105 protein-coding genes, 1 tRNA gene and 1 pseudogene (1 of these 107 running past the window's edge) are annotated in these 113,240 nt (G+C 64.4%); 46 read left to right on the forward strand and 61 right to left on the reverse strand.

What is annotated here, in order from left to right:
- Window positions 1-237: 237 nt before the first annotated feature.
- Window positions 238-579 (forward strand): hypothetical protein, encoded by a 342-nt coding sequence (locus tag K3F49_RS29340; RefSeq protein ID WP_234684384.1) that lies wholly within the window; start codon window positions 238-240, stop codon window positions 577-579.
- Here the strand turns inward: K3F49_RS29340 and K3F49_RS29345 are convergent.
- Window positions 553-4,119 carry a bifunctional diguanylate cyclase/phosphodiesterase gene (locus tag K3F49_RS29345; RefSeq protein ID WP_234684385.1) on the reverse strand — a complete coding sequence of 1,189 codons (3,567 nt, stop codon included), beginning with the start codon at window positions 4,117-4,119 and terminating at the stop codon, window positions 553-555. The genes K3F49_RS29340 and K3F49_RS29345 overlap by 27 nt on opposite strands.
- Before the next feature lie 294 nt (window positions 4,120-4,413).
- Between K3F49_RS29345 and K3F49_RS29350 the strand changes: the two genes are divergently transcribed.
- The 3 genes and pseudogenes from K3F49_RS29350 to K3F49_RS29360 all read left to right on the forward strand — a co-directional run bounded on the left by K3F49_RS29350 (window position 4,414) and on the right by K3F49_RS29360 (window position 7,655).
- Window positions 4,414-5,466 carry an Ldh family oxidoreductase gene (locus K3F49_RS29350; RefSeq protein ID WP_234684386.1) on the forward strand — a complete coding sequence of 351 codons (1,053 nt, stop codon included), beginning with the start codon at window positions 4,414-4,416 and terminating at the stop codon, window positions 5,464-5,466.
- Window positions 5,467-5,487: 21 nt separating this feature from the next.
- Window positions 5,488-6,854: pseudogene (locus K3F49_RS29355) on the forward strand (LLM class flavin-dependent oxidoreductase).
- A 15-nt stretch (window positions 6,855-6,869) separates the two neighbouring features.
- Window positions 6,870-7,655 carry a fumarylacetoacetate hydrolase family protein gene (locus K3F49_RS29360; RefSeq protein ID WP_234684387.1) on the forward strand — a complete coding sequence of 262 codons (786 nt, stop codon included), beginning with the start codon at window positions 6,870-6,872 and terminating at the stop codon, window positions 7,653-7,655.
- A 6-nt stretch (window positions 7,656-7,661) separates the two neighbouring features.
- Here K3F49_RS29360 and K3F49_RS29365 read toward each other — a convergent pair whose 3' ends face one another.
- On the reverse strand, window positions 7,662-8,582 hold the full coding sequence (locus K3F49_RS29365) for a LysR family transcriptional regulator (RefSeq protein WP_234684388.1): 921 nt from the start codon (window positions 8,580-8,582) through the stop codon (window positions 7,662-7,664).
- 88 nt (window positions 8,583-8,670) lie between these two features.
- On the opposite strand from K3F49_RS29365, the gene K3F49_RS29370 reads away from it, so the two are divergent.
- The 3 genes from K3F49_RS29370 to K3F49_RS29380 are packed head-to-tail and all read left to right on the forward strand — an operon-like array spanning window position 8,671 to window position 10,500.
- Window positions 8,671-9,084: a hypothetical protein gene (locus tag K3F49_RS29370; protein ID WP_234684389.1), complete on the forward strand. Its 414-nt coding sequence runs from the start codon at window positions 8,671-8,673 to the stop codon at window positions 9,082-9,084.
- 52 nt (window positions 9,085-9,136) lie between these two features.
- Window positions 9,137-9,664, forward strand: a complete 528-nt coding sequence (locus tag K3F49_RS29375) for a hypothetical protein (protein ID WP_234684390.1) — start codon at window positions 9,137-9,139, stop codon at window positions 9,662-9,664.
- Window positions 9,665-9,687: 23 nt separating this feature from the next.
- Window positions 9,688-10,500 (forward strand): MFS transporter, encoded by an 813-nt coding sequence (locus K3F49_RS29380; protein ID WP_234684391.1) that lies wholly within the window; start codon window positions 9,688-9,690, stop codon window positions 10,498-10,500.
- A gap of 26 nt (window positions 10,501-10,526) precedes the next feature.
- Here the strand turns inward: K3F49_RS29380 and K3F49_RS29385 are convergent, their stop codons facing one another.
- Window positions 10,527-10,982 (reverse strand): Lrp/AsnC family transcriptional regulator, encoded by a 456-nt coding sequence (locus tag K3F49_RS29385; protein WP_234684392.1) that lies wholly within the window; start codon window positions 10,980-10,982, stop codon window positions 10,527-10,529.
- A 154-nt stretch (window positions 10,983-11,136) separates the two neighbouring features.
- On the opposite strand from K3F49_RS29385, the gene K3F49_RS29390 reads away from it, so the two are divergent.
- The gene (locus K3F49_RS29390) at window positions 11,137-14,586 is read left to right on the forward strand and encodes an indolepyruvate ferredoxin oxidoreductase family protein (RefSeq protein WP_234684393.1); all 3,450 of its coding nucleotides are present in this window, start codon (window positions 11,137-11,139) and stop codon (window positions 14,584-14,586) included.
- Between the two features lie 75 nt (window positions 14,587-14,661).
- Window positions 14,662-16,086, forward strand: a complete 1,425-nt coding sequence (iaaH, locus tag K3F49_RS29395; protein WP_234684394.1) for an indoleacetamide hydrolase — start codon at window positions 14,662-14,664, stop codon at window positions 16,084-16,086.
- Window positions 16,087-16,304: 218 nt separating this feature from the next.
- Here the strand turns inward: iaaH and K3F49_RS29400 are convergent, their stop codons facing one another.
- On the reverse strand, window positions 16,305-17,216 hold the full coding sequence (locus tag K3F49_RS29400) for a LysR family transcriptional regulator (protein WP_234684395.1): 912 nt from the start codon (window positions 17,214-17,216) through the stop codon (window positions 16,305-16,307).
- A 139-nt stretch (window positions 17,217-17,355) separates the two neighbouring features.
- Between K3F49_RS29400 and K3F49_RS29405 the strand changes: the two genes are divergently transcribed.
- From K3F49_RS29405 to K3F49_RS29415, 3 genes are all read left to right on the forward strand, one after another.
- A complete protein-coding gene (locus K3F49_RS29405) occupies window positions 17,356-18,507 on the forward strand; it encodes an HlyD family secretion protein (protein WP_234684396.1) in 1,152 nt (383 codons plus the stop codon).
- 117 nt (window positions 18,508-18,624) lie between these two features.
- Complete coding sequence (locus K3F49_RS29410) at window positions 18,625-20,244, forward strand: MDR family MFS transporter (protein WP_234684397.1); 1,620 nt, start codon at window positions 18,625-18,627, stop codon at window positions 20,242-20,244.
- A gap of 27 nt (window positions 20,245-20,271) precedes the next feature.
- Complete coding sequence (locus K3F49_RS29415; RefSeq protein ID WP_234684398.1) at window positions 20,272-20,733, forward strand: carboxymuconolactone decarboxylase family protein; 462 nt, start codon at window positions 20,272-20,274, stop codon at window positions 20,731-20,733.
- Window positions 20,734-20,860: 127 nt separating this feature from the next.
- Here the strand turns inward: K3F49_RS29415 and K3F49_RS29420 are convergent, their stop codons facing one another.
- From K3F49_RS29420 to K3F49_RS29445, 6 genes are all read right to left on the reverse strand, one after another.
- Entirely contained in the window at window positions 20,861-21,721 is an 861-nt protein-coding gene (locus tag K3F49_RS29420) for a D-amino-acid transaminase (protein WP_234684399.1), read from the reverse strand.
- Window positions 21,722-21,867: 146 nt separating this feature from the next.
- Window positions 21,868-22,599 carry an amino acid ABC transporter ATP-binding protein gene (locus tag K3F49_RS29425; protein WP_234684400.1) on the reverse strand — a complete coding sequence of 244 codons (732 nt, stop codon included), beginning with the start codon at window positions 22,597-22,599 and terminating at the stop codon, window positions 21,868-21,870.
- Between the two features lie 8 nt (window positions 22,600-22,607).
- On the reverse strand, window positions 22,608-23,300 hold the full coding sequence (locus tag K3F49_RS29430; protein WP_234684401.1) for an amino acid ABC transporter permease: 693 nt from the start codon (window positions 23,298-23,300) through the stop codon (window positions 22,608-22,610).
- A 4-nt stretch (window positions 23,301-23,304) separates the two neighbouring features.
- Window positions 23,305-24,036, reverse strand: a complete 732-nt coding sequence (locus tag K3F49_RS29435; RefSeq protein ID WP_234684402.1) for an amino acid ABC transporter permease — start codon at window positions 24,034-24,036, stop codon at window positions 23,305-23,307.
- Window positions 24,037-24,154: 118 nt separating this feature from the next.
- The gene (locus tag K3F49_RS29440) at window positions 24,155-25,066 is read right to left on the reverse strand and encodes an amino acid ABC transporter substrate-binding protein (protein WP_234684403.1); all 912 of its coding nucleotides are present in this window, start codon (window positions 25,064-25,066) and stop codon (window positions 24,155-24,157) included.
- An 84-nt stretch (window positions 25,067-25,150) separates the two neighbouring features.
- Window positions 25,151-26,536 carry a M20 family metallopeptidase gene (locus tag K3F49_RS29445; protein WP_234684404.1) on the reverse strand — a complete coding sequence of 462 codons (1,386 nt, stop codon included), beginning with the start codon at window positions 26,534-26,536 and terminating at the stop codon, window positions 25,151-25,153.
- Window positions 26,537-26,809: 273 nt separating this feature from the next.
- Here K3F49_RS29445 and K3F49_RS29450 point away from each other — a divergent pair, with 273 nt between their 5' ends.
- Complete coding sequence (locus tag K3F49_RS29450; RefSeq protein ID WP_234684405.1) at window positions 26,810-28,189, forward strand: LLM class flavin-dependent oxidoreductase; 1,380 nt, start codon at window positions 26,810-26,812, stop codon at window positions 28,187-28,189.
- Window positions 28,190-28,309: 120 nt separating this feature from the next.
- On the opposite strand, the gene K3F49_RS29455 is transcribed toward K3F49_RS29450, so the two are convergent.
- A complete protein-coding gene (locus K3F49_RS29455) occupies window positions 28,310-29,971 on the reverse strand; it encodes a thiamine pyrophosphate-binding protein (RefSeq protein ID WP_234684406.1) in 1,662 nt (553 codons plus the stop codon).
- Window positions 29,972-30,148: 177 nt separating this feature from the next.
- Here K3F49_RS29455 and K3F49_RS29460 point away from each other — a divergent pair, with 177 nt between their 5' ends.
- On the forward strand, window positions 30,149-30,541 hold the full coding sequence (locus tag K3F49_RS29460; protein ID WP_234684407.1) for a TfoX/Sxy family protein: 393 nt from the start codon (window positions 30,149-30,151) through the stop codon (window positions 30,539-30,541).
- Here K3F49_RS29460 and K3F49_RS29465 read toward each other — a convergent pair.
- The 3 genes from K3F49_RS29465 to K3F49_RS29475 all read right to left on the reverse strand — a co-directional run bounded on the left by K3F49_RS29465 (window position 30,495) and on the right by K3F49_RS29475 (window position 33,920).
- Window positions 30,495-31,001 (reverse strand): GFA family protein, encoded by a 507-nt coding sequence (locus K3F49_RS29465; protein ID WP_234684408.1) that lies wholly within the window; start codon window positions 30,999-31,001, stop codon window positions 30,495-30,497. The genes K3F49_RS29460 and K3F49_RS29465 overlap by 47 nt on opposite strands.
- 176 nt (window positions 31,002-31,177) lie before the next feature.
- A complete protein-coding gene (locus K3F49_RS29470; protein ID WP_234684409.1) occupies window positions 31,178-32,305 on the reverse strand; it encodes an alkene reductase in 1,128 nt (375 codons plus the stop codon).
- 118 nt (window positions 32,306-32,423) lie between these two features.
- A complete protein-coding gene (locus K3F49_RS29475; protein WP_234684410.1) occupies window positions 32,424-33,920 on the reverse strand; it encodes an aldehyde dehydrogenase family protein in 1,497 nt (498 codons plus the stop codon).
- Window positions 33,921-34,111: 191 nt separating this feature from the next.
- Here K3F49_RS29475 and K3F49_RS29480 point away from each other — a divergent pair, with 191 nt between their 5' ends.
- Complete coding sequence (locus K3F49_RS29480) at window positions 34,112-34,957, forward strand: SDR family NAD(P)-dependent oxidoreductase (protein WP_234684411.1); 846 nt, start codon at window positions 34,112-34,114, stop codon at window positions 34,955-34,957.
- Window positions 34,958-34,968: 11 nt separating this feature from the next.
- On the opposite strand, the gene K3F49_RS29485 is transcribed toward K3F49_RS29480, so the two are convergent.
- The 4 genes from K3F49_RS29485 to K3F49_RS29500 form a co-directional block, all read right to left on the reverse strand.
- A complete protein-coding gene (locus K3F49_RS29485) occupies window positions 34,969-35,175 on the reverse strand; it encodes a hypothetical protein (protein ID WP_234684412.1) in 207 nt (68 codons plus the stop codon).
- 72 nt (window positions 35,176-35,247) lie between these two features.
- Window positions 35,248-35,661, reverse strand: a complete 414-nt coding sequence (locus K3F49_RS29490; protein WP_234684413.1) for a Rieske (2Fe-2S) protein — start codon at window positions 35,659-35,661, stop codon at window positions 35,248-35,250.
- A gap of 5 nt (window positions 35,662-35,666) precedes the next feature.
- Window positions 35,667-36,779 (reverse strand): amidohydrolase family protein, encoded by a 1,113-nt coding sequence (locus K3F49_RS29495; protein ID WP_234684414.1) that lies wholly within the window; start codon window positions 36,777-36,779, stop codon window positions 35,667-35,669.
- 18 nt (window positions 36,780-36,797) lie between these two features.
- Window positions 36,798-37,853 (reverse strand): amidohydrolase family protein, encoded by a 1,056-nt coding sequence (locus K3F49_RS29500; protein WP_234684415.1) that lies wholly within the window; start codon window positions 37,851-37,853, stop codon window positions 36,798-36,800.
- A gap of 289 nt (window positions 37,854-38,142) precedes the next feature.
- Between K3F49_RS29500 and hydA the strand changes: the two genes are divergently transcribed.
- A complete protein-coding gene (gene hydA, locus K3F49_RS29505) occupies window positions 38,143-39,597 on the forward strand; it encodes a dihydropyrimidinase (RefSeq protein ID WP_234684416.1) in 1,455 nt (484 codons plus the stop codon).
- A gap of 65 nt (window positions 39,598-39,662) precedes the next feature.
- Here hydA and K3F49_RS29510 read toward each other — a convergent pair whose 3' ends face one another.
- Window positions 39,663-39,803, reverse strand: coding sequence for a hypothetical protein (locus K3F49_RS29510; protein ID WP_007597071.1), 141 nt, complete (start codon window positions 39,801-39,803; stop codon window positions 39,663-39,665).
- A 271-nt stretch (window positions 39,804-40,074) separates the two neighbouring features.
- Between K3F49_RS29510 and K3F49_RS29515 the strand changes: the two genes are divergently transcribed.
- From K3F49_RS29515 to K3F49_RS29525, 3 genes are all read left to right on the forward strand, one after another.
- Entirely contained in the window at window positions 40,075-40,488 is a 414-nt protein-coding gene (locus K3F49_RS29515) for a DUF3606 domain-containing protein (protein WP_234684417.1), read from the forward strand.
- A gap of 314 nt (window positions 40,489-40,802) precedes the next feature.
- Window positions 40,803-41,114, forward strand: coding sequence for a hypothetical protein (locus K3F49_RS29520; RefSeq protein WP_234684418.1), 312 nt, complete (start codon window positions 40,803-40,805; stop codon window positions 41,112-41,114).
- Between the two features lie 25 nt (window positions 41,115-41,139).
- Window positions 41,140-41,394 (forward strand): hypothetical protein, encoded by a 255-nt coding sequence (locus K3F49_RS29525; protein ID WP_234684419.1) that lies wholly within the window; start codon window positions 41,140-41,142, stop codon window positions 41,392-41,394.
- Between the two features lie 69 nt (window positions 41,395-41,463).
- Here K3F49_RS29525 and K3F49_RS29530 read toward each other — a convergent pair whose 3' ends face one another.
- The gene (locus tag K3F49_RS29530) at window positions 41,464-41,805 is read right to left on the reverse strand and encodes a DUF1127 domain-containing protein (protein WP_234684420.1); all 342 of its coding nucleotides are present in this window, start codon (window positions 41,803-41,805) and stop codon (window positions 41,464-41,466) included.
- 516 nt (window positions 41,806-42,321) lie between these two features.
- Here K3F49_RS29530 and K3F49_RS29535 point away from each other — a divergent pair.
- The 5 genes from K3F49_RS29535 (at window position 42,322) to K3F49_RS29555 (ending at window position 46,978) form a co-directional block, all read left to right on the forward strand.
- On the forward strand, window positions 42,322-42,693 hold the full coding sequence (locus K3F49_RS29535; RefSeq protein ID WP_234684421.1) for a hypothetical protein: 372 nt from the start codon (window positions 42,322-42,324) through the stop codon (window positions 42,691-42,693).
- A gap of 19 nt (window positions 42,694-42,712) precedes the next feature.
- Window positions 42,713-43,207, forward strand: a complete 495-nt coding sequence (locus K3F49_RS29540; RefSeq protein WP_234684422.1) for a hypothetical protein — start codon at window positions 42,713-42,715, stop codon at window positions 43,205-43,207.
- A 139-nt stretch (window positions 43,208-43,346) separates the two neighbouring features.
- Window positions 43,347-44,279: an alpha/beta hydrolase gene (locus tag K3F49_RS29545; RefSeq protein WP_346657368.1), complete on the forward strand. Its 933-nt coding sequence runs from the start codon at window positions 43,347-43,349 to the stop codon at window positions 44,277-44,279.
- A gap of 245 nt (window positions 44,280-44,524) precedes the next feature.
- Window positions 44,525-45,760 carry an ABC transporter substrate-binding protein gene (locus K3F49_RS29550; protein WP_234684424.1) on the forward strand — a complete coding sequence of 412 codons (1,236 nt, stop codon included), beginning with the start codon at window positions 44,525-44,527 and terminating at the stop codon, window positions 45,758-45,760.
- Window positions 45,761-45,886: 126 nt separating this feature from the next.
- Window positions 45,887-46,978, forward strand: coding sequence for an enolase C-terminal domain-like protein (locus K3F49_RS29555; RefSeq protein WP_234684425.1), 1,092 nt, complete (start codon window positions 45,887-45,889; stop codon window positions 46,976-46,978).
- A gap of 132 nt (window positions 46,979-47,110) precedes the next feature.
- On the opposite strand, the gene K3F49_RS29560 is transcribed toward K3F49_RS29555, so the two are convergent.
- Together K3F49_RS29560 and K3F49_RS29565 are read right to left on the reverse strand one after the other, a co-directional pair.
- Window positions 47,111-47,356 (reverse strand): hypothetical protein, encoded by a 246-nt coding sequence (locus K3F49_RS29560; protein ID WP_234684426.1) that lies wholly within the window; start codon window positions 47,354-47,356, stop codon window positions 47,111-47,113.
- Entirely contained in the window at window positions 47,353-47,841 is a 489-nt protein-coding gene (locus K3F49_RS29565) for an L-2-amino-thiazoline-4-carboxylic acid hydrolase (RefSeq protein ID WP_234684427.1), read from the reverse strand. The genes K3F49_RS29560 and K3F49_RS29565 overlap by 4 nt, the downstream gene beginning before the upstream one ends.
- Before the next feature lie 336 nt (window positions 47,842-48,177).
- Here K3F49_RS29565 and K3F49_RS29570 point away from each other — a divergent pair, with 336 nt between their 5' ends.
- The gene (locus tag K3F49_RS29570; RefSeq protein WP_234684428.1) at window positions 48,178-49,464 is read left to right on the forward strand and encodes a heme-binding protein; all 1,287 of its coding nucleotides are present in this window, start codon (window positions 48,178-48,180) and stop codon (window positions 49,462-49,464) included.
- 22 nt (window positions 49,465-49,486) lie between these two features.
- Here the strand turns inward: K3F49_RS29570 and K3F49_RS29575 are convergent, their stop codons facing one another.
- The 3 genes from K3F49_RS29575 to cpdR all read right to left on the reverse strand — a co-directional run bounded on the left by K3F49_RS29575 (window position 49,487) and on the right by cpdR (window position 50,431).
- The gene (locus K3F49_RS29575) at window positions 49,487-49,714 is read right to left on the reverse strand and encodes a hypervirulence associated TUDOR domain-containing protein (RefSeq protein ID WP_234684429.1); all 228 of its coding nucleotides are present in this window, start codon (window positions 49,712-49,714) and stop codon (window positions 49,487-49,489) included.
- A 208-nt stretch (window positions 49,715-49,922) separates the two neighbouring features.
- Window positions 49,923-49,997, reverse strand: a tRNA-Val gene (locus tag K3F49_RS29580).
- A gap of 74 nt (window positions 49,998-50,071) precedes the next feature.
- On the reverse strand, window positions 50,072-50,431 hold the full coding sequence (cpdR, locus tag K3F49_RS29585) for a cell cycle two-component system response regulator CpdR (RefSeq protein WP_007597092.1): 360 nt from the start codon (window positions 50,429-50,431) through the stop codon (window positions 50,072-50,074).
- Window positions 50,432-50,759: 328 nt separating this feature from the next.
- Here cpdR and K3F49_RS29590 point away from each other — a divergent pair, with 328 nt between their 5' ends.
- The 3 genes from K3F49_RS29590 (at window position 50,760) to K3F49_RS29600 (ending at window position 53,972) form a co-directional block, all read left to right on the forward strand.
- Window positions 50,760-51,650 (forward strand): N-formylglutamate amidohydrolase, encoded by an 891-nt coding sequence (locus K3F49_RS29590; protein ID WP_234684430.1) that lies wholly within the window; start codon window positions 50,760-50,762, stop codon window positions 51,648-51,650.
- A 527-nt stretch (window positions 51,651-52,177) separates the two neighbouring features.
- Window positions 52,178-52,960, forward strand: coding sequence for a histidinol-phosphatase (hisN, locus tag K3F49_RS29595; RefSeq protein ID WP_234684431.1), 783 nt, complete (start codon window positions 52,178-52,180; stop codon window positions 52,958-52,960).
- 22 nt (window positions 52,961-52,982) lie between these two features.
- Window positions 52,983-53,972, forward strand: coding sequence for a Bug family tripartite tricarboxylate transporter substrate binding protein (locus K3F49_RS29600; protein ID WP_234684432.1), 990 nt, complete (start codon window positions 52,983-52,985; stop codon window positions 53,970-53,972).
- Window positions 53,973-54,092: 120 nt separating this feature from the next.
- Here K3F49_RS29600 and K3F49_RS29605 read toward each other — a convergent pair whose 3' ends face one another.
- Window positions 54,093-54,983, reverse strand: a complete 891-nt coding sequence (locus tag K3F49_RS29605) for a LysR substrate-binding domain-containing protein (protein WP_234684433.1) — start codon at window positions 54,981-54,983, stop codon at window positions 54,093-54,095.
- An 89-nt stretch (window positions 54,984-55,072) separates the two neighbouring features.
- Between K3F49_RS29605 and K3F49_RS29610 the strand changes: the two genes are divergently transcribed.
- Window positions 55,073-55,825: a sulfite exporter TauE/SafE family protein gene (locus K3F49_RS29610; protein WP_234684434.1), complete on the forward strand. Its 753-nt coding sequence runs from the start codon at window positions 55,073-55,075 to the stop codon at window positions 55,823-55,825.
- Window positions 55,826-55,852: 27 nt separating this feature from the next.
- On the opposite strand, the gene K3F49_RS29615 is transcribed toward K3F49_RS29610, so the two are convergent.
- Window positions 55,853-56,485, reverse strand: a complete 633-nt coding sequence (locus K3F49_RS29615) for a LysE family translocator (protein WP_234684435.1) — start codon at window positions 56,483-56,485, stop codon at window positions 55,853-55,855.
- Between the two features lie 227 nt (window positions 56,486-56,712).
- Between K3F49_RS29615 and K3F49_RS29620 the strand changes: the two genes are divergently transcribed.
- Together K3F49_RS29620 and K3F49_RS29625 are read left to right on the forward strand one after the other, a co-directional pair.
- On the forward strand, window positions 56,713-58,509 hold the full coding sequence (locus K3F49_RS29620; RefSeq protein ID WP_234684436.1) for an adenylate/guanylate cyclase domain-containing protein: 1,797 nt from the start codon (window positions 56,713-56,715) through the stop codon (window positions 58,507-58,509).
- Window positions 58,510-58,685: 176 nt separating this feature from the next.
- Window positions 58,686-61,493 carry a di-heme-cytochrome C peroxidase gene (locus tag K3F49_RS29625; protein WP_234684437.1) on the forward strand — a complete coding sequence of 936 codons (2,808 nt, stop codon included), beginning with the start codon at window positions 58,686-58,688 and terminating at the stop codon, window positions 61,491-61,493.
- A 124-nt stretch (window positions 61,494-61,617) separates the two neighbouring features.
- Here K3F49_RS29625 and K3F49_RS29630 read toward each other — a convergent pair whose 3' ends face one another.
- The gene (locus K3F49_RS29630; RefSeq protein WP_234684438.1) at window positions 61,618-62,565 is read right to left on the reverse strand and encodes an alpha/beta hydrolase; all 948 of its coding nucleotides are present in this window, start codon (window positions 62,563-62,565) and stop codon (window positions 61,618-61,620) included.
- A gap of 221 nt (window positions 62,566-62,786) precedes the next feature.
- Between K3F49_RS29630 and K3F49_RS29635 the strand changes: the two genes are divergently transcribed.
- Entirely contained in the window at window positions 62,787-63,248 is a 462-nt protein-coding gene (locus K3F49_RS29635; protein ID WP_234684439.1) for an Hsp20 family protein, read from the forward strand.
- 85 nt (window positions 63,249-63,333) lie between these two features.
- On the opposite strand, the gene K3F49_RS29640 is transcribed toward K3F49_RS29635, so the two are convergent.
- Entirely contained in the window at window positions 63,334-64,083 is a 750-nt protein-coding gene (locus tag K3F49_RS29640) for a hypothetical protein (RefSeq protein ID WP_234684440.1), read from the reverse strand.
- 490 nt (window positions 64,084-64,573) lie between these two features.
- On the opposite strand from K3F49_RS29640, the gene gltB reads away from it, so the two are divergent.
- Entirely contained in the window at window positions 64,574-69,307 is a 4,734-nt protein-coding gene (gene gltB / locus K3F49_RS29645) for a glutamate synthase large subunit (RefSeq protein ID WP_234684441.1), read from the forward strand.
- 133 nt (window positions 69,308-69,440) lie between these two features.
- Entirely contained in the window at window positions 69,441-70,892 is a 1,452-nt protein-coding gene (locus K3F49_RS29650; protein WP_234684442.1) for a glutamate synthase subunit beta, read from the forward strand.
- Between the two features lie 114 nt (window positions 70,893-71,006).
- On the opposite strand, the gene K3F49_RS29655 is transcribed toward K3F49_RS29650, so the two are convergent.
- On the reverse strand, window positions 71,007-72,752 hold the full coding sequence (locus tag K3F49_RS29655; protein ID WP_234684443.1) for an outer membrane beta-barrel protein: 1,746 nt from the start codon (window positions 72,750-72,752) through the stop codon (window positions 71,007-71,009).
- A gap of 193 nt (window positions 72,753-72,945) precedes the next feature.
- Between K3F49_RS29655 and K3F49_RS29660 the strand changes: the two genes are divergently transcribed.
- Complete coding sequence (locus K3F49_RS29660) at window positions 72,946-73,953, forward strand: KpsF/GutQ family sugar-phosphate isomerase (protein ID WP_234684444.1); 1,008 nt, start codon at window positions 72,946-72,948, stop codon at window positions 73,951-73,953.
- A gap of 11 nt (window positions 73,954-73,964) precedes the next feature.
- Here the strand turns inward: K3F49_RS29660 and K3F49_RS29665 are convergent, their stop codons facing one another.
- Window positions 73,965-74,516 carry a carboxymuconolactone decarboxylase family protein gene (locus K3F49_RS29665; RefSeq protein ID WP_234684445.1) on the reverse strand — a complete coding sequence of 184 codons (552 nt, stop codon included), beginning with the start codon at window positions 74,514-74,516 and terminating at the stop codon, window positions 73,965-73,967.
- A 72-nt stretch (window positions 74,517-74,588) separates the two neighbouring features.
- Between K3F49_RS29665 and K3F49_RS29670 the strand changes: the two genes are divergently transcribed.
- Window positions 74,589-74,927: a winged helix-turn-helix transcriptional regulator gene (locus tag K3F49_RS29670; RefSeq protein ID WP_234684446.1), complete on the forward strand. Its 339-nt coding sequence runs from the start codon at window positions 74,589-74,591 to the stop codon at window positions 74,925-74,927.
- 111 nt (window positions 74,928-75,038) lie between these two features.
- Here the strand turns inward: K3F49_RS29670 and K3F49_RS29675 are convergent, their stop codons facing one another.
- The 4 genes from K3F49_RS29675 to hemH all read right to left on the reverse strand — a co-directional run bounded on the left by K3F49_RS29675 (window position 75,039) and on the right by hemH (window position 78,777).
- Window positions 75,039-75,482 (reverse strand): NfeD family protein, encoded by a 444-nt coding sequence (locus K3F49_RS29675; RefSeq protein WP_234684447.1) that lies wholly within the window; start codon window positions 75,480-75,482, stop codon window positions 75,039-75,041.
- Between the two features lie 54 nt (window positions 75,483-75,536).
- Window positions 75,537-76,541: an SPFH domain-containing protein gene (locus K3F49_RS29680; RefSeq protein WP_234684448.1), complete on the reverse strand. Its 1,005-nt coding sequence runs from the start codon at window positions 76,539-76,541 to the stop codon at window positions 75,537-75,539.
- A gap of 207 nt (window positions 76,542-76,748) precedes the next feature.
- Window positions 76,749-77,714, reverse strand: a complete 966-nt coding sequence (locus K3F49_RS29685; RefSeq protein ID WP_234684449.1) for an ABC transporter substrate-binding protein — start codon at window positions 77,712-77,714, stop codon at window positions 76,749-76,751.
- 25 nt (window positions 77,715-77,739) lie between these two features.
- Window positions 77,740-78,777, reverse strand: a complete 1,038-nt coding sequence (gene hemH, locus K3F49_RS29690; RefSeq protein WP_234684450.1) for a ferrochelatase — start codon at window positions 78,775-78,777, stop codon at window positions 77,740-77,742.
- Between the two features lie 81 nt (window positions 78,778-78,858).
- On the opposite strand from hemH, the gene K3F49_RS29695 reads away from it, so the two are divergent.
- Window positions 78,859-79,257, forward strand: a complete 399-nt coding sequence (locus K3F49_RS29695) for an MAPEG family protein (RefSeq protein ID WP_234684451.1) — start codon at window positions 78,859-78,861, stop codon at window positions 79,255-79,257.
- A gap of 151 nt (window positions 79,258-79,408) precedes the next feature.
- Here the strand turns inward: K3F49_RS29695 and K3F49_RS29700 are convergent, their stop codons facing one another.
- From K3F49_RS29700 to K3F49_RS29710, 3 genes are read right to left on the reverse strand one after another with little or no spacing between them, the layout of a single operon-like run.
- Entirely contained in the window at window positions 79,409-80,527 is a 1,119-nt protein-coding gene (locus K3F49_RS29700; RefSeq protein ID WP_234684452.1) for a nickel/cobalt transporter, read from the reverse strand.
- Entirely contained in the window at window positions 80,524-81,156 is a 633-nt protein-coding gene (locus tag K3F49_RS29705) for a DUF1007 family protein (RefSeq protein ID WP_234684453.1), read from the reverse strand. The genes K3F49_RS29700 and K3F49_RS29705 overlap by 4 nt, the downstream gene beginning before the upstream one ends.
- 5 nt (window positions 81,157-81,161) lie before the next feature.
- Window positions 81,162-83,243 carry a M3 family metallopeptidase gene (locus K3F49_RS29710; RefSeq protein WP_234684454.1) on the reverse strand — a complete coding sequence of 694 codons (2,082 nt, stop codon included), beginning with the start codon at window positions 83,241-83,243 and terminating at the stop codon, window positions 81,162-81,164.
- Between the two features lie 135 nt (window positions 83,244-83,378).
- Here K3F49_RS29710 and K3F49_RS29715 point away from each other — a divergent pair, with 135 nt between their 5' ends.
- From K3F49_RS29715 to K3F49_RS29735, 5 genes are all read left to right on the forward strand, one after another.
- Window positions 83,379-83,633, forward strand: a complete 255-nt coding sequence (locus K3F49_RS29715) for a hypothetical protein (RefSeq protein ID WP_148775157.1) — start codon at window positions 83,379-83,381, stop codon at window positions 83,631-83,633.
- 674 nt (window positions 83,634-84,307) lie between these two features.
- Window positions 84,308-85,450: a type III PLP-dependent enzyme gene (locus K3F49_RS29720; RefSeq protein ID WP_234684455.1), complete on the forward strand. Its 1,143-nt coding sequence runs from the start codon at window positions 84,308-84,310 to the stop codon at window positions 85,448-85,450.
- A 133-nt stretch (window positions 85,451-85,583) separates the two neighbouring features.
- Window positions 85,584-86,171 carry a GNAT family N-acetyltransferase gene (locus tag K3F49_RS29725; RefSeq protein WP_234684456.1) on the forward strand — a complete coding sequence of 196 codons (588 nt, stop codon included), beginning with the start codon at window positions 85,584-85,586 and terminating at the stop codon, window positions 86,169-86,171.
- Between the two features lie 148 nt (window positions 86,172-86,319).
- Complete coding sequence (locus tag K3F49_RS29730) at window positions 86,320-86,709, forward strand: RidA family protein (protein WP_234684457.1); 390 nt, start codon at window positions 86,320-86,322, stop codon at window positions 86,707-86,709.
- Window positions 86,710-86,758: 49 nt separating this feature from the next.
- Window positions 86,759-88,201, forward strand: a complete 1,443-nt coding sequence (locus tag K3F49_RS29735; RefSeq protein ID WP_234684458.1) for a homospermidine synthase — start codon at window positions 86,759-86,761, stop codon at window positions 88,199-88,201.
- Between the two features lie 112 nt (window positions 88,202-88,313).
- Here K3F49_RS29735 and K3F49_RS29740 read toward each other — a convergent pair whose 3' ends face one another.
- The 11 genes from K3F49_RS29740 to K3F49_RS29790 form a co-directional block, all read right to left on the reverse strand.
- Entirely contained in the window at window positions 88,314-88,652 is a 339-nt protein-coding gene (locus K3F49_RS29740; RefSeq protein ID WP_234684459.1) for a hypothetical protein, read from the reverse strand.
- Between the two features lie 93 nt (window positions 88,653-88,745).
- Window positions 88,746-89,462, reverse strand: coding sequence for an MgtC/SapB family protein (locus K3F49_RS29745; RefSeq protein ID WP_234684460.1), 717 nt, complete (start codon window positions 89,460-89,462; stop codon window positions 88,746-88,748).
- A 30-nt stretch (window positions 89,463-89,492) separates the two neighbouring features.
- The gene (locus tag K3F49_RS29750) at window positions 89,493-90,512 is read right to left on the reverse strand and encodes a WD40 repeat domain-containing protein (protein WP_234684461.1); all 1,020 of its coding nucleotides are present in this window, start codon (window positions 90,510-90,512) and stop codon (window positions 89,493-89,495) included.
- Window positions 90,512-91,555, reverse strand: a complete 1,044-nt coding sequence (locus K3F49_RS29755; RefSeq protein ID WP_234684462.1) for a CobW family GTP-binding protein — start codon at window positions 91,553-91,555, stop codon at window positions 90,512-90,514. Before K3F49_RS29755 ends, K3F49_RS29750 begins: the two co-directional genes overlap by 1 nt.
- Window positions 91,556-91,624: 69 nt before the next feature.
- Entirely contained in the window at window positions 91,625-92,488 is an 864-nt protein-coding gene (locus tag K3F49_RS29760; protein ID WP_234684647.1) for a metal ABC transporter solute-binding protein, Zn/Mn family, read from the reverse strand.
- Between the two features lie 5 nt (window positions 92,489-92,493).
- Window positions 92,494-93,363, reverse strand: a complete 870-nt coding sequence (locus K3F49_RS29765; protein WP_234684463.1) for a metal ABC transporter permease — start codon at window positions 93,361-93,363, stop codon at window positions 92,494-92,496.
- A 6-nt stretch (window positions 93,364-93,369) separates the two neighbouring features.
- Window positions 93,370-94,125: a metal ABC transporter ATP-binding protein gene (locus tag K3F49_RS29770; RefSeq protein WP_234684464.1), complete on the reverse strand. Its 756-nt coding sequence runs from the start codon at window positions 94,123-94,125 to the stop codon at window positions 93,370-93,372.
- 2 nt (window positions 94,126-94,127) lie between these two features.
- Window positions 94,128-94,352 (reverse strand): hypothetical protein, encoded by a 225-nt coding sequence (locus K3F49_RS29775; protein WP_234684465.1) that lies wholly within the window; start codon window positions 94,350-94,352, stop codon window positions 94,128-94,130.
- Window positions 94,353-94,396: 44 nt separating this feature from the next.
- The gene (locus tag K3F49_RS29780) at window positions 94,397-94,897 is read right to left on the reverse strand and encodes a hypothetical protein (RefSeq protein WP_008138982.1); all 501 of its coding nucleotides are present in this window, start codon (window positions 94,895-94,897) and stop codon (window positions 94,397-94,399) included.
- On the reverse strand, window positions 94,894-95,505 hold the full coding sequence (locus K3F49_RS29785) for a permease (protein ID WP_234684466.1): 612 nt from the start codon (window positions 95,503-95,505) through the stop codon (window positions 94,894-94,896). The genes K3F49_RS29780 and K3F49_RS29785 overlap by 4 nt, the downstream gene beginning before the upstream one ends.
- 179 nt (window positions 95,506-95,684) lie before the next feature.
- Complete coding sequence (locus tag K3F49_RS29790) at window positions 95,685-96,281, reverse strand: superoxide dismutase (protein ID WP_234684467.1); 597 nt, start codon at window positions 96,279-96,281, stop codon at window positions 95,685-95,687.
- A gap of 209 nt (window positions 96,282-96,490) precedes the next feature.
- Between K3F49_RS29790 and K3F49_RS29795 the strand changes: the two genes are divergently transcribed.
- Window positions 96,491-97,018 carry a GNAT family N-acetyltransferase gene (locus K3F49_RS29795; protein ID WP_234684468.1) on the forward strand — a complete coding sequence of 176 codons (528 nt, stop codon included), beginning with the start codon at window positions 96,491-96,493 and terminating at the stop codon, window positions 97,016-97,018.
- Window positions 97,019-97,118: 100 nt separating this feature from the next.
- Complete coding sequence (locus K3F49_RS29800; RefSeq protein ID WP_234684469.1) at window positions 97,119-97,559, forward strand: DUF2147 domain-containing protein; 441 nt, start codon at window positions 97,119-97,121, stop codon at window positions 97,557-97,559.
- Here the strand turns inward: K3F49_RS29800 and K3F49_RS29805 are convergent.
- The 6 genes from K3F49_RS29805 to K3F49_RS29830 all read right to left on the reverse strand — a co-directional run bounded on the left by K3F49_RS29805 (window position 97,556) and on the right by K3F49_RS29830 (window position 103,598).
- Window positions 97,556-98,707, reverse strand: coding sequence for a DUF3095 domain-containing protein (locus tag K3F49_RS29805; protein ID WP_234684470.1), 1,152 nt, complete (start codon window positions 98,705-98,707; stop codon window positions 97,556-97,558). The genes K3F49_RS29800 and K3F49_RS29805 overlap by 4 nt on opposite strands.
- A gap of 207 nt (window positions 98,708-98,914) precedes the next feature.
- Window positions 98,915-99,175 (reverse strand): hypothetical protein, encoded by a 261-nt coding sequence (locus K3F49_RS29810; RefSeq protein WP_234684471.1) that lies wholly within the window; start codon window positions 99,173-99,175, stop codon window positions 98,915-98,917.
- A 127-nt stretch (window positions 99,176-99,302) separates the two neighbouring features.
- Complete coding sequence (locus K3F49_RS29815) at window positions 99,303-100,025, reverse strand: SDR family NAD(P)-dependent oxidoreductase (protein ID WP_234684472.1); 723 nt, start codon at window positions 100,023-100,025, stop codon at window positions 99,303-99,305.
- On the reverse strand, window positions 100,018-101,400 hold the full coding sequence (locus K3F49_RS29820; protein ID WP_234684473.1) for a class I adenylate-forming enzyme family protein: 1,383 nt from the start codon (window positions 101,398-101,400) through the stop codon (window positions 100,018-100,020). Before K3F49_RS29820 ends, K3F49_RS29815 begins: the two co-directional genes overlap by 8 nt.
- Window positions 101,387-101,632, reverse strand: coding sequence for an acyl carrier protein (locus K3F49_RS29825; RefSeq protein WP_025032285.1), 246 nt, complete (start codon window positions 101,630-101,632; stop codon window positions 101,387-101,389). Before K3F49_RS29825 ends, K3F49_RS29820 begins: the two co-directional genes overlap by 14 nt.
- 151 nt (window positions 101,633-101,783) lie before the next feature.
- Window positions 101,784-103,598 (reverse strand): long-chain-acyl-CoA synthetase, encoded by a 1,815-nt coding sequence (locus K3F49_RS29830; protein WP_234684474.1) that lies wholly within the window; start codon window positions 103,596-103,598, stop codon window positions 101,784-101,786.
- A gap of 226 nt (window positions 103,599-103,824) precedes the next feature.
- Here K3F49_RS29830 and K3F49_RS29835 point away from each other — a divergent pair, with 226 nt between their 5' ends.
- Window positions 103,825-104,805, forward strand: coding sequence for a Bug family tripartite tricarboxylate transporter substrate binding protein (locus K3F49_RS29835; RefSeq protein ID WP_234684475.1), 981 nt, complete (start codon window positions 103,825-103,827; stop codon window positions 104,803-104,805).
- Between the two features lie 56 nt (window positions 104,806-104,861).
- On the opposite strand, the gene K3F49_RS29840 is transcribed toward K3F49_RS29835, so the two are convergent.
- Together K3F49_RS29840 and K3F49_RS29845 are read right to left on the reverse strand one after the other, a co-directional pair.
- A complete protein-coding gene (locus K3F49_RS29840) occupies window positions 104,862-105,134 on the reverse strand; it encodes a DUF3551 domain-containing protein (protein ID WP_234684476.1) in 273 nt (90 codons plus the stop codon).
- A gap of 34 nt (window positions 105,135-105,168) precedes the next feature.
- Window positions 105,169-105,447, reverse strand: coding sequence for a DUF3551 domain-containing protein (locus K3F49_RS29845; protein WP_234684477.1), 279 nt, complete (start codon window positions 105,445-105,447; stop codon window positions 105,169-105,171).
- Window positions 105,448-105,872: 425 nt separating this feature from the next.
- Here K3F49_RS29845 and K3F49_RS29850 point away from each other — a divergent pair, with 425 nt between their 5' ends.
- Window positions 105,873-109,007, forward strand: coding sequence for a multidrug efflux RND transporter permease subunit (locus K3F49_RS29850; RefSeq protein WP_234684478.1), 3,135 nt, complete (start codon window positions 105,873-105,875; stop codon window positions 109,005-109,007).
- A gap of 12 nt (window positions 109,008-109,019) precedes the next feature.
- Here the strand turns inward: K3F49_RS29850 and htpG are convergent, their stop codons facing one another.
- The 4 genes from htpG to K3F49_RS29870 form a co-directional block, all read right to left on the reverse strand.
- Window positions 109,020-110,894 carry a molecular chaperone HtpG gene (htpG, locus tag K3F49_RS29855; RefSeq protein WP_234684479.1) on the reverse strand — a complete coding sequence of 625 codons (1,875 nt, stop codon included), beginning with the start codon at window positions 110,892-110,894 and terminating at the stop codon, window positions 109,020-109,022.
- A gap of 124 nt (window positions 110,895-111,018) precedes the next feature.
- Window positions 111,019-111,450, reverse strand: coding sequence for a hypothetical protein (locus tag K3F49_RS29860; RefSeq protein ID WP_234684480.1), 432 nt, complete (start codon window positions 111,448-111,450; stop codon window positions 111,019-111,021).
- 268 nt (window positions 111,451-111,718) lie between these two features.
- Window positions 111,719-112,333, reverse strand: a complete 615-nt coding sequence (locus K3F49_RS29865) for a nuclear transport factor 2 family protein (protein ID WP_234684481.1) — start codon at window positions 112,331-112,333, stop codon at window positions 111,719-111,721.
- A gap of 137 nt (window positions 112,334-112,470) precedes the next feature.
- Window positions 112,471-113,240: the 3' portion of a response regulator gene (locus tag K3F49_RS29870; RefSeq protein WP_234684482.1), read on the reverse strand. It continues 37 nt past the right edge of the window; only the last 770 of its 807 coding nucleotides appear in the window; the start codon falls outside the window, past its right edge; its stop codon occupies window positions 112,471-112,473.

Genomic DNA, 113,240 nt, shown 5'->3' on the forward strand with positions numbered 1-113,240 from the left:
CTAGGGCGCGTTAAGCGCTCATATTGCGCCTTGCCGACCCGGGCCCGGAGCGACTAGAGTGTACATCAGAGATGGTGTCGGCAATTTTTTCGGCCGCCATATGTTCTTATGTAGCCGCCGACGGAGCGGCACGCGAGGCTCGGCCAATAGCGCGAGCCGTTCTTTATTCACAGCGAAGCAAGCTCGAGTCGGCGCATCGCCTGCTTTCAGGCGTGGCCCCAGAAAGCCCCGGAACGCATGCATCAGGCCGCAAGCCTGCAATTCGACCGCGTGATGGACGAGCTCGTCCTTTGGCACGCAGTGCCCGAGGACGAACGCTCGCCAGCGCCAGCATGGTGGTGGGGACCGGCGATGGCGGTGTGCGAAGGACACGAGTTGATGCCACACGCATGGTGTTGTGAACTCGGCCTGCGCGACGGCTCAAGCTTTGCCGAAGGTGCGCAGGCCCTTTTCGCGCTGTTCGCCGCGCAAACGTCGTTGCCTTGGCCGGATGCCTTTCCGCGCAAAGCGAAAATCAAGCAAGACGACATCCGCGAATTGCAGCCGCTGCCGTCAGACGATAGCGCGTTTCAGCCGTAGCGCCGCGACCTCGTCCCCGACCGGATCCGTCTCCGGCTGGAGCGGCGGCGCGACGGACAGCTCCACCGGCCGCAGCAATTCGGCCATCTGCTTCGCGGGCAGCGGCTTCGCGATCAGGAAGCCCTGCATCTCGTCACAGCCATGGGTGCGCAGGAAGGCCTCTTGCTCTGCGTTCTCGACGCCCTCGGCGACCACGGTCATGCCGAGCGCCTTGCCCATGCTGATGATCGCCTGCGCGATCGCCTGGTCTTCCGAATCCTGCGGCAGATCGCGCACGAAGGAGCGGTCGATCTTGATGGTGTCGATCGGGAAGTGCTTCATCAGCGACATCGACGAATAGCCGGTGCCGAAATCGTCGATGGCAAGCCGAATGCCGCGGCTCTGAATGGCGTCGAGCACTTTCAGCGCGCGCCCGACATTGCGCATCATCATGCTCTCGGTAACCTCGAGCTGGAGCAACACCGGCGACATGCCGGAGGCCGCCAGGGCCTCGTCGACGTCCTGCAGCAAATGCTCGTCGGCAAATTGCCGCGGCGACAGGTTGACCGCCATCGACACCGGGAGCAGACCACGGCGCTGCCAGGCCATGGCCTGCGCGCACGCTTCCTTCACAACCCAGCGGCCGATCGGCACGATCAGGCCGGTCTCTTCCGCCAGCGGAATGAACTGTGCCGGCGAGACGTTGCCGAGATCGGGGTGGTTCCAGCGCAACAGCGCTTCCACGCCGGTGATCTGGCCGGTTTCCATGTCCACCTTGGGCTGATAATTCAGCGAGAACTGCTCGCGCTCCAGCGCCCGGCGCAACGCGCTTTCGAGCGATAACCGCTCGATCGACTGCGTCTTCACTTCCTTGGAGAAGAAGCGATAGCCGTTCTTGCCGTCTTCCTTGGCGAGATACATCGCCATGTCGGCGTTCTTGGTCAGCGTCTGCGCGTCGGCGCCGTTGGCCGGATACATCGCGATGCCGATCGAGGCCGTGGTGTGGCACTCATGGCCGGCGAGCTCCATGGGCTCGGCAAGCGCCGTCAACAGCCCGGTGGCGATGTGCTGGACGTCGTCGATCTCGCCGCACTGGTCGAGGATCACCACGAACTCGTCGCCGCCGAGACGGGCCACGACGTCGCTTGCCCGCAACGCACCGCGCAAACGGGTCGCCACCTCGAGCAGGAGCAAATCGCCGGCCTCATGGCCCAGCGAATCGTTGATGACCTTGAAGCGGTCGAGGTCGATGAACAGCACCGCGAAACGGTGATCGTGGCGCTGTGCCACGTCGATCGCCTCGCGCAGAAGCCCGTTGAAGGTCTCGCGGTTCGGCAGGTCGGTCAGGCTGTCATGCGACGCCAGATATTCGATGCGCTCGTCCGCCTCGTTCTTCTCGTCGGCGCGATCGAAATTCTCGATCGCAAAGGAGACGTTGTCGGCGAGACGCTGCAGCAGCTCGACGAACTCGGTGGTGAAGGTCTCCTGCTCGATCGACATGTAGATCATGACACCGACCGGCTTGTCGTGCGTGATCAGCGGGAACGCCGCGCCGGAGCGCGCGCCGTCACCCTGCAGCACGGCGTGGAAGGCGCTTACCCGATTGTCGTTGACGTAGTCGTTGCTGACGCAGGGCTGCCGGGTGCGGAACGCCGTGCCGCTCATGCCGCGGCCTTCGGGCCGGTCGGCATCGATGGAGAGACGAACATTCCGCGTGGTCTCGGCCGACGGTCCCGCGGCCGCGACGATCTCGAGCTGGTCGCTGTCGGCCTTGGCGAGCGCAATGGTCGTCGAGGTGAACTTGCCGCCGGTGGACGCGGCTTGACACACGAGCTCAAACAGCTCGCTGCGCGACTTGGCGCGGACGATCGCTTCATTGGTGGCGCTCAGCGCCGCGAACATGCGGGTCAGGCGCTCCTTCTGCGCCTCGGTCCGCGACCGCGCCTCGGCGCGATCGAAATTGTCGAGCGCGAAGGCCACATTGGCCTGGAGCCGCTGCAGCAGCTCGACGAATTCCGGCGTGAACGTGCCGCGTTCCGGCGAGTTGAAGAGAAAGACGCCTTCGACGCGGTCGCCATTGAACAGCGGCAGCGCGGCGGAGGATCCGATGCCGTTGCGGCGGGCGTTGGCCGCCCAAGGCGCGATCCGGTCGTCGGACAGCACGTCGTTGCTGATGCAGGGCTGGCGCGTCCGGAAAGCCGTTCCCGTCAACCCGCGCCCTTCGGCCACCTGGTCGGAGGTCGAGAACTTGAAGCTGCGGACCGTATCCGCATTCGGCCCGTAGCAGGCGGCGACGCGGAGCAGCCCGGCATCATGATCGACCAGCGCAATGGCGGCGGAAGTAAACTTGGCGCCCTTCGCGGTCGCTTCGCAGACCAGGTCGAACAGCTCGGCCCGCGAGTGCGCGCGCAGGATCGCCTCGTTGGTCGCGCTCAGCGCCGCATACATGCGGGCCAGGCGCTCCTCCTCCTCGGCGATCCGCGCCTTCTCGGCCTCGCGGTCGAAATTATCGATGGCGAAGCAAACGTTCTCGGCGATGCGGAGCATCAGCCCGACGACTTCCTCGTCCTTGGCCCAGGACTGGCTGAGGAAGGCCAGCATCACGCCGATGCTTTGGCCATGCTTGATCAGGGGCGCCGCGACAACTGCGGCGACGCCCGTGTTGATGTTGGCCCGCTCCCACGGCGTTCCCCTGGTGCGGCTCGCGAGATTGCGCTCGACGATGGGCTTCTGCGAACGAAAGACCTCGCCGGAAATGCCACGGCCATAGGGGTTCGCTGGATCGACCGAATAGCTGGTCTGGGCGACGATCTCCACGCTCGCACCGGTCCCGGCAACAGGCTTGAGCCAATGCGAATCCCGCTCCTTGAGCAGGACGAATGTCGCCAGCGACTTGCCGCCGTGCACGGAGGCATCGCACACGAGCTGGTACAGCTCTTGCTCGTTCTTCGCACGCAGGATGGCTTCGTTGGTCGCGCTGAGCGCGCCGAACATGCGGTTGAGACGTCGCGTCGCGCGCTCGCTGGTCTGCCGCGCGGTCTCGCGCGCGAAATTCTCCAGCGCGTAGGAAATATTGGCCGACATGCGCTCGAACAGCGACACCATCTGCGCGTCAAGCGATCCGGCCTCGCGGCGGGTCACGAACAGCACACCGACGCTCTCGCCGTTGCAGAGCAGCGGCAGCGCCGCGGCCGCTCCGATATTCGCCCTGGCCGCGCCGTCGCGCCACGCCAGCGAGCGCGGGTCGTTCAGATAATCGTTGCTGATGCAGAGCTGCTGGCTGCGAAACGCTTCACCGCCGACGCCGGTGCCCTCGGGCGTGCCGGCTTCGGTCGTGATCTCGATCGCGCGCAGGCGCGCCACATCGTCGCCACAGCCGGCGGCGAAGCGCAGCCGTTGGCCGTTCGGTTCGACCAGGAACACGGCAACGGCCATGAAGTCCCCGCTCGAAAACCCGGCGTCGCAGACCTTCTGGTGCAGCTCGTCCGGCGATTTCGCGTAGAGGATCGCTTCATTGATGGCGCTCAACGCCGCAAAGGTGCGCGCGAGTGTCGTCGGCACGATCTCAACTCCCGGGCATGTCTGCCGATTTATCCCGGCCGCTTTATGAACGGGGATCGCCTAAGTGGTCGTTATTGCGCGGTGTAAACCGCCGATCAAAGTGAACGAGCTACGAATGACGGCAGTGAAACTATCGAGAATACCGCCGCGCGGGAGGAAACTACGACCAAAGGCGCGCTCTCTTTGCGAAATTGCAGCCCTGTATTGGTTTACGGGAGATTGATATCGCGGCCCCGCTTTGAGACGATGCCTCCCAACAAGCAGCCCGTAAGGGCACAAAGCCGAGGGAACGCCATGCCCATCGTCAAGGCCGACCGCCTCACGCGCGTCGGCGCTGCGCTGCTCCGTGCCGCCGGAGCCTCCGAGGAAGAAGCCGACGCCGTTGCCGTCGGCTGCGTCAACGCCAATCTCGCAGGCCATGACTCCCACGGCGTAATCGCGGTTCCGACCTATATCGATCGTATCAAGGCCGGGCACATCGTCCCCGGCGCCAAATGGACCATCGTCCAGGAATCACCGACCACGACCGTGATCGACGGCCATTGGGGTTTTGGTTTCCACGTCAACGCGAAGGCGATGGCGCTGACGATCGAAAAGGCGAAGACGGCGAACGTCGCTGCCTGCACCGTGTTCCGGCAGAGTCATGTCGGCCGTCTTGCCGCCTATCCGCTGATGGCAATGCGCGAAGGCATGATCGGGATTGCCACCGCCGATTCCGGCCGCTCGCCGAAGCATGTGGCGCCGTTCGGCGGCAAGGAGGCGCGGCTCGGCACCAACCCGATCTCGATCGCGGTGCCATCGGATCTCGAGGCCCCGTTCTATCTGGACATGGCGACTTCAGCAGTTGCCGCCGGCAAGATCCAGCTCGCGGTCGCCCGCGGCGAGGAGATTCCGTCAGGATGGATCATCGATGCCGAGGGACGGCACACCACCGATCCCACGCAGTATCGCAAGGGTGGCGCGCTGCTGCCGCTCGGCGGCACCGAAGGTTACAAAGGTAGCGGTCTCGCCGCCATGGTCGAGGTGCTGTGCGGCCTGCTCACCGGATTGGGATTCGGCGTCGAGCCGACCGGGCGGCACAATGACGGATGCTTCATGGCGGTGTTCAACGTCGCCGCCTTCCGCCCGCTGAAGGAATTCAAGCGCGAGGTCGCGGAGTTCGCGCAGTACCTGAAATCGACGCCGCCGTCCGAAGGCAGCAAGGGCGTCTACTATCCCGGCGAGATCGAAGGCGTGCGCGAGCAGCAGCGCCTGCGCGATGGCATCGAGGTCGAGGACGCGACCTGGGAAAAACTGCGCGCGCTGGCGCGCGACTACAGGCTCGACACCGTCCTCGATCTGTCCTGAGGCAATTCGGAGAATAGCAGCATGAATCGGCAGATGGTCCTGGTCGGCTTCCTTCAGGCGCAGAACTGCACGAACTTGCCGAGCTCGTGGCGGCATCCGGACTCGCGCAGCGACTCGATGTCGGCGGATTATTACCAGGAGATCGCGAGGATTCTCGAGGCCGGCAAATTCCACATGGCGTTCTTCGACGATCGTCTCGCCATGCCGGACCGCTACGGCAACGACCACGCCCACACCGTCGAATACGGCATCCGCTGCGTGAAGATGGATCCTCTGATCGTGCTGACCGCGATGGGCCTTGTCACCGACAGACTGGGCCTCGGCGCGACCTGCTCGACCACTTATTACGAGCCCTTCGACGTCGCGCGCCGCTTTGCCACGCTCGATCTGATGTCGGGCGGACGCGCGGGCTGGAATGTCGTGACCTCGCTGAACGACGGCGAGGCGCTGAACATGGGGCGCGACTCCCATCCCGAACATGATTCCCGCTACGACAAGGCCGACGAGTTCATGGAGGTCGTGCTCGGCCATTGGGACACATGGGAGGACGGCGCACTCATCATGGACAAGACGAGTGGCCGCTTTGCCGATCCGACCAAGGTGAAGCGACTCGATCACAAGGGAGCTGCGTTCAAGTCGCGCGGACCGTTCACCGTGCCGCGCTCGGACCAGGGGCATCCCGTGATTATCCAGGCCGGCGCATCCGGTCGTGGCCAACGCTTTGCCGGCCGTGGGGTGAGGTGATTTTTACTGCCGCACGCAATCTCGCCGGCGCCAAGGACGGCTACGCCGCCGTGCGCAACGAGGCCGCGAAGGCCGGCCGCGATCCGGAGCAGATGTTCCTCTGCAATCTGACGACGCCGGTCTGCGCCGCGACCAAATCCGAAGCCGAGGACAGAATGGCGCTGATCAACAAGCTGCCGCTGGAGATCGACGCGCTGTCGCTGCTCGCCGAGGCGCTCAATTACGATTTCGCCTCCAAGGATCTCGACGCGCCGCTGACGACGGATGAACTGAAGAGCATGCAGGGCATTCTGGGCATACGTGACGGCGTGCTGAAGAACTCCGGCAAGAGCAATCCGAGTGCGCGCGACTTCGTCACGTTCTCCGGCCGCGGCCAGGTGCACGACGCCATGGTCGGCGGCCCCAAGGAGATCGCCGACAAGCTGGAGGAAATGTTCGTCGAGCGCGGCTGCGACGGCTTCGTCATCGCAGCGACTTATGTGCCCGGCTCCTACGCGGACTTCGTGCAACATATCGTGCCGGAATTGCAGCGGCGCGGGCTGTTCCAGAAGGAGTATCGCGGCAAGACACTGCGGGAAAATCTCGGGCTGAAGCGGCCGGCCGCCGGCGCCTGGAAAGTACAGCCGCGCGACGCTGCGGAATAACAACGAGGACAAGACATGCGCTGGCTGAAATTCACCGCCTCCGGCAAAACCTCCTGGGGCCTCGTCGCAGGCGGCCAGGTGATCGCGGTTGACGGCGATCCCTTCCGCGAATGGCAGCGCACCTCGCGCACGCATCTGCTTAGCGATGTGACGATCGAGCTGCCGCTGATCCCCCGCACCTTCTATTGCGTCGGCCTGAACTATCTGAAGCATCTGAAGGAAGCCGCCGACAAGCGCGGCGAAGTGCCGGCCGTCCCTGAACGACCCGAGATCGGCTATCGCGCGCAGAACGCGCTGATCGCGCATGACGAGGATGTCGTGATCCCGTCTTTCGCGACGGAGAAGATCCACTACGAGGGCGAACTCGCCGTCGTCATCGGCAAGAAGGTGAAGCATCTGACGGTCGAGAACGCGATGGATTGCGTGTTCGGCTACACCATCGGCAACGACGTCAGCGAGCGTTCCTGGCAGAAGGCCGACCGCAGCCTGTGGCGCTCTAAGAATGCCGACACGTTCAAGCCGATGGGCCCGTGGATCGAGACCGAGGCCGATCTTGCGACGATGGAAACGATCGTCCGCGTCAACGGCAAGGAGACCAACCGCTTCCACACCAACGACATGATCTTTGGCGTGGTGCCGTTCTTGGTCGAGCTGACGAAGTATTTTACGCTATGGCCGGGCGACGTGATCTGGATGGGTACGGATGGCGCCTCGCCTGATATCAGGCACGGCGATGTCGTCGAGATCGAGATCACCGGTGTGGGGACGTTGCGCAACCGGTTCGTGCGGGAGCAGCCATAACCGAGGTCAACTCGCGGTCCCTGAGCGGCTCTTCACATGGTCGATGAAGGCGCGCAGCTTCGGCAGGATTTGCCGATGACCCGGATAGTACAGGAACACACCCGGCGTCATCGGTGAGAATTGCTCCAGCACGCGGACCAGCTTTCCCGCCGCGATGGCGCCGCTGGCAAGCGGTGCGGGCACCTGCGCAAGACCCACGCCTTCGACCGCAGCGCCGAGCATCGTCGGGAAGTCATAGGCGATGAAGGGCCCCGACACCGCGATCTCGACAGAACGGCCGCTGTCGATCAACGACCACGATGCAAGCGCGCCGTTTGATCGTCGCATCCTCAAGCAGGCGTGCGTGCGCAGATCTTCCGGACGCTCGGGCCGGCCGGCGCGAGCGAGGTAGTCGGAGCTCCCCACGACAATGAGAGGGAGCGGCTTCGTCAGCCGCACAGCAATCATGTCGGGGGTGATGAACTGTCCCATCCTGATGCCGGCATCGAAACCTCCCGCCGCGAGGTCGACCATCTCTTCGCTTGCGGCAAGCTCTACCTCGATCTCCGGATAGGCCTGGCAGAACGAGGCGATCAGCGGCTCGAGCAGGATCGGGACGACCGAACGCGGCACGGTAAGGCGCAGCAGTCCAGCCGGCCGCTGGCCGAGTTCGCGCGCGGCCCCGCTTGCAGCGACGAGTTCCTCAAAGGCCGGTCTTGCGCGCGCGAAGAATCTTTCCCCGGCTTCTGTCAGGCCAACGCTACGGGTCGTGCGGATGAAGAGTGCAGCGCCCACGCGCGCCTCGAGCGCGCGGACCGCCTGACTGATGGCCGATGGCGTCACCCCGAGTTCAGCGGCCGCGCGGCGAAAACTGCGATGCTGGGCGACACTGAGGAACGCCTCGACGCCGTCGAGTGCGCCCTGCCTGACTGTGAAGTTCTGCTTCATAGCCCGTCAACATTATCGCGAATAGTCGGTCACGGGAAGCCGTTCTACATTCAGATTGCAAATGAGCCGCCCGGGAGAAGCGAAACCCATGAAGGCAATCCGCAACGCAGCCCTGACACTCGCCCTCACACTGACAGGTGTTACCACCATGACCGAACATTCCGCGGCCCAAGCACAAGTACAAGCACAAGCGCCGTCGCTCACGACCACCGGGGTCATGGTCATCCTGACCGTCAAGCCGGGCATCACACGTGAGCAAATCATGGCCGTCATGCCCGATGAAATCAGGCAGACCGTGCAGCTCTATCTCAACGGAAAAGTCCGTGAATGGTATTCGCGGTCCGATGGGCGCGGCGCCGTCTTCCTGTTGGATGCCCGGGACGATGCCGAAGCGCACGCGATCATGGATGCACTGCCGCTCGCCAGGCAGGATCTCATCGACCACGAATACATCGCAGTCGGCCCGCTCATGCCGCTCCGCCTGCTCATGACCAAACCCTGAGATCCGGTCGGCAATCGACCCGCTTCGAACCTCACCCGAAGGACCTCCGAACGTGCCACCGGGCTTCAACCTTCCATTTGTCCTCAGCGTCGCTGGCGCCTTCCTGACCAGCGCGGTGGTGGCCTCCGTCTATGTTTGGCCCTTCCTCCGTACGATGCCGCGCCATGACGCCCTGAGACTTCTCGCAGCCTTCCATGCGTTCCGCTTCCTGGGGATGAACTTCATGGTCGCTGGGTTCGTCTCCTCGGAGTTGAGCCCGGGTTTCGCCAGCGAAGTCGGCTGGGGCGATCTCATCGCCGCCACGCTCGCGCTCATGTCAATGGCAGCGCTGTCCTGGCGATGGTCGATCGCAACTCCGATGGTCTGGATCTTCAACGTGTGGGGCACGCTCGATCTCCTGAACGCGTACTATTTGGGCGCGACGAAGATTCAGAACCCCGGCCTGTTCGGCGCCGGCATTTATATCCCGGCGCTTTACGTGCCACTGCTGCTCGTCAGCCACGTCCTTGTCTTCATGCTGCTATTGAGGGCCGGATCGACGGAAGAAACCACCGTGATGCGGCAGGAGGAACGCCGATGAACACCGATACCGTTTCCGCCGGCGTGGTTGCGCTGCATCCCGTCCGGCTCAGCCTGATCTGGGCCGCCCTGTTCACGGCGCTGTGGACCTGGTTGATCTACGTGTTGCCCGCACTTCCGGAGAGCGGGGTGCCAGCCCTGGGCGTTCGGCTGATGGCTCACGGCCTCATCGCCCTCGGCTTGTGGCTCGGCCTCGAACGCACTCCGTTGACGCCAAGACAGCGCCAGGCGATCTGGCTGTCCATCATGATTCCCTTCACGCTTTGGGCCACCGTCGCCTGGACAGCAGCCATCAACGGCGCATTCCGCGCAGGCGCCTCCTCCCTGCCGCTGCTTCCCGCGGCGATCCTGCTGCCGGTGATCGTCGGCGCTCCCGTGCTGCTGTTGTCGAAACGGATCGGACAGCTGCTTGATGCAATGCCGGCAACATGGCTCATCGCCCTTCAGCTTTACCGGGTCTTCGGCAGCCAATGGCTCGCCTACTGGCTTCGAGGCGTGCTGCCGGGCCTCTGGGCGTTGCCGGCGGGAACAGGCGATGTCCTGACCGGTCTTTTCGCCGTGCCGGCGGCGATTGCCCTCGCAACCGGAACGGCTGAGGGACGGCGCGCGGCGATCCTTTGGAATGTGTTCGGCCTTGCCGATTTCGCCGTCGCGATCACCTTGGGCATGATCATGTCGCCCGGCCCCTTTCAGCTGATCATTCCGCAGGGTCCGAGCATGGGCGTCGATAGTTTTCCGAATGTGCTGACGCCCGCTTTCGTCGTGCCAAGCTCGATCCTGTTGCACGCCCTGTCACTGCGCCAGTTATTCCGTCTCAGTCCAGCCGAGACGATGTGAACGATGGCCGCGCCGAACGAAGCCTGTCAAAACGGCAGCGCCACGCTGGTCTTGATCTCCTTCAGCACCACGTTGCTGCGGACGTAGCGGATGCCGGGGATGCGGAACATGAACTCGTCGAGGAAGCGGTTGTAGGCCGCCATATCCTGCACGACGACGCGCAGATGATAATCGGCGTCGCCCGTCGTCGCAAAACACTCCAGCACCTCGCGACGCGTGGTGACGCGGGACACGAACTCGTCGACGAATTTGGCGTCGTGCCGCTCCAGCGAGACATGGAGGATGGCAGACATCGCGAACCCCGCCTGCTCGCGCGCGACCAGCGCCGCATAGCCCCGGATGACGCCGCTGTCCTCGAGCGCGCGCACCCGGCGCCAACAGGCCGAGGTCGACATGCCGACCTCGTCGGCGAGCTGCTGGTTGGTGGCGCGGCCGTCCGTCTGGAGGTGGGCAAGAATCCGCGCGTCCTGGTCTTCGATCATCGATGGCCCTCAAATCGGGTTAAATCTACCAAACTTAGATATCCGATGCAAAATTCTACCGTATTTGCACTCATGTCGGGACAAATGGGTAAGACCTACCAGCGCCCCAGGCCTAACCTTGGCCTATTCGGCAGGATGCCGCGCGAGGTCCGCAATGGACGCCATTCCGTCACTCGATGCCTACGAACTCTCCGACCGCTACGAACGCGAGGACGGCCGCGTCTTCCTCACGGGCACACAGGCCATCGTCCGCATCGCGCTCGACCAGCTCGGGCGCGACCGCGCCGCGGGGCTCAAAACCGCCGGCTTCATCTCCGGCTACCGCGGCTCACCGCTCGGCGGCGTCGATCTCGAGCTGTGGCGCATCCAGCAGCGATTGAAGCAGGACCGCATCGAATTCCTCCCCGCCGTGAATGAGGACCTCGCGGCAACCGCCGTGTTCGGCTCCCAGCAGGTCGAGACCCAAGCCGATCGCGAGGTCGATGGCGTCTTCGGGCTCTGGTACGGCAAGGGCCCCGGCGTCGATCGCTCCGGCGACGCGCTCAAGCACGGCAATGCCTATGGCTCGTCGCCGCATGGCGGCGTGCTGGTGGTCGCCGGCGACGACCACGGCTGCGTCTCGTCCTCGATGCCGCACCAGTCCGACGTCGCCTTCATGAGCTGGTTCATGCCGACGCTGCACCCCGCAAGCGTCGGCGAATATCTCGAATTCGGTGAGTACGGCTACGCGCTGAGCCGCTTCTCCGGCATGTGGGTCGGCTTCAAGGCGATCTCGGAGATCGTCGAGTCGGGCGCGTCCCTTGCGCTGCGCCCACCGCGCCTGTTCCGCACGCCCGACTTCACCCCGCCGCCGGGCGGACTGCACTATCGCTGGCCCGACCTGCCGGGACCGCAGATCGAGGAGCGGCTGGAAGCGAAAAAGCACGCGGTCTACGCCTTCGCCAAGGCCAATCCGATCGACCGCCATATCTACGACATTGCAAACGCCACCTACGGCATCGTCACCACAGGCAAGGCGCATCTCGACCTGATGGAAGCGCTGCGGCTGATGGGCCTCGATGAAGCCGCCTGCCGCAGCATCGGCATCGACATCTACAAGGTCGGCATGGTCTGGCCGCTGGCGCTGCACGACGCCATGGATTTCGTGAAGGGCAAGCGCGAGATCCTCGTGGTCGAGGAGAAGCGCGGCATCATCGAGAGCCAGTTCAAGGAATATTTCTACGACTATCCCGGCGCGAAGCCCGAACGGATGGTCGGCAAGCACGACGAAACCGGCGCGCGGCTGATCTCGTGGACCGGCGAACTTTCGCCTCGCGCGCTGGCGTCCGTGCTGGCCCGGCGGCTCGATCCGATGTTTCCGGGCCTCAATCTCGCCGCCCGCGCCGCCACGCTGCTGCCAGAGGCCGAGCGCTCGATCAACGTGTCGGGCGCGACGCGCACGCCCTATTTCTGCTCGGGATGTCCGCACAACAGTTCGACAAAAGTGCCCGAGGGATCGAAGGCGCTGGCCGGCATCGGCTGCCATTTCATGGCGAGCTGGATGGACCGCGAGACCTCGTCGCTGATCCAGATGGGCGGAGAAGGCGTCAACTGGGCGGCGTCGTCGCGGTTCACCGGCCACAAGCACGTCTTCCAGAATCTCGGCGAAGGCACTTACTACCATTCCGGCTCGATGGCGATCCGGCAGGCGATCGCCGCAAAGGCCAACATCACCTACAAGATCCTGTTCAACGACGCCGTCGCCATGACCGGCGGCCAGCCGGTCGACGGTCCGATCAGCGTGCATGCCATCGCGCACAGCGTCCGCGCCGAGGGCGTGGCTCGCATCGCGCTGGTGTCGGACGATCCCGCGCAGTTCTCGCCCGCGGATCTGCCTGGCGGCGTCACCATTCATCCGCGCGAGGAGATGGACGCCGTGCAGCGCGAGCTGCGCGACGTCAACGGCGTCTCGGTGCTTATCTATCAGCAGACCTGCGCCACCGAGAAGCGGCGCCGGCGCAAGCGCGGGCAGATGGCCGATCCCAAACGCTTTGCCTACATCAACGATCTCGTCTGCGAGGGCTGCGGCGACTGCTCGGTCGAGTCCAACTGCCTCAGCGTCGAGCCGAAGGAGACGCCTTTCGGCCGCAAGCGGCAGATCAACCTGTCGGCATGCAACAAGGATTTTTCCTGCCTCAACGGGTTTTGCCCGAGCTTTGTCACCGTCGAAGACGCGACGCGCCGGAAGAAGAGCGCGAGCGAGATCGATGCCATCGGTCGTGCCGCCGCGCTCCCCCTCCCCACCCCAGCCACGCTCGATCGCCCTTACGACCTGCTCGTGACCGGCGTCGGCGGCACCGGCGTGATCACGGTCGGCGCGCTGATCGGGATGGCCGCGCATCTGGAACGACGCGGAGTCTCGGTGCTGGATTTTACCGGCTTTGCGCAGAAGTTTGGTCCGGTGCTGAGCTACATCCGCCTCGCCTCGAGTCCCGAAGCACTGCACCAGGTCCGCATCGACCAGGGCGCGGCCGATGCGCTGATCGGCTGCGACCTCGTCGTCAGCTCCTCGCCGAAGGCGTCCGGCACCTATCGCCGCGGCACGCGCGCTGCAATCAACACCGCGGAGATGCCGACCGGCGACGTGGTCCGCTTCCGCGACGCCGATCTTGCCTCGCCTGCCCGCCTGCGCGCGATCGGCCGCGTCATCGGCAACGACAATCTCGACAGCATCGATGCCAACGCCCTGGCCGAGCAGCTGCTCGGCGATGCCGTCTATGCCAACATCATCATGCTGGGCTTCGCCTGGCAGCGCGGATTGGTACCGACTTCACTGTCGGCGCTGCTGCGCGCGATCGAGCTCAACGGCGTCGCGGTCGAACGCAACAAGCAGGCTTTTGCCTGGGGCCGGATCGCCGCCGCCGATCCGGAGTTTCTGCCGAAGGCGAGGGAGACGCCGAAGGCCGAGACGCTCGACCAGCTCATCGCCCGCCGCGCGGATTTCCTCACCGCCTATCAGGATGACGCTTATGCGGCGCGCTATCGAACACGCGTCGCAAAAGTTCGTGCGGCCGAATCCACCATCAACAGCGAGGCTCTGACCGAGGCCGTCGCCCGCGCCCTCTTCAAGCTGATGGCCTACAAGGATGAGTACGAGGTCGCGCGCCTGCACATGCAGACCGGCTTTCTCGACGAGCTGAACGGCGAGTTCGAGGAAGGTTTTCGCGTGCAGTATCATCTCGCCCCACCGTTCCTGCCATCGAAGCACGACGCTCGCGGCCGCCCGCGCAAGCGCGCTTTCGGCCAGTGGATCCAGACGCCGCTCGCGGTGCTGGCGCGACTCAAAATGCTGCGCGGAACGCGGTTCGATCCGTTCGGCTATACGGCCGAGCGGCGCGCTGAGCGAGAGCTGATCGGCTGGTATGAGGGCGTCATCGTGCAAATGCTGGATCGGATCGAGCCCGCGCATCTGCCCGATCTCGTCGCCATCGCCAAAGCCCCGATGGAAATCCGCGGCTACGGCCCGGTGAAGGACATCGCGATCGCGAAGGTGAAGCCCGAGGTCGAGCGGCTGCTCGCCGCTCTGGCCAAATCTTCATCGGCAAAGAAGCGCGCGTACGGTTGACGCGACGCCACCGAGGCTTCAGCCTCCTGGATTGACGAGGCTCCGTCATGGAACCCCGCAATCGGGTGGCGCATCATGAATTTCGACGAGTTGACCCTGACCCAGGCCGCAGCCGAGCTCGCCGCCGGGAAAATCACGAGCCACGCGCTCACCTCCGAGGCGCTCGCCCGGGCCAAGGCCAACGCTGATCTGAACGCCTTCGTCACTCTGGATGAGGAAGGTGCCCTTAAGGCCGCCGTCGCGTTCGACACGCAGGGCGCGGGCGCCGGGAACAGACCGCTCGGCGGCGTTCCCATCGCGATCAAGGACAACATCGAGGTGGCCGGGCTGCCCTGCACCGCCGGAACGCCGGGGCTGAAGACCTTCATTCCAGGCGCTGACGCGCCGGTCGTTGCGAAGTTGCGCGCCGCGGGCGCCGTCATCATCGGCAAGACCAACATGCACGAGCTTGCGTTCGGTATCTCCGGCTACAACACCGCGTTCAAGACCGGCGCCGAATACGGCGTCCGTAACGCCTACAATCGCGCGCTGATTGCCGGTGGCTCCTCTTCCGGAACCGGCGCCGCAATCGGAGCGCGGATCGTGGCGGGCGGGCTCGGCACCGATACCGGCGGATCAGTGCGCGTGCCCGGCGCGCTGAACGGTTGTGCCTCGCTGCGGCCGACCCTCGGCCGTTATCCGCAAGCGGGCATCGCGCCGATCTCGCATACCCGCGACACCGCGGGCCCGATGGCGGCCACCATGGCGGATATCGCGCTGCTCGATCGGGTCATTGCAGGTGGTGATGCGGTTCAGCCGGCAGATCTCGGTCAGATCCGTCTCGGCCTCGTGAAGAGCATGCTGACGAATCTCGACGAAGACACGGAGGCCGCGTTCCACGCCGCCCTCGCCCAATTGAAGCCGCAAGGCGTGACCGTGATCGACATCGAGATGCCGGAGCTGGCCCAGCTCAACGGCCAGGTCGGATTTCCGGTCGCGCTCTACGAGGCCTATGACGACATGGTCGCCTATCTCAAGCGCGCGGGCACGGGCGTGACCATCGACGCAATGGTCGCGCAAATCGCGAGCCCCGACGTCAAGGGCACCTATGAGGGCCTGGTGCTGCCGCGCAAATTGCCGGCCCCCGACGGCAGCCTTGTTGATGCGAAGCCGCTTTACGATCACGCCATCAATGTCGCGAGGCCCGCGCTCCAGGCGCTATATCAGCAGACCTTTGCAAGCAACCGGCTCGACGCGATCGCTTTTCCGACCACACCGCGGGTGGCGATCGCCTCCAATCCGGAGTCCAGCAGCCTCGAGAATTTCGGACTGTTCATCCAGAACACCGACCCCGGCAGCAATGCCGGCATTCCCGGCCTCCAGATTCCGATTGCTCTGGGTGCGACGAGCAAATTGCCGATTGGGCTTGAACTGGATGGCCCGTCGGGCAGCGATGAGCGATTGCTTGCGATCGGGATGGCGCTAGACAGCGTGTTTCGACGGCTGCCGGCGCCCCGTTGATGCACTCGTAGGGTGGGCAAAGCGCAAGCGTGCCCACCATTTCTCTGTCATTACGAGGAGCTCGCGACAAAATTGCGAAGCAATTTTGCGCTGATGCGACGAAGCAATCCAGAGTCTCTCTGCGGGGGGATTCTGGATTGCTTCGCTACGCTCGCAATGACGGAGGGACCGTGGGCACGGCGCGTCGCGCCTTTGCCCACCCTACGGCACCGTGCCAGCTAAGAATACGGATTGATCAGCTTCTGCTGCTCGGCGCTGTGATCCACGAGCATGTCGATGAAGGTCCGGACCTTCGCCGACAGATGATGGCGATGCGGATAAACCGCGTTCATCGACATCTCGACCGGCCGGTATTCCGGGAGCAAGCGGATCAGACGGCCAGCGTCGAGATCGTCGCTCACCAGAAATCCTGCAAGCAGGCCGATGCCGGCGCCCTCGATCACCATCCGTCGCAGCGCTTCGCCGCTGTTGGTGACGAGGCTGCCCGAGATGCGCACCGAGGCGGGCGCGCCCTTGCGATCGAAGAAGCGCCACTCGTCGCCGAAGGGATAGTTGAGGTGACGGCCGCAATTGTGCTCGGTGAGCTCGGCGAGCTGCTGCACGCGGCCATGCTTTTCGAGATAATCGTGCGAGCAGCACAGCACGTGGCGCCAGGTGGCGAGGCTGCGAACGATCAGGCTCGAATCCGGCGGCGGCGTCATGCGCAGCGCGACGTCATAGCCCTCCTCGATCAGATCGACATTGGCCTCGCCCATGCGCAAATCGACCTTCACCTCCGGATAGGTCGACAGCAGCTTTGCCACGACGCCCGCGACGAAGGGCACCATGTGGGTAGCGGAGTGAATCCGCAGCGTGCCCCGCGGCACCGACTGCAAGGCTCCCGCGATGTCGTCGGCCTGCTCGATGTCCGACAGGATCTGGATACAGCGGTCGTAATAGGCCTTGCCGATCTCGGTGACGCTGACCTTGCGGGTGGTGCGGTTGAGCAGCCGCGCGCCAAGCCGCTCCTCGAGCGCCTGGATGTGATTGCTGACCATGGTCGTGGACATGTTGAGCTTGCGGGCGGCGGCGGAGAACCCGCCGGTATCAACGACCCGGACGAATGCGGTCAGGCTGGTCAGCCGGTCCATGGGCGCCTCGGATTATGCAGCATGAGTGGACAATCATTTTGCTTTTTGGCGGATTATCACAAGCGCCGGGACAGCGCATCTTGCCGGCATGAACAGCGCGCCCCGTCGGACCGGGACGTCTGGGAATCCGGAGGATGCCGTGTCGAACGCGACTTATACCACTGAAACTACTAGAGAAATCAGCCTAAAGCCGTCCCGCCAAGCGATCAAGCGGGCGGCCCTCGGCCTCGCGCTTGCCCTCGGCATCGCTGTGGCCGGCGACTTTGGCTACAATTACCTGACGACCGGCCGCTACCTGGAATCGACCGATGACGCCTATGTGAAGGCCGATTCCACCATCATCGCCCCAAAGGTGTCGGGCTACATCGGCCAAGTGCTGGTCGGCGACAACGAGAAGGTGAGAGCGGGCCAGGTGCTGGCCAGAATCGACGACCGCGACTTCAAGGCCGCGCTCGGCCAGGCCCGCGCAGATGTGGCCGCGGCCGAAGCCTCGGTTCGGAACCTCGATGCCCAGCTCGAACTGCAACAGCCGATCATCGAGCAGAGCACCGCTGATGTCACAGCCGCCGATGCCAATCTGAAATTCGCGCAGGAAGAGCGCGCCCGCTACGACGACCTCATGAAGTCGGGTTCAGGCACGATCCAGCGCGCGCAGCAGACCGATGCGGCGCTCCGCGCCAGCAACGCGCAACTGCAGCACGCCAAGTCGGGCCTGGTGGCCGCACAGCGCAAGGTAGACGTGCTGACCACCCAGCGCGCCCAGGCCACCGCCCAATTGGATCGCGCTCGCGCGGTCGCAGACCAGGCCGAGCTGAACCTGTCCTACACCGAGATCACCGCGCCTGTTGACGGCACGGTCGGCGCCCGCAGCTTGCGCGTCGGCCAATACGTGCAGGCCGGCACGCAATTGATGGCGGTGGTGCCGCTCGACGCGGTCTATGTCGTGGCGAATTTCAAGGAGACGCAGCTCACGCATGTGCGCGCCGGCCAGCCGGTCGAGCTGGTCGTCGACAGCTTTCGTAATCGCACGCTGCATGGTCATGTCGACAGCCTTTCGCCGGCGAGCGGGCTTGAATTCGCGCTGCTGCCTCCCGACAATGCGACGGGTAACTTCACCAAGATCGTGCAGCGCGTGCCGGTAAAGATCGTGCTCGACGATCACAGCCTGACCGGCCTGCTGCGGCCCGGCATGTCGGCCGTGCCGACCGTCGACACCAAGGCAACCGTGGTGGCCGAGCGCGAGACCGCCAAGCGTGTTGCTGAAAATACGTCTCGCCCGAACGGCGGCTGACGCCGCGGGATCCCGGCAGGATTATCAAGTCCAGCCGGATGATCCTTCCCGGACATACCCGATTATCGAAAACATCCGTCTAACGCATCCTGTCTCCGCAACCGAGACGAGGCATCCATGAGCACGATCCAACCGACCCTCAACGCAGCTTCCGCCGCCAACCTCCCCGCTCCGGCTGCGGTGCCCGCCACACCCGCCGTCTCGGCCAAGACTTGGATCGCGGTGATCGGTGCCACGCTCGGCGCCTTCATGGCGGTGCTGAACATCCAGATCGTCAACGCCTCGCTCGCCGACATCCAGGGCGCGATCGGCGCCGGCATCGACGACGGCGGCTGGATCTCGACGTCCTACCTGATCGCCGAGATTGTGGTGATCCCGCTCTCCGGCTGGCTTGCCCAGGTGTTCTCGATCCGGATCTATCTGCTCACCAACGCGATCCTGTTCCTTCTTCTCTCCGCGGCCTGTGCGCTGGCGCAGGACCTGCCGCAGATGATCGTGCTGCGCGCCGTGCAGGGTTTCACCGGCGGTGTGCTGATCCCGATGGCGTTCACGCTGATCATCACGCTGCTGCCGCGCGCCAAGCAGCCGGTGGGTCTCGCGCTGTTCGCGTTGTCGGCCACGTTTGCGCCGGCGATCGGCCCGACCATCGGCGGCTATCTCACCGAAAATTTCGGCTGGCAGTACATTTTCTATGTCAACCTCGTGCCCGGCGCAATCATGGTCGGCATGCTCTGGTACGCGCTCGACGCCAAGCCGATGAAGCTGTCGCTCCTGCGCGAGGGTGACTGGGCCGGCATCATCACCATGGCGATCGGCCTCTCCGCGCTTCAGACCGTGCTGGAAGAAGGCAACAAGGACGACTGGTTCGGTTCGCCCTTCATCGTCAAGCTGTCGGCCATCGCGGCCGTGGCGCTGACCGCCTTCCTGGTCATCGAGCTGACGGTGAAGAAGCCGCTGTTGAACCTGCGCCTGCTGGTCCGCCGCAATTTCGGCTTCGGCATGCTCGCCAACTTCCTGCTCGGCGTCGCGCTGTACGGTTCGGTGTTCATCCTGCCGCAATATCTGTCGCGCATCCAGGGCTACAATTCCGAGCAGATCGGCATGGTGCTGGCCTGGACCGGACTGCCGCAACTGTTGCTGATTCCCCTGGTTCCGCGCCTGATGCAGAAATTCGACGCGCGGATCATCATTGGCATCGGCTTCGTGCTGTTCTCAGGCTCGAACTTCATGAACATCTACATGACCAACGACTATGCCGCCGATCAGCTGCTGTGGCCCAACGTCGTCCGCGCCATCGGTCAGGCGCTGGTGATGGCGCCACTGTCGGCGGTGGCGACCGCCGGCATCGAGCCCGAGAACGCGGGCTCGGCCTCCGGCTTGTTCAACATGATGCGCAACCTCGGCGGCGCCGTCGGCATAGCATTGCTGCAGACCGTGCTGACCAAGCGCGAGCAGTATCACTCCAACGTGCTGACACAGTCGGTCTCGGTGTTCGAGCAGGCGACCCGCACGCGGCTGGAGCAGCTCACGCAGTATTTCATCAATCACGGCGTGCTCGACCGCGCCGATGCCGCGCATCGCGCCTATGTCGCGATTGGCCATGTCGTGCAGAAGCAGGCTTACATCTTCGCTTTCAGCGACACCTTCTATCTGCTCGGCCTGGCGCTGATCGTGGCCTTCATCGCCTCCCTCTTCCTGAAGAAGCCCCGCCATGTCTCGGCCGGTGGTGCCCACTGACCTCAACCCCGAACAAGGAGAACGACCATGAAGCCCCGCATGAATTTCTACCAGGCCGCCCCCGACACGATGAAGGCGCTGATGGCGCTGGAAGAGCAGATCCAGTCCACCGGACTCGAGAAATCGCTGATCGAGCTCGTCAAGATCCGGGCCTCGGAGATCAACGGCTGCGCCTTCTGCATCAACATGCACACCGAGGACGCCCGCAAGCGCGGCGAGACCGAACAGCGCATCTATCTGCTCAACGCCTGGCGCGAATCTCCGCTCTATACCGATCGCGAGCGCGCCGCGCTGGCCTGGACCGAGGCGGTGACGCTGATCGCGGAAACGCGCGCGCCCGACGACGTCTACGCCGAGGTGCGTGCGCAGTTCTCCGACGCGGAGACGGTGAACCTCACCATGCTGATCGGCGCCATCAATGCCTGGAACAGGCTAGCCATCGCATTCCGCGCAGTTCATCCGGTAAAGGTGAAGGCATCGGTGGCATAGGCCACAAGGGCAAGTCTCGTAGGGTGGGCAAAGCAAAGCGTGCCCACCACTCTATCGAAATCGCTGAGAGACGGTGGGCACGGCGCGAGTGCGCCTTTGCCCACCCTACGACAGGGGGGTGCGCGGCTTAGACCGCCGTCGCTTTCGCGAACTCCACATAGATCTCGCGAAGCCGCGCGGCGAGCGGGCCGGGCTTGCCGTCGCCGACCTTCTTTCCGTCGATCGCCACCACCGGCTGCACGAACAGCGACGCCGATGTCGCAAAGGCCTCCTTCGCGGCGAGCGCCTCTTCCACCGTGAAGGAACGTTCCTCGACGCGGAGCTGGCGCTCTTCGGCGAGCGCGACCACGGCCTTGCGGGTGCAGCCCGGCAGGATCGCATTGGAGTTCTTGCGGGTGACGATGACGTCGTCCTTGGTGAGGATGAACGCAGACGACGAGCCACCTTCGGTGACGTAGCCGTCTTGCAGCATCCAGGCCTCGCCGGCGCCGGCCTCGGCCGCTGCCTGCTTCGCCAGCACCTGCGCCAGCAGCGCCACGCTCTTGATGTCGCGCCGCTCCCAGCGGATGTCGGGCACCGTGATCACGTTGATGCCGGTCTTGGCGGAAGCTGCGTTGACGATGTCCTTTTCGGAGGTGAACATCACCAGGCTCGACTTGACGTCGTCCTTGGGGAAGGCGAAGTCGCGGCCCTTGTCGGCGCCGCGCGTGACCTGGAGATAGACCAGGCCGTTCACGACCTTGTTGCGGGCGATCAGCTCCTTCTGGATCTCGGTGATGCGCTCGACCGTCTCCGGCAGTCTCAAGCTGATCTCGCCGACCGAGCGCTCCAGCCGCGCCAGATGCGAGGCGTTATCGACCAGCTTGCTGTCGAGCACGGCCGAAACCTCGTAGATGCCGTCGGCAAACAGGAAGCCGCGGTCGAGCACCGAGATCTTCGCGTCCAAGAGCGGGACGAATGAGCCGTTGACGTAGGCGGTCGAATCCAAGGCTGGTCTCCAGAAAAAGGGGGATTTGGCGCGATTATACGCCAATCGGGGACGCCGAGCACCCTCGTTTCGTCATTTCGGGGCGGCGCGTAGCGCGAGCTATGATGCGCAAGTGCGCATCATAGCTCGCGCTACGCGCGGTGGAGTTAGTGTGACAGAATCTTCGACAAGAACTTCTGCGCGCGGTCGCTGCGGGGCTTGCCGAAGAAATCGTCCTTCGGGGCGTCCTCGACGATCTCGCCGCGGTCCATGAAGATCACGCGGTTGGCGACCTTGCGGGCAAAGCCCATTTCGTGGGTCACGACCATCATGGTCATGCCTTCGCGGGCGAGATCCACCATGACGTCGAGCACTTCGCTGATCATTTCGGGATCGAGTGCCGAGGTCGGCTCGTCGAACAGCATGGCGATGGGGTCCATGGCGAGCGCGCGCGCGATGGCGACGCGCTGCTGCTGGCCGCCGGAGAGCTGCGCCGGAAATTTCTGCGCATGCTCCTTCAGGCCGACGCGGTCGAGCAGTGCCATGCCCTTGGTCATGGCCTTGTCGTGTCCGCGGCCCAGCACCTTCTCCTGGGCGAGGCAGAGGTTGTCGATGATCTTGAGATGCGGGAACAGCTCGAAGTGCTGGAACACCATGCCGACGCGCGAGCGCAGTTTTGGCAGATTGGTCTTGCGATCGTTGACCTTGATGCCGTCGATGCTGATATCGCCCTTCTGGAACGGCTCCAGCGCATTGACGCATTTGATGAGCGTCGACTTGCCCGAACCGGACGGACCGCACACCACCACCACCTCGCCCTTGGCAACGCTGGTGGTGCAATCGGTCAACACCTGGAAGGTCGGGGTGTACCATTTATCGACGTGGCTGATTTCGATCATGACGGGCCCTAGCGGATGATGGCGATGCGCGCCTGGAGGCGGCGGACGCCGAAGGACGCAATACAGGAAATGGTGAAGTAGACGATGGCGGCAAACAGGTACATCTCGACCAGACGGCCGTCGCGCTGCGCGACCTTGCTGGCTGCACCGAGGAAATCGGTGATCGACAGCACGTAGACCAGCGAGGTGTCCTGGAACAGCACGATGGTCTGCGTGATCAGCACCGGCAGCATGTTGCGGAACGCCTGCGGCAGCACGACGTAGCGCATGGTCTGCGCATAGGTCAGGCCGAGCGCGCTGGCGGCGGCCGGCTGCCCCCGCGAGATCGACTGGATGCCGGCGCGCATGATCTCGGAGAAGTAGGCCGCCTCGAACATGATGAAGGTGATGAGCGAGGAGGCGAACGCGCCGACGCTGATCGGCCGCGAGGCGCCGGTCAGCCACTGTCCGATATAGGGCACCAGGAAGTAGAACCAGAAGATCACCAGCACCAGCGGCAGCGAGCGCATGAAGTCGACATAGAAACCGGCGATGCGCCCAAGCGTCTTGAAGCCGGACAGCCGCATCAGCGCAATCGCAGTACCGAAGATCAGGCCGCCGAGCGCGGAGAGCGCGGTCAGCATCACCGTGAAGCTCATGCCCTCGTAGAACAGATAGGGCAGCGCGCGGATGATGACGCCGAAATCGAAATTACTGAACATCGCGCTATTTCCCCGTGATGTAGCCGGGGATCGCGACGTAGCGCTCGAGGAAGCGCATGGCGGTCACGACGACGGCGTTGACGAGGAGATACAGAAGGGTCGCAGCAGTGAAGGCCTCGAACACCTGGAACGAGAATTCCTGCATCGAGCGCGCCTGTCCGGTCAGCTCGAGCAGGCCGATGGTGATGGCGACTGCCGTGTTCTTGATGGTGTTGAGGAACTCCGAGGTCAGCGGCGGCAGGATGATGCGGAACGCCATCGGCAGCAGCACGTAGCGATAGCCCTGCACCGTGGTCAGCCCCAGCGCGGTCGCGGCCATCTTCTGCCCGCGCGGCAGCGAACCGATGCCCGCCTGCAATTGTACCGCGACGCGCGCCGACATGAAGAAACCGATGCCGATCGCCGCCGTCCAGAACGGCGCATTCGGCAATTGCTTCAGCCACAGGCCGGCAGACTTCGGCAGCAGCTCCGGCAGCACGAAGAACCACAGGAACAGCTGCACCAGCAGCGGCATGTTTCGGAAGAACTCGACCCAGCAGAAGCCGATCCAGGACGCCGTCTTCGACGGCAGCGTGCGCAGCACGCCGATGATCGTGCCGAAGATCAGCGCGATGATCCAGGCGAGCACGCCCGTCTTCAGGGTCAGCACCAGTCCGGACAGCAGCATGTCAAGATAGGTGCCGGTCCCCATCGGGTTCGGCTCGAAAAAAATTCCCCAGTTCCAGTGGTAGTTCACGTGTCCCCCGCGCGAACGCGCCCTTTAGAGAAGTCTTGGGCGATTATGCAAATGTCCGGCCACTCTGTTGTCAAGAGTGGCCGGACATGATCCGACCGCAAGGGGTCGAGTGTCGATCTTACTTGTAGTCGTCCGGATTCGGCGAGTCCGAAGGCTTGGCGAACTCATTCTTCAGCTCGGACGAAATCGGCGTGTTGAGGTTCAGGCCCTTCGGCGGGATCTTCTGGGTGAACCACTTTTCATAGATCTTCTGGCCTTCGCCCGAGGTGTAGACAGCAGCGGTTGCCGCGTCGACCACCTTCTTGAATGGCGCGTCATCCTTGCGCAGCATGATGCCGTAGGGCTCGGGCTTGGAGAACGCATCCTTTGAGATGACGTAGTCGTCCGGCGCCTTCGAGCCGGCAACGAGGCTCGCCAGCAGGATGTCGTCCATCACGAAGGCGACCGCGCGGTCGGTCTCGACCATCAGGAACGCTTCGGCGTGGTCCTTGGCCGGGATGATGTTGGCACCGAGCTTCTTCTCGACGTTGGCTTCGGTCAGCTGCTTGATGTTGGTGGTGCCGGCGGTGGAGACCACCGTCTTGCCCTTGAGGTCGTCGATCGACTTCAGCCCGCTCGCCTTCTTGAAGACGTAGCGGCTGGCGGTCAGGAAGTGGGTGTTGGTGAAGGCGACCTGCTTCTGGCGCTCGACATTGTTGGTGGTCGAGCCGCATTCGAGGTCGATGGTGCCGTTGGCCATCAGCGGGATACGGGTCGCCGAGGTCACCGGATTGAGCTTCACCTCGAGCTTGTCGAGCTTGAGCTCCTTCTTCACGGCGTCGACGATCTTGTAGCAGATGTCCATCGCGAACCCGACGGGCTTCTGGTTGTCGTCGAGATAGGAGAACGGGATCGAGGAATCGCGGAAGCCGAGCGTGATGGCGCCGGTGTCCTTGATGTTCTTGAGGGTGCCGGTCAGCTCCTCGGCGCCGGCCTGGCTGACGACAAAGGTCGCGGCGAGCGCAAGGCCGATGTAACGGAAGTGTTTCACTTTTTCTCCCCTTTCAGGATGATGCGGCCGGATGCAAGCACATCTCGGCCAGGATTAGAATGTGACTTTCGGCTGGATGCCGGCTCAGGTTAACGGGCGCGGCAATTCGCCGAGATCCCAGAACAGCCCGGCCATCACCGTCAAGGCCTCTTCGGTCAATGGCAGCAGGATGTGCTCATTGGGCGCATGCTGGGAGCAGCCGGGATAGGAGTGCGGGACCCAGATCGTCGGCAGATCCAGGATCTCGGAAAATACGTCGTTCGGCAGCGAGCCGCCGAAGTTCGGCAGCACCGCCGGCGCCTTGCCGGTGGTATTCTGGACTGAATCCGCCGCCCATTTGATCCAGGGACTGTCGAAATCGGTGCGCGAGGCGGCAAAGCTCTGGGCCGCCCGCACCTCGACCATCGGAAAGCCCCTGGCGACCAGATGGGCGCGGACAGCGTCGATCAGGCCATCAACCTTTGTACCGACCACGAAACGCAGTTGCAGCACAGCATTGGCGTGACCGGGAATGGCGTTCGCCGGCTTCCCGATATTGCCGGACGACATCGCCAGCACTTCCAGCGTGTTCCAGGCATAGAGCCGCTCGGCCGCGGACAGACCGTCCTCGCCCCAATTCTCCGCAAGCGCCGGCTCGTCCTCGGTGGGCACCACCTGCACATCGGCAAGGTAGCTGCGGATCTGGTTGGTGAGGCGCGGCGGCTTCAGCGCGTCAAGCTGGAGCCGGCCGTGGCCGTCGACCAGCGTCGAAATCGCGTTGACGAGGATGGTCGCGGGATTGGCGAGCACGCCGCCCCAATTGCCGGAATGATGACCGCCGTCGCGCAGGTTCACGTCGAGATGGATGCGGATGCCGCCGCGGCAGCCTAGGAACAGCGTCGGCCGATCCGCCGACAGCCGCGGCCCGTCGGAGGCCATGAACAGATCGGCTTTGAGCGCGTCGCGGTTGAGGTCGCAGACCTTGCCGAGATCAGGCGATCCGATCTCCTCGCCCATCTCGACGATGAATTTTGCATTGAACCCGAGCTTGCCGCCGCGGGCCTCGCGCACCGCGCGGAGCGCGGCCATGTTGATGCTGTGCTGACCCTTGTTGTCCGCGGTGCCGCGGCCATAGAGGCGAATGCCTGCCGCCGTCGTGCGCCAGGGATCGCGGTCGTCGCGCCACTCGCCCTCCATGCCGTCGACGACGTCGCCGTGGCCATAGAGCAGCACGGTTGGTAGTGAGGCACTCTCGTGGTGTTCGGCGAACAGGAACGGCGCCTTCCCGCTCGGGGATTCGACGATGCGGCTCTCGAAATCGAGCGCGGCGAAGGCTGGCCGCATCTCCTGTTCCAGATAGGCGCGCAGCTCGGGACCGCGCGACGGATTCTGGCTTTCGGTCTTGAAGCCGACACGGCGGTCGAGTTCAGCGAGGAACGCGCCGGATTTGAAGTCGTCGCGGGCGCGGGCGATGGCGTCGGCTCTGGTCATGGCTTGTTTTTCGAGGCTTTGGGACGAAGGACCCTACACGGTAGTGTGCCCTTCGAAAGTGGCGGGAAGTCAGGTTGTTCTTGGCATTTCGTTCTTGCTCTCTTGAGATTGGCTTGCCAAGGGCAGGAGCGCTGCTGATTTTGGTCTTGCCAATACCCAAGCCTTTCTATTTTTGGCCCTTGCCAAGGGCCAATTATATGCAAGAACTCCGCCAAGTTGGGGCGCACATTTATCATTCCAAGAGCGCTCAGTACAGGGCGCCGGGGGACCAGCATGGCCAAGCAGATCAGGCTCAACGCATTTGCGATGAATTGCGTCGCGCATCAATCACCGGGCCTGTGGACCCATCCGCGCGACCGCACCGCCGAATATAACCGCCTGCCCTACTGGATCGATCTCGCCAAGACGCTGGAACGCGGACGCTTCGACGGGCTGTTCCTGGCCGACGTGCTCGGCGTCTACGACGTCTATGGCAACAGCCCTGACGCAGCCTTGCGCAATGCCGCACAAACGCCGTCGAACGAGCCGCTGCTGCTACTCTCGGCGATGGCCGCGGTCACCAAGAACCTGGGCTTCGGCGTCACCAGCAATCTCTCCTTCGAGCCGCCCTACCCGTTCGCGCGGCGGATGTCGACGCTCGACCACCTCACCGAGGGACGGATCGGCTGGAACGTCGTCACCGGCTATCTCGACAGCGCCGCGCGCGGCGCCGGCAAGGACAAGCAGACCGGGCACGATGACCGCTACGACATCGCCGACGAATATATGGAAGTCGTCTACAAGCTCTGGGAAGGCAGCTGGGAGAACGACGCCGTGCTGCGGGACCGCAAGCGCGGCATCTTCACCGATCCCAGCAAAGTTCATCGCGTCAATCATGAGAGCGCGAACTACCGCATCAACAACACCATCCATCTCAGCGAACCGTCGCCGCAGCGTACGCCCGTGCTGTACCAGGCCGGCACCTCACCGCGCGGGCGGCAGTTCGCCGCAAAACATGCCGAATGCGTGTTCATGTCGGGACCATCGGCCAAGATCATTGCGCCGCGGGTCTCTGCGATCCGCCAGGAGGCCGCCGCGTTCGGCCGCAACCCGGCCGAGATCCTCATGTTCAACATGATGACGATCATCCTTGGCAACACGGAGGCCGAAGCGGCCGCGAAATATGCCGACTACCGGTCGCATATCAACCCGGAAGGCGCGCTCGCCCTGATGTCGGGATGGACCGGCATCGACTTTTCCGGCTACGAACTCGACCAGCAGGTCCGTCACGTTCAGAACGATGCCGGTCGCAGCGCACTCGACAACGTCACTCGCGGTGATCCCGACCGCATCTGGACCGTGCGCGACGTCATCGAGCATGTCGGCATCGGCGGTGCCGGCCCGGTTGTGGTCGGCACGCCCGAAAGCGTCGCCGACAAGATCGAGGACTGGTTCGAGAAGACCGACGTCGACGGCCTCAACGTCGCCTTTGCGGTCTCGCCCGGCGATTTCGAGGACATCGCCGACATGCTGGTGCCGGAGCTGACCAAGCGCGGACGGTACAAGCCGGAATACGCCAAGGGCACGCTGCGGGAGAAGCTGTTCGGCGATGGCCGCGCGCGGCTCGACGCGCCGCATCCGGCGGCGGGGTATCGGGTGGGAGAGAAGGGGTAGAACTCTCTCCCCTCCTCGTCGTTGCGAGCGCAGCGAAGCAATCCAGATTCTTCACGCGGAGACAGTCTGGATTGCTTCGTCGCAAGGGCTCCTCGCAATGACGGGCGGTGGTCGCCTGCCCTACACCTTGCCGTCCACCATCACCTCGATCAGCTTGGTCCCCGGCCGGTTGAACGCCGAGGCGAGCGTCGCCTTGAGCTCTCGGGGATCGCGGATCTTGATCGCCTCGCAGCCGAGTGCCTTCGCCACGCCGGCGAAATCCACGGGCGGATCGACAAAGTCCATGCCGACGTAATTGTCATCACCATGGAAGGCGAGCAGGCGCTGCTTGATGATGCGGTAGCCGCCATTGTTGGCGATGACGACGTTGAGCGGCAGCTTGTGATGCGCCGCCGTCCACAGCGCCTGGATCGAATACATCGCGCTGCCGTCGCCCGAGAAGCACACGACGGGGCGATCCGGATTGGCGATGCTGGCGCCGACCGACGCCGGCAAGCCCCAGCCGATGCCGCCGGAGGCAAGGCCGTGATAGCCATAGCGGTCGCGGTGTGGACGCAGGGCCGTTATCTGGCGGCTGGAGGTGAGACCTTCGTCGACAAGGATCGCATGGTCGGGCATCGCCTCGACCATTTGCAGCACGAGATAATCGGGATCGATCGGCGCACGTCCCGCGCTCTTGCCGATCTGCTCGACCAAAGCGGCGCGCCGCGCGGTCCAGTTCTTCGGCGCAAGCTCGGCGAGCCGCTGCCTGGCGCGGCTTGCCAGCGCGGCACCGCCCATCTCCTTCAGTACCGCGATCAGCGCGCGCAGCGTTTCCTTCAGATCCGCCTTCAGTGCGATCTCGGCGCCGTAGTTCTTGGCGATCTCCCAATCGACAAGGCCAATCTGCACGATGCCGAGTCCGTCGGGCAGCGCATCGACCTCGCTATAGACCGACATGCGCAGGGGATCGCCGCCGAGCGCGATCAACAGGTCGTAAGGCGCCAGCGTATCGCGCGCGACCTTCTGCACGCGGGCCAGCGAGCCGACGAAACTCGGACTCTCCGAAAGGAAGTGCGAGCCGTAGGGCGTCGAGGATTGGTAAGCGGCCGCGCCGAGCAGTTCGGCGAATTCGGCGGCCTCCTTCAGCGCGTCGCTCTTGACCACCTCGTCCATGGTGACCATGACGGGGCGCTCGGCCTTCAGCAACCGCTCTGCAAAGGCCCTGAGCGCTTCATCCGACGGCTTGACGCGCGCGTCGATGCGGGTGGAGCGGCCGAGATCGATGCCGGCTTCGCTGTTGAGGATATCGCCGGGCAGCGAGATGAACACCGGCCCGGTCGGCGGCGTCATCGCGACCTTGGCGGCGCGGCGCACGATGCGCGGCAAGTCCTCCAGACGCGTCACCTCGACCGCCCATTTCACCAGCGGCTCAGCCATGCGCACCAGCGGGCCATAAAGCACCGGCTCCATCAAGCCGTGGCCCTGCTCCTGCTGGCCCGCGGTGAGGATCATCGGCGTGCCCGTGAACTGGGCGTTGTAGAGCGAGCCCATCGCGTTGCCGAGGCCGGGCGCGACGTGGACGTTGCAGGCGACGAGCTTGCCGGAGGCGCGGCTATAGCCATCGGCGATCGCCACCACCAGGCTCTCCTGCATCGCCATCACGTAAATGAGATCGGGGTGGTCCTTCAACGCATGCATGATCGGCAGCTCGGTGGTGCCGGGATTGCCGAACAGGTGCGTGATGCCCTCGTCCTTGAGCAGTGCGAGAAAGGCGGAACGGCCGGTGATCTTGTTCTTCATGTTTCCTCCAGGAGCGGACGTTGCCGCAAGGACGGACACATGATGGACGAAGTCACGGGAGGCGCGCAAGGAAGCGCGCTCATGGCTGCCTTGCGCGCGTGATGAGAAGCTGGAAAGATGGGCCGAAGCCGGAGGAAAGTCATGGCTTACGATGAAGGCACCGCCACACGGGTTCGCATGTTGCTGGCAGGCCAACGCCACGTCGCGGAAAAGAAGATGATGGGCGGCCTTTGCTTCATGGTGGACAACGTCATGTGCTGCACCATAAGTGGCCGCGGCGGCATGCTGTTTCGTGTCGGCTCAGAGGCGCATGCGAGCATGTTGAAAAAGCCACATACGAGCCCGATGGAAATGCGCGGGCGCATCATGACCGGGTTCGTCCGGGTGTCTGACGAGGGCACGCGAACCGAGGCCGGGCTCAGGGCCTGGGTGAAGCGCGCGCTGGATTTCGTGGCAACGAAGCCGGCCAAGCAGCCGGCGAAGAAGGCTGCGCCGCGCAAGGCAGCCCCGAAAAGCACGAAGGCTAAAGCGCCTCCTCGCGGCCGAGTTCGAACGGATCTTCGCCGCTAGACCGCTTCTTCCTTTTCGAGCGCTGCCAGACCACGCCCGGAAACCCCTTCAGCGGCACCAGCGGTTCGCCGGTGTAGGCCCATTCCTGCAGCTCCTCGATCGCGATGTGATAGAGCGGCTGGCGGCCGGTGCGCTCCTTGAACAGCGCACGGGGAATGTTCACCATATGCGGCCCGCGCGGACGCTCATAGGCAATCGGCGTGCCGCAATGGGAGCAGAAGCTGCGCGCGGTCTTGGTCGCCTTGTCCTCGTAGCGGGTGAGCGCAGTCTTGCCGGAGGTGACGCGAAAACGCTTCTTCCAGCTGCCGACATAGGTCGCGTAGGCCGCGCCATGGGCGCGGCGGCTGGCGGCGGAGTGATCATGCCAGGCCCAGCGCGCGGGGATGTCGATCTCGAAGGTGACCTTGCCGCAGAGGCATTGGCCGGTGGCGGTTCCTGCGGCGGCTGCGGCTTTGGCCATGATTGGTCCTCATCGTCATTGCGCGAGCGACAATACACGATCGTCATTCCGGGGCGCGATGAAGTCGCGAGCCCGGAATCCATCGAGCGGCAATCCAGGGGTGAAATGGATTCTCTGATGCGCAAGTGCGCATCATAGCTCGACGCTCTGCGTCGCCCCGGAATGACGGAAGAGACTTACGCCGGCGTCAGCTCGTCGTACGCCGGATAATCCGTATACCCCTTCTCCTCGCCGCCATAGAACGTGGCGCGGTTGTACGGCGTGATCGGGTAGTCGTGCTCCAGGCGCCGCGGCAGATCGGGGTTGGAGATGAAGATGCGGCCGAACGCGATGATGTCGGCATGGCCATCGGCGATCGCGGCGTTCGCCGTCTCGCCGGTAAACCCGCCGGCGGTCATCAGCACGCCGCTGTAGTGTGGACGGAACAGCACCATGGCGGACGGCACGTTCTCCCAGTGGACGTCGGCACGGCCGGCGCCGCTGGAGCGTGGTTCGATGAAGTGCAGATAAGCAAGGCCGAGCTTGTCGAGCGCCTTCACCACATGGGTGTAGAGCGGCATCGGGTCAGGCTCGGCGGAATCATTGGCGATGCCGTGGGGCGACAGGCGGACGCCGACGCGGTTTGCTCCCCAGACATCAATCGCAGACTGGGTCACCTCGAGCAGCAGGCGGGTCCGGTTCTCGATCGAACCGCCATATTGATCGGTGCGCTGGTTGCTGCGCGACTGCAGGAACTGCTCGAGCAGATAGCCGTTGGCGCCATGGATCTCGACGCCGTCGAAGCCGGCGGCGAGCGCATTCTTCGCGCCCTGCCGAAACGCCTCGACCACACCCTTGACCTCGTCGGTCTCCAGCGCGCGCGGCGTCTCGTAATCGGCGAGCTTGCCGTCCGCGGTCATTGCCTTCATGCCTTCGGCCTTGATCGGAATCGCGGAGGCCGAAACCGGCAGCTGACCATCGTGATAGGACGAATGCGAGACGCGGCCGACATGCCAGAGCTGGAGGAAGATGATGCCGCCCTTGGCATGCACGGCATCGACCACCTTGCGCCAGCCGGCAATCTGCGCCTCCGAATAGATGCCAGGCGTCGCCGGATTGCCGCGGCCGTGCGAGAGCACGGGCGAAGCTTCAGCGATCAGCAGACCGCCCGGCGTCGCGCGCTGGCCGTAATATTCGGCGTTGAGCGGCCGCGGCGAAAAGCTCTCGCGCTCGGCGCGCATGCGCGTGAGCGGCGCCATCGCGACGCGATGCGCGAGCTTGTACGGACCGACCTGCAACGGATTGAACAACGCCTTGAATTTCATAGGGGCCCCGAATGTCTTTGAAAGGATGCCGATCATATAGCGAGGGGCGGCCACCGGAAAAGGCGCCGCCCCGCAAAAGCAGATATTCCCTCGCGCGGAACGCGGGAGAGGACAGGACTTACGCCGTCTTGATCCAGACGGCCTTCACGTTGAGGTATTCTTCGACATGCTGCTTGCCCGACTCACGGCCGTAGCCGCTCATCTTGTAGCCGCCGAACGGCACGGCCGGGTCCATCGCCTGATAGCAATTCACCCACACCGAGCCGGCGCGCAAGCGTTTTGCGACCGCATGTGCCTTGGTGACGTCACGCGTCCACAGGCCTGAGCCGAGGCCGAACGTGGTGTTGTTGGCGCGCTTGACCAGCTCATCCATGTCCTTGAAGGCGATCGCGGAGATGACGGGACCAAAGATCTCCTCCTGCGCGATGCGCATGTTGTCCTGGACGCCGGCGAACACCGTCGGCGAGACGAAGAAGCCCTTCGACAACGCGCCCTCGGTGACACGACCGCCGCCGGCGAGCGCTTTCGCACCTTCCTTCTGGCCGATGTCGAGATAGCCGGTAACGCGCTCGAGCTGCTGCTCGGAGACCAGCGGGCCGATCTGGGTGTTCGGATCGAGGCCGTTGCCAACCTGCAGCTTCTTGCCGAACTCGGCGACGCGGCCGACGAACTCTTCGTAGATCGACTGCTCGACGAACAGGCGCGTGCCGGCACTGCAGATCTGGCCGGAGTTGGCGAACACCGCCATCGCGGCACCCGGCACTGCCGCATCGAGATCCGCATCTGCGAACACGATGTCCGGCGACTTGCCGCCGAGCTCGAGCGAGACGCGCTTGAGGTTGCCGGCCGAAGCACGGATGATCGACTGGCCCGTGACGTGGGAGCCGGTGAAGGCGACCTTGTCGACGTCATGATGCGAGGCGAGCGCGGCGCCCGCGGTCTCACCATAGCCGGGCACGACGTTGACGACGCCGGGCGGAACGCCCGCTTCCATCGCGAGCTCGGCGATGCGCAGCGAGGTCAGCGGCGCTTCTTCGGCGGGCTTGAGCACCACGGTGCACCCCGTCGCGATCGCCGGGCCAATCTTCCAGAGCGTCGCGGTCAGCGGGCCGTTCCAGGGAATGATGGCGCCAACGACACCAACCGGCTCCTTCAGCGTGTAGGAGAAGATCTCGCCGGGCAGCGAGTTCTCGATGGTCTCGCCATGGATCGCGGTGGTCTGGCCGGCGTAATAGCGCAGCATGCCGACGGCGCGCAGCCGATAGGCGCGGGTGCGGCTGAGCGGTGCGCCCATGTCGAGCGTGTCGAGCTGCGACAATTCGTCGAAATTCTTCTCGACGAGATCGGCGAGCTTGAGCAGCAGGTTCTGCCGCTCGAACGGTTTTACTTTGCTCCAGGGCCCTTCGAAGGCGCGGCGGGCGGCGGCGACCGCACGGTCGATATCCTCCTTGTCGCCCTCGGCAACGGTTGCGAGCAGTTCGCCGGTGGCAGGATTGTGGGTCTCGAAGCGCTTGCCGGACGCGGCATCCACCCACTTCCCGTCGATCAGCATTTGCTTGTAGGATCCGTTGGCGAACGGATGGCGCGTGATCGGAATAGCCTGCGACACAGCCATGTCTGCACTCCCTAGGTAGGTGATTGATTGGGTTCGATCTGGGCGGGATCGTTAAGTCAAACAGAATACAGCGGCGCCGGAAGGGCGTAAAGTCGGCGTGGAACGAAGCCCTGCCATGCCGACTTGTGCAGGGTCGCGCGAGTGCCATGTTATAGCTCGACCGAGCGCAACACCCCTCCCGGAGAATAACCATGCCGCATCCCGTCATCGCCAAGGGCAATGTCGCCGTGATCACCGGGGGTGCGTCCGGCATCGGTCTTGCCGCAGCCACGGCGTTTGCGCGCGCCGGGATGAAGGTGTGCATCGCCGACGTCGACGAAGGACGGCTGGCAGAGGCCGCAACAAAACTGTCATCGATCGCGGGGGCCGCGAATGTGATGACGTCCGCGGTGGACGTCAGCCGGATCGAAAGCGTGACGGAACTGGAACGCGCCGTGGGCGCGCATTTCGGCGGTACGGATTTGCTGATGAACAATGCCGGCATCCAGCCGGGCAGCACCTTGTTCGGCGAGCCAGATAATTGGCAGCGCATCATCAGCGTCAACATGTGGGGCATCATCAACGGCGCGCGCATCTTCGCACCTAACATGATCGCGCGCGACAAGGCCGGGCTGATCATCAACACCGGCTCCAAGCAGGGCATCACAACCCCGCCCGGCGATCCCGCCTACAACGTCTCCAAGGCCGGCGTGAAGGCTTTTACGGAAGCACTCCAGCACGAGCTGCGCAACACCAGGGATTGCCACATCACGGCGCATTTGCTGATCCCCGGTTTTGTCTTCACTGGACTCACCGCCAAGGGCCGCACTGAAAAGCCCGCCGGCGCGTGGACGCCGGAGCAGACGGTCGACTTCATGCTCGCGCGGCTTGAGGCCGGCGATTTCTACATCCTCTGCCCGGACAACGACGTGCCGCGCGCGCTCGACGAGAAGCGCATGCTCTGGGCCGCGGGCGATATCGTCGAGAACCGCCCGCCGCTGTCGCGCTGGCATCCGGACTACGCGGATGCGTTCGCGCGGTTTGTGAAGGGGGGCTAGGCGGAAACGCCCTACAGCGTCTCTTGCTGGTGCCCGCAATTCTTGCAGGCGAACTTGACGCGGCTCTGGCCTTTTTCCGCCTGAACCCGGTTTGGCGCGCCGCACTTGCCGCAGACGGCCTCGATGCGGGTCGAGCCCTGCTTGACGACGATGGTCTTCTTTTCCATCGATTCGCGGATCAGGCGCTCGGCCTCCTCACGCTGGGATTGTTTCGACAAAGCTCGTCTCCGCCTCTGAAAGCGCGCGAGCCATATCGCACTTGCGTTCAAATCTCAATCGGCAATGCCGGCTCAGACCTCGACAATCACATAACTGTCTTCGACATGCACCGGAAAGGTCTCGGCGACGTACGGGCCTTTCTGCAATTCGTCGCCACGCTCCACCGCAACCGGATATGACCGGATCTTGACCCGTTTCGGATCGAACCAGGACTGGCCGTTGCGCATGTCGAATTCCCAGCCGTGCCAGGGACAGCGCAGCATTTCGCCAATGCGCGAGCGCTCATAGATGCCGGGTTCCGGCGAGGTCAGTCGCGCCACGCACGCCGCCCTCTCCAGCGGCGCGCCCTCGTGCGGGCAGCGGTTCAGCAGCGCGAAGAACTCGCCGTTGACGTGGAACACGACGATGTCGCGACCCGCGATATCGACGACCTTGTTGCCGCCGGGCGGGATCTCTGAGGTCGACGCGACGATGTGACGGGCCATGTTGATCAGAACTTGTAGACCGCGCGGGCATTGGTGCTGAAGATCTTTGTCCGTTCGGCCTCCGTGAGCGGCGTCTTGAAGGCGAAGCGCGGATCGTCGAAATCCCAGTGCGGATAGTCCGACGAAAACAGGAGGCGATCGACACCGACCCATTCGATCAGCGAGCGCAGATGCCGCGCCTCGTCCGGTTCGTCGATCGGCTGGGTCGTGAACCAGAAATGCTCGCGGACATATTCCGACGGCTTGCGCTTGAGATGCGGCACCTCGCTGCGGAAGCGCTCGAAATGCTGGTCCATGCGCCACACCGCCGACGGAATCCAGCCGAAGCCGCCCTCGATGAAGACGATCTTCAATTTGGGAAAGCGCTCGAGCACACCCTCGATCACGAGGCTGGCAAGCTGCGCCGCGATGGTGTGCGCGTTGGACTGGTGCTCCTCGACATAATAGGACGGCCAGCCGCCGCCGGTCGGCGCGTGGCCGCCATAGCCGCCGACATGGATGCCAAGCGGCAGGTCCAGCGCCTGCGCGCGCTCGTAGATCGGCCAATAGCGGCGGCGACCGAGCGGCTCGTTCGCGCGTGGCGAGACGTTGATCTGGATGTATTCGCCGATTTTCGCGCAGCGCTCGATCTCGGCGATGGCGAGGTCCGTGCCGTCCTGTCCGACCAGGATCGAGGCCTTCAGGCGCGGGTCCCGGTGCGACCAGAACGCCAGCTGCCAGTCGTTGATGGCACGCTGGATCGCGGCGCCGAATTCCAGGTTCTGCTGCGAGAAGATGAAGAGATCGAGCACCTGCAATATCCCGAACTCGACATCGAGCGGATCGAGATGCTGCTTCTGCATGAAAGCAAGATCGGAACCGGGTGGCCCGCCGGTCGGTGGCCAGGCATCGCGCCGCGCGATCAGCGGCGATGAGCGCGGATAGGGCGTCGTGAAGAGATAGGGCGTGCGCAGATGGCTGCCATATTCCTTCAAATGCTGCTGCCAGCGTTTTGGCAGGAACTCGTTGAGATCGTCGAAGGAATGCAGGCTCGGATGCACGTCGCAATCGACGATGCGCAGACGCGAGGTGGCAGGTTTCTCGTCGTCACGCAGCGGACGGTCGATGACTTCACTCATGCGAACCTCCAAATTAGTTCAGGACAGCCGCGGAAACGTCTCCAGCGGATTGTCGACGCACATCCTGTCGATGATGCTCTTCGGCAGATGCGGCGGGATTGGATCGTCGCCGTCGAACTGCCAGTGCGGATAGTCGGACGCGAACAGGAACATCTTGTCGGAGCCGATCTGGTCGATGATCTCCTCGACGCTTTTGGCGTCGCCCGGCGCATCGAACGGCTGCATGGTGACGCGGAAATTTTCGCGGATGATCGCGGCGGGCTCACGCTCGACCCATGGCACCTCGACGCGGACGCCGCGCCAGGTCTTGTTGGCACGCCACATGAAGGCCGGCAGCCAGCTCACGCCGGACTCCATCAGGACGACCTTGAGATCGGGATATTTGCCGAATACGCCCTCGTAAATCAGGCTCAAGATCTGCGCCTGAAACGCCTGCGCCTCGACGAAGTAATATTCATAGCGATGCGACGGCCAGCCGGCCGAGCTCGGCGCCTGCCGATATTGCGTGCCGGCATGGATCGCGAGCGGCAGGTTGTACTTTTCCGCGAGCTGGTAGACCGGCCAGAAATGCCGCCGGCCCAGCAACGTCTCGCCCTGCGCCAGCACCAGAATGGAGACGAAGCGATTGTCGCCCGCACGGCGCTCAATCTCTTCGATGGCGAGATCCGGCGCCTGCATCGGCACCACGATGGAAGCGCGCAGGCGCGGATCGCGCGACAGCCATTCGGCGGCGATCCAGTCATTGATCGCCTTGCAGAAATCGGCCGCCATGTAGGCGTCGAACACGGCCTGAGCGCCGTAGAGCACGTTGAGGATCGCGTGGCTCGCGCCCAATTGGTCGAAGGCGCCCTTCTGCACCATCGCGAGATCAGAGCCCGGCTTGGCACCATTGGCCGGCCGCCAGTCGGCGCGAGCGGAAAACGGCATGCTTGGCGGATAGGAGGTGAGGTCGAGGCCGTCGATGGCACGGCTCACCACCTGCTCTTTCCAGTGATCACTGAGATAAGGGAGTAGCGTCGTGCGCGTGCCACCAACCGCCGGGTGGATATCGCAGTCGATCCGCGTCACCGCCATGGATGCTTCCTCGCCGAGATCTTGTAAGCACGTCTTATTGGCGACGTTCTTGCGCGCCGCCTGCGCAGAGTGCCCCTGCCCGTGCAGCCGCGCAAGGGCGCACGTCCGCGCGATCCGTCATGGCTCGGTTGCATTTCGCAGGCGCGATATCAGGTCAGCCAGGCGCGCCCGGCGCGATCGCGGTCTCGGTGGCGGAAGCGGTGTCTGACTAAAATTTCGCCTGTCGCATCGCAGCCGACACGCTTAGCTTTCGCCGCGTCCCGTCCTCCCTGCTCTCCCCGGAGTTCCCATGTCCCTCCTCATCCGCGGCGGCACCGTCGTCAATCATGATCATTCGCGCCGCGCGGACGTGCTGATCGAGGGCGACACCATCGTCGCGGTCGGTGCATCGATCGCGGCGCCAACGGGGGCGCAGATCATCGATGCCGGCGGCGCCTATGTCATTCCGGGCGGGATCGATCCGCACACCCATCTCGAAATGCCGTTCATGGGCACAGTGACCGCGGATGATTTCGAGTCCGGCACCAAGGCGGCGGTGACTGGCGGGACGACCATGGTGGTGGATTTCTGCCTGCCCGATCCCGGCCAGTCGATGCTCGCGGCCTATCAGGAGTGGCGGCACAAATCCGAAAAGGCGGCGACCGACTACGGCTTCCACATGGCGGTGACGTCGTGGTCGAAGCAGATCTATGACGAGATGGAGACCGTGGTCAAAACCTACGGCATCAACACCTTCAAGCACTTCATGGCCTACAAGGGCGCGCTGATGGTGAACGATGACGAGCTCTACAACTCGTTCGCGCGCTGCGCCCATCTCGGCGCCATGCCTGTCGTGCATGCGGAGAACGGCGACGTCGTCGCGTTGATGCAGGAGGCGCTGATCGCGCGCGGCGTCACCGGCCCCGAGGGCCACGCCTATTCACGGCCTCCGGAAGTCGAGGGCGAAGCCACCAACCGCGCCATCATGATCGCCGATATGACCGGCACGCCGGTCTATATCGTGCATACGAGCTGCCGCGAGGCGCATGAGGCGATCGCCCGTGCGCGCGCCGCGGGAAAGCGCGTCTATGGCGAGCCGCTGATCCAGCATCTGCTGCTCGATGAACGCGAATATCAGAACAAGGACTGGGATCATTCCGCGCAGCGCGTGATGTCGCCGCCGTTCCGCAACAAGTCGCATCAGGATAGTCTCTGGGCCGGCCTGCAGTCCGGCTCGCTGCAAGTGGTCGCGACCGACCATTGTGCCTTCACCACCGAGCAGAAGCGGTTTGGCCTCGAGGACTTCAGGAAGATCCCGAACGGCACCGGCGGCCTGGAAGACCGCCTCGCATTGTTGTGGACCGCGGGCGTTGCCACGGGGCGGTTGACGAAGGAGGAATTCGTCGCGGTGACTTCCGCGAACATCGCCCGCATCCTCAACATCTATCCGCGCAAGGGCGCGGTCGCCGTCGGCTCGGATGCCGACATCGTGGTGTGGGATCCCAGGGCGACGAAAACCATCAGCGCGAAGCGGCAGATGAGCCGGATCGACTACAATGTGTTCGAGGGCTTTGCCTGCACCGGCGGGCCCGCCGCGACGCTCTCGCGCGGTCGGATCGTGTGGAAAGATGGCGATCTGCGAGCCGAGGCAGGCGACGGACATTATGTCGAGCGTCCGGCCTTCTCGCCGGTGCATGTCGCCAACTCGACCTGGAAAGAGCTGACCGCCCCGCGCGCAGTGCCACGCGGAGCGGTGACACCGTAGCGATCAGGCCGCCTTGCCGGCCTGCAACCTCCCTGACGGCGTATTGAGCCTAGCGCTCCGGCGGCCTAGATCGCAAACACCCAGGCGGCGACAATGGTGCCGATGGTGACGAGACCGGCGATGGTCCAGCCGGCAGCGTATTCCAGCTCAGGATGACCGGTCGCCCGCATGATCTCTGCCGGATCGGCGGTATGCTTCTCTGCCATGACAGCCTCGCATGTTTCTCCCCGCGTATGGATAAGTCGCTTGAGACGCCATTAGGTTCCATCACGGACGCGCCAATGGCAAAAAAGTCGGAAACAACCCCATGCACAGTAGAACGCCGGCTTCGCCCTAAGACGAGGTCGCGTATGACAAGGCCTTGACGCATCGGGACAAAACGGCCGCCTCGCGCAATCGCCACGCGGCCCGTCCCTTGCGTTTGAAATCGGATTGCATGCTAGACTGGATACACGCGATTCAGGGCAGGAGAGAAGCATGGCCGACGACAAGACCAAGCGGGGCGGAGCGGACCGCAAGCTGATTGCGCTCACCGAAAAGTACGAAGTCGCCTACTGGTCGAAGAAGTTCAAGGTGACGCCGGCCAAGCTGAAATACGCCGTCAAGAAGGTCGGCCATTCCGCGCGCAAGGTCGAAGAGTACATCAAGCTCCAGAAGCACCGCGCCGCCGACAAGAGCCGGATCGCACTCGGCGAAGCCTATGAAGTCCGCTACTGGTCGAAGAAGTTCAAGATCACCCCGGCCAGACTGAAGGCCGCTGTCGCCGCCGCCGGCCATTCGTCCAAGAAGGTCGAGGCCTATCTGGTCGCCCAGAAGGCCGCGAAGAAGACGTCGGCCAAGAAGGCCGCGAAGAAGACCGCCAAGAGAAAGACCTCCGCTTCGCGGAAGTAGGCCAGCGATAAGCGCGTCGGCTGTTCAAGCGGCAGATTGGCGGGCCTCTCGCCTTTCAGGATGCGCTCCACCAAGCTCGCCCCGCGCTGAGCGGTCTCTACCTAGCCGGGACCATAGGACATAAGGCCTCCGTCGCGCACGAAGGAAGCGGACATCCGCGAGGCCAGACGCTACTTCGGAAAAGGGCCAATAGGCAGCATTGAGCCCGTTCCATCTGATCGCAAGGACGTATCTTTCAAAAATGGCAATCGGAACCAGGAAACGTTGGGAAGCTTGCGCGTTTAGCCGACGGGGCAACGCAGTGGAGGAGGCGCATGCGAACAGCAACTCTCGCCATGATTGTCGTTGCCGGAAGCGCGATTGCTTTCCAAGCAGCCGCGCAACAGCAACAGGCCGCACCTAGTGAGCAAACCAAGGAGGAGATGCACCGCGATGTAGACAAAGGGCTCAAGCCTGGCGAGCCCAATGAGCAGATGCAGCGTGACGCGGACAAGGGAGTCAAGACACGCAACTCCGGAGAGTCCGGATACGTGGCTGATCAAGACAAGCCGGGCGCTTCTGCCCATCCTCCGGGCCGACCGGAGACCACGGGTTCGAGCAGCCAGACTAGCATCCCGAAGAAGTAGCGCCGCCATCGCTTAGGAGGACTACATGAAATTCGCAATTATTGCCGTCTCGACGGCCGCCGTAATCGCATCATCGCCGGCTGTCTTTGCGCAGGGGACGTCAAGCACAACCCCTGGACACGAAATGCAAGACCGAGGCTCCAAGAAAGGCAGCCCCGGCGCATCGGGCTACTCGCCAGGACATGAAATGCAAGCAAAGGGATCGAAGAAGGGAAGCCCTGGTGCTTCCGGCTACGCGCCCGGTCAGACAACCGGAGCGAACACAAAATCGAAATACTGAGCTGAGTTTCTCTCCAGAAAGAGCCGCCTCGCCGGTGGCTCTTTTCTTTCAGGTCATGACTGCTTTGCGTCAACAGCTTCGATTGAGCACACGCTGGCAAAGGCAACGCTGCGGAGCGGCGGGTTCGAGAAGGCTGCGCCTGAGCAAGACCGGCTCCCAGAAGAATCGGGCGGCTTCGGACGTCGCCTCGTGCCGGCAAATTCCGATGTCTTTGAGGTATTCGGCTTTGTACCTGAGGTCGGCAAGAAGCTCCGCCCTGAAGCGGGCGCGTCGGTACCAGGTGACGAACAGCGCGAGGGGCGCCAAACCGCGCAGATGAAAATCCCTTGTGGGGAGAATAGTGTCGGAGATGCCCATTTGGGACTTCACCTGGGGCGCACTCGCCGCCTCAGAAAATGCCGCGTGCGTCATCGCTGACTTCCTCCATCGAGCGGCAAAAGACGAAAGAGATCGCGTGACGACCTCTTGACCTTGTCGTGGGCAGCTTCACCCCAATCGAGAACTTGATCGTCCTGTTTGGTCAATGCGATCTCTTGGTTGATGGCCGTTGTGAAGCCGGAATGCAAAGGGATCAGTCAGGGAGCGCTGACGCCCGGCATCGGACCGGTCGGGCGAATCGACACCTTGGCCGGTGGCTGCTGCGCGAAAGCTGCGAAGGCAATCAGAAGTGTGCATGCCAGGACGATGAAAGAGACGGGACTCCGTCGCCTCTCCGTCTGGTCGCCGCCGGGCTTCTCAAGCCGGCGCGCGCCCGTTGTTGTGCGCATCGTTGTTCTGCCGATGACGTTACGGGAGAGGATCTGTCTTCCCAGTACCCGTGCTGAATATGGCGCAACGCGAGGCTTCCGAGAACTACCTAGAAAGGTGGTTCGCTGTGCTTTATGCATGCCCGCGCCGGCTCGGCTTCCTGCACAGGTTGGGAGTGACATGCATCTCTCGACGGATCCCACCGATCCACAAAATCAAGAAGTCTATGCACTCCGGGATCAGCTGGCCGAGTTCTCGGTTGGGGACAGCGACGCAGCGTTGACCCATTTGCTGTCCGCACTGCGCACCATGTTGTCGGCACGCAACGTGCTATGGGGTGTGATCGTACGATTGCCTTCGCCCAGTCGGGCCGATCCCTTGCTCGGCTGGTGTCCGCGCCTCGTCCGGATGCTGGACCCGATACCGGCGGTGGCGGCATCCGTGCAGAAGCAGTTCGATACGCTGAGCTTGTTCTCCCCAGACCGGGACTATAGTCCTCCCTCGGATGAGAAATCTGCCTTAGGCTGCGCCGGTCTGGCAGCACTGCCGTGACCGAAAAGGAGAAACGCCAATGAAAATCGCGATGCCGGCTTGTGCCGTCCTTGTCCTTGGCGCCGCCCATGTCGCCGCCGCCAACGGCGCTGGCACTGCGCCCTCCAAAATCTCGGGCTCCACGGCGCTGGCGCTGGCGGGCGTGATCGCGCCGCTGTCGCCGATCCTGTCGGGCGCCGAGAAGAAGGCGGTGGCAATGCTGTTCGCCGCCAACGCCGACATCCCCTACAAGAAGCCGATCGTGGTGACCGCTGACAGAATCGTCTGCCGCACCAGCAATGTCGACATCACCTTGCGCAACTGCGAGGTCACCTTCGGCAAGAAGGTCAAGAACGTGAACGGCTCCACGGCCAACGAGATCTTTGCGACCGAGGCGCTGGCCGGCATTCCGCCCGATGGCGCGGCGGGATCGAATTTCGAGAGCCTGAGCAAGCTGAGCTGCACGATCGACCCCAATGCCATCAGGCAGAAGGACGGCAGCGGGGCGGACTGCACGTTCCAGCCGGCAAATTGAACGGGGCGCGCGGGAGGCGAACCAGGGGTGCCGTGAAATCGCCGCAAGATGAACTGACAAGACGAAGTAATAAGGCGAATTGAAAAGACAGGCCACACCGGCGCACCAATATGAAGCGCGCAAGGCCGGCACCATCATGATGAAGAATTATCTCGCATTTTTGTTTGTTATGACCGTAACGGCGGCCTCCGCGCATGGCCCGCTGCCGGCACGGCTGACCGCACCGTCCGATCTCGTCCAGGTCGGCCTCACCGATAACGACACGACGGCCGGCGGCGTCGGGCGCCTTTGCGAGCAGGTCTCCTTCTCGCGTGGCCTGCGCTATGGCGACAACGAGGCCAATGTGCTCGACGTCGCGACCAGCGGCGACACCAAGGCCGACACGCCGCGGCCGGTGCTGCTGTTCGTGGCCGGCGACACCTTTACCGGCGATCGCGGCGCGCCGGACCTGTCCCGCGACATCCAGGACGAGGCCATGTGCTTTGCCGCGCGCAACGGCATGATCGGGGTGCGCGTGAGCTACCGCCTGGCGCCTGCAGCGACCTGGCCGATGGGCGCGACCGACGTGGCGGCGGCGCTGTCCTGGATCCACGGCAATATCGACCTGTTCAACGGCGACGCTCGCGAGATCGTCGCGGTCGGCTATGGCGCCGGCGCGTTCCATGTCGCCACCCTGCTGGCGCACCCCGAGCTCCAGGCCGACCGCGCCGACGTCGCCGCCGTGGTGCTGGTGTCCGGCATCTATCGCGCCGGCAAGGACGCCAGTGACAGCGAGAAGGCCTATCTCGGCACGGACGCCGCTCAATATGACAAGCGCTCGGTGTTCCCCGGCATCCTCAATGTCGACGCGCCGATCGTGCTGGCCTGGGCCGCGAACGATCCCGCAAACCTGGTCGCGCAGGGCGAAACCCTGAAGAAGACACTCTGCGGCGCCGGCCACTGCCCGCGTACGACGGTGCTGCGCAGCCGCGACGGCATCGCTGCGGCGTTCGGGCTGGATGGCTCGGGCGACAGCCTCGCGGAGCCGACGCTGCTGTTGGTGCATCAACTTGAGGCGCGCGGACTGCCGTAGGGGAAGTTGTCGGCACCGAAGCCGCCGTCATGGCCGGGCTTGTCCCGGCCATCCACGCGTTTCTCCGCCGCACAAAGCACGTGGATGCCCGGGACAAGCCCGGGCATGATGAACGCTTGCAGCGCGTCAACACACCTGCCGCTTCGCCTGGGGTGCCACAGGATTGACAAACGTTTGACGTAGATCAACTCGCTTGGGTGCGGAACGAGCCGACTTCGTTGGGGGCCAACGATAAGGTGTCGAGCATGCGCGTCACCGGCAGACTGCTATTCGCTTTGATCGCCGTGCTCGCCTCGCTCGGGGCGATGTCGCAGCAGCGCTCGGATCAGCCTAATTCCGAACCCAGCTCCGACAAGGAAATCCGCATCGGCAACATCGTGCCCTATTCGGGGCCGCTCTCGGAATTCGGCGCGATCGGCAAGGCGGAAGCCGCCTATTTCGACATGATCAACGATCTCGGCGGCATCAACGGCCGCAAGGTGCGCTTCATCACGCGCGACGACAATTCCGATCCCGCCGCCGCGCTCGACCTGACCCGCGATCTCGTCGAGAAGGACGACGTGCAGCTCATGTTCGGGTCGTTCGGCACGCCCGGCAATCTCGCCACGCGCTGGTACCTGAACGAGAAGAAAATCCCGCAGCTGTTCGTCGCCTCCGGCGACGAGGAGCTGAGCCAGGCCAAGGCATTTCCCTGGACCATGGGCTGGCAGCCGCCGTTCCGCTCGGAAGGTCGCATCTATGCCAACTACATTCAGGCCTATTTTCCCCGGAAGAAGATCGTCGTGCTCTGGCAGAACGATCAGTTCGGCCGCATGCTCTACAAGGGCATCCAGGAAGGCCTCGGCGATCTGAACCGTCATGTCCTCGTCGATGTCGCCTTCGACATCTCGGACGAGCATCTCGAAGGACACGTCTCGATCCTCAAGCGCGCGGGCGCCGACATCTTCGTCTTCCTCGGCGTGCCGTCGACGGCTTCAAAGGTGATCCAGCTGGCGGCGTCGCTGAACTGGCACCCGGTCTTCATCGTCAATGATGCCTCCGCCTCGATCGCCAATGCGATGGCGCCCGCGGGACTGGAGAATTCATCCGGTGTGATCTCGGCGGCATTCCTGAAGGATCCGAGCGATCCCGCCTGGAAGGACGATCCCGCCATGAAGGACTGGTTCGCCTTCATGGACAAGTACCATCAGGTTGAGAGCACCAACAACAGCGCGGCACTCTATGGCTACGCGGCGGCCGAGGCGCTGACAAAGGTGCTGAAGCAATGCGGCGACGACTTCTCGCGCGAGAACATCATGCGCCAGGCGGCGTCGCTGCGGGATTATCATCCCTCCGTTGCGCTGCCCAATATCAGGATGAATACGTCGCCCGACAGCTATCTGCCGATCAAGCAGATGCGCCTGGTGCAGTTCGACGGCAGGTCATGGCAACCGTTTGGGGCGGTGATCGAGACAGCGTTCACGGAAGGGCCGGCGCGGTGAGCTGACTCACCCCTGCACACAGCCAACAAACGCGCGGCAGTGGTCGCGGCAGACACCTTTTCGTTTCATGACGAATGTTTAAGATCGGGCATGAGCCTGCATTCACCCCGCCGGGAGATCCACCGAATGAACGACACCATCCGCATCAAGCGCTTCCACGCGCGCCCCGTGATCGTGCCGATGAACTTGCCGCTCAAGACTTCGACCGGCGCGGTTGCGAAAGCGCCGCTGGTGCTGATCGACTGCGAGACTGACCAGGGCGCCGTCGGACATGCCTATCTGTTCTCGATCACGCCGTCCGCCTTGAAGCCGCTGACCGCAATGGTCGCTGAAATGTCAGACCTGCTCGCGGGCGACGAACTGCTGCCGTTCGAGATCGAACGCAAGCTGACCCAGCGTTTCACGCTGCTCGGGCTCGCCGGCCTGCAACGGCTGGCGCAATCCGGCATCGACATGGCGGCATGGGACGCATTGGCACGCGCGCGAGGCCTGCCGCTGGCCCGCCTGCTCGGCGGTGCGCCGAAGCCGGTCAAGGCCTACAATTCGAAAGGGCTTGGCATCATGCCCGCGGGCGCCGCGGTGGAGGAAGCCCACAAGCTGCTGGCCGAGGGTTTTCAGGCCGCGAAGATCCGTGTCGGCCGACCCGATGCGCGGGACGATCTCGCGGTCGTGCGCGCGGTGCGCAAGGCCGTCGGCGACCAGGTGACGCTGATGTGCGACTACAATCAGGCACTGACGGTGACCGAAGCCATCCGCCGCGGCGAGATGCTCGACGACGAGGGGCTGACCTGGATCGAGGAACCGATCCGCCACGACGACTACGACGGTTGCGCCCGCATTGCGGACGCACTGCGCACACCGGTCCAGATCGGCGAAAACTTTGACAGCGCGTTTTCGATGCAGACCGCGCTGTCGGCCGAGGCCTGCGACTACGTGATGCCCGACGTGCAGCGCATCGGCGGTGTCACCGGCTGGCTGCGGGCAGCGTCACTGGCGCATGCCGCCGGCATCGAGATGTCCACGCATCTTTTCTCGGAGGTCAGCGCACACCTGCTCTGCGTGACGCCATCCGCGCATTGGCTGGAATATGTCGACTGGGCCGACGCGGTGCTGGCGACACCGTTGAAGATCAGGGATGGCTACGTGCTGCCGGGCGAGGAGCCCGGCAACGGGATCGAATGGGACGAGGGGGCGGTGAAGAAGTATCTGGTGAGCTAAGAAGAGTCTCTGCGGCCATCCTTCGAGACGCCCGCCTTTTTCGGCGGGCTCCTCAGGGTGACGGTGAAGGAGTTGGGCGCGCTGCGCTCGCAATGACGGAGAATGGGCAACCTCGCAATTCTCCGCCAAACGCTACCACACCTCCGCGCCGGGGATTTTCTTGCGCACCGCGATGCGCTGGATCCAGATGCAGCGACGGACGGATCGATTGGAGCGGCCCACCGCGGAGATCCCCTCGCCGGCCTGAAGCAGTGGCGCCACGCTCTCGCGCAGCGCGCGGCAGCGTTGCAGCTCGGCCTGCCAGTCGATGACTGCCGCGTCCGCGCTCGATGCCATCAGCGCCAGCGCCGCCACGGCAAGACAAATCGTTCGCATCATTCACTTTCCCTTCGCTTTGATCCGTCCGCAACGCGCCGGTAGCGGAAGTCGCAGTGATCGGCGCCTTGCATGATGGTCTGCGTCCGCGTGAGCCTGATGTCCAGACCGAACCCTTCCGCGGTCGCAAAATCGGCGGTGCAGACCGTGAGAAAGCCGAGCTCGGGCTCGCCCAGTGCCTTGTAGAACTCGGCATAGGCGCATCGTTTCACATCGAAGGCGAATGCATCCTGCGTCTGCTCGATCACGTCATAGGCCAGCGCGTCGTCGCGTGCGTAAGTCTTGAAGGCGGAGGCGACGGCCTGGCCGAGATTGGCCTCGTTCTTGGCTGTCCAGAACGTCTCGCCGAAGCCGCGATAGAGATCGCCGAGTGCCCTGCGCACCAGCGCATTCGCACGCGCCTCGCCGAGTTCGGCCTGCAGCGCCTTGACCAACGGCACCAGGACCTGCGCCTGTATTTTTGCCTGTTCGATAACGGATATGCTCATCGGCAGCCCGCCTGTGAAATGGAACACATTTGAAGCACCCTTTAGGTTGTATCATATTCTCGATGTAACCAAGGCGAACGGGCGCACGACGCCGTATCGATTTCTCGATTATCTCACTCTCGAACGCCGAGTTGGAGTCCCCCGCGCAGGGTAAGACGGACGCCCCTGCAACGGACGCCGTCCCAAGAGATCGCGATCAGTTTCGAAAAATTCCGACGCCTCGCCGACCCCGGCGATGCGATGGCCGCTTCTTGCCTGAAGACATGATCAGCCCGGAACGCCGGCCCGGGAGAGCGCCGGCATCGACAGTCGCGCAGCCATCGAAAGGAATCCTCCATGGACGAACCCAAGCCGCTTACCAGCGCCTTCAACAGAACAGCGAACTTCTCGATCCACCAGGTCGATAGTGTGTTCAGGGCTGCCGCGCATGCTGCTGCGGTCCCCGCTGCCGTGCCGGTCACCTTGCCGCCGACGCTCGGGCCGCTGTCGGCCTTCGCCGGCACCTTCACGGGACAGGGCTTCAACACGATCTTCCGGCCCGACAGCGCGACGACGCCAACGCAGATGCCGGGGCCTATCAACACCACCGACCCGCCCGACAACGTGCTGGAGCTGAACCTCACCGACGAGACGATGTCGTTCTCGAACAGTCTCGGCTCGATTCCCAATCGCGGCTCGGGGCCGCAGGCGGATGCCTTCCTGAACGGCGTGCCCTATCTGCAGACCATCAACGACGTGACCACAGGGACGCCTGTCGGCATTCACTTCGAGCCCGGCATCTGGCTGGCGGTGCCGTCCAGCACCAATCCGCACGAACCGTTCACGGTCGCGCGCATGGCCTCGATCCCGCACGGCACGACGATCATCGCGCAGGGCACCGCGCTGCCGGCCGTCGCCGGCAAGCCGGCCATTGCGGCGGTCGACATCACGCCGTTCTTCGGCGGCAATCCCGCCAACAAGTTCACGTTCCAGAATCAGACCGCGGCCAACAAGACGACACGCAGGCTGCCGCAAGACCTCACCGCGCTGATCGCCTCGGGCAGGCTCACCCAGGCCATGATCACCGATCCGAACACGGTGCTGCGCCATCAGATTGCGCATCAGACCATCAGCCAGACCATCATCATCGAGACCTCGACCAGGCCCAGCACGCCGCTGTCAGGCGGCCCGTTGCCGGCCGTCCCTTCGGCCGGACCACATCCGCAGGCGCCTAACTTCGCCGGCGGCACCGCGAACATCGCATTCCTGCAGGGCGTGCCGATGCCGCCGCCAGGCGGCAAAGGTGCCAACGCCAACGCATTTCAAATGGATGCCGTGTTCTGGATCGAGACTGTCATCTACGACATCGACGTGCCGCGCATCGCGTCGGGCGAGCCGCCGATTATCCTTCAGCCGATACAGAAGGGCCCGGTGCCGCTGGTGCCGAGCTTCGTCGCGACGCTCCCCTTCGTGCCGAACAAGGCTTTTGCCGGCGGCCGCGTCCGGGTGGCGACGACCCAGATCCAGTATTCGCAGAAGGTGATGCTGGATTTCAACGGCCTGACCTGGCCGCATGTCTCGGTGGCCTCGCTGGTGCCGGCAGCGCCGGTACCGATCCCGGAGCATTTGCTGCCGCTGACGTGAGTGGACTTGCCGCGACGTGACGTCAGGAGCGCAGCCGTCGCAGCGCCCGGCCCTTGTGCAGGGCGACGTGATCGGTCTTGTCGCTCTTGATCTCGTATTGCGGATCGTCCGCCGTCGCGTGGTGGACGTAGCCCTTGTAGTCGACGTCGGTGGTGTGCACGCGCAGGATATGACCACGCACGCGGCCGGCCTCGGAATTCCAGCTGACGTGATCGCCGCGCTTGAAGGATTTGCTGGAGGCTTTGGGCATGGCGGAACAATGCCGGGTGCGAGGGCGCGTTCCAATATAAGGGAGCTACAGGTTGCAGTCCGTCTTCGCTCTTTCGAGCTACGCCGGACACGCTTCGCCATGATTAGTTGGATCGTGGCTTGCCCAGCCGTAGCTCGCGGCAACAAGTCCGCCTGCGCCCTTCGGGCTTCGGCGTGACATCCTTCACTCGGCTATCGCGAGCGAAGGATGGTGGGCGCGACAGGGATCGAACCTGTGACCCCTACCATGTCAAGGTAGTGCTCTCCCGCTGAGCTACGCGCCCTAGATGTCGTCTAGATCGGGTCGGGTCCCTATAACGGCTCGGCGGAGCCGGTGCAAGGACGGAAGGGGGCCAATTTAGGCCGCCAGCATCTTGTTCACTTCGCTCACCAATTCGCGCAGGTGAACGGGCTTCGACAGCACCTTGGCGTTCTTGGGGGCGTCCGAATCCGAGTTCAGGGCGACCGCGGCGAAGCCGGTGATGAACATGATCTTGATATCGGGGTCGAGTTCCGAGGCCCGACGGGCGAGCTCGATACCGTCCATCTCCGGCATCACGATGTCGGTGAGGAGCATCTCGAACGGCTCTTCCCGCAACCGCTGATAGGCGGCCATGCCGTTGTCGTGGGACGAAACCTGAAAACCGGCGTTTTCCAGCGCCTTGACCAGGAAACGGCGCATGTCGTTGTCGTCTTCGGCGAGCAGGATTTTTGGCATGGCAGGAACGTCGAATCCCCAAAGGATATGCAGAGGTCACTAAGCCCGACAGAGGGTAAATTTCGGGTGAAAATCTTTACCCTGAGCCCGACCGGCGCGGCCCCTTGTGAACCCGAATGCCGCGCGAATCAATCGACACGCGTCTGCACATCCCCGGCTCGCTGCCCGCACGGTTAAGACATGTTCCAGCGCCGATCACATCTTTTCGCTTGGCAGAATGGTTGCGATTCCGGACAATGAGGGCACATAAGAGCCGCTCGACCGGCCGAATCACTCGATCTGGGATCTATGGCGGATCGTGCGGCGTGAAGGGACGAAGCCTGAGCAGATGACCCGGTTTGACGGCGACGCGTCGCCAGCCTTCGAGATCGTGGAGCCCGCCGAGTGGCGCGCGCCTGTTATCTTCAACTCGCCCCATTCCGGCTCGACCTATCCGGACGAATTCCTCAGCGCATCGCGGATCGACCTGCCGCAACTTCGGCGGTCCGAAGATTCCTTCATGGACGAGCTGATCGGCCATCTGAGCCAGCGCGGCTTTCCGACCGTGCGGGTCAACTTTCCCCGCTCCTATGTCGACGTCAATCGCGAGCCCTATGAGCTCGATCCCCGCATGTTCACCGGCCGGCTGCCGAGCTTTGCCAACACGCGCTCGATGCGGGTCGCGGGCGGGTTAGGCACCATTCCGCGCGTGGTCGGCGACGGCCAGGAGATCTATCGCGACCGCATCCTGGTCGACGACGCGCTGGCGCGGATCGAGACGCTGTACAAGCCCTACCATCGCGCGCTGCGCCGGCTGATCAACAAGGTGCACCAGATGTTCGGCACCGTGGTGCTGGTCGACTGCCATTCGATGCCGTCGGTCGGGGTCAGCAGAGACGAGCCGCGCCGGCCCGACATCGTGATCGGCGACCGCTACGGCACGAGCTGCACGCCGCTGCTGCCCGACCGCGTCGAGGAGACCATGACGGGGCTCGGCTATTCGATCGGCCGCAACAAGCCCTATGCCGGTGGCTTCATCACCGAGCATTACGGCAACCCGGCGAGCGGCCTGCACGCGGTGCAGCTCGAGCTCAACCGCGCCATTTACATGGACGAGCGCCGCCGCGAGCGCGGCCCGCGCTTTGCGCAGGTGTCGAGCGACTTCGGCATCCTCGCCGATGTGCTGGCGACCACGATCCCATTCGGCGATCTCGGCCCGTTCCAGGCCGCAGCGGAATAGACGCTAACTCTTTCGCAAACGATCGTGCTCTCAGTGAGAGATGCGAATGCGTTTCGCTTCGCAAGCGTACGCGCGCTAAACTGAAAACAGGCGCCTCAAGAAAAAAGGGCCGCTTCTGATGAAGAAGCGGCCCAAGTCTAGGGAGGAAACGCCCAAGGAGGGCAGCGGTAACGCGAGAAGCGCTACCGCACCGCAACAATATGCGGCCGCGCCGCACAAAGTGCAAGGGCTTTTGAGCGGTTTCCCATGCAAAAACACATGGCTCATTTGCTTCCAGCGAAATTCAGATTCAGTTTCTTTGATAAGGAAATTCAATGGGTTGATAGTCATTTGCATACGAACGAGGCATACAAGGAACTAAGTTCTCAACACCGTGATCGATATTTGGCCAGCATATGGCTCGCTGGAGGCAGGCGGTATCCGCATCCAAAATACCAGGGTGCAAATCAAGACAGCGCTGCACGCGAGAGGCGAATTGAGCTAGGCAGATGAAAAGCTTCACCCGACTTTCGTTTTGAGGATGCGCCGTGACGGTGATCGACTTCTCAGCCTTCATCGGACGACTGGCCACCGCCTCCGGCGAAACCATCCTGCCGTTCTTCCGGACCTCGTTGTCGATCGACGACAAGAGCAAGACCAAGGATTTCGACCCGGTGACGGAAGCCGACCGCGCGGCGGAGGCGGTGATGCGGCGGCTGATCAAGGCGAGCTTCCCCCAGCACGGCATTGTCGGCGAGGAATTCGGCAATGAGCGCGAGGACGCCGACTATGTCTGGGTGCTCGACCCCATCGACGGCACAAAGTCCTTCATCGGCGGCTTTCCGATCTGGGGCACGCTGATCGCGCTGCTGCACAAGGGCTCGCCGGTCTACGGCATGATGCACCAGCCCTTCATCGGCGAGCGCTTTTCCGGCGACAACGGCTCGGCCAATTATAAAGGCCCCTCCGGCGAGCGCCGGCTTCAGGTCCGCCGCTGCGCCTCGCTGTCGGAGGCGACGACCTACACCACCAGCCCGCTGCTGATGAACGAGCGCGACCGCGCCATTTTCGGCCGGATCGAGCAGAGCGCGCGGCTCTCGCGCTATGGCGGCGATTGCTATTCCTATTGCATGCTGGCGGCCGGCCATGTCGATCTCGTGGTCGAGACCGAGTTGAAGCCCTACGACATCGCAGCCCTGATCCCGATCGTGACCGGCGCCGGCGGCGTCGTCACCACCTGGGAAGGCAAGCCGGCCCAGGGCGGCGGCCGCATCGTCGCGGCCGGCGACGCCAGGGTGCACGAGGAAGCACTGAAACTGCTCAACCAATAACAAGCGCCCGCGGGTGGCTTGCATGACCATCTCACGCAGGCTTCTCGTTGAATTGTTCTCCAGATTGTTCTTGGGATCGTTCCTGCTGCTGCCGTCAGCAGCGGCGGCGCAGAATTTTCCGGCAAGACCGATCAAGCTGATCGTGCCATTCCCGGCCGGCGGCCCCAACGACATCATCGCCCGCGTCATCGGCCAGCGCATGTCGGAACTGGCGGGCCAGCCGGTGCTGATCGACAATCGCGGCGGCCAGGGCGGCGTGCTCGGCACCGACGCGGTCGCCAAGAGTGCGCCCGACGGCTACACCATCGCCATCTCCTCTGCCGGCGCGCTTGCGATCAGTCCGAACATGGAGAAGGTCGCCTACGACACGCTCAGTGACCTGACCCCGGTGACGCTGGTGGCGACCGTGCCGGAAATGCTGGTTGTCGCCACCAACGTGCCCGCCAAGGACATCGGCGAATTGATCGCGCTCGCGAAAGCGCAACCCGGGAAACTCAACTTCGCCTCCTCGGGCGCCGGCAGCCTGCCGCATCTCGCCGGCGAATTGTTCAAGCTGACGGCGAAAATCGACATCGTGCACGTGCCCTATCGCGGCGCCGCGCCTGCGGTGAACGATCTGCTGGGCCAGCAGGTGCAGATGACGTTCCTCGACCTCCCGGTGCTGCTGCCTCAGGTCAGGGCCGGCGCCCTGAAGCCGATCGCGGTCGGTTCAGAGGAACGCGCGCCGACGGCAACCGACGTGCCGACGACGAAGGAAGCGGGCTTTCCCGATCTGCGCATCGAGAACTGGTACGGCATGGTCGCGCCGAAGGGCACGCCGAAGGAGATCGTCACCGCGCTGCATGACCTCGCGACCAAGGCCATGGCGGATCCCGCGGTGAAGGACAAGCTCGCCCAGCAGGGCGCGACGCTGATCGGCGACGAGCCGGAGCATTTTCGCGCATTCATTGCGGACGAGACCAAGAAGTGGGCGAAGGTGATCAAGGACGCCGGCGTGGAGACGGCGAAGTAGGCAAAGCTCTCGCTCCGCCGTCATGGCCGGGCTTGTCCCGGCCATCCACGTCTTCCCATGCGGAGCTAAGAACGTGGATGCCCGGGACAAGCCCGGGCATGACGAGTTTGCCGAACGACCTCACATCGCCGCCGCCCTTAGATGCTCCACCAGCATCTTCGCCGGCCGCGGCAGCGCCTTGAAGCTGCGCGCGCAGATCACGAGGCGGCGGTTGGCCCAGGCGTCGCGCAGACGGACCATGGCGAGCGGCATCAGCTTGGCGCAGCGACGGGCGGCGGATTCCGGCACCAGCGCAACGCCGACATCGGCTGAGACCAGCTGGCAGATCGCGTCGAAGTCACGCAAGCGAGCGCGGAAATGCGGGCGCATGCCGAGCCGGGCCGCATGCTTCGAAATATGCATCTGAAGCGCGGTGGCGCTGGTCAGGCCGACGAACTCGCAGGCATTGGCCTCCTGGAAATCGATCTGGCGGCGGCCGGCGAACGGGCCGCGCTTCGACGTCACCAAAGTCAGGCGATCTTCGCTGAACACGAAACGCTCGACATGATCGGGCAGCGCATGCTCGGCGGCAAAACCGAGGTCGGCCGCGCCCGCGGTGATCGCGGCCGCGATGTCGGTGCTCTCGCGCTCCTCGATGTCGATGGCGACGTCGCGATGTTGGCGCAGGAAGCCGGCGAGCGCTTTTGGCAAGTGCTCCGAGAGGCCCGAGGTGTTGGCAAGGAAGTGCACGCTGGCGCGCACGCCGCTGGCAAAGCCCGCGAGATCGCCGCGCATGGCGTCGATCTGGTGGATCACGATCCGCGCATGGTCGAGCAGGCTCTCGCCGGCCGCGGTGAGCTCGACGCCGCGCCGCCCGCGCTTGAGCAGCGCGACGCCAAGCGCGTCCTCGAGCCCCTTGATCCGTGCGCTGGCCGAGGCCAGCGCCAGGTGCGACCGCTCGGCGCCGCGGGTGATGCTGCGCTGGTCGGCGACCGCGATGAAGAGCTGGAGATCGACGAGGTCGAAACGCATGGCAGGTCTCCTCAGCATTCGTATCAGACGAAGGCTGTCTCCGTAACCTCCAGATTGTGCCGGAGCGCGGCTTCGGTCAATGTGGTGACATGATCGACCCGCTTCTCATTCTCATCGCCGCCGTCTTCCTGGTCGCCGGATTCGTTAAGGGCGTCGTCGGGCTTGGACTACCGACGGTGTCCATGGGCCTGCTCGCGGTGAACATGGCGCCCAGCCGCGCGATCGCCATCGTGATCGTGCCCGCCATCGTCACCAACATCTGGCAGACTTTTGTCGGCCCCCATTTGCGCGACATCCTGCGGCGGCTTTGGCCGCTGATGATCGGCACCGTGGTCGGATGCTGGCTCAATGCCGGCGCGCTGACGGGCCCCCACGCCCGCTACGGGACCGTGGTGCTCGGCATCCTGCTGGTGATCTACGCCCTCATCGGCCTCAGCAAATTCAAGTTCCACGTCGCGCCGCGGAACGAGAAATGGGTCGGCGGCGTGGTCGGCCTCATCACCGGCGTGATCTCGGCCTCGACCGGCGTGCAGGTGATCCCCTCGATGCCGTTCATGCAGGCGATCGGCATGGAAAAGGACGAACTGGTGCAGGCGCTCGGCGTGTTCTTCACCACGGCAACGCTGGCGCTCGCCTTCAACCTGACCGCCGACGGCCTGCTGACCCCAGCCAACGCCGTGCCGGGCGCGGTCGCCATGGCCACGGCGTTTGCCGGCATGTTCATCGGCCAGTCGGTGCGGGCGAAAATGCCGGCGGAAGCATTCCGCCGCTGGTTCCTGGTCGCGATGATTTTGCTTGGCGTCTATCTGGCCGGCAGCGCGCTGCTGAAGGAATTCGCCTGACGCGATTCAATCGTCCGTTCGGATGGGCTATCGCGTCTCCAGCATGGCGACGCGGATGCCGAGATAGATGAAGAGGCCGCCCAGCGTCCGATTGACCCAGGCGATCACGCCCTCGGACTGCCGCAGGCGATTGGCGGCCTTGGCCGCGAACGCCGCCAAGACCAGACACCACAGCGTCCCCGTGCAGATGAAGATCAGGCCGAGCGTCAGGAAGGCGAGCGGCTTGTGGGCTGAGTCGGCTGCGACGAATTGAGGCAGGAAGGCCAGGAAGAACAGCGCGACCTTGGGATTGAGCGCGTTGGTGAAGACGCCCTGGAGGAAGACCCGCCGCAGCGAGCTCCGCCCGGCCTCGTCCTTGACTCCCGCCAGCACCGGTCGCGACCACAGCATCTGCAGCCCGGTCAGAACGAGATAGGCCGCGCCGACCAGCTTCACGACCCCGAATGCGGTCGATGAGGCCATCAAAAGCGCCGAAAGGCCGATCGCGGCGCCCGCGACATGGAAAAAGCAGCCGCAACTGATGCCAAAAGCCGCCGCCGCCCCGCCGCGCCAGCCCATCTGCATGCTGCGGCCGATGACATAGACGGTATCCGGCCCCGGCGTGATGTTGAGCAGCACGCCCGACAGGACGAAGAGCCAGATTTCGTGAATGCCCAGCATGATAAAGGCCCTCCCGCCGCCCGGCCTGGCCGTCTCAAAGCACCGGCCTTAGTCGGTTCGCACCCCGCCGTCCACCGCCGGGAATGCTTAGGATTTGCGTCGAATTTGCAATGCGGATCATACTTTCGTTCGGCCCCATCTGCTCTATAAAGGCAGGGTTTTGAAATGCGGGATTCGAGGCGACTGCCACGCGGTGGCGCTCCCCTCTCCCTTGGAGTTCCGAGGATATGGAAAGACGTCTGGCTGCCATCGTCTGCGCCGATGTCGCCGGCTATTCGCGGATGATGGGCCATGACGAGGCCGGCACCCATGCCGCCTTCAAGGCCCATCGCAGCGCGATCCATCCGATCATCCTCAATCACGGCGGCCGCGTCGTCAAAAACACCGGCGACGGCTTCCTGCTGGAATTCCCCTCCATCGTCGGCGCCGCCGAGGCTGCGATCGCGATGCAGGTGCTGATGGCGGAGCGCAATCACCATCTGCCCGCAGAACGCACCATGCAGTTCCGGCTCGGCATCCACATGGGTGACGTGATCGCCGACGAAGACGAGGTGTTCGGCGACGACGTCAACATCGCCGTCCGCCTGGAATCGGTGGCAAGCCCTGGCGGGTTCGCGATCTCGGCCAAGGCCTACCGCGAGGCCAGCAAGCATCTCACCGTGCCGCTGGTCGACGGCGGCAACCACCGCTTCAAGAACATCAAGGATCCGGTCGGAATCTGGACTTGGACGCCCGACGGCGCGACCGCACTCGCGCCGGAGCTGAGGGAAGGATCGGCGCTCTCGCAGCAATACCGCACTGCCATCGTCGGCGTGTTGCCCTTCGCCAATCTCAGCGACGCCCAGGACGAATATTTTTCCGACGGCCTCACCGAGGACCTGATCCACGCCCTGTCGCTGCAATCGTTCTACCGCGTGCTGAGCCGCAACTCGACCTTCGCCTTCAAGGGCAAGAATGTGAGCACGCGCGTGATCGCGCGCGAGATCGACGCAACCTATCTGATCCAGGGCTCGGTGCGGCGCGCCGGTGCCAAGATCCGCGTCACCGCCGAGTTGATCGCGCCGGAGACCGGCGAGCAGCTCTGGACCGGCCGTTACGATCGCGACATCGGCGACCTCTTCGCGATGCAGGACGAGATCACGACCAATCTGTCCGCGGCCATCGCCACCGAGATCGTCCGGGCCGAGGCCTCCGCGCCCGCGCGCCCGACCAACGACATCACCGCCTGGGACCGCTTCCTGAAGGGCCTGTCGCATTATTACCGGCAGACCAAGGAAGATCTGACCACGGCCGTCGACCTATTCCGACAGGCGATCGCGCTCGATCCGAAACTGTCGATCGCGCATGCCTATCTCGCCACGATCCAGATCCAGAGCATCCAGTTCGGCTGGGTCAAGGGCACGCGCGAGATGTGGGCCGAGGCGATGAGTCTCGCCGAAACCAGCGTCCGGCTCGACCCGCGCTCCTCCTTTGCGTTCTCGATCCTGTCCTGGGCGCACGCGCTGGAAGGCCATGACGAGGCGGCGATGGATGCCGCCAAGCGCGCGGTCGCGCTCAACCCTTACGACATGGGCGCGCGTGGCGTGCTCGGCATCTGCCATTTCACGGTCGGCGAGCACCGCCAGGCGATCGAGATGTTCTCGATGGCCGCCCAGCGCGACAACAGCGACCCGCGCTATCAATGGGCCGCGCTGAACGCCTTCAGCCACTATCTGCTCAGGCAATATGACGCGACACTGTCGTGGGCCCGCGAGCAGCTCTACGTCAACCCGAACCACATGCAGGCGCTCGCAATCCGCGCCGCGGCGCTGGCGCAATTGGGCCGGACCGGCGAGGCGGTCGAGGCGACCGGCGTGCTGATGGGCAACTATCCGACCCTGAATGTCGACCGCCATCTGCGGAATTTTCACTGGAAGCGGCCCGAGGACATCGCGCATTACCGCGACGGGCTCCTGAAGGCGGGCGTCCCGGCCAGCAAGCTCACTCTGGTCCAGAGCGACCTCAGACGCGCCGCCGAATCCTGAGGGCAAACGGCGGTCGGGGCGACCATCTCCCGTCCACTTTTATTGACACGACAGTGAATTCCGCCACACTTCGCCACACGCTGAAGTAGTACAGATTGCTGGCGGTTTGTTAGGACTTTCCGCGCTCTATCGGCGCGTCTGCATTTCACGATTCGCCGTTTTCAGGATTTTGGGCCATGAACGATTCCGTCTCGAAGCCCCCCATCGATCCATCGATCCAGGTCTCGCCGAACAATCCCTGCCCGTTCCTGCGCGGCCTTGTCGGAGAGGGTTTTGTCGACGGCGGGACCGTCCCGCTCCGGACGTTGTCGCAGACCATCGCAAATGCAAGCGGCGAGACCGGAGCGAAAAAGGCTCTGGCCCGCATCCAGGTCCGCGGCGTTGCGCTCATCGCCAACGGCGCCTGTCACATCCTGCAAAGCATCTTCTGGGGCGCGCAGCTCAATGGCTTGCGCGGCGGCCCGCTCGACAAGCTCGGCGCCGGGTCGCGCATCCTCGGCGTCGACGGGCGCGTCAACGAGGACGAGATTGCGCGGCTCGCCAGTTTCGGCGGCACCTGTACCGATCCCGACGGCGGCACCGAGACCGGGCTCAACGCCGCGCAAATCCAGACCTTCATGAACGACAATCTCAAGCGCGCCGGCAATCAGTCGCGCTGGTACTACCCGATCCTGATGAAGTTCGAATGGCCGGTCCTGCTCAAGATCATGGGCAAGGGTCAGGGTGATGACCGCTATCTCAGCGTGGCCGAGGTGAGGACATTGTTCAACGAGCGCAAATTCCCGGACCGGATTACCCAGCGGGTCGTCAGCCAGCCGGTCACACCGCCTTCGCTCATCTTGCGCGCGATCGGCGGCCTCGTCGCTGCGCTCCTCGTCTTTGGCATCGTGGCGCTGCGCTTTCCCGATCAATTCCAGCCGATGCTGCCCGGCGTCATCGGCCAGTTCGTCGCCCCGCCATTGCCGAAGCTTGTCGAATCCCGGGCCGCGTACTGGCTCGAACAAAACTGGGCGCTGGAGGACCGGCACTGGTTTCATCATGCGAGCCAGGGCACCGCGACCTTCCCGGTGCCCTATCGCTGGTTCATGGCGCTGGAGCAGCCGCGGCTGCATTTCTTTGCCAAGCCCGGCATGCTCCATGATAGCGATCATCTCCAGCGCTTCGGCTTCATCCCGAGCCCGCAGACGATCAACATCGATGACGCGACGCTGCGCCGGTTCGGCTACGCCAACGTCTACGACAAGACGAAACCGGTGCCGGCGCGGCTGTGGGATCCGCCGGTCAACTGGGGCGCCCAGGCCGAAAACGTCGACGGCCTGCCCGTCGGCTTCGCGCGCATGACCGGCGTGCCCGATCCGGCAACCGGCAAGGTCGGCGAAGACCGGATCGGCCTGACCTGCGCCGCCTGCCACACCGGCCAGATTCACTACAAAGGCATCGACATCCGCTTCGACGGCGGTCCCGCGATGACCGATCTCAGGAAGCTCGAGATCACGACCGGCCTGTCCATCGCGTACACGCTCCTCGTGCCGGGTCGCTTCACGCGCTTCGCCGACCGTGTGCTCGGCCCCTCCGCCAGCGATGCGGATCGCGATGCGTTGAAGCAGAAGCTGAGTGCGATCGGCACATTCCTGAAAGACTGGGAGAAGACCTACGCGAAAACCATCGACGGCAAGACGAGGTTCAACGAGAAGACGAAGCGGGAAGAGCAGCAGCAGGACACCGAGGAAGGCTACGGCCGTCTCGACGCGCTCAACCGCATCGGCAATCAGGTCTTCTCCCAGGACATGACGCTGAGCGGCCTCAGCGGCTTCGAGAAGAATCTGCATGCCAAGGACGCACCGGTCAGCTTCCCGCCGATCTGGACCGTCCCCTGGCTCAAATTCGCGCAATATGACGCTTCGATCGAACAGCCGCTGATCCGCAACGCCGGCGAAGCGCTGGGCGTGACCGCGCTGCTCAACCTGTCCGACGCTACCCCCAAGGACGCGCTGTTCCGCTCGTCGATGGACATCAAGAATCTGAACTGGATCGAGGATCTGCTGAAGGGCTCGGCGCCCTATCCGAAAAAGCAGCTCTCCGGACTGACGTCGCCGAAATGGCCGTCGGACATCTTCGGCGATGCTGCCTGGAAGATCGATGGCGACCGCGTCAAACGCGGCCGCAAGCTCTATGCAGAGATCTGCGTCGAATGCCATCTCGGTCCGGTCAACGATCCCGTGTTCGACACCGAATTTCCAAGCCAGAGCATCTGGTCCTCATCGCGGTGGGAGGCCATCGGCGACGACAAATTCCTGAACGAGGTCCAGAAAAGCGCCAAAGGCATGGGGACTGATCCCGCTCAGGCCAGTGTGCTGGCAACGCGGACGGTTCAGGTGCCGGGCTTTCTCAAGCTCGATCCCACGCAGAAGCTCAATGCCTGGTGGAGCTGCAATCTGCCGGATATCTCTTCGACCGACATGCCGTACTCGGTCGGCCTGATGGTGCTCGTCGACATCGTCAGCCGCAAGGCGATGGACGATGCGAAGATCGACCCGAAGGTCCAGGACGCCTGGTGGGGTAAGCGCCAGAACTGCCCGAACCCCGGCCCGCAGCCGCCCGACAAGAACGAGCCGCGGCCCTGGTATCGCGCACGCCCGCTCAACGGCGTCTGGGCCACGGCGCCTTACCTGCACAACGGATCGGTGCCCTCGCTCTACTGGATGCTGAGCCCGGCAGCCGAGCGCCCCAAATCGTTCTGCATGGGTGGCGGTCGCGACTACGATCCGAAGCAGGTCGGCTTTGCGGTCTCCGACGACGAGAGCTGCAAGACCGGGCAGTCGCGCTTCTCGACGCGAGCGTCTGACGGCACCGAGATGTTCGGCAACAGCAATGCCGGCCATTCGTTCGATGGCACGCCTGGCCCCGGCAAGGACGGCACCATCGGCCGCGTGCTCAAGGAGCAGGAGCGCTACGATTTGATCGAGTATCTGAAGACGCTGTGAGTTGTTTCGTCATGGCCGGGCTTGTCCCGGCCATCCACGTTCTTGTCTCGCTGAACCAAAGTCCCTGGATGCCCGGGACGAGCCCGGGCATGACGGAGCTGTGGCACGATCAAGTGCGCCCGCCTCACTTGAACAGCGGCGTGCCCGGCACGAACGCATCGAACGCGGCCCAGAACTGGGAGCGGTAGCGGTCCTGCTCCTGCAGGATCTCGTGCTTCGAGCCCGCGATCACGAGATGGGAGCCGGCGCGTAAATGGTAGGCGAACTCCTCGATCGCCGCGGTCGAAACCACGGTGTCGTTGGAGGCCGCCAGCATCAGGATCGGCTGGCGGATCCCGGACGGATAGTTCATGCCCCTGAAGGTGCTCATCGCCGAAAACGCGGTGTCGGCCCAGGCGACCGTTGGCGACGCCAGGCCGAGCGTCGGGTCCTCCTCCAGGATCGCGGCGTTGCGCGCATAGCGCACGGGATCGCTGGTCAGGGGATTGTTGATGAAGGGAGACAAGCCGGTGATGTGATCGCTGCCACCGGGAACGTAACCGCCGCCCCGTCCCAGCATCCGCAGCGTCTTCAGCAATGTGCGCACCGGAATCGAGGTGGCGCGACCGGGCAGGTCGATCATCGGCGCCGACAGAACCATGCGGTCGAACCAGCGCTTTTGCGCATGCGCAAGGCGCAACAACACCGCGCCGCCCATGGAATGGGCCAGCGCGAAGAACGGCGGCGGACAATCCGGCAGCACCACCTGCTGCACGAAGGTCTCGACGTCGATCTCGTAGTCGGCGAAGTTGCGCACATAGCCCTTGCGCGGATCGCGCAGGCGGCGCGAGGAATGTCCCTGCCCGCGCCAATCGAACGTCGCCACCGCAAAGCCGCGGTCGCGCAAATCGCGTACGGTCTCGAAATATTTCTCGATCTGCTCGCTGCGCCCGGTGAAGACGCAGACGGTGCCCTTGCGGTTCGCCGGCGGCGCCCAGCGCGCAAAGCGCAGCTCGACGCCGTCGGGCGTCTTGATGGTGCCGCTGACGACGTCTTCGGGAACGGGATTGGACGGGATCGAGACCAGCGTCATGATTGGGAGTGCGTGGGCGCCAAGTGCTGTAAATCAAGGGGCGGGAGCGCCGAAAAGGCGCCATTGCCGCCCTCTTGAACGCTGTCTGGACTCACCCATATCACCTTGGTGCAGGCCGCTACCAGTGTTTCGGAACCGGAACATCAGGCTGCACACAGACGAAAGCCCGGCCCGATTGGCGGGCGGGTTACCTGAACAGTCGCTCAATGGAGGACTTGACCATGCGTACCTACGATCTCACCCCGTTCTATCGTTCCACCGTCGGCTTCGACCGTCTCTTTAACCTGCTCGACCAGACGAGTTCGGACGGCAGCCCCGGTTATCCCCCCTACAACATCGAGCGTACCGGCGAGAACGCCTACCGCATCACCGTTGCGGTCTCGGGCTTCGCCAAGGATGAGCTCTCCATCGTCGCGAAGGAAAACACGCTGACGATCAAGGGCGAGAAAGTCGCCAACGAGACCTCGAAGTCCGAGGTGCTTTATCGTGGCATCGCCGCCCGTGCCTTCGAACGCGCCTTCCAGCTTGCCGACTTCGTGCAGGTGAAGGACGCCTCGCTCGAGAACGGCCTGCTCCATGTCGACCTCGTGCGCGAGATTCCCGAAGCCAAGAAGCCGCGCCAGATCGCAATCAACGGCGGCGCGCAGTCCGCGCAGGTGATCGAGAGCTCGGTCGCTGCCTAAGCGCATCCACAGCGACCAAGTTGCGAAAACGCCCCGGTGCCCCGGGGCGTTTTTTCGTTTTGCGTGGTCGTGCAAACTCGCAGGCCTAATCCAGCCCCTGCGCCGCCGGCATGTCCTGCGTCGGCAGAATCGCTGCGGCGGGCTTGGCCTGGCCGACGGTCGGAGCTGTGGCTTGCGGCGCGGCCTCGGCGGGTTTTGCTTGCACGGCGGCCGCCTGCTGCGTGGGTTGCGCCGTCGGCTCGGCCGGCTTGGCGGCCGCGACCGGTGTCTCTGCGCGCTGCGGAGCCGCCTTGGGCAGCGGAACGGTGCGGCTGGCGACATGCGGGATCGGGGCCGGCGGGCGCGGTGGGCCGCCACGCACCATGGTCGGCGGCGGCAGCGCGCTTTGTGGCCGGTAAGGTGCAACCGAAGGCTCCTCATAGGTCGGCGCCATACCATAGGCATCGGCGGCCGGCATGAAGCGGATAATCCGTCCGTCGCGGGCATCGATCACGAGCCGGCCGTCGTCGCCGCGACGGTCGATCACCGCGATGGTGTAGACGGCGCCGCGCAGCCGCGGGATGCCGAGCGGCGAGAAGCCGTTTTCGCGCAGCACCGCGTAGACCTCGGTGGCCGGCAGCAGCGCCGGCGCCGGGCCGCGTTCCTCATAACCATAACCGTAGCCGTAACGCGGCGGCGGCGGTGGCGCGGCGTCCGGCGGCCCGTAGGGTCCGTCGAAATCCGACACCACGATCATGGCCCCGCCGGACCGACCGCTGGCCGGAACCTGGGCCTGAGCAGCGGATGCAGCCAGCGCCAGCGTGGCCGCGGCCACACATCCTGTGAAAAACTTCATCGTCGACACGCTCCTGTCAGGCCCCCGGATGGTCGCGCTCTTTCGCTTCTTGCGGCGTGGCGCGCCTTTCGAAGGGCTGACCCGAAGCTTCATTGGGGATTTCGGCGCCGCTTAGGCCGGATCAGGGCGTGTTTGCTTCAAAACCGGGGCCGCGCAACTTTCGGAAAGCGATTGATTGACAGATGGGGAATCGGGACTTTCGCGCGCTTGTGTGATAGACAAAAGTTTGGCAAGGTGATGGTTAGGACAGGAAGACTGTCTCAATTTTGCTTGCAGTTCCGGCATGGGGATTGCAACGAAAGTCGGTGCTTTCGAGCACCATAAGGCAACAGGCAAAGCCGTTCTCGGGGACGAAGAACGCCTAGGCCTGAATTTAAGAAAATGCGGCTCGCAACGGACGAGCGGTGACCCAGAGGCGGGTGCCGCGGAACGCCCAAGGTGCGCCGACGAGAGCGGTGAGGCAGCTTGCCGCATGGAGAGGATTGGAACAATGAACGGGTCGCAATTCGAGAGCGCAAACATCGTGGCAGAAGAGCTGTCGGCGACGGTCGCCTCGAAAACGACCGATCCGATTCAGGAGCACAATTCGCGTCCGCCGGCCGAAGGTCTCTACGATCCGAGCCTGGAGAAGGATTCCTGCGGCGTCGGCTTCATCGCCAACATCAAGGGCAACAAGTCCCACGAGATCGTCTCGGACGCGCTCAGCATCCTCTGCAATCTCGAGCACCGCGGCGCCGTCGGCGCCGACCCGCGCGCCGGTGACGGCGCCGGCATCCTGGTGCAGATCCCGCACGCCTTTTTCAGCCGCAAGGCCAAGGAGCTCGGCTTCGCGCTGCCGGCGCCCGGCGAATACGCCATCGGCGCGCTGTTCATGCCGCGCGACACCGCCTGGCGCAACGTCATCAAGAGCATCATCGCCGACCAGATCAAGGCGGAAGGCCTGACCCTGCTCGGCTGGCGCGACGTGCCGACCGACAATTCCTCGCTCGGCGTCACCGTGAAGCCGACCGAGCCCGCCTGCATGCAGGTGTTCATCGGCCGCAACGGCACCGCCAAGACCGAGGACGATTTCGAGCGCCATCTCTACATCCTGCGCAAGTCGATCTCGCAGGCGATCTATCAGCGTCGCGACCGCGGCCTTGCGGGCTACTACCCGTGCTCGATGTCCTGCCGCACCGTGATCTACAAGGGCATGTTCCTCGCCGACCAGCTCGGCAAGTACTATCCCGATCTGCACGAGAAGGATTTCGAAAGCGCGCTCGCGCTCGTGCACCAGCGCTTCTCGACCAACACCTTCCCGGCCTGGTCGCTGGCGCATCCCTATCGCATGATCGCGCATAACGGCGAGATCAACACGCTGCGCGGCAACACCAACTGGATGGCGGCGCGCCAGGCCTCGGTCAGCTCCGAGCTGTACGGCAAGGACATCAACCGGCTCTGGCCGATCTCTTATGAGGGCCAGTCGGACACCGCCTGCTTCGACAACGCGCTCGAATTCCTGGTGCAGGGCGGCTACTCGCTGCCGCACGCCGTCATGATGATGATTCCGGAGGCGTGGGCCGGCAATCCCTTGATGGATGAGAAGCGCCGCGCCTTCTACGAATATCACGCCGCCCTGATGGAGCCGTGGGACGGCCCGGCCGCGATCGCCTTCACCGACGGCCGCCAGATCGGCGCCACGCTCGACCGCAACGGCCTGCGGCCGGCGCGCTATCTCGTGACCAAGGACGACCGCATCGTGATGGCGTCCGAAATGGGCGTGCTGACGATCCCCGAGGACCAGATCATCACCAAGTGGCGCTTGCAGCCCGGCAAGATGCTGCTGGTCGACCTCGAACAGGGACGTCTGATCCCGGACGACGAGATCAAGGCCGAGCTCGCCCGGAGCCATCCCTACAAGGAGTGGCTGGAGCGGACCCAGATCGTGCTGGAAGAGCTGCCGAAGGTGGCGACCACCGGCGTGCGCTCCAACCTGTCGCTTCTGGATCGCCAGCAGGCGTTCGGCTACAGCCAAGAAGACATCGCGATCCTGATGACGCCGATGGCGGCCATCGGTGAAGAAGCCGCGGGCTCGATGGGCAACGACACGCCGATCTCGGCGCTGTCGGACAAGGCCAAGCCGCTGTTCACCTACTTCAAGCAGAACTTTGCGCAGGTCACCAACCCGCCGATCGACCCGATCCGCGAGGAGCTGGTGATGAGCCTCGTCTCCATCATCGGACCGCGGCCGAACCTGTTCGATCTGCAGGGCCTCGCCACCACCAAGCGTCTTGAAGCGCGCCAACCGATCCTGACCGACGCGGATCTCGAAAAGATCCGCTCGATCTCGGATGTTGCCGAATCGCACTTCAAGTCGCGCACGCTGGACACGACCTTCCACGCCGGTCTCGGTGCTGCCGGCATGGACCAGGTGCTCGACGAGCTCTGCGCGCGGGCCGAGAGCGCGGTGCGCGAGGGCGTCAACATCATCATCCTGTCCGACCGCATGGTCGGCTCGGACCGCGTGCCGATCCCCTCGCTGCTGGCCTGTGCCTCTGTGCATCACCACCTGATCCGCACCGGGCTGCGCACCTCGGTCGGCCTGGTCGTCGAATCCGGCGAGCCGCGCGAGGTGCATCACTTCGCCTGCCTCGCAGGTTACGGCGCGGAAGCGATCAATCCCTATCTCGCGTTCGAAACCATCATCGCGATGAAGGACCGCCTGCCCGGCTCGCTCGACGACTACGAGATCGTCAAGCGCTACATCAAGTCGATCGGCAAGGGCCTGCTCAAGGTGATGTCCAAGATGGGCATCTCGACCTACCAGTCCTATTGCGGCGCGCAGATTTTCGATGCCGTCGGCCTGAAGGCCGATTTCGTCGGAAAGTTCTTCGCCGGTACCCACACCCGCGTCGAGGGCGTGGGGCTTGCGGAAATCGCCGAAGAGGCCGTGCGCCGTCATGCCGACGCGTTCGGCGAGGCGCTGGTCTACAAGACCGCGCTTGATGTCGGCGGTGAATACGCCTATCGCAGCCGCGGCGAGGATCATGCCTGGACCGCCGAGTCGGTCGGGCTGCTTCAGCATGCCGCCCGCGGCAATTCGCTGGAGCGCTATCGCGCCTTCGCAAAGATCCTCAACGAGCAGTCGGAGCGTCTCTTGACGCTGCGCGGCCTGTTCCGGATCAAGAACGCGGACGAAGAGAAGCGCAAGCCCATCCCGCTCGACCAGGTCGAGCCGGCCAAGGACATCGTCAAGCGTTTCGCCACGGGTGCGATGAGCTTCGGCTCGATCTCGCGCGAGGCGCATACGACGCTGGCGATCGCCATGAACCGGATCGGCGGCAAGTCGAACACCGGTGAAGGCGGCGAGGAAGCCGACCGCTTCAAGCCGATGCCGAACGGCGACAGCATGCGCTCGGCGATCAAGCAGGTCGCCTCGGGCCGCTTCGGCGTCACCACGGAGTATCTTGTCAACTCCGACATGATGCAGATCAAGATGGCGCAGGGTGCCAAGCCCGGCGAAGGCGGCCAGCTGCCCGGCCACAAGGTCGACGCGACCATCGCCAAGGTTCGTCACTCGACCCCGGGCGTCGGCCTGATCTCGCCGCCGCCGCACCACGACATCTACTCGATCGAGGATCTGGCGCAGCTCATTTACGACCTCAAGAACGTCAACCCGACGGGCGACGTTTCGGTCAAGCTCGTCTCGGAGATCGGCGTCGGCACCGTCGCCGCGGGCGTCGCCAAGGCGCGCGCCGACCATGTCACCATCGCGGGCTTCGAGGGCGGCACCGGCGCTTCGCCGCTGACCTCGATCAAGCATGCCGGCTCGCCGTGGGAGATCGGGCTCGCCGAAACCCACCAGACGCTGGTGCGCGAGCGGCTGCGCAGCCGCATCGTGGTCCAGGTCGATGGCGGCTTCCGCACCGGACGTGACGTCGTGATCGGCGCACTGCTCGGCGCGGACGAATTCGGCTTCGCTACCGCGCCGCTGATTGCGGCCGGCTGCATCATGATGCGCAAGTGCCATCTCAACACCTGCCCGGTCGGCGTCGCCACCCAGGACCCCGTCCTGCGCAAGCGCTTCACCGGCCAGCCCGAGCACGTCATCAACTACTTCTTCTTCGTGGCGGAGGAAGTCCGCGAGATCATGGCCTCGCTCGGCTTCCGCAGCTTCAACGAGATGGTGGGCCAGGTTCAGCTGCTCGACCAGACCAAGCTGGTGGCGCACTGGAAGGCCAAGGGGCTCGACTTCTCCAAGCTGTTCGTCAAGCAGAAGGAAGAAAAGGGCCAGAAGATCTATCACTCCGAGCGCCAGAACCATCACCTGGAAGCGGTGCTCGACCGCACGCTGATCGAAAAGGCACAGCCCTCGCTCGATCGCGGTGCGCCGGTGAAGATCGAAGCCGTGATCAACAGCACCAACCGCTCCGCGGGTGCGATGCTGTCGGGCGCGGTCGCCAAGATCTACGGCCATGCCGGCCTGCCGCAGGACACCATCCATGTCGGCCTCAAGGGCACCGCCGGCCAGGCGTTCGGTGCGTGGCTCGCCAACGGCGTCACCTTCGAGCTCGAGGGTGAAGCCAACGACTATGTCGGCAAGGGCCTCTCGGGCGGCAAGATCATCGTCAAGCCGCCGGCCAACAGCAGCATCGTGCCGGAAGAAAGCATCATCGTCGGCAACACCGTGATGTACGGCGCCATCCAGGGCGAGTGCTACTTCCGCGGCGTCGCCGGTGAGCGTTTCGCCGTGCGCAACTCGGGCGCGATCGCCGTCGTCGAAGGCGCGGGCGATCATTGCTGCGAATACATGACCGGCGGCATCGTGGTCGTGCTCGGCAAGACCGGGCGCAACTTCGCGGCCGGCATGTCCGGCGGCATCGCCTATGTGCTCGACGAGACCGGCGGCTTTGACAAGCTGTGCAACATGGCGATGGTCGAGCTCGAGCCGGTGCTGTCGGAAGAGCTGATCAACGCCGGCACCTATCACCACTCCGGTGACCTCGAGGCGCATGGCCGGGTCGACGTGTTCAAGGACCTGCTCGATTCCGACGTCGAGCGTCTGCACGTCCTGATCACGCGCCACGCCAAGGCGACCGGCTCCAAGCGCGCCGCCGACATCCTTGCCAATTGGAAGGAATGGCTGCCCAAATTCCGCAAGGTGATGCCGGTCGAGTACCGGCGCGCGCTGCGCGAAATGGCCGCCAACGCGGACGCCGAGCCGAAAATCGCGATCGGGGCGTAAAGAGCATCACACCCCGTCATTGCGAGCGAAGCGAAGCAATCCAGACTTTCTTCCTACCGACTGGATTGCTTCGCTTCGCTCGCAAGGACGGCGCGGAATAAACAGAACGTATTTAAGCGGGACTTCGGGTTTAATGGGCAAGATCACGGGTTTTCTCGAAATCGAACGGCACGACCGCAAGTACACCCCGGTCGCCGAGCGCGTGAAGCATTACAACGAGTTCGTCGTTCCCTTGACCGAGAAGGAAACGCGCGATCAGGCCGCGCGCTGCATGAACTGCGGCATTCCCTATTGCCACGGCACCGGTTCGGTCGCACCCGGCACGCCGGGCTGCCCGGTCAATAACCAGATCCCCGATTTCAACGACCTCGTCTATCAGGGCAATTGGGAAGAAGCCTCGCGCAACCTGCACTCGACCAACAATTTCCCGGAGTTCACCGGCCGCATCTGCCCTGCGCCGTGCGAAGCCTCCTGCACGCTCAACATCGACGACAACCCGGTCACCATCAAGACCATCGAATGCGCGATCGTCGACCGCGCCTGGGACAATGGCTGGCTGAAGCCTGAAGTGGCCGCCGTGAAGACCGGCAAGAAGGTCGCCGTGATCGGCTCGGGTCCGGCCGGCATGGCCTGCGCGCAGCAGCTCGCGCGCGCCGGCCACGACGTGCACCTGTTCGAGAAGTACGCCAAGGCCGGTGGCCTGCTGCGCTACGGCATTCCCGACTTCAAGATGGAGAAGGGCATCATCGATCGCCGCGTCAAGCAGATGGAAGGCGAAGGCGTCACCTTCCACTACAACAGCCATGTCGGCGTCGACGGCAATGTCGATCCGCGCGAGATGCTCAACCAGTACGATGCGATCGCGCTGACCGGCGGTGCAGAAGCCCCGCGCGACCTGCCCATCCCCGGTCGCGAATTCGACGGCATCCACTATGCGATGGACTTCCTGCCGCAGCAGAACCGCCGCGTTTCCAGCGAGCCGCTGAACGGCGTCACCGAGATCCTGGCCGGCGGCAAGCATGTTGTCGTCATCGGCGGCGGCGACACCGGCTCCGACTGCATCGGCACCTCGCTGCGTCAGGGCGCGCTCTCGGTGACCCAGCTCGAGATCATGCCCGCCCCGCCCGAGCGCGAGAACAAGGGCCTGACCTGGCCGAACTGGCCGCTGAAGATGCGGACGTCGTCGAGCCAGGCTGAAGGCGCGGTCCGCGAATATGCGGTGCTGACGCAAAAGTTCACCGCCGAGAACGGGAAGGTCAAGAAGCTGCACTGCGTGCGCGTCGACGACAAGTTCAAGCCGATCGAAGGCACCGAGTTCGAGCTCGATGCCGAGCTCATCCTGCTCGCGATGGGCTTTGTGCATCCCGTGCACGAAGGCCTGTTGAAGCAGCTCGCGGTCGACCTCGACCCGCGCGGCAACGTCAAGGCCAACACCTTGGACTACCAGACCTCGCGCCCGAACGTGTTTTCGGCAGGCGACATGCGTCGCGGCCAGTCGCTGGTGGTCTGGGCCATCCGCGAAGGGCGGCTGTGTGCAAGGTCGATCGATACGTTCCTGATGGGGAAGACGGATCTGCCGCGGTAAGTGGTCATTCCGGGGCGCGCGAAGCGCGAGCCCGGAATCCATTTTTCAGCAACAGTGAGGCCAGATGGATTCCGGGCTCGCGCCAAGTGGCGCGCCCCGGAATGACAGCGCCCCTTAGTTCTGCAGCCTCACGCCCAGCATCGCCACCGTCCCTTGCGAGCTCGAGCCCGGCTGGTTCGAATCCAGGATGTCGTGGCGCAGCGTGCCCTTGATCCAGACATTGCGGTTGAGCTTGTAGATCAGATTGCCTTCGAGCGAGTAGGTCTTGTCGTTGCGATTCTGGCCCTGATAGTCGTAGGTGCCGTAGGTGAACTTGCCGATCGCGGTGAGCCAGCGGCGGAAGTCGTGGTCGACTTCTGCGGCATAGGTGTGCACCAGCACGCCGGAGGAGCCGGGGACGGTGGTTTCCGCGATCTGCGTGTCGGTGTTGAATTTCACCGTCGTCAGCCCGCTCGCGTTCCAGATCAGCGAGCCCGAGGTGAGGAAGCCCGCGAGCTGGCTCAGCCGGGGGTCGACATAGTTTCGCGCGGAATAGCCGACCGAGATCTCGCCGGTGAGGATGCGCGAAAACTCGAAGGACGAGCCGACCTTGGCGTAGCCGCCGTTTGAATCACGGAAATAGCCGTTGCGGTCGGCGGGCTGGTCGTGGACGCGGCTGTCGCCCTCGATCTCGACGAACGGCTTGAGGCCCGGCTTGAGCTCGTAGGAGAAACGTCCGACGCCACCATATTGGTTGAAGTCGCGATCATCATTGCTGGAGGTCGAGCCGTCGGTGAGCTTGGAGTCGGTGTAGGCCGTGCGATCGATGGTGACGCCGGCCGCGACCTGGAAGCGGTTGAAAGTCTGGTCGAAGCCGAAGGTGCCGCCATAGCTGGCGTAGACCGGATATTTCTCCAGGCCGGCCTGCACGTTCGGGCTGCCGGGATTGTCGGTGGCGAGCCGCAGCCGGAATTGCGACGTCAGCTTGAGGTCGCGGTTGACGTCGAAACGGCCGTCGACATGGCCGGTGAAATCGGGCCGGTTGATCTCGACCGGCGACGGCGAGGCGAGCCCATCGATCGTCGCCGGCATGTTGTTGGTGTAACCCGAGAACGAGCCGCGCAAGTCGGCGACCAGCGCGTGGCGCTCCCAGTCGGACATGACGAGAAGATCGGGCGCGACGACATAGACCGGCGACCCGACCGGCTGCTGCAGGCGCGCCGGATTGGTGTCGTAGCCGGTGGACAGTTCGAGCCCGCCCTTGATCAGAAAACTGCCGGCATAATCGCCGACCGCGCCGAACGCATCGTCATCGGCCTTGAGGCGACGGCGCTGCGGCTGGCCGGGTACGGTGCCCGCCATCGCCGGCGGCACCGGCGTCTTGTTCGCGGTCTCCGACGGCGGCGGCGCAATGCGCGGCGCACCGAGAGGCGACAGCGTCAGTGTTGCAGACGGCGCCGGCGAGCCCGGACCTGCGGGTTTCTTCGGCTTCGGTTGGCCCGGATAGAGCTTGGGCTGCTGGCGCTTGCGATTGAGCGAGTCGTAGCCGGAGCTGCTGGCGCCGTTCGCTGCGGGCAGGCCATAGGTCGGCACTTGGCCGACACGCGATGGCGCGGGTGTCTCGCTTCTCTTGCGCGGATCGTCATTCGGATCGGGCGGCGCCGGGATCGCGTCCGACGGCGCCTGCGGGACGCCGGCCGTGCGCCGCGTCGGCAGCGTGTCAGGCGCGGCAAAGCCGCCACGGTTGGGATTGAACAGGTCCGGCGTCAGGCTCTGGGCGGCCGCCGGGGCGCTTTCCAGTGCGGTCAGCAGCAGGCACGGCAAAGCGGCGCGAAGGGCGTACGCGCGACTGCTCCGGCCCCGACCTGGAGGCGACCCCACGATGGAATAACTCCAACGAAATCAGATACTTCTTTGATGACCGCCCGCGAACACGCGGGAACCATCGTTAATGGAGTTAAAACAATTATGGTTAATGACCCGTTGAGGGCCTTGGGGCTCGCGTCGCCTCACGGGCCGGGGCGTGCTAAGGAGGCGGCAACGGGCTGACGCTCCCTCCTCCCTGGACCAGAACATGCCGAGTTCGAAACCGCTGATGACCCAATCATCCGGCCCCACCCCGACAAGTGTCGAATCCGCGCTCCGCACGCTGGAGACCGAGAGCGGCGGCATCAACGCGCTCGGCGCCGCCCTGCGCGGTCCGCTGGGCGAGGCGTTCGCCAAGGCTGTCGACTTGATCCGTAACGCGAAGGGCCGCGTCATCGTCACCGGGCTCGGCAAGTCCGGCCACATGGCGCGCAAGATCGCGGCGACCCTGGCCTCGACCGGCACGCCGGCCTTCTTCGTTCACACCGCCGAAGCCGCCCATGGCGATCTCGGCATGATCACCACCGACGATGTCATCATGGCGCTGTCCTGGTCCGGCGAGCAGCCGGAGATGAAGACCCTGGTGAATTATTCAGCGCGGTTTGCGATCCCGATGATCGCGGTGACGTCGAACGCGGCGTCCTCGCTCGGCCAGGCCGCCGACATCGTGATCGAGCTGCCGAAGGCGCGCGAGGCCTGCCCGCACAATCTGGCGCCGACCACCTCGACCATGATGCAGGTCGCGATCGGCGATGCCATCGCGATCGCACTGCTCGAAGGCCGCGGCTTCACCGCGCTGGAGTTCGCGCATTTCCATCCCGGCGGCAAGCTGGGCGCGATGCTGAAATTCGTCCGCGACTACATGCGCACCGGCGCGGAGATCCCGGTGAAGCCCGAAGGCACCAAGATGTCGGACGCGGTGATGGAAATGTCCGCCAAGGGGCTTGGCTGCGTCTGCATCGTCAACGCCGCGAACGAGGCCGTCGGCATCATCACCGACGGCGATTTGCGCCGCCACATGCGGCCTGACCTGCTGACGGCGTCGGTCGACGACATCATGACCAGGCAGCCGAAGACGGTGCCGCCCTCGATGCTCGCGACCGAGATGATCGAGGTGCTGAACACGCGAAAAATCACGACGCTGGTGGTGACCGAGGCGGACAAGGTCGTGGGTATCGTGCATCTGCACGATTTGCTGCGGGCTGGCGTGGCTTAAGGCGCTTTTCTCTACGCCCGAAACCGCGCCGCCTTCTCTTCCAGCGGCAGCTTCAGCCCGTTCGCCAGATACGACACCGTGCGGTAGAAGCCGCACAGCAGCATGACCTCCAAAATCTGCGCCTCGTCGTAATGCGCCGACAGCGCGGCGAACTCCGCGTCGGTGAAGGTCGCGCGGTGATGCAGCGCGTCCACCGCTGCGATCAGGGCCTGCTCGGCCGGCGACCAGCAGGGTGAATTCGCGTCGCCCAGCGCAGTCGCGCGGATTTCATCCCCGGTGAGCTGCGCCGGGCCCGCGAAAATCGCGACATGGACGCCCCACTCATACTCGCACTTGTTCAGCGCACAGGTGCGGTCGATGACGATCTCGCGCTGGCGTAACGACAGCGGCCCGGGATCGAGCAGTCCCCCGCCGCGAAACTTGTCCCAGGCGCGGGTGTGGCCGGCCATCACCCGAAACAGCAGCAGCGGCGGCGCGCCGCGCATGATGCGGTCGAACTGCGCCTGGATCTCCGGGGGATAAGGCGGCACGAGCGGAGCGATACGCGGCGTCGGCTGGGACATGGGGCGCCTCTCTTGCTACATTTATCGTAGCAACATGCTACACTTTATGTAGCGAAGTACAAGAGGGCTTCGATGGCAAAGCAGGCCGACTCCAGAAAACGCAGCGTGCGCGGCTCGCGCAGCGGACGGCCGATCATGGCGCTGCTCGACCTGCTCGGCCAGCGCTGGACCCTTCGGATTTTGTGGGAGTTGCGCGACGCCACCCTCACCTCCCGCGCGCTGCGGACGGCCTGCGACGAGGCTTCGCCGACCGTGCTGCAGGCACGGCTGAGCGAGTTGCGCGAGGCGGGGTTTGTGGAGCTGGGCGAAGGCGGAGGCTATGGACTGACGCCGCTGGGACGGGATCTGTGCGAGACATTCATGCCGCTGCACCGGTTTGCGGAGAGGTGGCGCAGCAAGAGCGGCGCCTGAGTCTGGCGGGACAGGCCCAACAAACTCGTCATTGCGAGTGCAGCGAAGCAATCCAGACCGTCACCGCAGAAAGATTCTGGATTGCTTCGCTGCGCTCGCAATGACGGCGGATTACGCCGCAGCCACCGTCAGATTCACACCATCAACCTGCACCACTTTCACGCGCGTCCCCGCCGGCGTGTCCGGGCCTGCCACGCGCCATACCGTGTCGCCGATGCGTACGGTGCCGTTGCCGTCGATGATCGGCTTCTCCAGCGTGAACTCGCGGCCCAAAAGCGCCTCGGTGCGCTTGTTGAGGAAGGGGCTGGCGCTCGCATCCGGCTTCGGCCGGGCAAGCCGGCGCCACAGCGGCACGGCGGCAGCTGCGAACACCGCGAACATCACGAGCTGGATCTGCCAGGACACCAGAACGGCGAACGAGATCAGGCCGACCAGCAATGCGGCGAGCCCGAGCCAGAACAGGAACACGCCCGGCGCGATCACTTCCAGCGCCATCAGGATGAAGCCGAAGATCAGCCAGTTCCAGGTGCCGAGCGATACGAACATGTCGGTCATGACACGACCTCCTTGTATTGGCGCATGCCCCTATCGAAAGGCCATGCGCTGATCCTATCCCTGCCGCGGCGGCACCGCCGGCGGCGTAGGAGCGGAGGATGGCACCGAGCCGCCACGACGGGCGGCGGCGGCTGCGGATACGGCACTTTCGCCGAACGTCGCCTTGGCGATCTCGCCAATGCCGGCGAGCGAGCCCAGCATGCCCATCGCTTCGACCGGAAGCATAATAACCTTCTGGTTCGGCGACTCGGCCAGCTGGCCAAACGCCTTGATGTATTTGTCGGCGATAAAGTAGTTCAACGCCGCCACGTCACCCTTGGCGATGGCCTCGCTGACCATTTGCGTGGCCTTGGCCTCGGCTTCCGCCGATCGCTCGCGCGCTTCGGCGTCGCGGAAAGCGGCCTCGCGGCGGCCTTCCGCTTGCAGGATCTGCCCCTGCTTGGCACCCTCAGCGCGCAGAATTTCGGACTGGCGCGCGCCTTCGGCCTGAAGGATGTCGGCGCGCTTGACACGCTCGGCCTTCATCTGCCGGCCCATCGCCTCGACGAGGTCGGCGGGCGGCACGATATCCTTGATCTCGATGCGATTGACCTTGAGGCCCCAAGGCGAGACCGCGGCATCGACCACGCGGAGCAGGCGCTCGTTGATCTCGTCGCGGTGCGACAGCACCTGATCGAGGTCCATCGAGCCCATCACCGATCGGATGTTGGTCATGGTCAGCACGATGATCGCCTGCTCGAGGTTGGCGACCTCGTAGCTCGCTTTGGCGGCATCGAACACCTGGAAGAAGGCGACGCCGTCGACCGTCACGGTGGCGTTGTCCTTGGTGATCACCTCCTGCTCGGGGATGTTGATCACCTGCTCCATCATGTTGATCTTGCGCCCGACGCGATCGAAATAGGGCACGATCAAATTGAGCCCGGGGCTCAGCGTCTGGGTGTATTTGCCGAACCGCTCGATGGTCCAGTCATAGCCCTGCGGCACCGTCTTCACGCCGGCAATCAGCGTGACGATGACGAGCAACACCAGAACAATCGCGAAAATATCGAAACCGCTCATATTTCCTCCAAGGCGGGAAAGCCCTTTCCCGCGCTGCCATTGGTCGGGATCACGACCCTACCGGTTCAGCGGTCGCCTTTCACGTCGGCATCAACGCCATTCTGCACAAGACGCGACGAGAGGGAATGCTCGCGATTATGTATTTGCGAAGGGCTCTTGAAAGCGCGCAAGCGCAGACCTAGCGGCAAAGGTTAACAAATTTCGTCGCTATTCGATGACGTCGTTCGCGATTGCGAGCAGGCCTGGAGAAAGCGCGACGCCAATGGCCTTGGCCGTCTTCAGGTTGACGGCGAGCTCGAACTTGGTGGGGTTCTGGACCGGCAGGTCCGCGGGCAACGCGCCCTTCAGGATACGATCGACATAGGAGGCGGCCCGCCGCAGCTGCTCGGCGCTATCCGTGCTATAGGACATCAGCCCACCCTCGTCGACGAAGACGCGGCTCCAGAACACCGCCGGCGCGCGTGCCTCGGCGATCGCCGCCAGCAACGGCGCACGATTGGCCATGGTGAAGAAGTCGGGCAGCACCAGCAGGCCGCCGTCCTTGCGCGCGGCCAGCGCCACGATCGAGGCGGCATCACGCACCGGCGCGGGTTCGACCGTGACGCGAAGCGTGCGCGCGGCATCCTCGATCGTGCGCAGCATCAGGGGCGCGAATGGGGCGGTGGCGGGATTGTAGACGACGAAGACGCGGGCGACCTTTGGCGTGACCTGCGTCAGCATCTCCAGCCATTTGCCGGCGAGCGGGCCGTCATAGTCCGTGAAGCCGGTGATGTTGCCGCCGGGATGCGCGAGGTTTTGGACAAAGCCCTGGCTGACGGGATCGGTGACGACGGCGAACACGATCGGAATCGTCGTTGTACGCTGGCGCAGCTCTTCGACCGACGGCGTGCCGATCGCGAGCAGGACGTCGGGCTTCAGCGCGATCAGCTCGTCTGCAAGCCGGGCGATGGGCGCGCGATCGCCGGCCCCGCTGCGCCAGTCGACCTTGAGATTGTCTTGCTCCCTCCAGCCAAGGGCGGCGAGCGACTCGGCGAGGCGAGCCTGCCCGATCACGTCATCGGCCGTGACCGAGAGCACGCCGAGCCGGCGCGGCGCGTTCGGCTGCTGCGCCAGCACCGAAGCCGACCATGCCGTGACCGTCCCAAGAAGCGCCAGACATTCGCGGCGGTTCATGGAGCGCCCATCAGATCCAAGCACATTAGATCCAGCCCTGCAGCTCGTGCAGCACCAGGGTGCGGATCACGTCCATGCCGGGATCGCTGTCGTTGAGGCAAGGGATCGCGGAAAATTGCTCGCCACCATTGTGCTTGAAGATCTCGGCATTCTCCTGCGCGATCTCCTCCAGCGTCTCCAGGCAGTCGGCGGAGAAGCCCGGCGTCACCACCGCGATGCGGCGCACGCCTTCCTTGGCGAGACGCTCCATGGTCTTGTCGGTGTAGGGCTGCAGCCACTCGTCATTGCCGAAGCGCGACTGGAAGGTCAGCAGCAGCTTTGTGTCGTCCATGCCGAGCCGACGGCGCAGCGCCTCGGTCGTGGCGACGCAGTGGCTCTGATAGGGATCGCCCTTGTCGACATAGGATTTCGGCATGCCGTGGAAGGAGGCGACAATCAGCTCCGGCTTGAACGGCAGCGTCGCCAGATGCGTTGCGATCGAGACGGCGAGCGCCTCGATATAGGCCTCGTCCTCGTAATAAGGCGGCGTCACCCGCAACGTCGGCTGATTGCGCAGGCGGGCGAGCACGCGGAACACTTCGTCGCAGACGGTCGCCGAGGTCGAGGCGGAATATTGCGGATAAAGCGGCACGGCGAGAATGCGATCGCAGCCCTTCGCGATCAGCGCATCGATGCCCGCCTTGATCGACGGATTGCCGTAGCGCATCGCCCAGTCCACCACGACATGCGTGCTATCAGACAGCGCAGCGGCGAGCTTGTCGCTCTGCGAGCGCGTGATGGTCTTCAGCGGCGATTCGTTCCTGTCAGTGTTCCAGATCTTCCGGTAGTCGAGCGCCTTGGTGCGGGGACGGCTGCGCAGGATGATGCCGTTCAGCACCAGCTGCCAGATCAGGCCCTGGTCCTCGATGACGCGGGCGTCCGAGAGAAACTCCTTGAGATAGACCCGCACGCCCGGGGCGTCGGCGGTGTCGGGCGTACCGAGATTGACCAGCAGCACGCCGACGCGCGGCTGGGTCGATGGCACGGCCGGTTTCGCTGAAACGATGGGGGCGATGGTCGTCATGGTCCGTTGCGTCGCGCGTTGCTCCGAACTTGTCAAGATTGGGCCGGTTTCGCTAGGGTCGGTGCGCAGGGGGGAGGAACCATGACGCTGGCGGAATGGTGCGTATTCGGGGCACTGCTGCTCTATCTCTTGACGATCGCCTCGATCAAATGGATCAGGTTTCGCGGATTCGACAATTCCCGGCCGCGCGATCCCGCGTTCTATGAGGACGCCATCGCGCAGCGCGCGCTTGGTGCGCACCAGAACGGGATCGAGACCTTCCCGTTCTTCGCCTTCGCGGTGCTGCTCGCCGAATTCCGGGACTCGCCGCAGCGTCTGATCGACGAGCTCGCGGTGCTGTTCCTGATCGTGCGGATCGCCTATGTGCTGACCTATCTCGGCAACCGCCCGACACTGCGCTCCATCCTCTGGAGCATCGGCTTTGCGCTCAATCTCGGGATCTTCTTCATGCCGATGTTGAAGCGGTTGTTGCAGGTGTGACGGTGCCGTGTCCCGGACGCGGTGCAGCGCGATTGCGCTGCTCCGCAGAGCCGGGACCCAGAAAGCCACAGCTTGCCGAACGGAGAGATGGGCCCCGGCTCAGCAGCGCACCGCTACGCGCTGCGCCGCGTCCGGGGCACGAGAGTTTTGCCTAGAAACACGTGGTCCGCTCGGCCGCGACATAGCCGAGCAACAGCCCCGCGCCGAACAACAGCACGAGGGCCGCGGCGCCGAATTCGACGCCGCGCATGAAGAGGGCGCCGCCGCCGTCGCGCCCTGCGCTCAGGCGGCCGGCGATCTCTTTCGCGGAGACGGCAACGATCGCGATGGCGGCGACCGTGATCGCGGTGCCCAGTCCCATCAGGAAGGTCGCGGCGATTCCGGCCCAGAACAGGCCCTGGGCCAGCGCAAACACCAGCACCAGGATCGCACCCGAGCAGGGGCGGATGCCGACGGTCAGGATCGCGGCAAAGCCGCGCCGCCAGCCACCGGGGCCGGCGAGCTCGCTCGGAGTGGGGCCATGGGAATGGCCGCAATGCTCGTCGTGGACGTGGTCGTGCCCATGGTCGTGATGGGCGTGCGCGTGGCTGTGATCGTGGTGATGGTGATCGTGATGATCATGCGCATCATGATGATGCTGATGACCGTGATCGTGATGGTCGTGCGGCACGCCGGCGATCGCCGGCACCGGCTGCGTTGCCTGGAGCGCGCGGATGAAAATGCGGCCCTTGACCCAGACCAGCCGCAGGCCGAACAGCGCGATCAGGCCATAGCTTGCGATCTCGATCGCACCCTCCGCCTTGCACATGGTCTTGGCGGTTGCGTTCAGGATCCAGGCCGAGACGCCGACGATCAGGATCGCAACCACCGACTGCATCAACGCCGACGCAAACGACAGCGCGATGCCGCGCCGGGCGGTCTCGCGGTTGGCGACGAGATAGGAGGCGATCACCGCCTTGCCGTGGCCGGGGCCGGCGGCATGGAAGATCCCGTAGGCAAACGAGATGAACAGCAGCGTCCATACCGCCGAGCCGTCGGTCTTCGCGGCGCGGATGGTCGACGACATCTGGCGATAGAATTCCGACTGCTTCGCCAGCAGCCAGCCGATCAGACCGTTGGCCGCGGGCTCGGCCGCCTGCGCCGGCTTCGGCGCCCCGAACGGATTTTGCGCCAAGACATTGTGAAGCGCTGCATCGACCACGCCGGCGGCGAGGAGAACCGCGGCGCAGACAATGAGCCCGCGTGCGAGCGGAGAAAGATGCGGCTTCAAGGGCAATCCACCGTGATCTTGTTGGCGAACATCATGCCGAAATTGGCGTTAGGGCCGTCCATGAAGGTCTGCTCGTTGAGCTTCTGCGCCGTCGCCGTACCGTCGCTGGGACGATCGAGCTTCATCTGACAGCCCGCGGGCGCGCCGACCAGCTTGACCGGATCGTCCTTGGCCATCTGGAAGTCGATGAAGAAGGAGCGGTCGAACACTTCCAGCATCAGTTGCTTCGGCTTGAGCGGCGTCTTCAGCGGCAAGGTGAAGTGCAGGGTCAGCACCGTATCCTTGTAGTCGAGATAATAGTCGACCGGCTCGTTGAAGCGCTCCTTCTTGCCGTCGGCTCGCGCAAAGGTGAAGTAGGCATATTCCTTCAGCGACTCGACATTGGTCTGCGCCAGCGGTCCCAGCTCCTCGCGCGTATAGGCCCCCTTCTTCTTGGCCTCCAGCCCCTGCACCGCATAGGCCGAGAACATGTCGTCGAAAGTCCAGGCGTGGCGCACGCCGGTGATCGAGCCGTCCTCGGCATAGAGCAGTTCGCTGGTCGCCGTGATCCAGACATGCGGATGCGCGCTCGCCGCGCCTGATGCGAGCATCATCGCTGCGGCGAGCAGCCATCCCAGCAGGGCGCGCATGCCGGTCAGGCCGCCTTGGCGTCGTCGAGCAGGCCGCGACGGCGGAGCAGCGCGTCCGGCTCGGGCGGGCGACCGCGGAAGGCCTCGTAGGCGGCTTCCGGATCGACCGATCCGCCGCTCGAATAGATGTCGTCGTGCAGACGTTTTGCCACGGCGGGATCGAAGATATTGCCGGCCTCCTCGAAGGCGCCGAAGGCGTCGGCGTCCATCACCTCCGACCACATGTAGCTGTAATAGCCGGCCGCGTAATGGTCGCCGGAGAAGATGTGGCCGAACTGGGTCGGCCGGTGCCGCATCGAGATTTCCTCGGGCATGCCGATCTTCTCCAGCTCCTTTTTCTCGAAGGCGCGGACATCCTGCACGGCGGCGGCAGGCTGGGAGTGGAACTCCAGATCAACCAGCGCCGAGGAGACGAACTCGACGGTGGCAAAGCCCTGGTTGAATTTTCGCGCGGCGAGGAAGCGCTTGAGCAGATCGTCCGGCAGCGGCTCGCCGGTCTGGTAGTGGCGGGCGAACTGCTGCAGCACCTCGGGCCGCTCCTGCCAGTGCTCGTAGAGCTGCGAAGGCAGCTCGACGAAATCGGTGAACACCGAGGTGCCCGACAGCGACGGATAGGTCACGTTGGAGAGCATGCCGTGCAGGCCGTGGCCGAACTCATGGAACAGGGTGCGGGCATCGTCGGGCGACAGCAGCGAGGGCTCGGCTCCGGTGCCCTTGGCAAAATTGCAGACATTGATGACGAGCGGCGCGATTTCGCCGTCGAGCTTCTGCTGGTCGCGCAGCGAGGTCATCCAGGCGCCGGAGCGCTTTGACGGCCGGGCGTAGTAGTCGCCGTAGAACAGCGCCTTGTGCTTGCCGTCGGGGCCCTTCACCTCCCAGACCCGGACATCGGGGTGCCAGACCGGCACGTCCTTGCGCTCCGCGAAGGTGACGCCGAACAGGCGCGTGGCGCAGTCGAAGGCGGCGGCAATCATATGGTCGAGCGTCAGGTAGGGCTTGATCGCGGCGTCGTCGAAATTGGCGCGCTGGAGGCGGAGCTTTTCGGCGTAGAAGCGCCAGTCCCAGGGCGCGAGCTTGAAATTGCCGCCCTCCTCCGTGATCAGTGCCTGCATCTCGTCGCGGTCGGCGAGCGCTCGCGCCCGGGCCGGCTTCCAGACCCGCTCAAGCAGGCCGCGCACCGCATCCGGCGTCTTGGCCATGGAATCCTCGAGCCGGTAGGCGGCGAAGGTCGGGTAGCCCAAGAGCTTGGCGCTCTCCTCGCGCAGCCTCAGGATCTCGCCGATGGTCGTGTTGTTGTCGTTGGAATTGCCGTTGTCGCCGCGCGCCGTGAAAGCCTTGTAGACCTTCTCGCGCAGGTCGCGCCGGGCCGAGCTCTTCAGGAACGGCTCGGTCGAGGAGCGCGACAGCGTCACGATGGCCTTGCCTTCCATGCCGCGATCTTCTGCCGCAGCCTTGGCGGCGGCGACAAAACTCTCCGGCAGGCCCTGGCGGTCGGCCTCCCCCAACTCCATGAACCAGTCCTGCTCGTCGCCGAGCAGATGATGGCTGAAGCCGGTCGCGAGCTGGGCCAGCTTCTCGTTGATCTCGGCCATGCGCGTCTTGGCCTCGTCGGAGAGGCCGGCGCCGGCGCGGTGGAAGCGGGTGTAGGTGCGCTCCAGCAGGCGGAGCTGCTCCGGGTCGAGGCCGAGATTGGCGCGGTTCTCGTGCAGCTGGGCGATGCGGCCAAACAGCACAGCGTTCATCATGATCGGATTCCAGTGCCGCGCCATCCGCAAGGAGACCTCCTTGTCGATGTCCAGGATGACCGGGTTGGAATGCGCCGAGACCAGGTCGTAGAAGACGGAGGCGACCTTGTTGAGCAGCTTGCCGGAGCGCTCCAGCGCCGTGACGGTGTTGGCGAAGTCGGCCGCGGCCGGATCGTTGGTGATTGCCGCGATCTCGGCGGAGTGATCGGCAAAGGCCTGCTCGAAGGCGGGCAGGAAGTGCTCCGGCGTGATCTCGTTGAAGGGCGGGGTCGCAAACGGCGTCACCCAGGCCTTCAGCAGCGGGTTGGTCTCGGAGTCCGTAGTTTGGCGGGGATCTGACATCGCAAGTCCGTTTTTTGAGCCAATTTGTTGGGTCCAGCTATAGCACGCGATGGGGCTTTTTTGGGCCATTTGGCCTTGCTCCCGCCCGCCTTTTCGGGGAGATTGCGGCCCTCGAAGCCACGGACCCCAGTGCCCATGAACGCGCCCTCCTCGTCTTCCCGTCAGATCGTCTGGCCGAGCGTCATCACCGTCATCAGCGCCGCCATCCTGATCGGCGCCGAGGTGTTCGGCGCGGCGTTTGCCGGCGGCTGGGCGCTCGCGATCCTGTTCGGTCTCGGCGACCAGGGCGCGCACATCCTTCAGGCCGTGCTGTTCGCACTCGGCGTGCTTGTCATGACCGCCTTCATCCGCGCAGCTCAGCGCGTCGAGCCGTTCTTCAAGCGCCGCTGACGCTTCGCGCGCGTCCGAGTCACGCGCACGACACAGAAAACTTAACGCGCGTTCATCTTCCGCGTCGCTCGCGCAACACTGCGCAAGTAGATGTTAGGCAATTCTGTCCTCAGCCTAAAAAAATTCTTGCGAAGCTGAGTCAAAACCCTTATGTGCGCTCTTGCCCAATTTCGCACGTGCCTGTGGTCGTGTGTCAGTCGGTAGGTATCCGGACAAGAGGCCGGACAGCCGCCAAGGGGTGAGGAAGCCGAGGGGCTCTTCGGAAGTGCCGAAGTCGGAGACTGAAAAGTCGAACGACTGAAGGCAAACCCGAAGCGTCCAGCATCTCTCTCAAAGAGATGCCTTGTCGAAGGTGACTTCACTTTTTGCAACCGTGACTGGCAGCCGGAGGCGAACCGGCGCACCCCGCTCTCAACGGGGGACGCGACTTAAAGCAACGACGGATCGGGCTTTTTTGGTCTCTACCGGCAGTCCAACGCCGGCGCGGGCTACTGAAAAGGCTTGTCCTTCATTGCCAGGTGTGCGGGCGGGAAATTCCCAACCAATCCACGGCAGCACAGTCTGATGTGAGTCTTTGGCTCGTCGCGCCTCCATCGCGTGATCTGGCCGGAGCGCTCTTATCCGACGACATTTTTTGAACGGATCCCCGTCGCTGGGCCGTTTGGGAGAGTGCTATGACCGAACGTATTCAGGAATTCCTGCGCAACCGCCGCAGCGAGGGCCGGGACACCGAGCCTTGCCTCGTGGTCGACCTCGAGGTCGTGCGCGACAATTACCAGACCTTTGCCAAGGCGCTGCCCGACAGCCGCGTGTTCTATGCCGTCAAGGCGAACCCGGCGCCGGAAGTTCTGGCGCTGCTGGCGTCCATGGGCTCCTGCTTCGACACCGCGACCGTCGCCGAGATCGAAATGGCGCTGGCTGCCGGCGCGACGCCCGACCGCGTCTCCTTCGGCAACACGATCAAGAAGGAGCGCGACATCGCGCGCGCCTTCGCGCTCGGCATCCGGCTTTTTGCCGTGGACTGCGTTCCCGAGGTCGAGAAGGTCGCCCGTGCCGCTCCCGGCGCGAAGGTGTTCTGCCGCATCCTCTATGACTGCGCCGGTGCCGAGTGGCCGCTGTCGCGCAAGTTCGGCTGCGACCCGGAAATGGCCGTCGAGGTGCTCGACGTCGCCAAGCGCCTGGGCCTGGAGCCGTGCGGCATCTCCTTCCATGTCGGCTCGCAGCAGCGCAAGGTGAAGGCGTGGGACCGTGCGCTGGCGATGGCCTCGCAGGTGTTCCGCGACTGCGCCGAGCGCGGCATCAACCTGACCATGGTCAACATGGGCGGCGGCTTCCCGACCAAGTACCTGAAGGACGTCCCGCCGGTCGTGACCTACGGCCGCTCGATCTTCCGCGCGCTGCGCAAGCACTTCGGCAACCAGATTCCGGAGACCATCATCGAGCCGGGCCGCGGCATGGTGGGCAGCGCCGGCATCATCGAATCTGAGGTCGTGCTCATCTCGAAGAAGAGCGACGAGGACGAGGTGCGCTGGGTCTATCTCGACATCGGCAAGTTCGGCGGTCTCGCCGAGACCATGGACGAGTCGATCCGCTACGCCATCCGCACCCCGCATGACGGTGCGGACATGACCCCGTGCGTGCTCGCGGGCCCGACCTGCGACAGCGCCGACGTGCTGTACGAGAAGAACCCGTATCCGCTTCCGGTGACGCTCGAGATCGGCGACAAGCTGCTGATCGAAGGCACCGGGGCCTATACGTCGACCTACTCGGCGGTGGCGTTCAACGGCATCCCGCCGCTGAAGACCTACCACATCTAAGCGGCCTCTCCTTTTCCGAGGCCTGACGAACCCGGGAGCCGGCTTGCCGGCTCCTCCCTGACATCTTTGATTCTGACGACGTCTTGGACCGGCGTGCTGCGCGCACGTCGGCTCAAGCGGGGACTGACGCGCCATGACTGCTTTTCGGAAGCCACAAGTCGCCCTCACTTCGAAAGCCGCTCCGTTCGCGATCCGTGCGGAACGCACTGTCGACGTCGCCGCCCGTGAAGCGCTGCTGGATGCCTGCTTTGGCGAAGACCGCTATGGCCGCACCTGCCAGCGCCTGCGCGACGGACGTGCACCGGCCGCAGGCCTTGCCCTGTCGGCCGTGCGCGAGGGGACACTCGTGGGAACCGTGCGGCTGTGGCACGTCAGCGCCGGAGGCAGGCCCGCTCTGGTCCTCGGACCATTGGCGGTGGACCCTGCCTGCCGCGAGCTCGGGATCGGCGCCGCGCTGATGCAACAAGCGCTGGCCGCCGCCCGGGCGCGCGGGCATGCTGCCGTGATCCTGCTCGGCGATGCGCCCTACTATGCCCGTTTCGGCTTCACGGGCGAGAAGACCGGCGCATTGGCGTTGCCCGGCCCGTTCGAGCGCGACCGCCTGCTGGCGATCGAGTTCACCGACGGCGCACTGGATGGCGCGGAGGGGATGATCGTCCCGACCGGCGCGGCCCTGCCTAAACGGAGGGTAGTTCGCGCCCTCCAGGCGCACGCGGCCTAAGGGATTGCCCTGATGGCGAAGACCGAAGCCGCATTGAGCGGCAACGCCCGGCCGCGCCTTCGCCGGGCTCTATTCCTTTGGGGTTGCACCAATCCCGGAAACGCCCTTTAACCCCACGAAATTCCCCCTTTCAGTCGAGGCCGAACCGATGTCCCGTCGCCTGATTTCCACCGGCTCCCCCTTCGAGAAGACCGCCGGATACAGCCGCGCCGTGATCGACGGCGAGTTCGCCTTCGTCGCGGGAACCACCGGCTATGACTACACCACGATGACCATGCCGGCCGATGTCACGAGCCAGTCACGCAACTGCTTCAAGACCATCGAAGCGGCCCTGAAGGAGGGCGGTTTCGAGATGGCCGACGTGGTCCGCGTGACCTACTACCTCACCGACATCAAGGATGCGGACGCGCATTTCGCCGTCTGCGGCGAAGTCCTCGGCAATATCCGGCCAGCGGCAACGCTCGTCGCCGTCTCGGCGCTCTACAAGCCCGAAATGAAGGTCGAAATCGAAATCACCGCCAAGCGCCGCAGCGCCTGATCCATTCGTCACCCCTCTGTCCGCCAAGCACGTTCCGGAGAAACCATCCATGAGCCCCACCTCGCAGATCTACGCGAAGATCACTGGTCCCATCGTCATGGTCGGCTTCGGCTCCATCGGCAAAGGCACGCTGCCGATGATCGAGCGGCATCTCGATTACGACAAGTCGCGCGTCACCGTGATCGATCCCAAGGACGAGGGCCGCAAGGCGCATTGCGAGAAGCAGAATGTGCGCTTCATTCAGAAGGCCGTGACCCGGGACAATTACCGCGAATTGCTGACCCCGCTGCTCACCGAAGGCGGCGGCCAGGGCTTTTGCGTCAACCTCTCGGTCGACACCGGCTCGACCGACATCATGGAGCTCTGCAACGAGCTCGGCGCGCTCTATATCGACACCGTCAACGAGCCCTGGCTCGGCTTCTATTTCGATTCGACGAAGGGACCGGAAGCGCGCTCCAACTACGCCCTGCGCGAAGTGACGCTGGCCGCCAAGAAGGCGCGCCCCGCGGGCTCGACCACGGCCGTGTCCTGCTGCGGCGCCAATCCCGGCATGGTCTCCTTCTTCGTCAAGCAGGCGCTGCTCAACGTCGCGGCCGATCTGAAGCTCAATGCCCCCAAGCCGAAGACCAAGGCCGAATGGGCGGATCTGATGCGGCAGGCCGGCATCAAGGGCGTCCACATCGCCGAACGCGACACCCAGCGCGCCAAGAAGCCGAAGGAGCCTGACGTGTTCGTCAACACCTGGTCGGTGGAAGGTTTCCTCTCGGAAGGCGTGCAGCCGTCCGAGCTCGGTTGGGGCACCCACGAAAAATGGATGCCCGAAAACGCGCATACCCACGAAGCCGGCTGCGGCGCTGCCATCTATTTGATGCAACCCGGCGCCAACACGCGCGTGCGCACCTGGTGCCCGACCCGCGGCGCGCAATACGGCTTCCTCGTCACCCACAACGAGTCGATCTCGATCTCCGATTACTTCACGGTGCGCGATGCATCCGGCAAGGCGGTCTATCGGCCGACCTGCCACTATGCCTATCATCCGGCCGACGATGCCGTGCTGTCGCTGCATGAGATGTTCGGCCGCGCCGCCAGGATGCAGGAGAAGCACCACATCCTCGACGAGAACGAGATCGTCGACGGCATCGACGAGCTCGGCGTGCTGCTGTTCGGCCACGACAACAACGCCTATTGGTATGGCTCGCAGCTCTCGATCGAGGAGACCCGCAAGCTCGCGCCCTATCAGAACGCCACCGGCCTGCAGGTGACCTCCGCCGTGCTCGGCGGCATGGTCTGGGCGCTTGAAAACCCGAAGGAGGGCATCGTCGAAGCCGACGAGATGGATTTCGACCGCCTGCTGGAAATCCAGCTGCCGTATCTCGGCCCGGTGAAGGGTTTCTACACCGACTGGACGCCGCTGACGGATCGCCCGGGACTGTTCCCGGAAGATATCGACACCAGCGATCCCTGGCAGTTCAAGAATATTCTGGTGCGGTAGCCCGTCATTCCGGGGCGCGCCACTTGGCGCGCGCCCGGAATCCATCGGGCCTCAGAGACTGCGAATGGATTTCCGGGCTCGCGCTGCGCGCGCCCCGGAATGACGGAAAGACCTACTTCTTCTCAATCGGCGGCGCGATCTTCTCTGCCGGTGCGGGCGGCAATGCCGGTTTGGCCGCGCCTGCCGCGCCCTGCGTCTGCGGATCGGGGCGCGCGGGCTCCGGGGCCGGCGTGGTCGGTCGGTCACCGCCGGGCTTTGCCTCGGCCGGCGTCTTGTCCTGATCGTTGGACGGAGTGCCCTGCAGCGGCTGCGTCGCCTGCGCCAGCTCCATCCGGTTCTCGGCGCGGATTTGCGCCAGCGACATCACTGACACCACGACGCCTGCTGCGAACAGCGAGCAGGCAATTGTCAGGTCGAGCTTCAGTCTGCGCTTGTCATCTTGGCCGGGCATGTCGATCACCGCCTTTGTCCACGGAATCAACGAAGCTGGCGCGCGCGGGTTCCGTGCCCGGAGAGGCGGGAACCGCGCGTTTGCGCGCCGCGCCTACTCCGTGGTGCTGACTTCCCAGGTGGCGTGGCGCACGCCCGGGAGGTGCTGGAGATCGGTCGCGACCACATTCAGCTCGTTCGGATCGACCGCGGACGCTACCAGCTTTGCGACGATCTCCAGAACGTTCTCCCCGATCTCGACGACGTCGACATCGGCCACCGGATATTTCGCGGCCTCGAGCCTGTCGATCAGACGGTCGCGCATATCGGGTAGCGCATCGGTCGCGACCGCGAGCTTGAAGTAATAAGTCGCCTCCGAGGTCTTCTCATTCAACGGGATGCGGTTGATGGCGTTGACCAGCGGACGCAGCATGGTGTTGCCGGCGATGACGAACACGGTGAGCGCCGCTGCCTGTGCGACCAAGTCGGCCCCGGCGCAGGAGCCGACGGCGGCCGAAGTCCACAGCGTCGCCGCGGTATTGAGCCCGCGCACGTCCATGCCCTGTTTCATGATGACGCCCGCGCCAAGGAAGCCGATGCCGGACACGACGTAGGAGATCACCCGGACCGCGCCGTCGGCGCCGGTCAGATGCATGGCAAGATCGACGAAGGCGGCGGCACCGACCGCAACCAGTACATTGGTGCGCAGGCCCGCGGTGCGCTGGCGATATTGCCGCTCGGCGCCGATCAGCGTGCCCAGCACGAAGGCCGTGAACAGGCTGACCAGCGTGTCGGCGAAATCAGCGATCTGGAAGGTCGTCAGGAACCGCATGGTCCCCTATACGGCCGGAACGATGACAGATCAAAGCTCCAGCAGGCCGCCATCCCCATTTTCGTCGGCGAAGGCCAGCAGCGTGCCCTTGGCGTTCCAGGCGAGCCCCGCCACCGGCGGCGTGCCGTTGCGGCGAACCAGGATCTCGGCACCATCTTCCAGACGCACCATCAGCACGGTGCCGTCGCTATAGCCGGCGGCCAGGATGTCGTTCTTGGGGTGGCAGGCGACGACCGACACGCGCGCCTGCAATGGCGCCAGCATCGCGGGCTCCTTGCCCATCGGGCCGTCCTTGCTGGCGAACGGCCATATGATGACGGTGTCGGCACCCGAGGTCGCCAACCCCTTGCCACCCGCGCTCCAGGACATCGAGCGGACGCGACCGGGATAACCGGTCATGCGCATGTGCCTGTTATCGGCGAGCCGCCAGCCGTGCAGCGCCGACTCATGCATGGTGGTGACCAAAAATTTGTTGTCCGGGCTGAAGGTGACGCCGAGATGCGAACCCGCCCAGGGCAGGAATTCGGCTGACCCTTCCAGGTTGGGAAACCACAGCGTCGCGCCGTTGTAATGCGCGATCGCGAGCCGCAGGCCCTTCGGCGCGAACGCAAGGCCGCCGACGGTCGAGGGTACCTCGAGCGACTTTTCCTCGGCCTTGCCGCTCTTGACGGTCGCGGTCTTGCCGGCCGACCACGCGTAGGCACCATCCGGATGCAGCGCCACCGCGTCGATCCAGCGCCGCTTCGGATCGGTGGCGAGCAGCGTCACCTCGCCCTTGGCGTCGAGCGCGACGACCTTGCCGTCGTCGCCGCCCATCACGAGGCGCTTGCCGTCGGAAGCGGTCGAGAGAATGCCGCCGCTGTGGACAGCAATTTTGCTGACCTCACCATTCGCCGTAGCGAAAGCGACGTTCTCCTCGCCGCCGACGAAGGCGGCGCGGGGACCAAGGAAATGTAGCGAGGTCACGCCCATGCCGAGCGTAACCGGCTTGACGCGGTCGGTGACGGAGACGATCGAGGCGGAATCGGGAGCCGGCGTAAACTCTTTCATCACGGGACGATGCAGCTCTCGAAGCCCGCGCGAATGAGCTCTTCAGGCAATTCGCGGCCGATGAAGACGAGGCGGCTCTCGCGCGGCTCGCCCTCCTTCCATTTCCGCTGATGGTTGCCCTCCAGCATCATGTGGACGCCCTGGAACACGTAGCGGTCGTCATCGTCATGGAAGGCGAGGATGCCTTTGGAGCGCAGGATCTTGCCGCCCTCGACCTGCACCAGGTTCTGGAGCCAGGGCATGAACATGTTCGGATCGAGCGGCTTGTCGGTCTTGAGCGAGAGCGACTGCATGTCCTCGTCGTGATAGTGCTTCAGGCCGTGGCCGTGATCATGGTGGTGATGATGGTCGTGGCCGTGATGATCGTGGTCGTGGTCATGATCGTCGACCTCGAGGAAATCCGGCTCGATGTCGAGGATGCGGTCGAGGTCGAACGCGCCGCGGTCGAGCACGTCGGCCAGCGCCACCGAGCAGCGCTCGGTGCGGTGCAGCTTGGCATAGGGGTTGATGCCGCGGATGCGGGCCTCGACCTCGGCAAGCTCCGGCTTGGTAACGAGATCGGTCTTGTTCAGCACGATGACGTCCGCAAAGGCGATCTGGTTCTTGGCCTCGGGTGCGTCCTTGAGACGGTCGGACAGCCATTTGGCGTCGGCGACCGTGACCACCGCGTCGAGGCGCGCGTTCTTCTGCACATCCTCATCGACGAAGAAGGTCTGGGCGACCGGCGCCGGATCGGCAAGGCCGGTGGTCTCGACGATGATGGCGTCGAACTTGCCCTTGCGCTTCATTAAGCCGTCCATGATGCGGACGAGGTCGCCGCGCACGGTGCAGCAGATGCAGCCGTTGTTCATCTCGAACACTTCCTCATCGGCGCCGATGATGAGGTCGTTGTCGATGCCGATCTCGCCGAATTCGTTGACGATGACGGCGTATTTCTTGCCGTGGTTTTCCGACAGGATGCGGTTCAACAACGTGGTCTTGCCGGCACCGAGATAGCCGGTCAGGACGGTCACGGGAATTTTGGAGGCGGTCGCTTCAGACATAACAACTCCGACTTCGGGCTTTCCGCGCGACGCAAGGCGGGGGTCGCCCCGACGGGGTGGCCCCCTGCCCTAGTGGTCAAGCGCGCTGGTCAGCGCCTTTATATTGTGCCTGACCATGTCAATGTAAGTGGGTGCAGACCCCTTTTCGCCGGTCAAACCGTCCGAAATCAGGGTCCCGCCGACCTTTGCCCCGGTCTCGGCCGCGATCCGCCGGATCAGCCGGTCATCGCTGATATTTTCCAGGAAAACGGCCGGGATCCTCGCGGCCTTGATCTGGCCGATGATGGCCGCGATATCCCGTGCGCTGGGCTCGGTTTCCGTGGAGACCCCCAGGGGCGCGATGAACTGGATACCGTACTCGGCGGCGAAATAGCCGAAGGCATCATGGGTCGAGATCACCTTGCGCCGCTCAGGTGGGATTTTGGCGACGGCCTCGCGGACCTCGCGGTCGAGAGCTTCGAGCTTTTCCAGATAGGCTTTTGCCTGGGTGCGGAAGAGCTCGGCATCATCGGGGGCGGCCGCGGCCAGCGCGTTGGCGATATCAGCCACATAGACCCTGGCATTGGGGACCGACTGCCAGGCATGGGGGTCTGCGGCCGAGCCGAGCTTCAAGGGCGTGATGCCGGCACTCGCGTTTACGATTGTCGCCCTGCTGCCGGAAGACTGCACCAGCCGCGGCAGCCAGCCCTCGAGGCCGAGCCCGTTGACGATGACGAGTTTTGCGTCCGCGATCCGCTTCGCGTCGGATGGCGCCGGCGTGTAGACATGGACGTCGCTGTCGGGGCCGACCAGCGTCGTGACGCTGACACGATCACCGCCAATGGTGCGGACGAAATCCCCGAGGATCGAGAAGCTCGCGACGACGTTGAGCGGCTCCGCGGCGCGCAGCGGCGAGGCGATCAGCAGAAGCACGCAAAGCAGGAGACGCCGCATCATCGTCATGCTTCCAGATGCCGGCCGGGAAACAGCTGCCTGACGATGCCGCCGACGCGGCCGAACAGGACGGAGACGATGTAGATCATCGTTGCCACCAGAATGATCGCGGGGCCCGAGGGCACGCGGGTCTGGAACGACAGCACGAGACCGGCATAGCCCGAGACGGCGGCCGCGACGACCGCGATGCAGATCATCACGGTGAGATCGCGCGACCAGAACCGCGCGATGCCCGCCGGCAGGATCATCAGGCCCACCGCCAGCAAGGTGCCGAGCGCCTGAAAGCCGTTGACGAGGTTGATGACGACGAGCGCGAGGAAGGCGAGATGCGCGGGGCCGCCGGCGCGGCTCACCGTTCGTAGAAACAAGGGATCGACGCTCTCGATCACCAGGGGGCGATAGATCACGGCCAGCACGAGCAACGTCACCGTAGCGTTGAAGGCGACCACCAGCAGCGTCTGATCGTCCATCGCGAGGATGTTGCCGAACAGCACGTGCAGCAGGTCGATATTGGTGCCCTTGATCGAGACGATGGTGACGCCCAGCGCCAGCGAGGCCAGATAGAAGGTCGCGAGCGACGCATCCTCCTTCAACCCGGTCGATCGCGCGACCACGCCGGCGAGGATCGCGACCGCAAAGCCGGCGATCAGGCCACCGGCCGTCATCGCGAACAGATTGAGGCCGGAGAGCAGGAAGCCGACGGCGGCACCGGGCAGGATCGCGTGCGCCATGGCGTCGCCGACGAGGCTCATCCGCCGCAGCATGAGGAACACGCCGATCGGCGCGCCCGCCAACGACAGCGCGATCACCGCGGCGAGCGCCCGCCGCATGAACTCGAATTCGGTGAATGGACCGATCAGCGCGTCATAGACCATCGATGATCACGCCGCCCGCGAGCGGGCATCGTCGGCCGCGCAGGCCGCCGCACTGTCGTCGAAGGCTTCGCACATCCGCATCGCGACCAGCAGATTTTCCGGCGTCAGCACCTCCGCCGTCGGTCCCCAGGCCACGGGGCCGCGGGCGAGCACCAGCGTCTCACTGAAATGGGTACGCACCATCTCCATGTCATGCAGCGCGGCCAGCACGGTGCGGCCCTCGCTGTGCCAGCGCTTCACCAGCGCGAGCAGGTCGGTCGTGGTCTTGCTGTCGATGGCGTTGAAGGGCTCGTCGAGCACGATCAGGCGCGCGTCCTGGAGCAGCACGCGCGCGAACAGCACGCGCTGCATCTGGCCGCCGGAGAGCGTGCCGATCGGCCTGTTCTCGAAGCCGTTGAGGCCGACGGAGGCGATCGCGCGCAGGATTTTTTCGCGCGCGGCCTTGCCGATGCCGCCGAACAGGCCTGTCCCTCGCCACAACCCGGTGCCGACGAAATCGAACACCGAAATCGGAAAGCTGCGGTCGATGTCTGCGCTCTGCGGCAGATAGGCGATGTCGCGGCTGTCGAGCCCGCCGAGATGGATGCTGCCGTCGAGCGGCCGGAGGATGCCGACGATGCCGCGCAGCAGCGTCGACTTGCCGGCGCCGTTGGGGCCGATCACGGCAACCAGCGCGCCGGGCGCGACCTCGCCGTTGAGATGGTGCACGGCCGGATGGCGGTCATAGCCGAGCGTGACGTTGTGAAAGTGCACGGCTGCCATGGTCACCTCATCGCCAGCCAGACGACGCCCCAGAGCACGGCGCAGACGGCGACGGCGGCCGAGAGGCGGCCGGCCATGGTCATGCGCAGGATCGACCAGGGCGCATCCTGGGCCGGATGCGGCGATGCCGCGTCATGGACATGGGCGTGGGTGTGATCGTGCCCGTGCGAATGCCCGTGGTCATGGGAATGGTCGTGATGAGGGGCGTGGGACACGGCGGGAACCATGCCCGGGACGTTATATTATAACATTACCCTTGTCCACGGCCCGCTCACGGCTTGCCGATCACCATGGCGATGGCGGCCGCCACGAACGGGAACGGCACTGAAACCGCGCAGCGGAACCAGACGAAACGGGCCGGCATGAACGGGATTTCCCACAAAATCACCCGCTGGAAGGCAAACAGAGCCCAGGCCACGACATAGGCGACCACCTGCGGCACCCCGCCGCCCGACTTCAGCGCTACGGTGCCGATGGAAAAGCCGATCACCGGGCCACCGGGCGTGGCGGCGCCGGCGACCACGGCGGTTGCAACCCCGAGCCAGCCGCTGTCCGGCCCGAGCCAGCCGGTGATCACCTCCTGCGGGATGATGGCGGCGATGTAGCCGGAGCCGATCACGCCGAGCGCGATCCGCGGCACGATGTTGATGAAATCCATCGAGCCTTCACGCAGCGAGGCCTTGAACACCGGAGGGCCACGACGGAAGGCGATCAGGCCGACGCCGAACACGGAGCCCCACAACAGGATGTCGATCAGGAGCGCTGCGCTCATGCCGCGTCCTCGTCGCTCTCGCGCTTCGGATAGAGCCGGACATAGACGAAACGGCCGAGTGCACCGGCGAGCACTGGGAGCGGCAGCGAGATCACGATCCGCCACAGCGTGAAGTCGGTGCCCATGATCGGGATTTCCCAGGCCACCGCGCGGCCGTAGCCGATCAGGGTCCAGCTCACGACCATGGCGATGGTGGCGCCGAAATCGGCCCCGACCGCCAGCAGCGCGCTCGCCACCGGATAGGCGGTGAAGGGGCCCCCGGGCAGGATCGCACCGAAGGCGGTGCCGATCAAAAGGCCCTTCAGGCCGGATTTCGGCCCGAGCGAGCGCGAGACTTTTTCGTGCGGCAGGATTTCCGAGATGAAGGCGCCGAGCAGGCAGCCCGCCAGCACGCGCGGCAAGATGCCGCCGAACAGCGAGAGATCGTGGGTGAGAATTTCCAGGACACCCTCGGTGCCGTCACGCCGCCAGACCAGCCCTGCGCTCACCGCCACCAGTGCCGCGATGATGATGGTCGACCAGCCGATTGGCTTGCGCGCGCGTCCCGGCCGCGGCTCGGACTCCACGTCCTCGGCAGGCGCGGGACTTTTCGGCGACGGTTCTGACAACGGGCTTGGTCGGCTCGAGGGTGATGCCAATCCTGATTAAGGGCGCCGTCGAGGCGATGCAAACGGAACGATGACAGACCCGTGCGCACACCGCGCAGGACTGGCTCAATCAGTCAATTCCGCACAGCAAAAAGGCGGCCGCGTGAGCGACCGCCTTTCGCGATTCCGGTGAGATTGACTCAGACCTTGTCGAACAGGGACTCGACGTATTCCCAGTTCACGAGGTTCTCGACGAACGCCTTGAGATAGTCGGGACGGCGGTTGCGATAGTCGATGTAATAGGAGTGCTCCCAGACGTCGACGCCGAGGATCGGGGTCGCGCCGTGCACCAGCGGATTCTCGCCGTTCGGGGTCTTGGCGATTTCGAGCTTGCCGTTCTTGACCTGGAGCCAGGCCCAGCCGGAGCCGAACTGGCCGACGCCGGCCGCCTGGAAGTCCGTCTTGAACTTCTCGAAGCCGCCGAGGTCCTCGTTGATCTTCTTCTCGAGCTTGCCCGGCAGCTTGGTGCCGCCGCCATTGGGCTTCATCCAGCTCCAGAAGTGAATGTGGTTGTAGTGCTGGCCGGCGTTGTTGAACACTGCGGGGTTCTTGCCGAACGAGCCCTTGACGATCTCCTCAAGGGACTTGCCTTCCCATTCGGTGCCCTTGAGCGCGTTGTTGCCGTTGGTGACGTAGGCCTGGTGATGCTTGTCGTGGTGGAATTCCAGCGTCTCCTTCGACATGAACTGGCCGAGGGCGTCATAGGCGTAAGGGAGTGGGGGCAGCGTGAATGTCATGGGTTCTTGTCCGCAACTGGGTGGAGAACTTGTTCTAACGGTCATCCCTTATAGAAGGTTCCTGCGCCGTTAAATACCGCGAATTTGCGAAAAGGCGCGATTGCGACGGCATGGCTTGATTGCACAACTTTCAAGTCCGCGAAAAATATCATTGCCTTTGAAGCGCTTATGGCAGAACGAATGTGTCACGGAGCAGAGTTGCGACCACCATGAGCATCGAAATCGACATTCTGAACGGCGACGCCGCGTGGCCGATCGCACAACCGCTGCTCAGCGCAGTCTGGGGACGCGACGCCGCCGAGAAGCCGTCCTGGAGCCGCGTCAAATGGGCCCATGCCGATCTGCGCGTGCTGATCGAGACGCCTGAGGACGGCCTCGTCTGCCACGTCGGCATCTATTTCCGCACCATCACCTGGAATGGACAGAAAGCGCATGTCGGCGGCATCGGCGGCGTCTGTACGCGTGAGGATCGGCGGGGCCGCGGCTATGCCACCATGGCGATCGACGCGGCGGTGCATACCATGCGTGCCAACGAGGCGGTTCGCTTCGCGATCCTGTTCTGCGAGCCGCACAATGTCGCGTTCTACGAGGCCCGCAAATGGCGCGCCTTCACCGGCGAGGTCTATTGCGAGCAGCCTGAGGGCCGCATCCGCTTCACCCATATGGCGCCCTACGTGTTCGACATCGTCCGTGCGCCGACGCTCGGCTCCATCGACCTCTGCGGCCTGCCGTGGTGAAATATTCACTGGGGCAAATGAGCGCAGGAATGTGATTCCATCGGGCGTTGCACGATTCTGATTTGCTGCTATGGAGACGCCTCCATTTCGAGGCCCTTCCATGTCCCGCAGATTCGCCATTCTCTCCGTCCTCCTGGCTGCGCTGTCCGGCACGACGGCCGCGCATGCGCAAAGTGCTGACGCGAGCGGGACCTGGCTCACCCAGGCTGGCGATGCCCGCGTGAAGATCAGCAAATGCGGCGGCGGCATTTGCGGCGTCATCGTCTGGCTGCGAGAGCCCACCGACACCGCGACCGGCCAGCCCGCCACCGACAGCAAGAATCCCAATCCCGCACTCGCCAGGCGACCGATGATCGGCCTGCCGCTGTTCTCCGGCATGCAATCATCGGGGCCGAACAAATGGTCGGGCCAGATCTACAACGCCGATGACGGCAGCACCTATGCGAGCAGCGTCTCCGTGACATCAGCAGAGACGCTGCGCGTCGAAGGCTGCGTCGGCGCGCTCTGCGGCGGCGAGACCTGGACGCGCGCGGGACGCTAGGTCGCGGCCGCCACCATCACCTTGAGCGCGGTCGCCGCCGAGGCATAGCCGCCGCCCGCGCCGTCGATGAAGTGCACGTGGTCGCTGCGCAGCGCCGAGGGCGTGAAGCAGGTCATCATCGCGGCATCCTGCTGATAGAGCCCATAGCGGACGACGCCCTCGCGCGCAGCGGTCGCGAGACGATCGCTCAGGGCTCGCTCGAGCTCCGGCGTGCAGTCGAGGATCATGCGCAGGCCGTCGTCATATTTGCGGAAGTCGGAATTCTCGACCACCTGGCGCTTGTAGACTTTTGGCAGGAAGCCGCCGACCTTGATGTCGAAGCGCATCAGGACATAAGCGAAAAACGTATAGGCGAGCAGACCGGCGCGGCGCCTGAGCAACGACCCGCCACGGATCGCGCGCGCCTCGTAGTCCAGGCCCTGCGGCGGCCATTTCAGCGGCGGCCCCTGCGATGGCACGGGACGCCCCGCATCCGGGCTGTGCTCGACGAGATGAATGATGTCCTCGATCACCTTGCGGAAGGCCTGCGGGTCGGCGCCGCTTGCCGGCATCACCAGCACCGACAGGATCAGCCCGCGCGAGGCCGGTATCACCTCGAAGCGGCAGGACAGGCCGGAGAGATCGGGCTGCGTGCCTGAGGGCGCCTCAGCGACGGCGAACTCGCCGCGCTTCATCGCGGCGTCGGCGAAGGCTAGCCCGCCACCGGAGAACATCGCATATGACAGATTGGCCGACGGACCGAAGCGCGCGACGCGCACGTCGAGACCTTTCGCACGGATGGCGCTCACCGGCACCAGCGCGACGCGCATTTTGAGATCGAGGTCTTGCCGCACCCAACTCGCCGTCGCAGCCAAAGCTTCGCGCGCCGCGTCGAGATCGGCCGGCGCGACCGCAAAACTGGCGCCGTCACCGCCGAACACGAAGGGAAATTCGCGTCCTTCCAGCGCATTCGTCACCGCCGCGATCACGGCGGCGCCGGCCATGTTGACCGCCTTGTAGCGCTGCGCCGCGATGGCCTTGGTGGAATCGACGATGTCGGCGACACCGACGCTCCAGTCCTCCGGCAGCGGCGAATAGTGTTTTGGCTCCATCAGGCTGGTGAAGCCGCGGAAGACAGGGATGCTGCCGTAAAAGGAATCGGCGCTCATTGCATAAGCCGGTCGGGTTGCAGGTGAGACGAGATACGTGGCGGGACCGATTGGGGTTCGCCGGCGGCTCCCCCGAAAAGGCAGCGCATCATTTGCCGAAACGGGTTAGACAACAAGATGCCTGCTCGCGCCGGCGAGCACAATCAGATGCAATAGCCGACAGGATCCAGAGCCGGCTTCGCGCGCATTGGGAATAGGCGATATGGGCTAATGCAGCTTTTCGCTCTCGCGCTTACGCAAGGCATCGAGAGCGGCGTCATGACAGCCGATCAGCCGCACGAATTGCTGCGGATACATTTCGTGGCCATGGCTGCCGGAGTTTTGATGCGACATCGGCGGGCAGCGGGCATCGTCCAATTTCGCGGGCGAAAGCTCCACGGGCGATTGGCCAGAACCCGCAACGGTGATGTTTGGCGTGGCCGCATTTTGAGAAGCCAAATTTCGAGAGGCCAAATTTTGAGAAGCCATGGACTGCTCCCTGTGGTTTAGGGCAGTTCGATTGACGTAACCCAATCGAGGACGCGGCATCTTACGACCAAATCCGGCTCAATGTCATTGCGCCGGATCAACCCGATCGTGACGGCGGAGTTCCGTCTTAGGCCGTGTTGCCGGCGTCGATCGTGAACACGGTACCGGTGACGTTACGGCCGCCCTCGCCGAGCAGATATTCCACCATGCGCGCGACGTCGTCGGTCTCCGGCAGGCGACGCAGCGCGCTACGGCCGGCGATGCGCTTGCGGCTCTCGTCGGAGAGGTTATGCGTCAGCTCGGTATCGATGAATCCGGGCGCGATCGCGTTCACGGTGATGCCGAGCTTGCCGACCTCGCGCGCGAGCGAGCGGGTGAAGCCGGTGGCGGCGGCCTTGGTCGCGCCATAGACCGAGAGGCCGTTATAGCCCGTCGTCGCGATGATCGAGGAGATGTTGATGATGCGGCCGGCGCCATCGGCCATCATCTGGCGCGCGACATATTTGGTGAGGATGATCGGCGACAGCACGTTGAGCTGCACCAGCGCCTCGATCTCCGAATTGTGCATGGTCGCGAGCAGGCCCTCGGTGCCGAGACCGGCATTGTTGACGAGGCCGTAGGTCGGGCCGAATTCATCGCGCACGAGCTTTGCGAAGGCGGGGATCGCGTCGATCACCGCGAGATCGCAGGCGCGAAAATGCAGGCGGCCCTCGGAGGCGGCGATCGCAGCCCCGAGCTCGTCGCTCTCGCGTCGCGCGGCGGCGATCACGTTGTAGCCGGCACTGACCAGACGCTTGCCGATCGAAAGACCAATGCCGCGGCTGCCGCCGGTGACGAGAACATTATGCATCGGTGCGCGCCAGTTTGCCGGCCGGGGTGACGTCGAGCGCGTCGACGAAGCGGATCACCGCCGGCACCTTGTGGGACGACAGGTGCGCGCGGCACTGATCCAGGATCTGGTCGCGAATTTCCTTCGCGCGTGCCTGGTCGGTGCCGTCGGCGAGGATCACGTCCGCGACGACGATGCCGCCCGTGATCGGGCTCTTCCGCGATTTCGCCCGCGACATCCGCACGTCGGGATGACGGTTGATCGCCGCCTCGATCTCCTCGGGGTGAACTTTCAGCCCGCCGATATTGATGATGCCGCCGCGGCGGCCGACGAAATAATAGCGGCCCCCGCGCAGTTCGACGATATCACCGCTGTCGACGAAACCGTCGCCGTCGGCGAGCGCAGCCGCGTTGCGGCCGATATAAGCATGCGCCGTCCGCGTCGAGCGAATCCGCAGCGAGCCGTCGACCACCTTCATCTCGACGCCGTTGCGGTTGCCGAGATAGTTCGCCGGAAAGCCCTCGAGCCCGTCATTGACGGCGAAGCCGACGCCGGCCTCGGTCGAGGCATAGGCATGGCCGACGGAGGAATTGGGGAATGCGGCCTTGAGGCCGTCGAGCACCGCCTGGTCGGCGATCTCGCCGGAGAGGCGGACATAGCCCGGCGCGAACTGCGCGGCCGAGCCGCTCATCAGAAGCTTGCGCCAGTGCGAGGGCGTACCGGAGATGTGCGAGACGCCGCGCGCGTTCAGCCGCACGACGTGATCGGCGAGCGCCTCGTGCGGGTCCGACAGCACCATCGAGCCGCCGGAGAGGATCGCGCGAAGGAAGATCTGCAGGCCGCCATAGCGGCGGATATCATAGAACGTGGCCCAGACCGGCGCGGGTCCCCTGGCCGGGCCTTCGGCGACGATGGCGCCGGTGAGCGCCTCCAGCGTATGGCCGACGATTTTCGGCACGCCTGATGTGCCCGAGGTCAGCATCAGCCATTCGGTCGCGCGCTCGGTCTGCGCAGGCGCCGTGGCTTGAAGCGGCAATTGTGCAGTAATGACCAACGACACGCCGGTCGCGGCCCAGCGATCGGGCTCGTCGGTGACGACGGCATCGACCCCGGCATCGGCGATCAACGCGTCCAGGTGCGCCGGATTAAGATCCGGCGGACACAGCAGCATGCGGCGGGCGATGCCGTCGAGCTCGATCATGGCGAGCCCCGACCGGAGCTGGTCCGACAGTTTCAGCAAGACCGCGCGGCCGGACAGCTCGCGCAGGCGGCCGCCGAGGACGGTCTGCGACAAGATATCGGTCAGCGACACCACATGGTGCGCATCCGACAGCGTACGGCCCGTCAGCTCCGCGCCAAGGTGGTCGCGGAGCGCGAAGATCTCACGCGGGGACATTTTCGTAGGCCCGCACGAAATCACCCACGGTGGCGGGGAACGCGGCGTCCTCGGAAATGGTGAAGGGATCGACGCCGGTCTCGTCCTCGAGACGCGCGACCAGGATCGCGAAAGCCAGCGAGTCAAATCCCGTCTCGTGCAGGGACAGATCGTCCGAGAGTACGGGAAGCGTGACGTGCTGCTCTTTGGCGATCTGCTGGATCGCTTCAATGACTTTGGATCGTACCGACATGGCTGGCTCGCCTCTTCCTTAGTTAATCGATCGTATGTCTTGCGGCGGCTCTTGATGACCGCCTCCCATGACCGCGTGTTTACCCGACAGAAGTAAATGGCCTCTTGGACAATTCAGATAAAATTGGACCTATCTTCGGATTTTGATGCGGCTACAACCGGATCGTGCCGTCCACGACGTGCGCATAGGTGTCGAAGCCGAATGCGACATAGGCGCCCGATCTCGGGTCGAGCATGAACAGCGGCTCGGCGACCGCGCCGGGATCAAACCCCTCACGCGCCAATTCCCCCTTTTTCTGCTTGAATGTCTCGGTCGCATCGAGCTCCCGCGAGAGGCGGATGAAGACAGGGCGGGCATAGACCGGCAGGCGCTGCGCGAGATGCGCGGACAATGCGGCGATATCAAAGCCTTCGTTCGCGACGATCGCGCTCATGCCGGCGCGGCCGTCGGCGCCGGGAATGCTGACGCCATAGGTTGTGGCGTCGACCACCCCGGTGAAGTCGCGCACGGCGTCATTGACCTCGGAGGTCGCGACATTCTCGCCCTTCCAGCGGAAGGTATCGCCGATGCGATCGACGAAATGGAAGAAGCCCTTGTCGTCGAGCCGCATCAGATCGCCGGTGCGGAACCAGGCATCTCCCCTGGCGAAGACGTCGCGAAGAATCTTCTTCTCGGTCTCGCCGGCATCGGTATAGCCCTCGAAGCGGCCACCGCCCTCGTCTGCCTTGCCGATACGGCCGATGGCCTCGCCCGCCTCACCGCGCGCGCAGGCGATACAAAAGCCCTCGTCATTGCGCAGCGGCGCGCCGGTGTCGGGGTCGAGCTTGACGAGGCCTGCTGGAAAGCGATGTGCAAGCAGCGGCGGGATGCGGCCGATGGCGCCCGGCTGGCCCTCGACGTTGAACAGCGAGAAATTGCCTTCCGTCGCGGCATAGAATTCAAGAATGCGGGGAATGGCGAAACGGCCCTGGAAATCCTCCCAGATATCGCCGCGCAGGCCATTGCCGCAGGCCAGCCGCAGGCGGTGGCGGTTTTCGTACTCCGACGGCGGCGCCTTGAGCAGATAACGGCAGAGTTCGCCGATATACTGGAACAGCGTGCAGTCGTGCCGCACGATGTCGGGCCAGAAATTCGAGGCCGAAAACTTCTCCGCGATCACCACCGAGCCGCCGGCGGCGAGCATGCTGCACGGCGCGACGATGCCGCCGACCGAGTGGAATAGCGGCAGGCAATCATAGAGCCGATCCTGCGGCGTCGCGCCAGTGAGGCCGGCGAACCAGAAGCCCCAGTTGAGAATGCGGCGATGGCTGATGCTGGCGGCCTTCGGCAGGCCGGTGGTGCCGGAGGTGTAGATCAACAGGGCGCGGTCATCGATGGTGACGTCGCCGCGCTCCTCCGGCGACAGCGTCCCGTCGTCGAGCACGGCGAGCGCAACATCAATCGCACGCTCGCTGCGGGCATCGCCATGGGTCCATATCTTGGCGTCGGTCTTCAGATGCGGCGTTGCGCTCTGCAGCGTCGCCGAGAGATCGTGCGCGACGACGATATGTGAGGGCTTCGCGACATCGATGCAATGCGCGAGAGACTGCCCGACAAGCTTGGTATTGATCAGCGCCACCACGCCGCCGACGCGGCTGATGCCGACCCAGGCCGCGACATAATCGATGCCGTTCGGCATGATCAGGCCGACGGTGTCCCCTTTGGCGACGCCGACCGAGCGCGCCCAGCGCGCATAGCGATTGATCCGCCGAGACAGGCCATCGTAGTCGAGTGTCGCATCGTCCGTGACCAGCGCGACGCGGTCGGGCTGGCGGCGTGCCCGATCGTCGACGACGTCGGCGAACAGGCGGCCCGGCAGCGTCTCGATCCGCGCAGTCAGCTCGATCGCCTTCAGCCAGATCTTTGATGCCGAAGGCGCGCGCGCGGGCTTGGTTTGCTCGATGACGCCGGTGGTCATGCCGTTCATTCTTTCGGGCGGTATCTGCTTGTTTCCTTAAGCTTAGCTCGCGCACCCTGCCCAGGTGTTAAGAGACAAGGTAAAACTCGGTTAGCTCTCGATTAACTGCGATCATCCTTTAACAAGCCGACGGGAACGTCGTGCGACCCGGTGCAATTCTTGCGATAGCAAATCCAGTCATTCGGGCGCGCTGTGAGCGCGCCCCCTCGCCGCGCGAGATGAACTGGAGGCCACGATGATCACCAGGCGAAATTTCCTTCAGACCGCCACCTTCGCCGCGGCCACACTCATCGCGCCGCGCTCCTTTGCGATCGGCAACCCGACTTATCCGTCGCGCAGCGTGAAATGGGTGGTGCCTTATGCACCGGGCGGCGCCACGGACGTGCTGTCGCGGTTGATCTGCCAGCGCCTGTCCGACCGGCTCGGGCAAACCTTCGTCGTCGAGAACAAACCCGGCGCCGGCAGCAATATCGGAACGCAGGCGGTGATCACGTCCGCGCCAGATGGCTACACGCTGCTGCTGACCTCGACCGCGAACGCGATCAACGCCTCGTTCGATCCGGCGCTGCCATACGATTTCGCCAAGGGTATCGCGCCCGTCGCCGGCGTCGCGCGGATTCCGCTGGTGCTGGTCGTCAACAACGATCTGCCGGTGACGAGCGTCGCCGACTTCATCGCCTACGCCAAAGCCAATCCCGGCAAGATGTCGATCGCCTCGTCCGGCATCGGCACGTCGCTGCATCTCTCCGGCGGGCTGTTCAAGTCGATGGCCGGCGTCCAGTTTACCCACGTGCCCTATCGCGGTTCCGCACCGGGCCTGACCGACGTGATGAGCGGCCAGATCCAGGGCATGTTCGACAACGTCACCTCGTCGTTCGAGCTAGTGCGCGCCGGCAAGCTGCGCGCGCTCGGAATCACCACGCGCGAACGCTCGGAGATTTTGCCTGACGTGCCACCGATCGCCGACACGCTGCCCGGCTACGAGACGTCCTCGTTCTACGGCGTCGGTGCTCCCCACGAGACGCCGCGCGAGATCGTGGACCTGCTCAATCGCGAGGTCGACACGGCGTTATTCGACGCCGAGATCAAGGCGCGCATCGCCGAGCTCGGCGCGATCCCGCTGCACGGCAATGCCGGCGAGTTCGGCGGCATGCTCACCGCCGAGACCGAACGCTGGCGCAAGGTGGTGGAGCTGTCGGGGATGAAGAAGGAATAGCTTACGGCTTCTGCGAAGGGGATCGATCGATCCCCCTCACAAATGATCACCCGACGCTAGCTGCTGCTTCTGAGCCGCGAGCGCGGCGGCGGCACGTTGACCGGGTAATACGGATTCAGCTCGCAGGTCGCGGCCTGTCCGGAAGCAGTCGCACGACATTGCGGCAGCGACGTGTAGGAGCAATCATACCGCTGCTCGCCGCCACCATCACTCTCGCCGGAATAGACATGCCTGCAGACGGGATAATTGGGATCGAAGGTCTGCGCATGCAACGGCGCGGCCGCCAGCAAGGCACCGGCGGTGACGATCATGGCGAATGAGCAGCGCACCAAGATGTCCGCCGGACGTCGCATCCAGAGCTTGTCAGTTCACGTTCCTGTGACGCCGGCGCGGGGGCGGCGGCTCGTTGAAGGCATAATAGGGGTTGAGGTCGCAGCTTGCAGCGAGACCGGACGCGGTGGCGCGGCACTGCTCCAGCGACGTGAAGGAGCAGTCGAACCAGCTGCCGCCGCCCCCGCTCCTGCCGCCGCCCGCGTAAACGTGCATGCACACCGGGTAGCGCGGATCATAGGTCTGGGCGCTGGCATCTGCCGCGGCGAACAGCGTGGCAATCGCGGTGAGGGTCAGGAGGGAGAGGCGCATCGGACATTTCCTCGAATCGGTAACAACGGCAGGCGTTATGCCATTTCGATATGGCACAACAGCGCGGAAGAAGCGATCGTTCCTGTTTATACCTCTCCCGCTTGTGACACGCACCAAAAACGGTGCGACACAGCGCCGTAACAATCCGAAACCGCGAAGGCGCGCTGTCGCCGGCCTGCATTGGACGCATATCTCGCGACACCATCCTTCGACAAAGGTCGCACACCATCGGTGCAGGAAACCGTTCGCAGGCCTGAGCGAACGGACTAGTCTTTCGGTCACAACGCCGGCCCCGGACCGATGACGTTCCGGGGCAATCAACAAACATATGGGCTGAAGGAAACGCACATTCGCGCTCGGGCTCTCGAGCGCGACTCCGCCATGCGCGGGGAGAAGATGCGCTGGCCGGTCTACGGGCTTAGGGCATGCAAGAGAGCATCTCGTCTCCGTTCATCCGCTATCCAATCGGCACCTCGCTGCTGATGGCGGGCATTCTGTTCGTGGGCCTCGTGGCCTACCCCCTGCTGCCGGTAGCGCCACTGCCGCAGGTCGACTTTCCGACCATCCAGGTTTCCGCGTCGCTTCCGGGCGGCAGTCCCGAAACCATGGCCTCCTCCGTGGCGCAGCCGCTCGAGCGCCAGCTCGCGCAGATCCCCGGCATCACGCAGATGACGTCGACGAGTTCACTCGGCTCGGCGTCGATCACCATCCAGTTCGATCTCAATCGCCTGATCGATGCCGCCGCCAACGACGTGCAGGCCGCAATCAACGCGGCGGGCGGCCAATTGCCGAAGAACCTGCCCTCGCCGCCGACCTATCGGAAGGTTAACCCGGCGGACTCGCCGATCATGATCCTGTCGGCGACTTCCGACACGCTGCCCCTGACCACCGTCAGCGACCGTACCGACGCCCAGCTTGCGCAGCAGATCAGCCAGATCCCCGGTGTCGCCCAGGTGTTCGTCGGCGGGCAACAGAAGCCCTCGGTGCGTATCCAGGTCGATCCGGCCAAGCTGGTCGCCAAGGGACTGTCTCTGGAGGACGTGCGCAGCCAGATCGCGATCGCGACCACGGATAGCCCGAAGGGAAACATCGACGGCACCCGGCGCGCCTACACTGTCTACGCCAACGACCAGCTGCTCGAGGCCACGCAGTGGCAGGACGTGATTGTCGCCTATCGTAACGGGGCGCCTTTGCGGATCCGCGACATCGGCGAAGCGGTGTCAGGACCGGAGGACATGAAGACCGCGGCCTGGGCCGACGGCAAACGCGGCGTGTTCCTCGTCATTTTCAAGCAGCCAGGCGCCAACGTCATCGAGACGGTCAACCGCATCAAGGAGAAGCTGCCGCGGCTGATCGCAGCGATCCCGCCCGCGATCAGCATCAAGACCATCAGCGACCGTACCATCACCATCCGCGCCGCGGTCGACGACGTGCAGATCACGCTCATGATCACCATCGTGCTGGTGGTGATGGTGATCTTCATCTTCCTGCGCAGTTTCTGGGCCACGATCATCCCGAGCATCACCGTGCCGCTGGCCCTGCTCGGGGCCTGCTCGCTGATGTGGGTGTTCGGCTACTCGCTGGACAATCTCTCGCTGATGGCACTGACCATCGCGGTCGGCTTCGTGGTCGACGACGCCATCGTGATGCTGGAGAACATCACGCGCTATGTCGAGCGGGGCGAGAACCCGGTCGCCGCCGCCTATAAGGGCGCGGCCGAGATAGGCTTCACCATCGTCTCCATCAGCATATCGCTGGTCGCCGTGCTGATCCCGCTGCTGCTGATGGGCGGCATCATCGGCCGGTTATTCCGCGAATTTGCAGTGACGCTATCAATGGCGATCTTCGTCTCCCTCGTGGTGTCACTGACCCTGACGCCGATGATGGCCTCGCGTTTCCTCCGCTCGGACCACGAAGCCCGCAGCGGCCGCTTCTACCAATGGAGCGAGCGGCTATTCGAGCGTCTGCTCGGCGCCTATGAACGCGGGCTCGACCTCGCGCTACGGCATAGCCTCATCACGCTCTGCGTTTTCTTCGCGACCGTCGCGCTGTCGGCGCTGCTGTTCATCCTGATCCCAAAAGGCTTCTTCCCGCAGCAGGACAATGGATTCCTCACCGCCGTGTCGGAAATGCCCCAGGATATCTCCTTCGCCGAGATGAAGCGGCGGCAGGAGGAGCTCAACGCCATCGTACAGGCCGACCCTGCCGTCGATTCCATCGCGATGTTCATCGGCGGAGGCGGTACAGCTCTGAATTCGGGGCGCATGTACGTCACACTGAAGCCGATCGGAGAGCGCGACGCCAATGCGCAACAGATCATCGTCCGGCTGCGGCCGAAGCTCGCCAAGGTCGAGGGCGCCCGCCTCTATATGCAGGCTTCGCAAGACGTGCGGCTCGGCGGCCGCGCCACCCGCACCCAGTTCGAGTTCACGCTGCAGGACGCCAATCTTCCCGAATTGAACGGGTGGGCGCCCAAGATCCTGACGGAAATGAAAGGCCTGCCGGAGCTTCGCGACGTCGCCACCGACCAGCAGACCGAGGGCACGACAGTGCAACTCACGATCAATCGCGACACCGCCGCGCGCTATGGCATCCAGCCGCAGCTGATCGACGACACGCTCTATGACGCCTTCGGCCAGCGCCAGGTGGCGCAATATTTCACGCAGACCAACAGCTATCATGTCGTGCTCGAGATCACGCCGGCGCTGCAAGGCAAACTCGACACGCTCGACAAGCTCTACATCAAATCGCCGCTGACCGGCGACCAGGTCCCGCTCTCGGTCATCTGCAGATGGAATAGCGAGCCGGTGCGGCCGCTCGCGATCGCGCATCAGAGCCAGTTTCCGGCGGTGACGATCAGCTTCAACCTCGCCGAAGGCGTTGCGCTGGGACAGGCGACCGCCGCCGTGATGCGCGCAGTCAGCGAGACGGGTGCGCCGCCGACGCTGTCGATGAGCTTCCAGGGGACCGCGCAGGCGTTCCAGCAATCGCTCGGAACCGTGCCGCTGCTGATCCTCGCCGCACTCGTCGTGGTCTATCTGGTGCTGGGGGTGCTCTACGAGAGCTACATCCATCCGCTGACCATCCTGTCGACGCTGCCGTCGGCCGGCGTCGGTGCAATCGCGATCCTGATGATCTTCGGCTTCGATTTCAGCCTGATCGCCCTGATCGGGGTCATCCTCTTGATCGGTATCGTCAAGAAGAACGGCATCATGATGGTGGACTTCGCCATCGCGGCCGAGCGCGAGCAGCATCTGACGCCGGAGCAATCGATCCGCCAGGCCGCACTGCTGCGCTTCCGGCCGATCATGATGACGACGATGGCAGCGCTGCTCGGCGGCGTTCCGCTGATGCTCGGCACTGGCACCGGTGCCGAGATCCGCCAACCGCTCGGCTACGCCATGGTTGGCGGCCTCCTGGTCAGCCAGGCGCTGACCTTGTTCACGACGCCGGTCGTCTATCTCTACCTCGACCGCTTCTCCAACACGCTGTCACGCTGGACGGAGAGGAAGCCCGTGGCCGAGGAAGAGAGCGAAGAGCAAAAAGATGCGGCGGAGTAGACCGGGCTCGCGTCAGCCCAGCCCCTGCAACACCAGCCGGTTCAGCCTTGCCGCAAACGCGGCCGGATCTTCCGGCAGCTCGCCATCCAGAATCTGTGCCTGTTCGAGCAGAAGCAGGCTGAGATCGTCGACCGTCTTCGAGCCGGCCTGGGCCCTGGTGATCGCCGTGACCATGGGGTGGCGCAGGTTGATCTCGAGGATCGGCTTGGTGCGCATGCCGCGGTTCTGCTGGGCCAGGATGCGCTCGAGCTCGCGGCTCGGACCCTGGCTGTCGGCGACGAGGCAGGAGGCGGAGCTGGTCAGGCGGGTCGAGGCCTTGACGTCGCTGACGCGCTCGCCAAGCGCGGCCTTGATCACCGCGATGGTGGCGGCTTCATCCGCCTCGGGTTCGTCCTTCTTCGCCTCGTCCTTTTCGTCGACACGCGGGATCAGGTCGAGATTGAGATCGCCCTGGCTCAGCGACTTCAGCGGCTTGCCCTCGAAATCCGTCGGCATCGAGGTCCAGAATGCGTCGACTGGATCGGACAGCAGCAGCACCTCGATGCCGCGCGCAGTCGCAGCTTCCAGCCGCGGACTAGACTTCAGCCGCTCGATGCTGTCGCCGACGAGATAATAGATCTCGGTCTGGTTCGGCTTGAAATCGGCAACGACGTCCTTGAGCGCGCGCTTCTCGCCGGTCGTGGTGGTGAAGCGCGACAGCGCGAGCAGCTTCTCGCGGCGCTCGAAATCCTCGTAGATGCCCTCTTTCAGCACCGCACCGAAGGCGTCCCAGATCTTCGCGAAATTCTCCGCATCCTTTTCGGCGAGGCTTTCGAGCTCGTTGACGACGCGGGTCGCCACGGCTTTGCGGATCTGCGTCAGCTGCGGATTGTTCTGGAGCATCTCGCGCGAGATGTTGAGCGGGAGATCCTCGCTGTCGACGACGCCGCGGACGAAGCGGAGATAGCCCGGCAAGAGATCGGCATCGTCGGTGATGAAGACGCGGCGGACGTAAAGCTTGACGCGGCCCTTGCGGTTCGGCTCGAACAGATCGAACGGCTTCGTCGACGGCGCGAACAGCAGCACGGCGTAGGAATAGCGGCCCTCGGCGCGGTAGTGCAGCGTCATCGCGGGGTCGTCGAAAGCGGATGCGATCTGCTGATAGGCCTTCTTGTAGTCTTCCGTCGAGAGCTCGGATTTCGAACGCTGCCACAGCGCGCTCGCCGAATTGATCTGGCGCGGCTCTCCCTCGTCCGGCACGAGCTCGATCGGGAAAAGGATGTTGTCCGAGTAGGCGCTGATAATGCGCTCGATCTCGTAGGTCTCGAGATATTTCTTCGCATCGTCCTTCAGGTGCAGGACGATCTCGGTGCCGCGCGCCACGCGGGCCGCCTCCTCGTCGCTGGCGCGTGCGATCTCGAAGCCGGAGCCTCCTGACGACGTCCAGGTCCAGACGTCGCTCTCGCCGGCCCGGCGGCTGACGACGACGATCCGCTCGGCAACCATGAAGGCGGAATAGAAGCCGACGCCGAACTGGCCGATCAGGCCGAGGCCGTCCTTGGCCTCTTTCAGCTTCGACACGAAGGCCTTGGTGCCGGAGCGGGCAATGGTGCCGAGATGGTCGATCAGCTCCTGCCGCTCCATGCCGATGCCGTTGTCGGCGATCGTCAGCGTCCCTGCCGTTTTGTTCGGGATGATCCGGATCTTGAGCGCGTCGCCCTCTCCCAGCAGGGCCGGATTGGCGATCGCCTCATAGCGCAACTTGTCGCAGGCATCCGAGGCGTTGGACACCAGCTCGCGCAGGAAGATGTCGGTCTCCGAATAGACGGAGTGCACCATCAGGTGCAGCAGCTCGGAAACCTCGGCCTGGAAAGGCTGCGTGTGCGTGGCGGTATCGGACGTCGTCATGCGTTTACCCGGTCAATCAGAAGCGGAGAAAGCCGGGATATAACGCGATGGGATTGGGGATCAAGTCCACGCACAAAATCGCCCTCCCCGGGGGAGAGCGAATTTGCAGAAAAGGCGAGGCGGATCAGGTCACGCAGCGGCCGGGCTGCAGCAGCTTGGCGACCTCGGTCAGGGAGCTGACCATCGGCTCGCACGCGATCGTCGGCTTACGACCCGGCCTCAGCATCGTGGGAGCCGGCTTGGCGTTGCCGGTCTCGATGACTGCGGGGACCCGGAGCAGCACGGACGTGTCGGCCAGATCGTTCAGCCGCATCGAGACGGTCCGGGTGGGAGCCGGCGCCGGCTTCGGCTCAGCGAGCCGGTCGGACTTGCTGGTGCGATTGACTTCATGAGTTGCGAGGTTGCGGCCCGAGGTTTGGCCCGGCTGGTCGGCGAGCGCCTCCCATCGGGACGCCAGATCGTGGCCGGAGGCCAGTTGAACGGCGCCAACCTGAACGGCACCAAGCGTCGCCGCTATGGCGACGGCACCAAAAAATACCTTCTGAATATGCAGCATGGCTGTCGGTCCCTCGCCCCATGGCGATCGCGGGAACAACGCGAGGGGAGCACCGGAGTTTCCCAGAGGTTAAGATCACTTAACCGTGTGCGGAAACGACAGGGTCCCTGCGAAAAATTTTGCAGGTCACCTGGAACGACTCCCGCGCCCGGGAGTCGTCTCAACAGCCGGCTATTCCCCCCTGCCCCATAAGCCGGCGACGTAGGGCGCGACTGTGGTGATGCCAGTCGCGCCTTACTTTTGTCTGCGGTTCACGTTTGCCGGCAGACTATTTGGCCTTCCCCGCGAGCCAGTCCCGTCCCTCTCCGTAGAGCTTCTCGACCTCGGGGCCGATCAGGCCCGGCATGTCGCGCTTGACCTTGTAGCCGATCAGCTCCTGCATGTAGGCGAGGTGACGGTAGCCTTCCGGCAGCGCGGCGAGCGCCTGCTGGTCGAGGCGGAGCGTCGCGGCGGGATCGACCGGGTCGATCCGGTCCTTCTCGTAGATCGGCTGACGGCGGACGATGCCCCATTTGCCAATACCTGATTGGTCTTGCCGCTTCTCCAGGAAATCGTAGAAGCGCCCGGTGCAGACGACGTCGCAGAGCACGTCGTGCACCAGGGCCCGCTGCGAGATCGTCATCTTGGTCTGCGCGATGGCCCGCTCGCCCGAAAGATCGATGCTGCTGCCGCCGAGGAAATGCAGGATGCGCACGCCCTTGGCAAACCCCTCCTGGCTGACGCGCATGAAATCCCGCGCCGGCCCCTGAAACCAGGTGGCGGACATCCAGCCCTCGTCGTGCCAGACGGTCGCAAAGCGCTCCCAGTCGCCGGCGTCACGCCACACCGCCCAGTTCTCGACGAGGTCGCGGATGGCGAGGCGATCGAGGAGTTGCTGGTCCATGGGCACGTCTCCAGTTCGGGGCGATGCGCGAGGTATGAGCGGCGAATTCGATGCTCGTCAAGCGGGCACGAAAAATCCGGCGTGCCTTGCAGCACGCCGGATCAGATGACTTCGCTTAGCGCCAGACCGCCCGAGGCTTACGCCGCCGGCGCCTTCGGCGCGCGGTTGCGCGAGTTGCGCTGGAAGAACAGCGCCTGGCTCGCCACCGCCGACACCATCGCAGGCTGGAACGGCTTCGAGATCAGGAAGGCCGGCTCGGGACGCTCGCCGGTGAGGAAGCGCTCCGGATAGGCGGTGATGAAGACCACGGGCACCTCGAAGGTGCGGAGCAGCTCGTTGACGGCATCCAGGCCCGACGAGCCGTCGGCGAGCTGGATGTCGGCGAGGATGAGGCCCGGCCGCTTGTTCTTCGCCAGCGCCACCGCATCGGCATGGGTGCGCGCGACGCCGACGACATTGTGGCCGAGATTCTTCACCAGGCTCTCGAGGTCCATGGCGATGAAGGTCTCGTCCTCGATAATCAGGACGTCGGTGGCGATCTCGGCCGCCATCTCGCGGCCGGCGGCATCGGCCAGCCGCCGCGTCTCGGCGACATCGGTCGCGAGAACATAGGCGACTTCTTCTTCCGAAAATCCTTCGAGCGAGAGCAGCAGGAAGGCCTGCCGCGGCAGCGGCGTGATGTTGGACAGCCGCCGCTCCGGCGGCATCGGCAGCGTCGCCACCTCGGCATCGTCATTGACCGAGACCGAATTCCAGATCTGGGTAAACAGCCGGAACAGGCCGGCACGCGGCCCGTGGCTCTCGTCGAGCACCGACGGATCCCCCAGCATGGCTTCCAACATGGCTGCGACATAGGCGTCACCGGAGGCCTGGCTGCCCGTCAGGGCGCGCGCATACCGGCGCAACA

This window comes from Bradyrhizobium monzae, assembly GCF_021458635.1.
Taxonomy (GTDB): Bacteria; Pseudomonadota; Alphaproteobacteria; order Rhizobiales; family Xanthobacteraceae; genus Bradyrhizobium.

Excerpts from the sequence above, each read along its gene's own strand:
- K3F49_RS29340 (WP_234684384.1), top strand. The coding sequence starts at position 238 with ATGCATCAGGCCGCAAGCCTGCAATTCGACCGCGTGATGGACGAGCTC.
- K3F49_RS29350 (WP_234684386.1), top strand. The coding sequence starts at position 4,414 with ATGCCCATCGTCAAGGCCGACCGCCTCACGCGCGTCGGCGCTGCGCTG.
- K3F49_RS29360 (WP_234684387.1), top strand. The coding sequence starts at position 6,870 with ATGCGCTGGCTGAAATTCACCGCCTCCGGCAAAACCTCCTGGGGCCTC.
- K3F49_RS29365 (WP_234684388.1), bottom strand. The coding sequence starts at position 8,582 with ATGAAGCAGAACTTCACAGTCAGGCAGGGCGCACTCGACGGCGTCGAG.
- K3F49_RS29370 (WP_234684389.1), top strand. The coding sequence starts at position 8,671 with ATGAAGGCAATCCGCAACGCAGCCCTGACACTCGCCCTCACACTGACA.
- K3F49_RS29385 (WP_234684392.1), bottom strand. The coding sequence starts at position 10,982 with ATGATCGAAGACCAGGACGCGCGGATTCTTGCCCACCTCCAGACGGAC.
- K3F49_RS29390 (WP_234684393.1), top strand. The coding sequence starts at position 11,137 with ATGGACGCCATTCCGTCACTCGATGCCTACGAACTCTCCGACCGCTAC.
- iaaH (WP_234684394.1), top strand. The coding sequence starts at position 14,662 with ATGAATTTCGACGAGTTGACCCTGACCCAGGCCGCAGCCGAGCTCGCC.
- K3F49_RS29400 (WP_234684395.1), bottom strand. The coding sequence starts at position 17,216 with ATGGACCGGCTGACCAGCCTGACCGCATTCGTCCGGGTCGTTGATACC.
- K3F49_RS29410 (WP_234684397.1), top strand. The coding sequence starts at position 18,625 with ATGAGCACGATCCAACCGACCCTCAACGCAGCTTCCGCCGCCAACCTC.
- K3F49_RS29415 (WP_234684398.1), top strand. The coding sequence starts at position 20,272 with ATGAAGCCCCGCATGAATTTCTACCAGGCCGCCCCCGACACGATGAAG.
- K3F49_RS29425 (WP_234684400.1), bottom strand. The coding sequence starts at position 22,599 with ATGATCGAAATCAGCCACGTCGATAAATGGTACACCCCGACCTTCCAG.
- K3F49_RS29430 (WP_234684401.1), bottom strand. The coding sequence starts at position 23,300 with ATGTTCAGTAATTTCGATTTCGGCGTCATCATCCGCGCGCTGCCCTAT.
- K3F49_RS29445 (WP_234684404.1), bottom strand. The coding sequence starts at position 26,536 with ATGACCAGAGCCGACGCCATCGCCCGCGCCCGCGACGACTTCAAATCC.
- K3F49_RS29450 (WP_234684405.1), top strand. The coding sequence starts at position 26,810 with ATGGCCAAGCAGATCAGGCTCAACGCATTTGCGATGAATTGCGTCGCG.
- K3F49_RS29455 (WP_234684406.1), bottom strand. The coding sequence starts at position 29,971 with ATGAAGAACAAGATCACCGGCCGTTCCGCCTTTCTCGCACTGCTCAAG.
- K3F49_RS29460 (WP_234684407.1), top strand. The coding sequence starts at position 30,149 with ATGTTGCTGGCAGGCCAACGCCACGTCGCGGAAAAGAAGATGATGGGC.
- K3F49_RS29465 (WP_234684408.1), bottom strand. The coding sequence starts at position 31,001 with ATGGCCAAAGCCGCAGCCGCCGCAGGAACCGCCACCGGCCAATGCCTC.
- K3F49_RS29470 (WP_234684409.1), bottom strand. The coding sequence starts at position 32,305 with ATGAAATTCAAGGCGTTGTTCAATCCGTTGCAGGTCGGTCCGTACAAG.
- K3F49_RS29475 (WP_234684410.1), bottom strand. The coding sequence starts at position 33,920 with ATGGCTGTGTCGCAGGCTATTCCGATCACGCGCCATCCGTTCGCCAAC.
- K3F49_RS29480 (WP_234684411.1), top strand. The coding sequence starts at position 34,112 with ATGCCGCATCCCGTCATCGCCAAGGGCAATGTCGCCGTGATCACCGGG.
- K3F49_RS29490 (WP_234684413.1), bottom strand. The coding sequence starts at position 35,661 with ATGGCCCGTCACATCGTCGCGTCGACCTCAGAGATCCCGCCCGGCGGC.
- K3F49_RS29495 (WP_234684414.1), bottom strand. The coding sequence starts at position 36,779 with ATGAGTGAAGTCATCGACCGTCCGCTGCGTGACGACGAGAAACCTGCC.
- K3F49_RS29500 (WP_234684415.1), bottom strand. The coding sequence starts at position 37,853 with ATGGCGGTGACGCGGATCGACTGCGATATCCACCCGGCGGTTGGTGGC.
- hydA (WP_234684416.1), top strand. The coding sequence starts at position 38,143 with ATGTCCCTCCTCATCCGCGGCGGCACCGTCGTCAATCATGATCATTCG.
- K3F49_RS29510 (WP_007597071.1), bottom strand. The coding sequence starts at position 39,803 with ATGGCAGAGAAGCATACCGCCGATCCGGCAGAGATCATGCGGGCGACC.
- K3F49_RS29515 (WP_234684417.1), top strand. The coding sequence starts at position 40,075 with ATGGCCGACGACAAGACCAAGCGGGGCGGAGCGGACCGCAAGCTGATT.
- K3F49_RS29520 (WP_234684418.1), top strand. The coding sequence starts at position 40,803 with ATGCGAACAGCAACTCTCGCCATGATTGTCGTTGCCGGAAGCGCGATT.
- K3F49_RS29525 (WP_234684419.1), top strand. The coding sequence starts at position 41,140 with ATGAAATTCGCAATTATTGCCGTCTCGACGGCCGCCGTAATCGCATCA.
- K3F49_RS29530 (WP_234684420.1), bottom strand. The coding sequence starts at position 41,805 with ATGACGCACGCGGCATTTTCTGAGGCGGCGAGTGCGCCCCAGGTGAAG.
- K3F49_RS29535 (WP_234684421.1), top strand. The coding sequence starts at position 42,322 with ATGCATCTCTCGACGGATCCCACCGATCCACAAAATCAAGAAGTCTAT.
- K3F49_RS29540 (WP_234684422.1), top strand. The coding sequence starts at position 42,713 with ATGAAAATCGCGATGCCGGCTTGTGCCGTCCTTGTCCTTGGCGCCGCC.
- K3F49_RS29545 (WP_346657368.1), top strand. The coding sequence starts at position 43,347 with ATGAAGAATTATCTCGCATTTTTGTTTGTTATGACCGTAACGGCGGCC.
- K3F49_RS29550 (WP_234684424.1), top strand. The coding sequence starts at position 44,525 with ATGCGCGTCACCGGCAGACTGCTATTCGCTTTGATCGCCGTGCTCGCC.
- K3F49_RS29555 (WP_234684425.1), top strand. The coding sequence starts at position 45,887 with ATGAACGACACCATCCGCATCAAGCGCTTCCACGCGCGCCCCGTGATC.
- K3F49_RS29560 (WP_234684426.1), bottom strand. The coding sequence starts at position 47,356 with ATGATGCGAACGATTTGTCTTGCCGTGGCGGCGCTGGCGCTGATGGCA.
- K3F49_RS29565 (WP_234684427.1), bottom strand. The coding sequence starts at position 47,841 with ATGAGCATATCCGTTATCGAACAGGCAAAAATACAGGCGCAGGTCCTG.
- K3F49_RS29570 (WP_234684428.1), top strand. The coding sequence starts at position 48,178 with ATGGACGAACCCAAGCCGCTTACCAGCGCCTTCAACAGAACAGCGAAC.
- K3F49_RS29575 (WP_234684429.1), bottom strand. The coding sequence starts at position 49,714 with ATGCCCAAAGCCTCCAGCAAATCCTTCAAGCGCGGCGATCACGTCAGC.
- cpdR (WP_007597092.1), bottom strand. The coding sequence starts at position 50,431 with ATGCCAAAAATCCTGCTCGCCGAAGACGACAACGACATGCGCCGTTTC.
- K3F49_RS29590 (WP_234684430.1), top strand. The coding sequence starts at position 50,760 with ATGACCCGGTTTGACGGCGACGCGTCGCCAGCCTTCGAGATCGTGGAG.
- K3F49_RS29600 (WP_234684432.1), top strand. The coding sequence starts at position 52,983 with ATGACCATCTCACGCAGGCTTCTCGTTGAATTGTTCTCCAGATTGTTC.
- K3F49_RS29605 (WP_234684433.1), bottom strand. The coding sequence starts at position 54,983 with ATGCGTTTCGACCTCGTCGATCTCCAGCTCTTCATCGCGGTCGCCGAC.
- K3F49_RS29610 (WP_234684434.1), top strand. The coding sequence starts at position 55,073 with ATGATCGACCCGCTTCTCATTCTCATCGCCGCCGTCTTCCTGGTCGCC.
- K3F49_RS29615 (WP_234684435.1), bottom strand. The coding sequence starts at position 56,485 with ATGCTGGGCATTCACGAAATCTGGCTCTTCGTCCTGTCGGGCGTGCTG.
- K3F49_RS29620 (WP_234684436.1), top strand. The coding sequence starts at position 56,713 with ATGGAAAGACGTCTGGCTGCCATCGTCTGCGCCGATGTCGCCGGCTAT.
- K3F49_RS29625 (WP_234684437.1), top strand. The coding sequence starts at position 58,686 with ATGAACGATTCCGTCTCGAAGCCCCCCATCGATCCATCGATCCAGGTC.
- K3F49_RS29630 (WP_234684438.1), bottom strand. The coding sequence starts at position 62,565 with ATGACGCTGGTCTCGATCCCGTCCAATCCCGTTCCCGAAGACGTCGTC.
- K3F49_RS29635 (WP_234684439.1), top strand. The coding sequence starts at position 62,787 with ATGCGTACCTACGATCTCACCCCGTTCTATCGTTCCACCGTCGGCTTC.
- K3F49_RS29640 (WP_234684440.1), bottom strand. The coding sequence starts at position 64,083 with ATGAAGTTTTTCACAGGATGTGTGGCCGCGGCCACGCTGGCGCTGGCT.
- gltB (WP_234684441.1), top strand. The coding sequence starts at position 64,574 with ATGAACGGGTCGCAATTCGAGAGCGCAAACATCGTGGCAGAAGAGCTG.
- K3F49_RS29650 (WP_234684442.1), top strand. The coding sequence starts at position 69,441 with ATGGGCAAGATCACGGGTTTTCTCGAAATCGAACGGCACGACCGCAAG.
- K3F49_RS29660 (WP_234684444.1), top strand. The coding sequence starts at position 72,946 with ATGCCGAGTTCGAAACCGCTGATGACCCAATCATCCGGCCCCACCCCG.
- K3F49_RS29665 (WP_234684445.1), bottom strand. The coding sequence starts at position 74,516 with ATGTCCCAGCCGACGCCGCGTATCGCTCCGCTCGTGCCGCCTTATCCC.
- K3F49_RS29670 (WP_234684446.1), top strand. The coding sequence starts at position 74,589 with ATGGCAAAGCAGGCCGACTCCAGAAAACGCAGCGTGCGCGGCTCGCGC.
- K3F49_RS29675 (WP_234684447.1), bottom strand. The coding sequence starts at position 75,482 with ATGACCGACATGTTCGTATCGCTCGGCACCTGGAACTGGCTGATCTTC.
- K3F49_RS29680 (WP_234684448.1), bottom strand. The coding sequence starts at position 76,541 with ATGAGCGGTTTCGATATTTTCGCGATTGTTCTGGTGTTGCTCGTCATC.
- K3F49_RS29685 (WP_234684449.1), bottom strand. The coding sequence starts at position 77,714 with ATGAACCGCCGCGAATGTCTGGCGCTTCTTGGGACGGTCACGGCATGG.
- hemH (WP_234684450.1), bottom strand. The coding sequence starts at position 78,777 with ATGACGACCATCGCCCCCATCGTTTCAGCGAAACCGGCCGTGCCATCG.
- K3F49_RS29695 (WP_234684451.1), top strand. The coding sequence starts at position 78,859 with ATGACGCTGGCGGAATGGTGCGTATTCGGGGCACTGCTGCTCTATCTC.
- K3F49_RS29705 (WP_234684453.1), bottom strand. The coding sequence starts at position 81,156 with ATGCGCGCCCTGCTGGGATGGCTGCTCGCCGCAGCGATGATGCTCGCA.
- K3F49_RS29710 (WP_234684454.1), bottom strand. The coding sequence starts at position 83,243 with ATGTCAGATCCCCGCCAAACTACGGACTCCGAGACCAACCCGCTGCTG.
- K3F49_RS29715 (WP_148775157.1), top strand. The coding sequence starts at position 83,379 with ATGAACGCGCCCTCCTCGTCTTCCCGTCAGATCGTCTGGCCGAGCGTC.
- K3F49_RS29720 (WP_234684455.1), top strand. The coding sequence starts at position 84,308 with ATGACCGAACGTATTCAGGAATTCCTGCGCAACCGCCGCAGCGAGGGC.
- K3F49_RS29725 (WP_234684456.1), top strand. The coding sequence starts at position 85,584 with ATGACTGCTTTTCGGAAGCCACAAGTCGCCCTCACTTCGAAAGCCGCT.
- K3F49_RS29730 (WP_234684457.1), top strand. The coding sequence starts at position 86,320 with ATGTCCCGTCGCCTGATTTCCACCGGCTCCCCCTTCGAGAAGACCGCC.
- K3F49_RS29735 (WP_234684458.1), top strand. The coding sequence starts at position 86,759 with ATGAGCCCCACCTCGCAGATCTACGCGAAGATCACTGGTCCCATCGTC.
- K3F49_RS29740 (WP_234684459.1), bottom strand. The coding sequence starts at position 88,652 with ATGCCCGGCCAAGATGACAAGCGCAGACTGAAGCTCGACCTGACAATT.
- K3F49_RS29745 (WP_234684460.1), bottom strand. The coding sequence starts at position 89,462 with ATGCGGTTCCTGACGACCTTCCAGATCGCTGATTTCGCCGACACGCTG.
- K3F49_RS29750 (WP_234684461.1), bottom strand. The coding sequence starts at position 90,512 with ATGAAAGAGTTTACGCCGGCTCCCGATTCCGCCTCGATCGTCTCCGTC.
- K3F49_RS29755 (WP_234684462.1), bottom strand. The coding sequence starts at position 91,555 with ATGTCTGAAGCGACCGCCTCCAAAATTCCCGTGACCGTCCTGACCGGC.
- K3F49_RS29760 (WP_234684647.1), bottom strand. The coding sequence starts at position 92,488 with ATGCGGCGTCTCCTGCTTTGCGTGCTTCTGCTGATCGCCTCGCCGCTG.
- K3F49_RS29765 (WP_234684463.1), bottom strand. The coding sequence starts at position 93,363 with ATGGTCTATGACGCGCTGATCGGTCCATTCACCGAATTCGAGTTCATG.
- K3F49_RS29770 (WP_234684464.1), bottom strand. The coding sequence starts at position 94,125 with ATGGCAGCCGTGCACTTTCACAACGTCACGCTCGGCTATGACCGCCAT.
- K3F49_RS29775 (WP_234684465.1), bottom strand. The coding sequence starts at position 94,352 with ATGGTTCCCGCCGTGTCCCACGCCCCTCATCACGACCATTCCCATGAC.
- K3F49_RS29780 (WP_008138982.1), bottom strand. The coding sequence starts at position 94,897 with ATGAGCGCAGCGCTCCTGATCGACATCCTGTTGTGGGGCTCCGTGTTC.
- K3F49_RS29790 (WP_234684467.1), bottom strand. The coding sequence starts at position 96,281 with ATGACATTCACGCTGCCCCCACTCCCTTACGCCTATGACGCCCTCGGC.
- K3F49_RS29795 (WP_234684468.1), top strand. The coding sequence starts at position 96,491 with ATGAGCATCGAAATCGACATTCTGAACGGCGACGCCGCGTGGCCGATC.
- K3F49_RS29800 (WP_234684469.1), top strand. The coding sequence starts at position 97,119 with ATGTCCCGCAGATTCGCCATTCTCTCCGTCCTCCTGGCTGCGCTGTCC.
- K3F49_RS29805 (WP_234684470.1), bottom strand. The coding sequence starts at position 98,707 with ATGAGCGCCGATTCCTTTTACGGCAGCATCCCTGTCTTCCGCGGCTTC.
- K3F49_RS29810 (WP_234684471.1), bottom strand. The coding sequence starts at position 99,175 with ATGGCTTCTCAAAATTTGGCCTCTCGAAATTTGGCTTCTCAAAATGCG.
- K3F49_RS29815 (WP_234684472.1), bottom strand. The coding sequence starts at position 100,025 with ATGCATAATGTTCTCGTCACCGGCGGCAGCCGCGGCATTGGTCTTTCG.
- K3F49_RS29820 (WP_234684473.1), bottom strand. The coding sequence starts at position 101,400 with ATGTCCCCGCGTGAGATCTTCGCGCTCCGCGACCACCTTGGCGCGGAG.
- K3F49_RS29825 (WP_025032285.1), bottom strand. The coding sequence starts at position 101,632 with ATGTCGGTACGATCCAAAGTCATTGAAGCGATCCAGCAGATCGCCAAA.
- K3F49_RS29830 (WP_234684474.1), bottom strand. The coding sequence starts at position 103,598 with ATGAACGGCATGACCACCGGCGTCATCGAGCAAACCAAGCCCGCGCGC.
- K3F49_RS29835 (WP_234684475.1), top strand. The coding sequence starts at position 103,825 with ATGATCACCAGGCGAAATTTCCTTCAGACCGCCACCTTCGCCGCGGCC.
- K3F49_RS29845 (WP_234684477.1), bottom strand. The coding sequence starts at position 105,447 with ATGCGCCTCTCCCTCCTGACCCTCACCGCGATTGCCACGCTGTTCGCC.
- K3F49_RS29850 (WP_234684478.1), top strand. The coding sequence starts at position 105,873 with ATGCAAGAGAGCATCTCGTCTCCGTTCATCCGCTATCCAATCGGCACC.
- htpG (WP_234684479.1), bottom strand. The coding sequence starts at position 110,894 with ATGACGACGTCCGATACCGCCACGCACACGCAGCCTTTCCAGGCCGAG.
- K3F49_RS29860 (WP_234684480.1), bottom strand. The coding sequence starts at position 111,450 with ATGCTGCATATTCAGAAGGTATTTTTTGGTGCCGTCGCCATAGCGGCG.
- K3F49_RS29865 (WP_234684481.1), bottom strand. The coding sequence starts at position 112,333 with ATGGACCAGCAACTCCTCGATCGCCTCGCCATCCGCGACCTCGTCGAG.